Raw genomic sequence first — 113,051 nt, 5'->3', positions numbered from 1 at the left:
CCTCCAGCACCTGCCCCGCCGCCGCGGCGCCGAGCACGTCCTCGACCTCGGCTGCGGCAACGGCGTGGTCGGCACGGCCGCCGCGCTGGCGAACCCCGAGGCCCGGGTGACGTTCATCGACGAGTCGTACCAGGCGGTGGCCTCCGCGGAGGCCACCTTCCGGGCCAACGCCGCACCCGGCGCCGAGGCGCACTTCGTGGCCGGGGACGGCGTGTCGGACGTACCGGACGGATCGGTGGACCTCGTCCTGAACAATCCGCCGTTCCACTCGCACCGGGCCACCACCGACGCGACGGCCGGGCGCATGTTCGCCGGGGCGCGCAGGGTGCTGCGCCCCGGCGGCGAACTCTGGGTCGTGGGCAACCGGCACCTCGGCTACCACGTGAAGCTGCGCCGGATCTTCGGCAACTGCGAAGTCGTGGCGGGCAACCCCAAGTTCGTGGTGCTGCGCGCCGTCGGACGCCCGGGCCGGCGTCAGCCCCGGTAGGCCTCCAGCAGCCGCAGCCACACCTCGCTGATCGTGGGGAACGCGGGGACGGCGTGCCACAGCCGGTCGACCGGCACCTCGCCCGCGACGGCGACCGTGGCGGAGTGCAGCAGCTCTCCGACGCCCGGACCGACGAAGGTGACGCCGCGCAGGACGTGCCGGTCGAGGTCGACGACCATCCGGGCCCGGCCGCGGTACCCGTCCGCGTAGAGTCCGGCGCCCGCCACACCGCCGAGGTCCTGGTCGACGGCCCGTACGCGGTGCCCGGCGCGTTCGGCCTCGGCGAGGGTGAGCCCGACGGACGCCACCTCCGGATCCGTGAAGATCACCTGGGGTACCGCGTCATGGTCGGCGGTCGCCGTGTGCGCTCCCCAGCGTTCGGTGTCGAGGGCGGCAGCGCCGCCGTCGGCCCGGGCGGCGATGGCCGAGCCCGCGATCCGTGCCTGGTACTTGCCCTGATGGGTGAGCAGTGCCCGGTGATTGACGTCCCCGACGGCGTACAGCCAGTCGCTGCCGGTCACCCGGCAGGTGTCGTCCACGGGCAGCCAGCCGCCCGGTTCCAGACCGACGGTGTCCAGCCCGATGTCCTCGGTGCGCGGGGCGCGGCCGGTGGCGAACAGCGCGTCGTCGGCCTCGACGTGGTCGCCGCCTTCGAGAACGAGGGTGACGGGTCCGGTGCGGTCGGCGCGCACCACCGCTTCGACCGACACACCGGTACGGACGTCGGCCCCGGCCTCCGTCAGCGCCTCCGCGACCAGTTCCCCGGCGAACGGCTCCATCCGGGGCAGCAGTCCGCCGCCGCGGACCAGCACGGTGACGCGGGATCCGAGGGCTTGCCAGGCCGTGGCCATCTCGGTGGCGACCACTCCGCCGCCCACCACGGCGAGTCGTCGCGGGACCCGGCCGGCGCCGGTCGCCTCCCGGCTGGTCCACACCCCGGCGCCGGTCAGACCGGGCAGAGCCGGCAGCGAGGCCCGGCTGCCCGTGCACACGGCGACCGCGTGGCGCGCGGTGAGGACGTGCCGGTCGCCTTCGGGGCCGGTTACCACCACCCGACGCGGCCCGTCGAGACGCCCGTGCCCCCGGTAGAAGCGCGCTCCGGTGCCGTCGAGCCACCGCACCTGGCCGTCGTCCTTCCAGTGCGACACCTGCTCGTCGCGGCGGGCGAGGACCGCCTGTGCGTCGAGCGGGCCCTGCACGGCGTGCCGCAGTCCCGGAACCCTGCGTGCGTCCGCCCGCGCGGTGACCGGGCGGAGCAGGGCCTTGCTGGGGATGCAGGCCCAGTACGAGCACTCGCCCCCCACCAGTTCCGACTCCACCACGGCGGTGCTCAGCCCCGCCGCTCGGGTCCGGTCGGCCACGTTCTCACCGGTCGGACCGGCTCCCAGTACAACGACGTCGTACTCCGAGACTTCGGTCATGAGGCCAGTCTGAGGCCCGTGTGGAGGGGCGGCCACAGGGCATGTGGAATACCACGGTCTCCCCCGAGGTTGTGCGGGGCGGCCCGATACGAAGGCCGGGAGGAAGGAAACGACGTGACAACCGTCGAGCTCACCAAGGACAACTTCGATCAGGTGATGTCGGACAACGACTTCGTGCTGATCGACTTCTGGGCTTCGTGGTGCGGCCCGTGCCGCCAGTTCGCACCGGTCTACGAGGCGGCGTCGGGCCGTCACGAGGACCTGGTGTTCGGGAAGGTCGACACCGAGGCGCAGCCGGAGCTGGCCGCGGCCTTCGAGATCCGTTCCATTCCGACCCTGATGATCGTGCGCGACCGTGTGGCGGTCTTCGCCCAGCCGGGCGCGCTGCCCGAGCCGGTGCTGGAGGACGTGATCGGCCAGGCCCGCGCGCTGGACATGGACGAGGTGCGCAGGTCCGTGGAGGCGGCACAGCAGGCCGAGTGACGACGCGGCGGGCCGGCCGGGCGGACACCGGCCGGCCCGCGGGCTCGGTGGACGACGGCGGCGGGGCTTCGGGCGGAGGGGGCGGACGCCGGCCCGTCACCCGACGGGCGAGCCCTGCCGGCAGACCGGGTGCCCTCCCCGGTCCGCCCGGCCGGTGTTCCCGTCCGTCAGGCGTGGAACGGTCCGGGGATCGGTGAGCTCGCACCCGAGGGCCGGTGTGCGGGCGTCGGCGCTGCGGTACTGGGAGGAGCGCGGCCTGCTGCCCGGCGCCCACCGTGACGGGGCCGTCGGGTGTGGCCCGCGACGGCACTGCGCCGGGTCGCGCTCATCAGGATGGCGCAGCGCGCCGGCTTCACCCTGGCCGAGATCGGGCAGCTGCTCGACGGCAGCGCCACTGCCGGGGCCACCCGACAGTGGAGGGAGCCGGCCGCCCGGAAGCTCCCGGAACCGGACCCGCACATCTCCCGGACGCAGGCGCTGCGCCGGGCCGTCGCGGACTGCCTGGAGTGCGGCTGCATGCGCTTCGAGAAATGCGTACTCCGGAACACCCCCGATGACGCCTTGTGATGACAGACCGTCATCTTACGGCGGGTCCGGCACGCCGCCGAGCCCGGCGAGCAGGTCCGGCCGCGCGAATGGGTCCGCACCGCCGGTAGGCCCGCCCGGGCACCGGATCGGCCGGGCGCCGCGCCGGTCGGGCGCCCGACCGGCAGCGCGTCAGCGGTCGAGGACCAGTGCGATGCCCTGCCCGACACCGATGCACAGCGCCGCCAGGCCCGTGCCCGAGCCGGCCGCGGCGAGCTGGTGGGCGACGGCCCCGGCCAACCGCGCACCGGAGGCGCCGAGGGGATGGCCGATGGCGATGGCGCCGCCACGGGGATTGACGATCGCGGGGTCCAGGTCCGGCCATTCGGCGAGGCAGCCGAGGGACTGCGCGGCGAACGCCTCGTTGAGTTCGAAGGTGGTGAGGTCCGCGAAGGTGCGGCCGGCCTTGGCGAGCGCGCGCTGGACGGCGTCCACCGGGCCGAGACCGAACAGCTGCGGCTCGATGCCGGTGACGGCCGACGTGCGGATACGGGCCAGCGGCTCGCGGCCGGTGGCGCGCAGCCCCTCCTCGTCGACGAGGAGCAGCGCGGCGGCGCCGTCGTTGAGCGGGGACGCATTGCCGGCGGTGACCGTGCCCTCCGTACGGAAGGACGGCTTCAACTTGGCGAGTGCCTCCAGGGAGGTGTTGTCGCGGATGCACTCGTCACGGGTGAGGTCCACCCCTGCGTACGGCACCACCTCGGCGTCGTACAGGCCGTCGGCCCAGGCGCGGGCGGCCTTCCGGTGGCTGTCCAGCGCGAACGCGTCCTGCTGTGCGCGGGTGATGCCGTGCTTGTCGGCGATCAGTTCGGCGCCCTCGCCGAGCGAGACGGTCCACTCGTCGGGCATCCGCTGGTTCGTCATACGCCAGCCGAGGGTGGTGGAGTACATCTGCTGGTGGCCGGCCGGGAAGCCGCGTTCGGGCTTCTGGAGCACCCAGGGCGCCCGGGACATGGACTCGACGCCGCCCGCGATCATGACCGAGGCGTCGCCGACGGCGATGGCGCGGGCGGCCTGCACGACGGCCTCGAGGCCCGAGCCGCAGAGGCGGTTGACGGTGACGCCGGGGACGGACGTGGGCAGGCCAGCGAGCAGCACGGCCATCCGGGCGACGTCCCGGTTGTCCTCCCCCGCGCCGTTGGCGTCGCCGAACACCACGTCGTCGATCCGCGCCGGGTCGAGGTCCGGGGCCCGGTCCACCAGGGCGCGGACGACGTGCGCGGCGAGGTCGTCGGGGCGGACGCCCGCGAGCGCGCCGGCGAACTTGCCGATCGGGGTGCGGACGGCGTCGACGATGTAGACGTCGCGGATGCTCATCGGTACCTTCCTGCCTGTCAGATGGTGTTCGCCTGGTGAACCATCGTTCATCTTCTGGCTCGCCGCCCGAGTCTCTGCCCGGATCCGCCCACTGTCAACGGCCGTGGTCGCCGGCCCGCCCGAGGAGGAACCGAATGACGTCGCAGGACCGGCCGGTCGGCCCCCTGGAGCGGGGCCTGGCCGTCCTGCGCGCGCTGTCCGGCCCGGCCGCGGAAGCGGGTCCGGTCCGCCACGGCGACCTGGCCAGGGCGACAGGGCTGGCGCGGGCCACCGTCGACCGGGTGGTGTCCACCCTGGACCGGCTCGGGCTGGTGCACGGGGACGGGCGGGCGGTGTCGTACGCGCCCAAGGCGATGGAACTGCCGGCCGCCTGGTTCCGTGCCCGTGCCGTTCCGTCCACGTTGCGTCCGGGCGTGGAGCGGCTCGCCGACCTGTGCGACGAGACGGTCGCCGTCACGGTGCCGGACGCGGACGGGGCGCGGGTGGTGCTCCAGGCCGTCCGGCGGCGCAGCATGGCGCCGGCGTACCGGATCGGAGACGTGGTGCCGGGGCGGCACAGCGCGGCCGCGGCGCTGTTCGCCGGCGACGGGCATGCGGCGGCCCGGGACGGCTGGGCGGGCGAGGACCAGTTCGTCGAACCGGGACTGGTGGCGGTGGCCGTGCCAGTGCGGGACGCCGCCGGGCGGGTGGTCTGCGCGGTGAGCGTGGTCAGTCACACCAGCCGGCACACCCTGGACTCGCTGGCGGCCTCCGTGCTGCCGGGCCTGCGGGAGGCCGCCGACACGTTCGGCGCGGCACTCCTGGCGCCGCGTGCTCCCGGCGGCGCGGGCGCCGGCAGGGTACGCGCGGGGGCGCCCGCCCGTACCGGTCCGCCGCCCGTGTCCGCCGCCGGCTCCCCCGTCGCCTCGCCCGTGCGGGCCGCCAAGGAGGAGCTGGGCGCCGGCTTCCTGCAGTCGCTGGCACGCGGCCTGGACGTCCTGCGCGCCCTCGGCGACGACCGGGGCGACGGGCTGACCCTCAGCGCCGTCGCGCAGACGACCGGGCAGCCGAGGGCCACGGCACGCCGCTCACTGCTCACGCTGACGGGCCTGGGGTACGCGGCCGTGGAGGCGGGGCGGTTCCGGCTGCTGCCGCGCGTACTGGAACTGGGCTGCGCGCGGCTCTCGGGCCTCACCCTCCCGGACATCGCCCGGCACCACCTGGTGGCCCTGGTCGACCGGGTACACGAGTCGGCGTCCCTCGCGGTCCTCGACGGATCGGACATCCGGTACGCGGCGCGGGTCCCGACGGTGCGCATCATGAGCATCGACATCACGGTGGGGACGCGCTTCCCGGCGTACGCGACCTCCATGGGGCGTGTCCTGCTGGCTGCCCTGCCGGAGGATGAACGCCCGGTACCCACAGGCGAGTTGGAGCCACTGACCCGGCACACCATCACGTCCCGGGACGTGCTCCGCGGCGTCCTGGCCCGCATCGCGGCCGAGGGACACGCCCTGGTGGAAGAAGAACTGGAGGAGGGGCTGCGCTCCCTGGCCGTCCCGGTACGCGACGGCGACGGCCGCGTGATCGCGGCGATCAACGTCGCACAGCACGCGGGCAACGGCACCGCCGACGCCATGCGCGCGACCGTGCTGCCCGCGCTGCAGGAAACGGCCGCCCGGATCGAGACGGATCTGCGCGCGTACGGGGCGGCCGGGCTCACCCCTCGGGCGTAGCCGTCCCCGAGGGCGCGGCCCTGGGAGTACGGGTCCAGCGAACATCGCGCCGTCTTGTCAGAGCTGCCTGACGTGGGCTCGAGCACGTCCGGGGTGCCCGTTACGGTCCAGAGCCGGCTGACCGGACCAAGGGGACCGAGGCGGGCCGAGGCCCATGTATCCCGGTGACGGAGCGTCCCGACCCCCAGATCCCGTCTGCCGGAGGCAGGAACGGGCTCGGCGGGATCCTGGGGGCGGCCGGCTTCGGACCCGTCCGGTGGGAGACGGTCAGGGTCGATCTGAGCGGCGCACCCGACCTGGTGTGGAGCGTCCTGTCCACCGTGTACGACCTGGGCCCGCTCGACCCGGGCACCGTGGGCCGCCTGCGCACGGCCTTCCTCGCCGACGTGCGGGCGATCACCCGGTCCGACGGTTCCGTGCCGTGCGCGGCGGTCGTCCACCTCGCGTCGGCGCGGCTGGGGGACGACGGCGCGTAGGCGGGCAACGGGTTGTCCCGGGCGTCAACTCGACTCGCGCGGGACGACCGTGACGGCCATCGGGCCGGGGGTCCGAATGCCGACGGCCGGGTCGCGTACGGCGTTGTCGACGAGTGCGGCCAGACACCGGCCGGTGACCGGCTCGGTCCGGACCGTGGACAGCCGTGGACGGAGGAGCCGTCCGAGCAGGAGGTCGTCGGCGCCGACGACGGACGTGTCCTCGGGGACCGTGATGCCCTCGTCCTGGAGCGCCCTCAGCAGGAGCACCGCGTACTCGTCGTTGTAGGCGAAGGCCCCGTCGAGACCGAGGGAACGCCAGCGGGCGGCGAGGGCGGCCGCCGCGGCCTCCGTGCACGCCATGGTGAGGGGTTCGATCCGGACCTCCGTGCAGGCGGCGGCCGCCTCCCGGGCGCCTTCGAGGCGCGGCAGTGCGTACAGGTCGAGGCCCGGCTCCTCGGGGAGGAGCACGCCGATGCGCCGTCTGCCACGTTCCACGAGGTGGGTGACGGCGTTCCCGCCGACCCGCCGCTGGTCGAGCACGACACTGTGCGCGCCCGCCACGCCCTGTGGGCCCAGGGTGATCACGGCTTTCGCGCCGGAACGTTTGAGTACGTCGACGCCGTTCGGCGTCAGCTGGATCTCTCCGAGCGAGACGACGGCGACGGGGCGCAGTTCGGCCCAGGCGCGGGCGGCCTCGTCGGCGTCGAGCCCCAGGCTTCCGTACTGGACCACGGTGTAGTCGAGTCGGCGCATGGCCCACTGGAAGTCCTTGAAGAATTGGCTGGAGAGGGGTCCGGCCGGGGCATGGGAGGTGGGCAGGAGCACGATCCTGGTGTGCCCGGCCCGCAGGGCGCGGGCCGCGGCGTGCGGGACGTATCCCAGTTCCTCGGCGGCCCGCAGGACGCGGCGGCGGGTGGGCTCGCTGATCCGTACGGCGGCGGTGTTGTTGAGGACGTAGGAAACCGTGGCGCGCGAGACGCCGGCCAGCCGTGCGACGTCGGCGCTGGTCGGGGCGGGGCGCTCGGCGGAAGTCTCGGATCTCTGTCTCATCGCCTGCGGAATCCTTCCAGACCCGCCGCGCCACATTTCCCGTGGTTGGCCGGAAATGCACGCCCTGCGGCGACGACACCTGCCACGATGATCCATCGGTACCGCACAACTGTGCTCACCTGGGACGTTGTGCGTCCCGCCGGCGCTCGTGCCGGTCCGGTCGCACGACGCCGCAGACGAGGAGACGAAAGGGGTCGACGTGCTCCTGCACACCCGGACCTGGGGCGAGGGGGACCGCGTCGCCTTCCTCGTCCACGGAATGATGGCCGATCATCGCACCTGGCGGCGGGTGGGACCGGCGCTCGCCGAGCGGGGCTACCGCGTGATCGCCGTGGATCTGCGGGGTCACGGCGCCAGCGGCCGCGGCCCGTACGACGTGCAGCACTTCGCGGACGATCTGGTCGAGACCCTGCCGACGGGCGCCGATCTGGCGATCGGGCACTCCCTGGGCGGGCTCGCCCTGTCGCTGGCGGTGGAGCGGCTGCGGCCGCGGCGGGCGGTGTACTCCGATCCGGCCTGGCGGGCGCTCGACGCCGACGGGGGCTTCGATCCCCGGGTGTTCATCCGGTACAAGTCCGCGGACCGGGCCTGGATCTCGGCACTGAATCCACGCTGGGACTCCTCGGACATCGACATCGAGCTGGACACCATCGCGCTGTGGGACTCGGAGACGGCGGTCGGCCTGTCCGTGCCGGACAGCCGGGACCCGATGCCGGCGGCCCCCGTGGTGCCCTCGCTCGTGCAGCTGTCCGATCCGAGCTTCCTGATCCCGCCGGACCGGGCGGCCCTGCTCGCGGAGCGCGGGTTCGACGTCCGCACGGTCCGCGGTGCCGGTCACACGATCCACCGGGACGATTTCTCCGGGTTCATGTCCTCGCTGGAGGACTGGATTTGAGAACCGCGCGGATTCGGCCACATGCAGCCCCTCGTGTGGTTACTCTGGGTACTACCAGCGAGTAACAGGGAGGTCCCGTGTCGGAGTCCCGGTCGGCAGGCCTGCGCGAGACCGCCCGCGGTCTCGCCCGAGGCGAGGTGTCCGCACGGCAGTTGACCGAACGGACCCTGGAACGCATCGCCGCATCGCAGCCCGTCCTGAACGCCTTCCGCGTCGTCCGTACGGAGGCCGCACTCGCCGAGGCCGACGAGGCCGACCGGCGGCTGGCCGAAGGGGTGCGGCTGCCGCTGCTCGGGGTGCCGGTCGCCGTGAAGGACGACATGGACGTGGCCGGCGAACCGACCGCGTTCGGCTGCCCGGGTGACTTCCCCCGCAAGACGGTGGACAGCGAGGCCGTACGCCGGCTCAAGGCGGCCGGAGCGGTGATCGTCGGCAAGACCAACACACCCGAGCTCGGCCAGTGGCCGTTCACCGAGGGGCCCGCCTTCGGCGACACCCGCAACCCCTGGAACACCGGCCACACGCCAGGCGGTTCGTCGGGCGGCTCGGCCGCCGCGGTCGCCGCCGGTGTCGTGCCCGCCGCCCTCGGATCCGACGGGGCCGGCTCCATCCGGATCCCGGCGGCCTGGACGCATCTCGTCGGCATCAAACCGCAGCGCGGACGGATCTCCACCTGGCCGGAGCCCGAGGCCTTCAAAGGGATCACCGTGAACGGCGTCCTGGCCCGCACCGTCGCCGACGCGGCACTGCTGCTCGACGCGGCGAGCGGATCGCACCCCGACGAACTGCACCGGCCGCCCAGCGTCGACGCGTCGGCCGCGGCGCACCGGGACCCGGGACGCCTGCGCATCGCGCTCTCCACCCGGATGCCGTTCACCGCCACACCCAAACGGCTCGAACCGTCCGTGCGGATCACGGTGATCCGGCTCGCCGAACGACTGGCCGCCCTGGGCCACGACGTCGTGGAGGCCGATCCCCGCTACGGGATGATCGGCCCCGCGTTCGTCCCACGGGCCACCGCGGGGCTGCGCGAATGGGCCGCGCGGGTGCCGGAACCGACCCTGCTCGACCCGCGGACCAGGCGCGCCGTCCAGCTCGGCGGCCTGCTGGCCGGCGCCCCGCTGCGCCTGGCGCGCGACGCCGAGCGCCTGCTGCACCGAAGGATCGGCGCGATCTTCCAGCGCTACGACGTGGTGCTCGCACCCACCACGGCGACCCCGCCGCCGCCGATCGGAGCGATGGCCGGGCTGTCCGGCTGGAACACCGACCGGGCGATGATCGCCGCCTGCCCCTACGCCTGGCCGTGGAACGTCCTGGGCTGGCCCGGTGTGAACGTGCCCGCGGGGTTCACCGCGGACGGCCTTCCCCTCGGCGCCCAGCTGCTCGGCCCGGCCAACTCCGAACCACTGCTGATCTCGCTCGCGGCCCAGCTGGAGGACGACCAGCGCTGGTTCGAGAAGTGGCCGTCCCACTCCGGTGCCGACGCGGTCGGTCCCCACACGGGCGCGGACGTCTAGCGGTTTCCTTCCGACGGGCGTCCGCCGCCGTGCACGTCCCCTATGGCGGTGCGCGCCACGGGTCGCGTACGTCCCCGGGCGTTCACCCCTCCGCGAGGACGCCCCACAGTTCCGGGTCCTCGAAGTTCAGCGCCCACAGGACGGTGTTCCGGACCCCGTGGCGGCGCAGCACGGGGAGATGGCCGGCGATGCCCCTTGCGTCCTGGTACCAGACCGTGCGCGGCTCGCCCCCGTCGCGGTAGCCGAAGGTCGGCGTCGCGGAGCCGGGGTCGAGCCGGTACGGCGCACCGTGGGCGAGGCGCAGCGTCTCGGCCTCCTTCCACGTGACGTGGCGGGCGCCGCCGCTGCGGCCGTCGGCCCAGTCCCAGCCGTAGGCGGGCAGGCCGGTCTCGATACGGTCGGCGGGGATCAGTGCCGTGGCGTTGCGCAGGATCTCGTCGTACCAGACGGGACTGGACAGCGGTCCCGCGTCGCCGCCCGCCCAGTGGAGGTTGTAGGCCATGATCCGGACGCGGTCGGCGACCCGGCCGAGGGCGGCGTAGTCGAAGACGCGGCCGGTGGTGGCGGTCCGCGGGACGACCGTGACCACACAGGTCTTCCGCAGCGCGTGGAGCCGGGCGCAGACGTCGGTGACGAGGGCGGTGTAGCCGTCGCGTGCCGTTGCCGTCGCGACTTCACCCGGAAGGGTGATCGACTCGTAGTCCAGGTCGAGGCCGTCGTATCCGCCGTCGCCTACGAGGGCGAGGAGGGCGTCGGCGTGCGCGCGGCGGTCCTCTCGCCGGGTGACGATCGCGGCGAGTTCGCCGGCGCCCATGGTCTCCATGACCGTGGGCACGACCTTGATGCCGACGTCGCGAAGGCCGTCGACGATCCTGCGGTCGCCGGCGCCGGGATGCTCCCGCACGGTCCGCGCGGACACCGCCTGGTACCAGAACGGGCTGACGGTGTGCAGCTGCGAGGCATGGCGGAGTGCGTCCTGGTAGGCGCCTTCCTGGTCCCAGTAGGGCAGCCAGGCCGAGACGGTCCGTCCGGCGGGCGGCGGGCCCGTGGGGTGAGCCGCCGCGGGTGCCGCCGGGAGGGCGAGGGCGGGCAGCGCGGCCGTGAGGAGGGCGGCCAGCAGACGGACGAGGGCACGGCGTGCCGCGGAGCGCATCATGATCCAAGCGTCGGTCCCGATCGGCCGCCCTGCCCTGCGGAATGGGCCGTACAGGTTCTAACGTGGCAAGAGTGACGAATCCGCTCGACGGTCTCGGAGGGCTCGGCGATCTGCCGGGCCCGCCCGGACCTGCGGCGCCGCACGAGGCGGACCCGCCTGAGGGCGGTCCGCTCCGGACGGCGTACGCGCCCGAACCGGGCGGGACGACCGCACCCGGCGGGACGACCGAACCGAGAAGGGCGGCCGATCCACGCCCGACACCACGACCCGGCGGCCGGACAACCGAACCGAGCCGGACACCACGAATCAGCAGCCCGACACCCGGCCCAAGCACGACGCCACGACCGGACGAGGTCTTCCGGCCGTGCGTGCCGTACGGGCGGCGCACCCTGCGGATCAACGGCCGGCCGGTGCTGATCGCGGCCCGGAAGGCCGGCGGCGGGCCGCTCACGGCCCGGCCCTCCGGAGAACCGCACCACGACGGCCGCGAACCGGGTCCGACCGGCAGGGGTTCGCGGGGTACCGGCTCGCCGGCGTCGGCCGGACGGTGGCGACGACTCGTCAGCGACCGGGTGCTGCGGCGGCACCATCAGGGCGCGTTCCCGTCGGCGCGCACCCTGGAGCGGTCGCCCTTCGAGCGGGTGACCCGGCGGCGTCGGGAGCGCTACGGGTGGAGCTGAGAGCCGAGCACGGACTCGAACGCCCGCCGTGTGACGGCCTGTGGCGTACGGTCCAGGATGCCGAAGACGATGTGGTCGAAGTGGCCTGCGAACCGGCCGCCGTCCCCCAGCAGGGCCCGGAACGCCTCGGCGACCTGCGTCGGCTCGTTCCGGAACACCCCGCAGCCCCAGGCGCCGAGCACCAGGCGCCGGTAGCCGCAGACGGCGGCGGTCTCCAGGACCCGTTCGGCGCGGGACGCCAGGGCGGCGGGCACCCGGTCCAGGTCCTGGGGGCTGCGGCGCGCGATGACACCGGCGTTCGGGGCGGGCGAGGTCAGGAAGCCGACCTGGTAAGGCTCGTCGAGGAGCGCGCCGCGGTCGTCGCGGATCACCGGGACGCCCGGGGCGTGGATGACCCGGTCGGTGTAGAGGACGTCGCGGTCGGCCCGGTGGTGCTCGTAGAACTCCGGCACGCGGAGCAGGCACTCGTACAGGGCGGAGGACCGGCACAGGGCCTCCTCCTGGGCCTGGGCGCCGTTCAGGAAGCCGCCGCCCGGATTGCGGGCGGAGGCGAAGTTGAGCACGGCGACGGGTCCGGACGCACCGCGGACCAGCCGGTGCGCCGCCTGCGTACTGCTCTCCCCCGTGACCTCCACGAAGGTTTCACGGTCCTGGTCCGGCGTAACCGGAACGGGTTCCGGGCCGAACATCCGGGTCGCGTCCGCGGCCGCCCGCACGGCCGCCCCGATGGACACCTTCCGGCCGTCCCCCGTGGTGTAGTGCCCGGCCCGCGTGGTCTCGACGGTGAGTTGTGCAATCCGTCGCAGCCGTGCACTCATTTCATTTCCCCCTTGTTCACACCCGCCATCGTCGACGTTCGCCCGCCCCTCCGGCAAAGGCTTTTCCCTTCGGAAGGGCACCCTTGTGCGAACCGGCGGTGCGGGATTGGGTGGGAGGCGATGCCCTGCCCCGGGGCGTCCCCGGCTGCAGGATCCGGCCATGGTCTCCTAGGGAGGTTCCGCCATGCCACCTGAGAACCGCAGGAACAACGGGCCGCCGCTCTCCGAGCAGGAGGCGGAGGCACTGCTGCGATGTATCTGCTTCAAGACGGGTCCGCCCCGCACGGTCGGGGTGGAAGTGGAATGGCTGGTGCACGACCTCCGCCGGCCCCATCTACCCGTCTCCCACGACCGTCTGCGGTCGGCCTACACCGCGCTGCGGGCGGTCCCCCTGCGCTCGGCCCTCACCGTGGAACCGGGCGGACAGCTGGAGCTCAGCTCGCGTCCCGCCCCCTCACTGACGGACGTCATCTCCGCCGTCTCCGCCGATCTGGACACCGTCCGGGCCGTACTGCGCCCCATGGACCTCGCACTCACCGGACTCGGTCACGACCCCGTCCTGCCTCCCCGGCGGCTGCTCCACGAGCCCCGCTACGACGCCATGGAGCAGCATCTGGACCGGCACGGGCCGCTCGGGCGGTCCATGATGTGCAGCTCCGCGTCCGTGCAGGTGTGCCTGGACGCCGGGTACGAGGAGCCGGGCCCGCTGGGGCACGCCCGGCGCTGGCGCCTCGCTCACCTGCTGGGCGCCGTCCTCGTCGCGGCGTTCGCCAACTCCCCCTACCGCGAAGGGTGTGCGACCGGCTGGCGGTCGACGCGCCAGGCCGTCTGGGCGGCACTCGACCCGGTGCGGACGCTGGCACCACCGCTGGACGAGGAGCCGCGGTCCGGCTGGGCCCGCCATGCCCTGGACACCCCCGTATTGTGCATCCGCGGGAACGGCGCCGGCCCGTGGACCGTGCCGGACGGGCTCACCTTCCGGGACTGGCTGCGCACCGGGACGTCCACGGGCACCGCAGGAAGCTGCCCGCGGCCGCCCACCCGGAGCGATCTCGACTACCACCTGACCACGCTGTTCCCGCCCGTACGCCCGCGCGGTCACCTGGAACTCCGCATGATCGACGCCCAGTCGGGCGACGACGGGTGGATGGTGCCGCCGGCCGTCACCGTCGCGCTGTTCGACGACCCGGAGGCGGCCGAGACCGTCTACCGCGCCGTCAAACCGCTCGCCGAGATCGCCGGTGATCTGCCGGCGCCCCGCAATCCCCTGTGGCACAACGCAGCCCGTCTCGGCCTGGCCGACCCGGATCTGCACGCGGCCGCCGTCGTCTGCTTCGAGGCGGCGATCGACGCGCTCCCCCGGATCGGCGCCCCCGGCGCGGTACGGGACGCCGTGGCCGCCTTCGCCGACCGTCACGTCGCCCGGGGCCGCTGTCCCGCCGACGATCTGCACGTTCCCGCCCCGGGAAGGAACTGAGCACATGAACGACCGCACCGAGGCCGTCTCCCCCCGGGACCGCGCGCTCGCCGCACTGACCGCCGCACGTGACCGCACGGCGCTCCTCACCTCGTGTGTCGACGAGGCCGATCTCACCGCGCAGCACTCGCCGTTGATGTCCCCCCTGGTCTGGGACCTCGCCCACATCGGCAACCACGAGGAGCAGTGGCTGCTGCGCCGGGTCGGCGGGCGTGAGGCGATGCGCCCCGAGATCGACTCCCTCTACGACGCGTTCGAACATCCGCGGGCCGAGCGGCCGTCGCTGCCGCTGCTGCCGCCCACGGAGGCCCGCCGCTACACCACCGAAGTGCGCGGGCGGGCACTGGACGTGCTGGAAAACGCACCGCTGGACGGCTCGCCGCTCCTGGACGGAGGCTTCGCCTTCGGGATGATCGCCCAGCACGAGCAGCAGCACGACGAGACCATGCTGATCACCCATCAGCTGCGCAAGGGGCCCGCCGTGCTCACCGCCCCCGCGCCGCCCCCACCCTCCGATGCGGGCGGTCTGCCGGCCGAAGTCCTGGTCCCCGGCGGCCCGTTCACCATGGGCACCTGCGACGAGCCGTGGGCACTGGACAACGAACGGCCCGCGCACCACCGTCTCGTACCGTCCTTCCACATCGACACCGTGCCGGTCTGCAACGGCGCCTATCTGCACTTCATCGAGGACGGCGGCTACGGCGACGAACGCTGGTGGGCGCCGAAGGGCTGGGCGCACGTCCGGGAGCACGGACTGGTCGCCCCGCTGTTCTGGCGCAAGGAGGGCGACCAGTGGCTGCGCAGACGGTTCGGCGTCACCGAACCGGTGCCGCTCGACGAGCCGGTGCTGCACGTGAGCTGGTACGAGGCGGACGCCTACGCCCGCTGGGCGGGACGGCGGCTGCCCACCGAGACGGAGTGGGAGAAGGCGGCCCGGTACGACCCGGCGACCGGCCGTTCCCGCCGCTACCCGTGGGGCGACGGGGAACCGACGGCCGAGCACGCCAATCTCGGCCAGCGGCATCTGCGTCCCGCGCCCGTGGGCAGCTATCCCCGGGGGCAGTCGCCGCTGGGCGTACGGCAGTTGATCGGCGACGTATGGGAGTGGACGGCGAGCGACTTCCTGCCGTACCCGGGCTTCGTGCCTTTCCCCTACCGCGAGTACTCCGAGGTGTTCTTCGGCAGTGACCACAAGGTGCTGCGGGGCGGGTCGTTCGCCGTGGATCCGGTCGCCTGTCGCGGGACGTTCCGCAACTGGGACTACCCGGTCCGCCGGCAGATCTTCTCCGGGTTCCGCACCGCACGCGACGCCCAGGACGCCGGAGCCGCCTGATGTGCCGTCATATCGCCTATTCGGGGCCGCCCGTGGCGCTGGGAGACCTGCTGACCGCACCTCCGCACGGCCTGTACCGGCAGTCCTGGGCGCCGCGCCACCAGCGGTACGGGACGGTGAACGCGGACGGATTCGGCGTGGGCTGGTACGCCGACGGCGACCCGCTGCCGGCCCGCTACCGCCGGGCCGGGCCGGTCTGGGCGGACCTGTCGTTCGCCGACCTGGCCAGGGTGGTGCGCAGCGGCGCGGTACTCGCCGCGGTCCGGGACGCCACCGAGGCCGGCGCGGACGGCGAGGCGGCTGCCGCGCCGTACGCAGCGGGCCCGTGGCTGTTCAGCCACAACGGCGCGGTGCGGGGCTGGCCGGGTTCGATGGCCCCGCTCGCCGCGGCGCTGCCGGCCGCCGAACTGCTGTCGCTGGAGTCGCGCTGCGACTCCGCACTGGTGTGGGCACTGGTCCTGCACCGGCTGCGCGAGGGCGAGGCCCCCGGCCAGGTACTCGCCGACACCGTGCCGGAGGTCGCGGCCGCGGCTCCCGGGTCCCGGCTGAACCTCCTGCTCACCGACGGGGAGACGATCGCCGCGACCGCCTGGGGGGACACCCTGTGGCATCTCTCCGAACCGGGCCACCGCGCCGTGGTGGCCTCCGAACCGTACGACGACGACCCCAGATGGCGTGAGGTGCCCGACCGCACCCTGATCACGGCCACCCGCACCGACGTTCTGCTGTCCCCGCTCAAGGAGCCACCCCAGTGAGCCCGTTCCGGTTGACCCGCACCCTGCCCGAAGACGCCACGGACGCCGCTCTGCGCACGGACGTGCTGACCGGCCTGACCAGTACGCCCAAGTGGCTGCCGCCGAAGTGGTTCTACGACGCGCGCGGCAGCGAACTGTTCGAGGAGATCACCCGACTGCCCGAGTACTACCCGACCCGCGCCGAGCGGGAGATCCTGGTCGCCCGGGCCGGGGAGATCGCCGCCCTGTCCGGGGCGCGGACCCTGGTGGAACTGGGCTCGGGCTCCTCGGAGAAGACCCGTCATCTGCTCGACGCCATGCCCTCGCTGCACAGTTACGTGCCGGTCGACGTCAGCGACAGCGCCCTGACCACGGCCGCGGAATCGCTGCTGGCCGAGCATCCCGGACTGTCCGTGCACGCGCTCATCGCGGACTTCACGCACGGGCTGGAACTGCCCGACACGCCCGGTCCGCGGCTGGTGGTGTTCCTCGGCGGCACCATCGGCAATCTGCTGCCCGACGAGCGCAGGGTCTTCCTGCGCTCGGTACGGGGGCTGCTCGCACCCGGCGACGGTCTGCTGCTCGGCACCGACCTCGTGAAGGACGAGGCCACCCTGGTGGCGGCCTACGACGACGCGGCCGGTGTCACGGCCGAGTTCAACAAGAACGTGCTGGCAGTCGTCAACCGCGAACTGGACGCCGACTTCGACCCGGACCACTTCGAGCACGTGGCGCTCTGGGACCGTGACCGGGAGTGGATCGAGATGCGGCTGCGGTCCCGGCACGCACAGACCGTGAAGATCCCCGAACTGGATCTGGTGGTGCCGTTCGAGGCGGGCGAGGAGCTGCGGACCGAGGTCTCGGCGAAGTTCCGTCAGGACGGGGTGAGGGACGAACTGGCCGCCGCAGGGCTGACGTTGCGGCACTGGTGGACCGACGCGGCCGGGAGGTTCGCGCTGTCGCTCTCGACGGCCGACTGAGCCGCGGCGGCGAGGGACCGGCGGTCCCGGTGGCTGTCCGCCGGGATCCGGGGAAGGATCCGGATCTCGGCGGTCAGCCCGCCGGCCGCCGCGACCCGCCACAGCGAGGCGACGAGGGTGTCCTCCCCGACGAAGGCGGCCGCGCCGGTGATCCCGTCGCCCGGGGTGCGGTAGGTGAGCCGTACCGGCTGGACGGGCGCTCCGGCGTCGAGGGCGGCCTGGAACGCGGCGTTGCGGAAGCGGCCCTGCTCCCGTCCGCACCAGGTGCTCCCCTCGGGGAAGACGAGCACCCGTGAACCGGAGGCGAGCGCGCGCGCCATGGTGGCGACCGCGACGGGCAGGGCGCGCAGCCGGTCCCGGTCGAGGAAGAGCGTGCCGCCCCTGGCCGCGAGCGCGCCCAGCACGGGCCAGCGGCGTATCTCGGTCTTGGCGAGCATCCGCCCCGGGAGCACCGAGGCCAGCAGGGGCACGTCCAGCCAGGAGATGTGGTTGGCGACGACAAGTGCCGCCCGTTCCCCCGGTCCGTCGTCCGCGGACCCCTCGTGCACGACACGGACGCGGATCCCGAAGGCGCGCAGCACGGCCCTGCTCCACAGCCGGGCGAGCCCCTCACGGGTGGCGGCGGGCAGCCGCAGCGCCACCGGCGACAGGGCCACGCCCGCCAGCACGGCGGTGAACCCGGCGAGCAGCCGGGCCATGGCGCGCAGCGGCCCCTCCGGGGAGCCCGGGTGGCGGGCGCACAGCGCCGGCGTGCACGGCGAGGTGGGCAGCCAGAGGCTGACGGGACCGCTCATCGCACCGGCGCCAGGGAGAGGAAGTGCCGCAGGTAGCGGGGGTTGGTGCGGCGCAGCGACAGCAGGACGTAGAGGTCGGCGACACCGAAGTCCACGTCGTGGGCGGGCTCCCCGCACACCCAGGCGCCGAGCCGCAGGTAGCCGCGCAGCAGCGGGGGCAGTTCGGTGCGCGCGGGCCGCTCGACGCCCTCGTGGTTCCAGGGCCGCAGCGGCGTGACCCGGTAGTCCTCGGGGGCGAGGTGCTTGGCCGCCACGGTGTCCCAGGTGCCGGCGGCGAGGGTGCCGCCGTCGGCGAGCGGGATGGAGCAGCAGCCGGCGAGCCAGGTGTGGCCGGTGCGGGTCATGTAACGGGCGAGGCCGGCCCAGATGAGGGCGATGACGGCGCCGTTGCGGTGGTCGGGGTGGACGCAGGAGCGGCCGACCTCGACGAGGTCGTCGCGGATCGGTCCGAGCGAGCCGAGGTCGAACTCGCCGTCGGAGTACAGCCGTCCGGCGACCCTGGCACGGTCCGGCGGCAGCAGCCGGTACGTTCCGACGACCTGGCCGGTGCTCCCTTCGCGGACCAGGAGGTGGTCGCAGTACGCGTCGAAGGCGTCGGTGTCGATGCCCGGCTCGGGGCCGTCGAGGCGGGCGCCCATCTCCCCGGCGAACACGTCGTGGCGCAGCCGCTGCGCGGCGCGCACATCGGCCTGGTCGCGGGCGATCGACACCAGGTAGCGGGATTCGGTGAGCGGGGCCGGGTCGATGGCTGGCATCGCGGTCATGTCGGTCTCCTGTGCCGGACGGAATCGGTGGCGCTGGCGCGCCGCTCCTCACTTCTTCCGTGGCCGGCTGGATTCGACATGACCTCTGTGGGGCCCGTGGATGTGCGGCTGCTGAATGGCGGGCGCCGCGCGGGCGTCCCCGAGGAGGGAGGGACGCCTGCGGCGGGCGCCCCTACGGGAGGCGGCGGAGCAGGGCCACGGTGACGCCGGGCAGGTGCCGCGTCGCGGAGGTCTGGTAGTGCGCGCGCAGGGCCTGCGCCTGGGCCTCGGGCAGCCCCAGCAGCGGGTCGGGGTAGCTCTCCCGCCGGGTGTCCACGACGACCCAGACCCGCTGCTCGTCGCCGAGGCAGGCCGCCGGATCGGGGCACTCGGCCGCCTCGAGTCCGTGCCGGTCGGCGGCCGACTCCGCGAGGAACACGTCGCGCATCTTCAGGTCGCGGGGCAGGTAGTAGCGCATGCCGGCTTCGAACATGCGCCAGTCCGCCCGGTCGTAGACCACCGCGTCCCCGGGGGCGTGGTGCTTGCGGACGAGGCGTGCGGCGCTGACGAAGTCCGGGTCCTGCGGGTTGTGGGCGTAGGACTCCCGCATGGGGAGCTGGTCGGGCAGGGTGAGCAGGGCGAGGGCCAGCAGGCCCGCCGCGATGCCCGCGCGGGACCTCGCGGCGGCGAGCCCCGCGCCCGCCAGCACCGCCCATGCGGGCAGGGTGAACAGCAGGTAGCGGTAGAAGAAGTACGAGATCTCCCCGTGCGACACGGCCCAGATCACCAGCGGGGGCAGCAGGGCCGCGGCGGTGACGGACAGGACGCTGCCCCGGCGCTTGCGCCACACCGGTGCGGCCAGGACGACGACCGCTCCGGCGACCAGGCCGGAGGCGAACAGCTCCGGCCAGAAGGTGACCAGGCTCCACAGGTCGGGGTGGGCGATCCAGGCGATCTGGTCCTCGGCCTGGGCCACGCCGAGCAGGATCACCGGAACGGTGCAGGCCACACCGGCCAGGGCGGCGCGGCTGAAGGCCCACAGGACCCGTAGTCCGGACCGGGCCTGCAGGACCACCGGGACGAGATGGCCGATCAGCGCGGTGAGGGCCACGACGTGCAGCAGGCCGACCGCCGCCACGCAGAGGGCGTAGCCGGTCCATCGCAGCCGGCTCGTCGGGCGGTCCAGGGCCCGGAGCAGCAGCAGGGTGGCCAGCGCCACGGCGCAGACCACCATGGCGTACGGGCGGGCCTCCTGGCCGTACCGGCTGACCACCGGGATCAGGGCGAACAGCAGACCGCCGGCGAGACCTGCGCGGCGGTCGAAGAGCCGCTGCCCGATGAGTGCCACGCATGCGGCGGCACCGGCCATGGCCAGTGCCGAGGGCAGCCGCAGGGCCAGCGGGGAGTCGCCGAAGAGCGCTGTCCACCCGTGCAGGAACAGGTAGTACGCGCCGAGCACCCCGTCCACCCGCTGCACCGTGGCCAGCAGCTGGCCGATGCTCCGGGAGGCCACGTCCCAGCTGTTCAGCTCGTCGCCCCACAGCTGCGGCCGGTGGATCATGATCAGCGACAGGGCGAGGGCGAGCACCGCCGGGAACAGCCAGACGCCCGACCGGGTCGTCCCGGGCTGCCGGGCGGCGGGGACCTTCGGTGCGGCGTCGTCCTGGGCGGTGGCCGTCGTGTCCCGGTCGGTCGGGGGCGGGGGGAGAAGTGCCATGCCGACAGCCTTAGCGGACGTCGCTCGCCCGGTGCCGGGCGCGGCCTGCCGAAGACGGCGGGTTTCCCCCGTTCGGCGGACTCCGATACCCGGTCCGGCACGGGGCTGCTGCACCGTGGAGTGACGGAACGAGAGGAGACCGGCTCCCATGTCGAACCACACCTATCGGGTCACCGAGATCGTGGGCACCTCGCCCGACGGACTGGACCAGGCCATCCGCAACGGCATCACCCGGGCCGCGCAGACCCTCCGGGGCCTCGACTGGTTCGAAGTGACCCAGATCCGCGGGCACATCGTGGAGGGGGCGATCGAGCACTACCAGGTGGGGCTCAAGGTCGGCTTCCGCCTGGAGGACTCGGAGTAGCTTTCATGTACGGCCCTCGCCCTCCTGGGCCTCCGTGAGCTGCTCCGAGGGAGTCGCCCAGCGGGCGCGAACGACGCGGAACCCGGCCTTCTCCGCGGCGTCGCACACGAGTTCGTCGTCGTCGACGAGCATGCGTATCTCCCGGCCGCCACCCAGCCTGTGCAGTACCTCCAGCTTGGTCTGCCGGGCGGGGCGGCGGTCGTCGTTCCGGCGCATGTGCAGGCGTCCCTCGGGCAGGCCGTGCCGGGCCAGCCAGTCAAGGGTGTCCCGTCGGCACCGCTCGGGCCGGCCGGTCAGATAGACGATCTCGCACTCGACCAGGCTGTCCAGGACCAGGTGGACGCCCGCCGTCAGCGGCGGGTCGTCCGGGGCCGCCGCGAAGAAGCCCTTCCAGTCGCGCGGCCTGCGGTCCAGGAAGTGCTGCCGGTGGGCGGTGTCGGCCAGCGTGTTGTCCAGGTCGAAGACGGCCAGCGGCCGGGATGTCGGTGTCATGCGGATCACCCTAGGGGTCCGGTGGATCAGGTCGGACGGCCGCTGGGCGGCCTGGCCGGGAATCCCGGCGCGACGGGAGCGTTGAACCCGTGTGACATCGAGATTCCCGGCGACCCGGGTCTCCGTGCCGGCCGCTCCCGTGTCCGGGAGGGCCACGGCCCCGGCGAGGCCGTGCGCGACACGGTCAGCGTTCGACCTTGCGGGCCGCCCGCAGCCACTCCTTGTTCATGGCGGCGATGGACGGCAGGGGGATGCCCTTGGGGCAGGCGGTGGCGCACTCCCCCGTGAGGGTGCAGCCGCCGAAGCCCTCCTCGTCCATCTGCGCCACCATGTCGAGCACCCGAGTATCGCGTTCCGGCGAGCCCTGCGGCAGCACGTTGAGGTGGTTGACCTTCGCCGAGGTGAACAGCATCGCCGAGCCGTTGGGGCAGGCGGCCACACAGGCCCCGCAGCCGATGCACTCGGCGTGCTCGAAGGCGTGGTCGGCGGCGGCCTTGGGCACCGGGGTGGCGTGCGCCTCGGGCGCGGAGCCCGTCGGTGCCGTGATGTACCCGCCGGCCTGGATGATCCGGTCGAACGCCGAGCGGTCCACCACGAGGTCCTTGACGACCGGGAACGCGGAGGCGCGCCACGGCTCGACGTCGATGGTGTCGCCGTCGTGGAAGGAGCGCATGTGGAGCTGGCAGGTGGTGGTGCGCTCCGGGCCGTGCGCATCGCCGTTGACGACCAGGCTGCAGGCCCCGCAGATGCCCTCGCGGCAGTCGTGGTCGAAGGCGATGGGGTCGTCGCCGCGCAGGATGAGTTCTTCGTTGAGGGTGTCGAGCATCTCCAGGAACGACATGTCGGAGGAGATGCCGTCGACCGAGTAGGTGACCATGGCGCCGGGGGCGTCGGCGTTCCTCTGACGCCAGACGCGGAGGTTGAGCCTCATGCGTAGCTCCGCTGGGTGGGGTGGACGTACTCGAAGACCAGGTCCTCCTTGTGGAGGACGGGGGCGGTGCCGGTCCCGGTGAACTCCCAGGCCGCGACGTAGGAGAACTCCTCGTCCCGGCGGGCGGCCTCGCCGTCCGGTGTCCGGGACTCCTCGCGGAAGTGGCCGCCGCAGGATTCGGTGCGGTGCAGTGCGTCGAGGCACATCAGCTCGGCGAGTTCGAGGTAGTCGACGATGCGGTTGGCCTTCTCGAGCGACTGGTTGAGCTCCTCGCCGGTGCCGGGCACCTTGATCCGGCGCCAGAACTCCTCGCGGATTCCGGGGATCCGGGCGAGTGCCTTGCGCAGGCCCTCGTCCGTACGGGCCATCCCGCAGTACTCCCACATGAGTTCACCGATCTCCCGGTGGAAGGAGTCGGGGGTGCGGTCGCCGTCGACAGCGAGGAGGCGGCGGATCCGGTCCTCGGTCTCGGCGATCGTCCCGGCCACCACCGGGTGGTCCGCGTCGAGCGGCCCGGCCTGCGGGGCCCGGGCCAGGTAGTCGTTGATGGTGGACGGCAGGACGAAGTAGCCGTCGGCGAGCCCCTGCATCAGTGCCGAGGCCCCGAGCCGGTTGGCGCCGTGGTCGGAGAAGTTGGCCTCGCCGATGGCGAAGAGGCCGGGGACGGTGGTCGCGAGGTCGTAGTCCACCCACAGGCCGCCCATCGTGTAGTGGACGGCGGGATAGATGCGCATCGGGACCTCGTACGGGTTCTCCGCGGTGATCCGCTCGTACATCTCGAAGAGGTTGCCGTACCTCTCCTCGACCTTCGCCCTGCCCATGCGCCGGATCGCGTCGGCGAAGTCCAGGTAGACGCCCTGGCCGCCCGGACCCACTCCGCGGCCCTCGTCGCAGACGTTCTTGGCGGCACGGGAGGCGATGTCACGCGGGACGAGGTTGCCGAACGCGGGGTAGATGCGCTCCAGGTAGTAGTCGCGCTCGTCCTCGGGGATCTCGTGCGGGGGGCGGGTGTCGCCCTTGGCCCTGGGGACCCAGATGCGTCCGTCGTTGCGCAGCGACTCGCTCATCAGGGTCAGCTTGGACTGGTGGTCACCGGTGCGCGGTATGCAGGTGGGGTGGATCTGGGTGAAGCACGGGTTGCCGAAGAAGGCGCCGCGCCGGTGCGCCCGCCACACCGCGGTCGCATTGGAGTTCATGGCGTTGGTCGACAGGTAGAAGACGTTGCCGTAGCCGCCGGTCGCAAGGACCACCGCGTCCGCGAGGTGGGCGGAGACCTCACCGGTGACGAGGTCGCGGGCGACGATGCCGCGGGCGCGGCCGTCGACGACGATCAGATCGAGCATCTCGGTGCGCGGGTGCATCTCGACCGCTCCCGCGGCGATCTGCCGCGACAGGGCCTGGTAGGCGCCGAGCAGGAGCTGCTGTCCGGTCTGTCCCCGGGCGTAGAAGGTGCGGGAGACCTGGACGCCGCCGAAGGACCGGGTGTCGAGGAGTCCGCCGTACTCGCGGGCGAACGGCACGCCCTGGGCGACGCACTGGTCGATGATCTCGACGGATATCCCGGCGAGCCGGTGGACGTTGGACTCGCGGGCGCGGAAGTCGCCGCCCTTGACGGTGTCGTAGAAGAGCCGCTGCACGGAGTCGCCGTCGTTGCGGTAGTTCTTCGCGGCGTTGATGCCGCCCTGGGCGGCGATGGAGTGGGCCCTGCGGGGCGAGTCCTGGTAGCAGAACTGGACGACGTGGTAGCCCTGTTCGGCCAGGGTGGCGCCCGCCGCGCCGCCGGCCAGGCCGGTGCCGACGACGATGACGGTGTGCTTGCGCCGGTTGGCGGGGTTGACGAGTTTCGCCTCGAAGCGGCGTCGGTCCCAGCGTTCGGCGATCGGCCCGGCCGGGGCCTTGGTGTCGGCGACCGGGTCTCCGGTCGTGTGGTCGAGGTAGGTCATGTCAGCTCACCACTCCGGTCATGACGCCGACGGGTACGGCGACGAAGCCCGCGGTCAGGACGAGCGCCAGCGCCCCGGCGGCGCCCTTGAGGATCCGCTCGCGGGTGGCGTTGCCCACGCCGAGGGTCTGGGCGGCGCTCCAGAATCCGTGCCTGATGTGCAGGCCGAGGGCCAGCATCGCGACGATGTAGATGACGTTGCCGTACCAGGTGGAGAAGCTGGCGACGACGTTCTCGTACGGATGTCCCTCCCAGGCACGCTCGTTGACGGTGAGCGTGGTCAGGTCGAGGATGTGCCAGACGATGAAGAGGCCCAGGATGACGCCTCCCCAGCGCATGGTGCGCGTGGCGTAGCTCGCGCGGCGCCGCTTGTGCGCGTACCGGACGGGCCGGGCCTTCAGGTCGCGGCGGCTGAGCTGGTACGCCGACACCCCGTGCATGACGACGGCTGTGAGCAGCACGACGCGCGCGGTCCACAGGCCCCAGTGACTGTGCAGGAACGGCTCGCCCATGTGGCGGATCCACTGCCCGTACGCGTTGAACTCGTCGGGGCCGAAGAAGACCTTGAGGTTGCCCATCATGTGGACGACGAGATAGCCGAGCATGATCAGGCCGGTCACGGCCATCACCGTTTTCTTGCCGACGGTGGAGCCCCAGATCATGCGCGTCATGGACGGCCGTCGGTCCGTCCGGGTAGCGAGAGCCATGGCACCGACGCTAGGGCCGGGCATCGCGAGAGGTCCAAGACATGGTCCGGCTCATGTCCATAGGCTGACCCTATCGTTCTCGGTAGGATCGCTTCCGTGCAGTTCCAGCAGCTCCAGTACTTCGTGGCGGTCGCCGAGACCCGGCACTTCACCCGCGCCGCCGAGCGGGTCCATGTGTCGCAGCCGTCCCTGTCCCAGCAGATCCGGGCCCTGGAGAAGGAACTGGGTGCGGAGCTGTTCAGCAGGGCCCGGGGCAATATCGCGCTCACCGAGGCCGGCGAGGCGCTGCTGCCGCTCGCCCGCCGCATCCTCGAGGACGCCGACACCGCACGGCTGGAGGTACAGGAGCTGGCCCAGCTGCGCCGCGGCCGGGTGCGGCTCGGGGCGACGCCCAGTGTGTGCACGGGTCTGCTGCCGGAGGTGCTGCGCAGCTTCCACGATCTGCATCCCGGCATCCGGCTGCTGATCGAGGAGGGCGGTTCACACGACCTGGTCAGGGCCCTGGCACGCGGCGCGCTGGACCTCGCGCTGGTGGTGCTGCCGCTGCCCACGCCGTCACCGGCACTGACCACGGTGGAGCTGCTGCGGGAGGACCTGGTGGTCGTCTCGTCGGCGGTCCGCCGCGCCCCCGGCTCGGGCCGGGCGGTACGGATCGCCGACCTGCGCGAGGAGCCGCTGGTGATGTTCCGGCACGGGTACGACCTGCGGGAACTGACCGTGGCCGCGTGCCGGGCCGAGGGGTTCGAGCCGTCGTTCACCGTCGAGGGCGGCGAGATGGACGCGGTCCTCGGGTTCGTGCGCGCCGGTCTGGGGGTCGCCGTGGTGCCGCACATGGTGGCCGCCCGCGCGGGACGCGACATGCGGGTGACCCCGCTCGCGCCACCGGGGCTGCGCCGCACCATCGCGCTCGCGCACCGCAGCGACGTCGCCCCGCCGCGTGCCGCCCGGGAGCTCCAGCGGGTCCTGCTCGCCTCCCGGCCGGTGGCGGCGGGTCCCTGAGCGTCTCTGATTGGCTTGGTGCGTCTCTGATCGGCTTGGTGATCCCGGGCGTTGCTCAGGGATGTGAGCCGATCGCCTTCGTGCCCTGGTGCTGAACGGCAGGAGCCGACAGCCCTCGTGGCACGTCCCCCCGGACGCCGGCCGGTGAGGTCTCGCGACCCCGCCGAGGAGGGTGCCCGACGTCGCCTGGGCGCCCGGCGCGCATGTGACAGTGTGCCATGGGACCGCCACGGATCGCTGATCCGACTGGTGAGCAGGGGGCCGCCGCGACGCCGCGCCCTTGACGCCGACCGGGCGGTCGTCGCAGCCGGGCCGCCCGGATGACGTCCTGACGGGCCGTAGGACGCCTTGCGGACACGAGGACGTCCTGGCGGAGGTGGATGACGCCTTGCGGGCCGGATGATGACCGCCCTGGCGGGCCCGATGGTCGTACGGGCGCGGTGGATGACCGTCCGGGCGGTGGCAGCCGTGCTCCGGCCGGGCGGCAACGCGCCCGCCGAGCGGTCCCCCGTCGACCGCCCGCCCCGCACCACTCAGCCCGTGACGTCGGCCAGCGTCAGGGAGTGCAGCCGGTCGGGCGGGCCCGGCCGGGCGTAGTACCAGCCCTGCGCCGTGTCGCAGCCCAGATCGCGCAGTTGCTCGGCCTGTACGCCCGTCTCCACGCCCTCCACGGTCACGGCGAGCTCCAGGCTGTGCGCGAGGGACACGATGCCTTCGACGATCTTCACGTCCACGGGGTCTGCCGGGTGCCGCTGCATTCCCCGGGTGAAGGAGCGGTCCAGTTTCAGGACGCTGACCGGGAGCCTGCGCAGGTTGGCCAGGTTGGAGTATCCGGTGCCGAAGTCGTCGAGGGCTATGTCGACGCCCATCTCGGCGAGCCTGCACAGCGGTTTGAGCAGGTCGTCGTCCGCGCCGATGAGCGCCGACTCGGTGACCTCCAGGCACAGGGCCCTGGGCTCGAGCCCTGCGCGCTCCAGGACGTCCACGGTGTCCGCGACCAGACCGGGGTGGTGGAGCTGGGTCGGTGACAGGTTCACATTGATCCGCAGCGGTCCGCCGTCGGCGTGCCGCTCCTTCCAGAACCGGGCCTGCCGTACGGCCTCCTCGAGCACCCAGCGGCCGAGCGGCACGATCAGCCCGGTGTGCTCGGCGAGCGGGATGAACCGGTCGGGTCCGAGGACGCCGTGCTGCGGGTGGCACCAGCGCACCAGCGCTTCCGCGCCGTGCACGCTGCCGTCGCCGAGGTGCACCAGCGGCTGGTACTCGATGAAGAACTCCCCGCGCTCCAGGGCGGCGGGCAGCGCGGTGGTCAGTCCGTGGCGGGTGATGGCCCGGGCGTCGGCCTCCGCGTCGGCCCATTCGAAGCGGTTCCCGCCCGCCGACTTGGCGCGGTACATCGTGATGTCGGCGCTGCGCAGCACCTCGGCCGCGGTGCGCTCCCCCGCCGGGCCCTCGACGATGCCGATGCTGCCCCGGACGGTCAGCTCGCGGCCGTCGAGACGGATCGGGACGCCCAGCGCCGACAGGATGCGGCCGGCGAGTTCGTCGGCGGAGCGGCAGCTGTCGGTGCCGGTGGTCAGCGCGACGAACTCGTCGCCGCCGAGCCGTGCCACCATCTCCCCGGCCCCCGTGACACAGCTCTGCAGCCGGTCAGCGACCTCGACCAGCAGCCGGTCGCCGGCCGAGTGCCCCAGGCTGTCGTTGACGGCCTTGAAGCCGTCGAGGTCGAGGTAGCAGAGGCCGAAGCGGGAGCCGTCGGACGCCGACAGCGCCTTCTCCAGCCGCTCGAAGAACAGGGTGCGGTTGGGCAGCCCGGTCAGTGCGTCGTGGGTGGCCTCGTAACGCAGCCGCAGGTTCAGCAGCCGGCGTTCGGTGGTGTCCTCCATCAGCGCCAGCTGGTATTGCGGGTTGCCGTCGGCGTCCCGGAGCAGGGACACCGTCAGATTGGTCCACAGGACCGTTCCGTCCCCGCGGTAGTACGGCTTCTCGACGCGGTAGCTCTCCCGTTCGCCGCGGACCAGTTCCTCGTAGAGCCGCCATACGTGCGGGGCGTCCTCGGGATGCACCCATTCCGTGGTGTTCCGGCTGCGCAGCTGCTGCTCATGGCCGCCGAACATGCGCATCAGCGTCTCGTTGACCTCCAGCACGTTGCCGTCGAGGTCGGCGATGCCGATCCCGACCGCCGCGCCGTCGAACACGGCGCGGAAGCGGGCCTCGGTGATGTGCAGGGCCTGTTCGGCCGCACTGCGCGCCGAGAGGGCGGAACGGGCGATGGCCTCCTGCTCGGCGAGGGTGCGTTCCCGCAGGGCGCGGGCGAATCCTGCGGCGATCGCGTGCTGGAGCCTGGCGCAGCGGCTGCGGAACTCCTCGGCGACCGGGCCGCGTTCGGCTCCTCCGGTGTCGCCGCAGTACAGGACGAGGTAGGCCTCCACGACGCCGAGGGTGCCGCTGAGCGCGTCGGGATCGGTGCAGTGGGCGGAGACGAGGGAGGCCCCGACCCGCTGGGCCGGTGCGGTGTCGAACGGTCGGGCGTGCAGGGCGTTGCTCAGCACGCGGGCCAGCGGCACGAGGTGCTGCTCGAACTCGGGCCGGGTCATGGACGTGGCCGTCGCCGGGAAGATCGCACGGCTCCAGATGGTGGCGAACCGTCTGAGCCGGTCCTCGTGGCTGTCCGGTTGCCCGGCAGCGTCCGGTTCCGGAGGTGGGGTGCTCACGCCTTGCGTCCCACTCCCGCGAACCCCGAGAACGCATAGGGGTCTTCCTGCGTGGGGGACGTCTCCGGCCGCCAGTGGGGCATCGACACAAGACCGGGCTCGACCATCTCGAACCCGTCGAGGAATCGGGCGACCTCCTCCCGCGGGCGCATCACCAGCGGGTTGCGGATGTCCTTGTAGACGCCGACGACAGCGCCGGCCCGCTCCTGGGTGAGCGGGATGCCCTCGTACGAGGCGTGGGTGAGGATCAGCAGGCTGCCGGGCGCGAGGGCGTCGCGCAGCTCGGCGACGCACGCGAACGGGTCGTCCTCGTCCTCCAGGAAGTGCAGGACGGCCACCAGCAGCAGCGCCACGGGACGGTCGAGGTCCAGCAGCAGGCCGGCCTCGGGCGAGTTCAGGATGTCGTGCGGCTTGCGGAGGTCGGCGGCGACGATCCCGGCCCGGTCGTTGCCCTCCAGCACGGCCTTGCTGTGGGCGACGGCGACGGGGTCGTGGTCGACGTAGAGGACCCGGGCCTCCGAGGACGCCGCCTGGGCGACCTCGTGGACGTTGCCGAAGGTGGGGATGCCGGAGCCGATGTCGAGGAACTGGGTGACGCCCTCGTCCACCGCGAATCGAACGGCGCGGCGCATGAACGCCCGGTTCGCCTGCATGATCTTCGGGAGCCCCGGCATGAACTCCATGGCCCGGCGCGCGGCCTCCCGGTCCACTTCGAAGTTGTGCGAGCCGCCCAGGTAGTAGTCGTAGATGCGGGACACGCTCGGCACCGATATGTCGATGCCCCGTGGGGCCCAGGCGGGTCGCTCCATCGATGTCTCCAACGCATTGCCTCGGCGGACGAGTTGTGGCCATAACCATGGCCCAGTGTTCGAGCCGAGGCTACTGATCGTCAGCCAGCAGGGCGAGTCCAAACGGAAATTAGCGGTCCGTTCTTGGTCACACGCCACCGGCACGTGCGTCCGGCCCGTTGCCGCACGAGGGGTGTGGCAACGGGCCGGGAGGCGCTCGGACTCCGGTGAAGGGACCGGCCCTTCACCGGTCGACCGGTGTTACTTCTTCACGGCCTTGCCGTCCGGGGAGACGGCGAACCAAGTACCGCCGACACCTTGGCCGTTGATGTCACCCGGCTTCTTGTCGCCCGCGAAAGTGTAGAGCGGCCAGCAGTCGATGGTCTGCTGCTTGATGCCGTCGGGACGGTTGAAGACCACGAAGCCCTTCTGCAGGATGCCTTCCGTGTCGCCCTTGTCGACGGGCTCCACCACCGGCCACTTCTCCAGGCAGGCGCCGGTGCAGGCGGTCTTCATCGGCCAGGCCGAGTCCTTCGAGAACCGGTAGACCGTCATGCCGTTGCGGTCGACGACGACGTCGCCGAGCTTCGGGTCCTTGCGGACGGACAGACCGGGCAGGGCCTCCGTCTTCTCGCCCTCGCCGCCCTCGTCGGCGCCCTCCTCGCCCTCGGCCGCGCCCTCGTCGCCGCCGCCCGCCAGGGAGGCCTTCTTGCCGTCGGGAGCCGACGCGAACCAGACGCCGCCGACGCCCTGGCCGGTGACGTCACCGGGCTTGGTGTCCTTGGCGTACCGGTACATCGGCCAGTCGCCCACGGTCAGCTGCTTCGTCCCGTCGGGGCGGGTGATCTCACCGAGGAGGTCGCCGTCGATGCCGGGCGGGGCCTTGACCTCGTCCGGGGTCACGATGGGCCACGCCTTCGCGCAGTCGCCTTCGCAATTCGACTTCGGCGGCTTGGCGGTGTCCTTGTCGAAGCGGTAGAGGGTGTAGCCCTCGCTGTCCGTCAGCACCTTGCCGAACTTCTTGCTGTCCAGCACGGCGAGCTGCCCGGCCGGCTTGGGTCCGAGCCCGGCTCCGGCGCCCGCGCCCGCACCGGCGCCGTATCCGGCTCCCGATCCGTATCCGCTGCCGACGGCCGCCGGGTTGGCGTTGCCGACCGCCTGACCGTTCGGGGTCTGAGTTCCCTGCTCCTGACCACACGCCGTCGTCAGTGTCAGTACAGCCACCGCCGTCACCGCGAGCGAGGCGCTTCGCCAGGTCTTCATTGTCAACTCCCGCTGTCCGTCTGCCGTCCGTCTGCCGGTCCTGGCGCTTTCGCTGTGCGCCGTTCTCGGTCATGGGTACGGGAACGGACCCCGGGCGTGTTCAAAGGTTCTCGAGAAAATTTTCCGGAACCGAATATTCCAGATCCAGTCAAGGCCGATCCCAAACGCAAAGCCCCCATTCTCCCCTGTTCGGAGGAATCCCGAACCGGCGCGGACTGCCGTGCTGCACGGCGGACCATGCTCCCCGACGTGGACCGATCGCACCTCGTCCGGCGGCTGTTGGCGGCCGGTGTCCTCTCCTTCCTGCTCCTGGCCCCCGCGCCGGACGCCGAGGCCGGCAACTGTGCGGCAGCGTCCCTGGGAAACGGCCAGGGGCAGGCTTCCGGCTCCGCGGTCGCGGTGTCCGGGAACGGAACGGCCGTGTGCACGACGGGCTCGACACCGCGGCCCCCGAAGCCGGCGCCCAAGCCGAAACCGAAGCCCAAACCGAAACCCCCTCCCCTTCCCCCTCCACCTCCACCACCGCCCCCGCCGCCACCGCCGCCGCCTCCGCCACCTCCTCCACCTCCTCCTCCCCCTCCACCGCCGCCACCTCCACCGCCTCCGTCCCCCGTGGCCCGTCCCGCTCCGCCCGAGCCGACGCGCCTCGCGATCCCCGCCTACCGAAAGGCCGCACGCAAGGAACCCTCCGGCGGTCCCTCCCTGGTCCACCTCACGCTTCTCGTCACGGCTCCCGCGGTCTTCGCCGCCGCCGTGCTCCGCCCCCGCTCCCGTTAGCAGCCGGAGGATTCCTTGTCGGAATGGCTCGTTCTGACCATCGCGATGGCCGCGGCCTGCGCCGTCGTGCTGACGATCATGATCATCAACCACCGCCGGGTCGGCGAGGACGACGATCCGTCCGAAACCCCGGACGTCATCGAGTACATGACGATGATGATCGGCGTCGTCTATGCGATCGTGCTCGGACTCGCCATCGCGGGAGTGTGGGAGGCGCGCGGTGCGGCACAGGACACGGTGCGGCAGGAGGCGCAGGCCCTGCACGAGATCAGCGCCCGCGCGCAGGTGTATCCGGCGGAGGTCCGTGACCGCATCCGCAAGGACGTGAACACCTACGTCTCGTACGTCGTCGACCATGAGTGGAAGTACATGGCGGCACACGGCGACCTGACGCCCAAGGGCGACCGGCTGCTGGAACGGGTGCGGCGCTCGGTGACGGACTTCGTGCCGCAGACGGACCTCCACGCCCAGGCGTACCAGCCGCTCGTCGACCAGGTGGCCGCCACCGACGCGGCGCGCACCGGGCGGGGGGAGAGCGCGGGGGCCACGATGCCCGGCGTCGTGTGGTTCGGTCTGATCACCGGAGCGCTGGTCACGGTGGGGCTGGTCTTCACCCTGCAGATCCGCAGAACACCGCGGGAACTGCTGCTCGCGGGCCTCTTCAGTGCCCTGATCGCGTTCCTGCTCTTCCTGATCTGGGACTTCGACGCCCCGTTCGGCCGAGGCATCTCGGCCACGGCGGATCCGTTCATCGCCCTGTTCCCCGGAACGGGCTGAACACTTCCCCCGGACGGCCGCTTCTCCGCCGCCCGGGGGACAGGAATGCCCCGAATGCGCGACACCGATCGCGGTCCATCCGGGGCACTCCTAGCGTTTCGGGCAGCGAGGCGCATCACTCGCCAACAGTGGAAACCGGTTCCGCGGTTGCCCTCGTCAGACCCGGAGGATCGTCCATGCGCGCGATACGTGCCGCTGCGGCCGCCGCCTTGCTCGGCGCTGCCACAGTCACCCTCGGGGCGCCGGCCGCGACGGCCGCACCCGACGTCCCCACCATCACCTCGTTCGGTTTCAGCGTCACGCCCTCGACCGTCGCCCCCGGCGGCAAGGTCGTCCTGAACGTCACCGGATGCCGCACCAGCGCGGTCGTCACCTCGGCCGTCTTCGACGCGGTCACCGTCCCCCCGGACAGCTCCGCCACGGCCACGGTCGACGCGGACGCCCGCCCGGGCGCCCTCTACCAGGTGACGTTCGACTGCAACGGCGAGAAGGGCCGCGCCGACCTCACCATCGCGGGCGGCCCCGCCACCCGCACTCCGACGATCAGCGCCACGTCCACCACGCCCGCCGGCGTGCGGGGCGGCCTCGGCGGCTCCAACGGAGTCCGGGCCTGGGAGATCGCCGGTGGTGCGGTCATGGTGGTCCTGGCAGTGGGCGGCACGGTCTACGCCATAAGGCGCCGCGCCACCGGCAGGCACCACTGAGCCTGCAGGCACCACCGGGCGCTCCCCTCTCCCGGGGCCTCCGCGATCCGGAGATCCTTCGAACGCGGAGGGTCCGGGAGAGCCGCAGCCCCCACGGGCCTGTGGCCCCGGTCCCGGCCGGGATCCGGAGCCACGGGCGCTGCGGACCGACGGGAGGTTCGGCCGGCCGGGCCCGGCCATGAGCCGCCGGACACCCCCCTAGGCCCGGCTTCCGCCCGCGCGTCGGCGGCGCAGGACGAAGACCCCGCCGCCGATGGCCGCCAGGGAGACCAGGCCGGCGCCTACGGCCATCTCCGTGCCCGTGGGACCGGCGGAACCGCCCAGACCGCCCTGCGCGCCGCGCGGCTGCACCACGACGAACGTCAGCGAGGCCGACCTCGTGTTGTCGGCGCACCGGACGAACAGGTTGTGGTTGCCGGGACGGGCGTTGTTGTAGATCCGGGCGAGGGCACGACCGGAGGCGCCCGCGGGCAGGCGTACCTCCGGAAAGGCATCGGACGTCACACGCCCTCCGTTGCGGCAGCCGAGCGCTCCGATCGACAGGGTGGCGGACGGGAACACCTGCGACGGACTGACGGTGATGTTCGAGGGCACGTTGATCTGGGAATTCCCACCGCCCGCTCCGTCTCCGACGCGGCCGAGGCCGTCGGCGCCTGCCGTCGGGGCCGAGAGCACGACGGCGGCGCAGGCGGCAGCGGCCACCGCACCCACTCGTGAAGCTCGCATGGTTGACCTCCATGGGCAGGCGCCCCGAAGCGGTGCTCCGGGCGTCGACAATGACGCCTCCCATGACAAACCCTCACCGCACCTGACATGGGCCGCACTTCGGCGGTCCGCCACCCGGTGGGCGACACACCGGGACTCCGGTCGTACTGGCTGACGGATCCGCAGGTCACACACCGTCAGGGAGAGTTCCGGGAACCCGTACCCGGATGGGGCATGCGGGCCCGGACGGCCCATCGTGCCACCCGTTCGCCGCTCAGCGATCGCCGTCCTCCCCGGGCGCACTTACCGTGCGAACAGGCGCGACGAAGGGAGAACCATGGGGCGGGACTACCGCGGCCCCGGGCTGAGGCGAATCCGCCGGAGGCCCTATGGTGCGCTGGCATTGGTCATGCTGACGGGGCTGGCGATGATGCGCAACGGGGTGGACCACCCTTCGGGGCCGCCGCAGCCGGCCGCGCAGGCCGGGGTCGACGCGCGACTCCCCGCCGGATCGGTCGAGGGCCTGCCGCACGCGCCGCCGGCACAGGTGCGCATTCCCTCGATCCAGGTGGACGCCCCGTTGATGGACGTGGGTCTGGACAGCCAGGGCTGGATCGAGGCGCCCCCGGCACAGGACCCCAATCTCGCCGGCTGGTACCAGAACGGCGTGTCCCCCGGGCAGCGCGGCACGGCGGTACTCGTGGGCCATGTCGACAACAACTACGGGCCCGCGGTGTTCTACGGGCTCGGTTCGCTGCAGAAGGGCAGCCGGATCGAGGTGGCCCGTTTCGACGGGAGGACCGCGATCTTCCAGGTCTACGGGGTCGAGGTATACACCAAGAACGACTTCCCGGGCCCGCGGGTCTACGGGGACACCGGGCACCCGGAGCTCCGGGTGATCACCTGTGGCGGCGGATACTCCCGGGGCTCGGGCTACGACGGCAACGTGGTGGTCTTCGCCCGCCTGGTCGGCTCCCGTTGACGGGCCCTTCCGGGGCGGTGGGCCGGTACTCCGGCCGGCCGCCCCTCCGTCATGGGCGACACCGGTGCCGACCGCGACGGCCCCTCACCGGCGTACGGGCGGCACGGCGATCCGGTGGCCGGCGTCGAGCAGTTCCGGCAGGTAGATGCGCAGCGCCGCCACGGTCTGCGAACGGTCGCCGCCGGCATCGTGGTTCAGCACCACCTCGCCCGGCCCGTTGCCGTCGCGCACCCTGCTGACGACGACCCCGGTGCCGGGATCGGTCCGGTCGAGGGTGTCCAGGGTCCAGCCGAGCGGTTCCATGCCCAGTTCGGCACCGATCTCGAAGGAGTCGCGGTCCCAGGCGCCGTAGGGGGCGCGGTACCACTGCGGAGCCGCACCCACGGTGCGTTCCACGAGGTCGCTGGTACGGCCGAGTTCCTGGCGGACCTCGGACCGGGAGATGCCGGGGAACACCGGGTGGGACCAGGAGTGGTTGCCGATGACATGGCCGTCGTCGGCCATCTCACGGATGAGGTCCCGGTGGTCCGCGGCCCGCTCACCGCGGACGAAGAACATCGCGCGCACCCCGTGCCGCCGCAGGATGCGCAGGATCTCGGGGGTGTGGCGGGGATGCGGTCCGTCGTCGAAGGTGAGGACCATGGCGCGTCCGAGGCCGGGCACCGTGAGACGGGGTGTCGTCCGTACAGGCGGCCGGGCGGGACGGTAGCGGTCGGGGGCGTGGGCCGTCATGGGCTGGAGCCGGTACCCGTAGGGGGTGCGCGGCCGGGCGGTGGGCGGGCCGGCCGTGATGGCCGGTGACATGCGGACCGGACCGGCCTGTGCGGGGCCGCGGGCGGCCGGACCGCCGGCGTCCATCGCGGTCAGCCGGACCAGCACGGCGGCCCCGAGGCAGCCCGCGATGCGCAGCACCGCCCGACGCCCCGCAATCATCTGATCCTTTTTCATGATTAATAACTCGCATGGCGGACGCTGCTGCAGGCTCAGCGACACCGGTCGCCACCGCGAAAACACCCGATGGGAGGAGCGCGATACGGACCCGCTACCGGCGGACGAGCGGGAAGGGCAGTGTGTCCCTGATGGTGAGCCCGGTGAGGAACATGACGAGCCGGTCGACTCCGATGCCGAGCCCACCGGTCGGCGGCATCGCGTACTCCAGCGCGTCCAGGAAGTCCTCGTCGAGTTCCATCGCCTCCGGGTCGCCGCCCGCGGCCAGCAGGGACTGCTCGGTGAGCCGCCGCCGCTGTTCGACCGGGTCGGTCAGCTCCGAGTAGGCGGTACCGAGCTCGGTCCCGAAGGCCACCAGGTCCCAGCGCTCGGCGAGGCGGGGGTCCCTGCGGTGCGGGCGGGTGAGCGGGGAGACGTCGGTCGGGAAGTCCTTGTAGAAGGTCGGCAGGGACGTGCGTTCCTCGACCAGCCGCTCGTACATCTCCAGCACCACGTCGCCCGCGGTGTCGTCCGGCGTGTGCGGGACACCGGCGGCGTCGCACAGCCGGCGCAGCACGGGCAGCTCCGTCCCGGGGCCGATCTCCTCCCCCAGCGCCTCCGAGATGGCCTCGTGGACCGTGCGGACCGGCCAGAATCCGGAGATGTCGTGCTCGGTGATCCGCCCCGAGGCGTCCGCCTTGCGGGCGACCGGCGCGCCCAGCGCGGCCGTCGCCGCCCCCTGGATCAGTTCACGGGTCAGATCGAGCATCACGTCGTAGTCGGCGAAGGCCTGGTAGGCCTCCAGCATGGTGAACTCGGGGTTGTGCTTGTAGGAGACGCCTTCGTTGCGGAAGGTGCGTCCCAGTTCGAAGACCTTCTCCAGTCCTCCGACGCACAGCCGCTTCAGATACAGCTCGGGAGCGATCCGCAGGTACAGGTCCAGGTCGTAGGCGTTGATGTGGGTGGTGAACGGCCGGGCGTTGGCACCGCCGTGGATCTGCTGCAGCATCGGCGTCTCGACTTCGAGGAAGCCTCGGTCGAGCAGCCCCTGCCGTACCGCCTGCACGGCGACCGAGCGGGTGCGCACGGTCTCCCGGGCCGCCGGGCGGGCGACCAGGTCGAGGTACCGGCGGCGGACCCGGGCCTCGGGGTCGGTGAGGCCGCGCCGCTTGTCGGGCAGCGGACGCAGGCACTTGCCGGTCATCTGCCAGGCGTCGGCGAAGAGGGTGAGTTCACCCCGGTTGCTCGCACCGATTTCACCGGTGGCGGTGATGTGGTCGCCGAGGTCGACCTCGCTGGTGAACCGGTCGAGGAGGCCGGTGCCCGAACCGTCGCGGGTGAGAGCGATCTGGAGGTCTCCCGACCAGTCGCGGAGCACCGCGAACACGATGCCGCCCAGGTCGCGGACGGTCATCACCCGACCGGCGACGGTGGCGCGTTCCCCGGTACGGGTGCCCGGCGCCAGGCCGGGGTGCGCTGCACGTACCGCCGCCAGGGCATGGGTGCGGATGTCGGACCCCACCGGGTACGGGTCGACGTCCGCGGCGCGGAGCCGTTCCAGTTTGCCGTGCCGCACCCGCTCCTGCTCGGACATCCGGCGCTCGCCGGCGGCCCCCGGCCCGGACTCCGGGCCGGCCAGGCCCAGGGCGTCGATGGACGGCAGGCCTTCGGTGCCGACCGGCTTGGTGACGCCCTTCGGATGGCCCCTCCCCCACAGGCTGCGCAGGCTGGGAACGGACACGAAACCCTCGGCGATGGCCGACGCCAGTCCGATCCTGGCGAGGGACGCTGCGTCGCCGTAGCAGAGGAACCGCGGGTACCACTCCGGTTTGTACTTCACGTTCGAGCGGTACAGCGCCTCCAGCTGCCACCACCGGGAGAAGAACAGCAGCAGTCTGCGCCATGTCCGGATCACCGGCCCCGCCCCGATCCTCGCGCCCTCCTCGAAGGCCGAGCGGAACACGGCGAAGTTCAGGGAGATCCTGCGGACGCCGAGCCTGGCCGCGGTGGCGCACAGTTCGGTGACCATGAACTCCATGATCCCGTTGGGTGCGGTGCGGTCGCGGCGCATGACGTCCAGGGACACTCCGTCCCGGCCCCAGGGGACGAACGACAACAGGGCGAGCAGTCTGCCGTCCGCGGCGAAGGCCTCCACCATCAGGCAGTCGCCGTCGGCCGGGTCGCCCAGCCGGTCGAGCGCCATCGAGAAGCCGCGTTCGGTCTCGGTGTCGCGCCAGGCGTCGGCCCGGTCGACGATCCGCTGCATCTCCGCCTCGGTGAGGGTGGAGTGCCGGCGGACCGAGACGGTCGCCCCGGTCCTGCGGACCCGGTTGACGGCCTGCCGGGTCACCCGCATGTCGCGGCCGTTCAGGTCGAACCGGTCGACGTGCAGGATCGCCTCGTCGCCGAGCTGGATCGCGCCGAGGCCGGCGCGGACGTAGGCGGTGGCGCCCTCCTCCGAGGCGCCCATCACGGCGGGTGCCCAGGCGTAGCGCCGGGCGACGTCCAGCCAGGCCGCGATGGCCGGGTCCCACGCGTCGCGGTCGCCGACCGGGTCACCGCTGGCGAGGCAGACACCGGCCTCGACGCGGTAGGTGACGGCGGCCTTGCCGGTGGGCGAGAAGACGACGGCCTTGTCCCTGCGGGTGGCGAAGTAGCCGAGCGAGTCCTGGGCGCCGTAGGCACCGAGGAGCGCTCGGATACGTGCTTCCTCGTCGCCGTGCAGAGCGGCTTCCATGCGCTGGGAGCGGAACAGGGTGGCGGCGGCCCAGAGCAGGGCGAGCGCGCCGAACAGGCCCAGCAGGAAGAACAGCGGGCGTGGCGGGGCGCCGTCGAACTGCCGGCCGGACGCCAGGCCGCCCAGGACCCGGTCGGCGGCCCACAGCAGGCGCTGGCCGCTCGGCAGCGTCCCGGGGAAGATCTCGACGAGCGCCCAGCCCACCAGGATCCCGAGCGCCAGGCCCGCGACGAGCGTGCCCAGGGCGCGGCGGAACGCGGCACGGCGGGTCTCCGCGTAGAACTCGCGGCGCGCGAGGAGCAGCACGGCGAGCGCCACGGCGCACACCACTGCGCCCGGGATCCACCTCCACTGGCCGAGGGCGATCGCGACGAGGTCGGCGAAGATCGCGAGGCCGAGATAGCACACCACCAGCCACCAGGCGACCTTCTTCCGCGCGCCGATCGCGGCGGCGAGCAGCAACAGGAACACGGCGTACGCGAGGTTGGCGCTGACCGGGACGGTGACCCGGTCCAGGAACTCGGTGACCGGCCGCAGCAGGGCCCGCAGCGGGGCGATCAGCGCGAGGACGGCGCAGTACAGCCCCAGGGCGACGAAGAACGCCGCGAAGGCGCCCGGGACGCGGCCGAGGGCGTGGGTGCGGGATGGGGCGGGAGCGTGCGCCTCGACGCCGACACTCATGGTCCGACTCTAGGAAGCCCACCGCGGGCGCGCCTCTCGGGAACGCCTGCGGGACCGACCCGCCCCGCTCTCCGGTGTGCCCGCCATGACGGCTTCGGTACACGGCTCCGGGACACCGGCCCCGGCACCGGACCGGCGCCGTCCGGCTCGGACGGTGACCGTTCGCCGCACCACTCGTCGCTCCGTTCGACCGTTCGTCGCACACCTCCGCACGCCGCCTGTCCCCGCGCGTGCGATTGCGCTCCGATACGGGCTGCGGGACGCATCCGGAGCGAGCGGAGAGGACGTCGAGGTGAGCACGGTGACCCTTGCGGCAGGAACGGCACGCACCGGGGAACGGGAGCTGGCGGAGCTCCAGCGCGACCACGGGCCGGCGCTGTTCCACTTCCTGCTCGGACTGACGTACGGGGACCGCCAGCGCGCGGAGGACCTGGTCCAGGAGACGCTGGTGCGCGCCTGGCAGCACCCGGAGGCGTTCGAGCGCCCGTACGAGTCGATGCGGCCCTGGCTGTTCACCGTCGGCCGGCGGCTGGCCATCGACGCACGCAGGCACCGGCTGGCCCGGCCGCCGGAGGTGGACGACGGGGTGCTGACCAGCGCCCCGTCCCCGGGGGACCACTCCGAGACCTCGTCGGCGGTCCTCGACGTGCGGGCGGCACTGCGGTCCCTGGGACCGGAGCACCGTGCCGTACTGGTACAGCTCTACTTCCGCGGACTCAGCGTCAACGAGGCCGCGGCGGCCCTCGGCATCCCGCCCGGGACGGTCAAGTCCCGCTCGTACTACGCGCTGCGCACGCTCGCCGGGCGGCTGCCCGGCTATGCCGGAGGGCTCGGCTGATCCCCGGGCGGCGTCCCGGCGTGGTCCCGCAGATCCGCCTCGGTGCACAGGGCGAGCAGCGCCGCCGCCTCGGCGAGCCGCCGGCCGTCGGCACCGCAGCGCTCGCACCGCCCCAGGTGCTCTGCCACGCGCCGGTCCTCGGCCTTCGGCAGCGCTCCGAGGACGTAGGCGCCGAGCAGACGGCGCACGTGTGAACCCGCGGCGGGCGCTGGAGTCATGGGCACCTCGTGTCCGGAGACGGATCCTGTCCTTCTGGCCACGCGGGGCGGGCGCCACCGGTTCAATGCTCCGTGGAGCGCGAGTACGGAAGACGGAAGAGGCGAAGAGTAATGCGTCCGGAGGGTACGAACGGAACCAGTGGCGGCGACCTGCTGGTGCCCATGGCTTGGCTGTACGCCGAGTACATCGCCGACGAGTTGCTGCGCACCGGTGATCTGATGCCACCGACGACACTCGAGTTCCGGGCGGGCAGGAACTCCCTGGCACTGACCATTTTCCTGTCCGACGGACCCGTCGGCGGGGCCCGGGTGATGGCCCGGCTCGACGAATGGCTGTCCCTCACGGCGGACGGCCGCCCCTGGCGCGAGTGGGTGTGCGAGCGTCTCGACCGGCTGGAGGCCGAGGACTTCGAGGCGGGCGGGAAGGACCCCGATCTGCCGTTGGCGCGCGCGGCGTGGCGGTGGCTGGAGGAGACGGAACTGCTGGCCGCCGACCTGGACGCGGTCGGTCCGGCCATCGGGGACCTCCCGTCGTACGACTGGGACGAGGACGAACCGCAGGTGTGGACGCCCGCCTGGCAGCTGGGCCTGCCGCTGGGCCATCTGGCGATCCACCTGTTCTGATGGCCGGCCACCTGTTCCGAGGCATCGGCCGTACCTCCCGGTGACGCCCGGATCCCGTACCCCCTCGCCCACTTGACGTAGAGCGGACGGCGTCGGGGCGTGGGATGCCTGCGGCGCTGCGCGTACGCCGGTGACGCCGTCGGCGGTGGGGGCTCCGGTCGTTCCGGTACCCGGGGACGAGGCACCGGCGACGGACCCGGCGCAGCGCGCATACGTGGCATCGACGACGGTCGGTGTCCCTCATACGTATGAAAGAAGTCCGCGCCGTCCCGCTTCGCGGACGGCGGCGGGTCCGTGGATGCTCCGGATGGCGGCGCCGCCCGTGCGGGGAGCCGTCCGGGCTGGTCGACTGGCACCGGCACACCGGTCGATCCCGAAAGCGAGTACCCGTGGCGATCATCGTGGTCCACGAAGTCCCCGGCGGCACCCGGCAGCAGTACGAACAGGTCTGCGACCGCATCACCGGTGGCCGCGGTCTCCCCCACCATCCTTCGGACTGGCCGGTGCCAGGACTGCTCAGCCACGCGGCGGGGCCGGTGGAGGGCGGCTGGCTGGTGACCGACGTGTGGGACTCGGAGGAGGCCTACCGGCGTTTCGCGGAGATCCTCCTGCCCCATCTGCGCGAGGCGGGGTTCGCGGACACTCCGCCACGGACCCTGACCGCGTTCCACACGGTGTCCGCCTGACCGCGGCAGGAACGGCGCGGGCGGTAGGTGCCGCCGACCGTCACCGGGTCGGCGGCACCGGTGAGGCCCGGACCCCCGCGCGGTATTTGGGAAGGCGGACGGTGACCTTCATGCCCGCGCCGACCGCGGTTTCGATGACCAGGCCGAAGTCGTCGCCGTAGACCTGGCGGAGACGCTCGTCGACGTTGAGCAGGCCGACCCCGGCGGACGGGTCTCCGGCACCGCGCAGGATCCGGCGGAGGCGGTCCGGTTCCATGCCCACGCCGTCGTCCTCGATCACGACCGTGGCTTCGTTGCCGGAGTCGAGGGCGCTGATGGTGATGTGGCTCGTGGTGACGGCGCCCTCCAGACCGTGCTTGACGGCGTTCTCGACGAGCGGCTGGAGGCAGAGGAAGGGCAGCGCCACGGGGAGCACCTCGGGGGCCACCTGGAGGGTGACGGACAGCCGGTCGCCGAAGCGCGCCCTGACGAGCGCCAGATACTGGTCGATGGAGTGCAGTTCGTCGGCGAGGGTGGTGAAGTCGCCGTGCCTGCGGAACGAGTAGCGGGTGAAGTCGGCGAACTCCAGCAGGAGTTCACGAGCCTGTTCGGGATCGGTACGGACGAACGAGGCTATCGCGGCGAGGGAGTTGAAGATGAAGTGCGGGGAGATCTGTGCGCGCAGCGCCTTGATCTCCGCCTCGATGAGCCGGGTGCGGGAACGGTCCAGTTCGGCGAGCTCCAGCTGGACCGAGACCCATCGGGCGACCTCTCCCACGGCTCGCGCCAGGACCGCGGACTCGCGCGGAGCGTAGGCGACGAGCGTTCCGAGCACCCGGTTGTCCACCGTCAGGGGTGCCGCCACCGCCCAGCGCAGCGGACAGTCGAAGTCGTCGCAGGCACTGGCGAAGGCCTTGTCGCGGCCGGTGTCCAGCAGTCCGCGGACCTGGTCGAGGACGTGGGCGGCATGATGACCGCCGGTGCCGTCCCAGACGAGGACGCGCTCCCGGTCGGTGAGACACAGGGCGTCCGTGCCGAGGAGGGAGCGCAGCCGGCGGGCGGCCTTGCGGGCACTGTCCTCGGTGAGTCCGGCGCGCAGCGGCGGTGCGGCGAGGGATGCGGTGTGGAGGGTCTCGAAGGTGGCGCGCTCGACGGGCGTACCGACGTCGCTGGTCCCGCCCGGGCGGCGGGTGAACCGGCCGAGGAGGAATCCCCCGGCGAGGAGCAGGGCGCCCAGGAGCAGCAGACCGGCCAGGACGGCACCGCTCACCGGCGCCTCCCTGCGGCGTCGGCGGGCGTGACGGGGTCGGCGACGGGGACCGGGGCGGCGGCCGTCGTGGATCTCTGCCGGCTCATCGTGGCGGCGCCTGTCCGGCGTGTCGTCGTGGCCCCCCGCCGACCGGTCGCGGCGCGTCCCCGCAGGCCCGCCCTCACAGGTGCCGTCCAGCCCGTCATCGTGGCTCCCTCCCGGCCCGTACGAGGGCCTCCGGCAGATGGAGGCGGGTCATTGCGGCGTCGGTGCCGGGCGGTATCCGGCCCGGTGTCGCGAGGGAGACCAGGATCATCGCGAGGAATCCGACCGGGACGGACCAGAGCGCCGGCCAGGCCAGCAGGGTGCGGAGCGGGCCGGGCCCCACGGCACCTCCGACCGTCACGGCGACGGCGACGAACGCGGATCCCCCGCCGAGCAGCAGTCCGGCGGCCGCGCCGGGCGGAGTGAGCCGGCGCCACCAGATGCCGAGCACCAGCAGCGGGCAGAAGGAGGAGGCGGACACCGCGAACGCCATGCCGACCGCATCGGCGACGGGCACCGACCGCACTGCCAGCGCGACCGTCAGGGGAACGGCGACGGCGAGGACGGTGGCGAGCCTGAAGTGACGTACGCCGCGGTTCGGCAGGACGTCCTGGGTGAGGACACCGGCGACTGCCATGGTGAGCCCGGACGCCGTGGACAGGAAGGCGGCGAAGGCGCCGCCGGCGAGCAGCGCACCGAGCAGATCACCGCCCAGGCCTCCGAGGACCCGTTCCGGCAGCAGCAGCACGGCCGCGTCGGCATCGCCGGTGAGGGCCAGCTCGGGGGCGTAGATCCGGCCGAGCGCCCCGTACAGCGGAGGCAGCAGGTAGAAGGCGCCGACGAGGGCGAGGACGACGACGGTGGTGCGGCGCGCCGCCCGGCCGTCGGGGCTGGTGTAGAAGCGGACCACGACATGGGGCAGCCCCATGGTGCCGAGGAAGGTGGCGACGATCAGGCCGTAGGTGGCGTACAGCGGATGGTCGGAGCGTCCGGTCGCGGCGGGGACGTCGGTGCCCTCGGCGAGGGTCAGGCGTGTGCCGGCTCCGAAGTGGTGCGGGCCGGCGTCGAGGACGAGGGCGGCGCGCTCGTGGTGGCGGCCGTCGACGGTGCCGGTGACCGTCGCGCCCAGGGGGGCGGAGAGCCGCAGGTCGAGGGGTTCGGTGATGTGCACGGTCCGCTGGTCGCGGAGCGCGGCGGGCTCGTCGAAGGCGGGCTGCGGCCGGCCGTCGCCCTGCCAGGCCAGCACCAGGAACAGCGCGGGCACGAGCAGTGCGGTGAGTTTCAGCCAGTACTGGAAGGCCTGGACGAAGGTGATGCTGCGCATGCCTCCGGCCGCGACGGCGAGGACCACGACCGCCGCGACGAGGACGGGGCCGAGCCAGCCGGGCGCGCCGGTGACGATCTCCAGGGTCAGTCCCGCGCCCTGGAGTTGGGGAACGAGATAGATCCAGCCGGCGCCGGCCACGAGGACGCTCACCAGCCGCCGCACCGGCCGGGACCCGAGCCGGCCCTCGGCGAAGTCGGGCAGGGTGTACGCGCCGGAGCGGCGCAGGGGCGCGGCGACGAAGAGCAGCAGCACGAGGTATCCGGCGGTGTAGCCGACCGGGTACCAGAGCATGTCCGGGCCGTGGACGAGGACGAGGCCCGCGATCCCGAGGAAGGACGCGGCGGAGAGGTATTCGCCGCTGATGGCGGCGGCGTTGAGGGCGGGCCGGACCGTGCGGGACGCCACGTAGAAGTCCGATGTGGTCCGGGAGATGCGCAGGCCGAATCCGCCCACCAGGACGGTGGCGAGGACGACGACGGCGACCGCGGCCACCGCCGACGTCTCGTCGGGGCCGGTCACGGGGCCGGGCGTCCTTCCACGAGACGGGCGAAGTCGCGTTCGTTGCGCTCGGCGCGGCGGACGTACCACCACGCGGTGAGGACGAGGGGCGGGTAGGCGGCGAAGCCGAGGACGGCCCAGACGACGGTCGCGCCGCGCACCGCGAGGAACGCCGGCGGCAGCGCCGCGACGACGAGTGCGAGTCCGCCGAACGCGGTGAGTGCGGCGCGCAGTTGGCCCCGCATCAGCGAGCGCACATAGGCGCTGCCGAGCGCGGTCTGCTCGTCGATCTCCGACTGGACGCGGTGCCTCGGGAGCGGCCGCACCCGTCTCGGCTCGCCGGTGACGACTTCGCGGCGGGGCGGGGGATCGGCGGGCACGGCACACCTTCCTGCGACGGCTGAGGGCCGGAGTGTACGCAGCGCGGCCGCGGGGAGGGAAGAGGCCTGGTCAGCGTGCGGGGCGGCGCATCAGCAGGTCGCGGACGGCCTTGGAGTGGCGGCGGCTCACGGGGAGTTCGGCGGTGCCGATGCGGACGGTCATGCTGCCGGCGTCGAGGCGGAGTTCGTCGACGCGGGCGAGGGCGACCAGATGGCTGCGGTGGATACGGACGAAGCCGCGGGAGCGCCAGCGTTCCTCCAGGGTGGACAGCGGCACCCGCACCAGGTGGCTGCCGGTGCCGGTGTGCAGGCGGGCGTAGTCGCCCTGGGCCTCGGCGTAGGTGATGTCGTCGACGTCGAGGAAGCGGGTCACTCCGCCGAGCTCGACGGGGATCTGGCCGGACGGCGGCTCGGCGAGCGGCGGTACGCGGTCGCCGGCGAGTTCCGCGACGCGGCGTACGGCTTCGGCGAGACGTTCCGCACGGACCGGCTTGAGGACGTAGTCGACGGCCTGGAGGTCGAAGGCCCGGACGGCGAAGCCCTCGTGGGCGGTCACGAAGACGATCAGCGGTGGCCTGGCGAACCCGGCGAGGAGACGGGCGACATCGAGTCCGGTGAGGCCGGCCATGTGGATGTCCAGGAACACTACGTCGATGCCGTGCGTGTCCCCGGGACCGGCCTCGACGGCCGCGCCGATGCGCCGCAGCGCCTCGGTGGCGCCGGTGGCTCCCTCGGCGCTGCGTATCCGCGGGTCGTGGCGCAGCAGATAGAGGAGTTCCGCCAGGGCGGGTGCTTCGTCGTCGACGGCGAGTACGCGCAGCATGGGGCCGCAGTGTAGGTCGTGCCGGTGCTCGGGGCCCCGGCCCGGAGACAACGGTGCGAATACAGGCGGTGGGCGTTGAGTGATTCGCGGTTCACCTGCGTACCTCGGTGTGACCGCGGGAAACACCGGGTCAGGTCAGGGAGGAGAGGGAAGTCGTCATGAGCTCACCGGAAGCCCATCGTGATGTGGGCGCCTATGCGCTGGGGGTGCTCGGCAGGGCTGACGCCTTCCGTTTCGAAGACCATCTGATGGTCTGTCCCCCGTGCCGCAGGATGCTCGAGGAGTTCGGCACGCTGGAGGCGGCCCTCGCGGAGTACGGACGGGGGATCCCGGACGGCGAGGCCGCGGCACTCGCCTGGAACGGCAAGCGGTCGTCGGTCGGCGCGGGGGCGGCGGACAACGGGCTGCTGGACCGGGTGCTGGACACGCTGCACGACCGGATGCGCCGCCGCAGCAGACGGCGCGTCGGGCTGCTGGCCGGCGCGGCGGCGCTGGCCGTGAGCGGTGTGCTGACGGCCCTCCTGGCGGGTGGCACGCAGACGCCGGGGACATGGGCGGGCTCCGATCCCGCCACGGGTGCGTCCGCCGATCTGGCGGCCGCGCCCACGGACTGGGGCAGCGACGTGGAACTCCGGATGCGGGAGACTCCGGTCGATTCGGTGTTCACACTGGTCGCGATCGGGCACGGCGGTGAGGAGGTCCCGGTGGCGACGTGGACCGCTCGGGGCAAGGAGTCGCTGAGCATGCACGGTGCGGCGCCGATGCCCCCGAAGGACATCGCCCGGTTCGAGGTCCGTACGGGCGACGGCCGCTGGCGGATGACGGTCACGCCGCCGGAGCAGTGACGAGCCACCGCTCCGGTGCGTGCCGGCTCCGGCCGTGCCGTGCCCGGGCCGGTTCGGGGGCGTGCCGGCCCGGGCACGGTTCGGGGGAGGACCGGAGCGGCTCGGGTCGTGTCGTCTCCGGTGCTCCCCCGGGGGGACCGCCCGCACTGACACTGTGCCAGGGGGCGGTGGAATCGGTGCCGCAGGGCGTCCGGGTACGGTCCTGACGCACCGCGACCCGCGCGAGGGCGGGGGTCAGGACCTGCCGGCCCTGGCCGCGATGGCCCTCATGGCGCCGGGGTTCAGCGGCACCGATTCGGTCTTGGCGGCATCGGCCAAAGAGTTGCCCTTAGCCGCGGCGTTCACCTTCTCCAGGTCGGTCTGCCGGTCGAAGAGCACACCGACGATCCTTCCGGCCAGTTCGGGGTCGAAGCCCTTCTTCACCAGGAGCACATTGGGCACGATCACCGTCGGGACGTCGGCCGGCTGCTTGTACGCGGATGCCGGGATGGTGCCCTTCTCGTAGATGCTGCCGAACTCCTTGCGCAACGCCGGCAGCACCGGGGTGACGTCGAGAAAGCGCACCTTGCCGCCCAGTGTGGTGGTGAGGTCGGTGATGCCCGCGGTGGGCAGTCCCCCGGACCAGAACAGGGCGTCCACGGTGCCGTCCTTCATGGCCTCCACCGTCTCGGGCAGTCCGAGGTGCTGGGCCTTCACGTCCTTGTCCATGTCGAGTCCGCCCGCCCGCAGCAACCTCTTGGCGATCACCTCGGTGCCGGAGGCGGGCGCTCCGGTCGAGACCCGCTTGCCCTTCATGTCCGCCAGGGACGTGATGCCGGAGTCGGCCCGGACGAGTACCTGCGTGTAGTTCGGGTAGAGCCGGGCCAGTGCCTCCACGGGCTGCGGCCCGCTGAACCCGCCCTTGCCGCGCACGGCGTCGTCGGCGCTGTCGAGCAGGGAGAACCCCAGGTCGTAGTCGCCGGCGACGATGCCCTGGACGTTCTGCACGGATCCGCCGGTGGCGGTCGCGGTCGCCCGGTAGCCCTTGACGTCCTCCGAGATCATCTTGGCGAGGCCGCCGCCGAGCTGGTAGTAGACCCCGGTGGTGTTGCCGGTCGCGATCGTGATCCGCCCGCCGTCGGCGGCGCCCTTGTCCGCTCGGTGCTCCTGCTTCCCGCCGCAGCCGGTGGCGGTGAGGGCCATGGCGACCGCCACGGCGGCCAGACCGAGGGCGCGAAGACGTGGGTGCTTCATCGGATGGAACTGCCTTTCATCAGAGGTGCTTCGTCATGGGTCCGTCCGGCGGTGCGGCGTGCGCGGGCGTCCGTACGGTGGCGGCGCACCGTGTGGATCCCGAGCGCGAGTGCCAGCAGCGCCGCACCGGCGACGAGGGAAACGGGAACGAGGTAGAGCAGGAGCACCGCGGAGACGGTGCAGAGGAGACGTTCGAGCAGGGTGCTCGGCCCGAGGAGCCAGCCCCCGGTGGCGGCGGCCAGTGCGGCGACCGCGAGGGCCGAGACCGCGGTGACCCAGACGACGTCCGTGACCGCGCCCTGCCCGAGCAGATGGGTGCCGTTGTCGGTCAGCACGAAGGAGAACGGGATCAGGAACGCGGGCAGGGCGTACTTCCAGGTCTCGTTCATCGTCCGGAGCGGGCTGCCGCCGGTGATGGCCGCGGCCGCCGCGGCGGCCAGCGCCGTGGGCGGGGTCACCTCGGAGAGCACGGCGTAGTAGAAGATGAACATGTACGCCTCCGGGGCGGTGACGCCCAGGGAGGTCATCGCCGGCGCGATGATCACGGCGGAGATGATGAACGACGCGGTCACCGGCACGGCGAGCCCCAGGACGGAGACCGACACCGCGGCGAACAGCGCGGTCAGCGTCAGCTGCACCGTGGGATCACTGCCGAAGGCCCCCGCGGACTCCACGATGATCGTGGCGAGGTTGAGGCCCAGGCCGGTCTGGGTGACGACGGCGACGATGATTCCCGCGGCGGCGCAGGTCGCCACCACCGGCAGCGCCGACCTGCTGCCCTGCGCGAGCGCCGCGTACAGCCGTCCCGGAGTCAGCCGGTGCGCCGGGTCGAGGAACGAGAGCACGAACTGCACGGCCGTCGCGTAGACCACCGCCTTGAAGGGCGGCAGGTCCACCGCCATGAAGGCGATGATCAGGAACAGCGAGAGGAAGTGGTAGCCGAACCTGGCCAGCAGCCTCAGCGCGGAGCGCGGCTCCTCCTCCACCGTCCCGTCGAGGTTCTTCCGGGCGTCGATCTCGATCGCCAGCAGGATGCCGAGGTAGTAGAGGAGCATCGGCACCGTGGCGTACAACAGGACGGTGAGGTAGCTCTCCTTCAGGTACTCGGCGATGACGAAGGCGGCGGCGCCCAGCGTCGGGGGCGAGAGGATCGCTCCGATGCCCGCGGCGGCGAGCACGCCTCCCGCCTTCTCCTTCGAGTAGCCGGCCCGCCGCAGCAGCGGCCAGGCGACCGAACCCAGGCTGACCGCGGTCGCGGACCCGGAGCCGGACACCGTTCCCATCAGGAGTCCCGCGGCCGTGACCGTGCGTCCCGGCGCGCTGCGGGAACCGCGGAAGGCCGCGAGGGACAGGTTGATGAAGAACGCACCGGCCCCGGACAGGTCCAGTACCGTCCCGTAGACGGTGAACAGCACGATGTAGGTGGCGGCCACCTTCAGCGGCATGCCGTAGAAGCCGTCCGCGCCCATGGAGAGGTTGGCGAGGATCGCGTTCGCGTCGAGGCCGCCGTGCGCGAGCGACCAGTCGTACGGGAGCAACCCGCCGTAGTAGGCGTAGAGCAGGAAGCCCACGCAGAACGCCGGCAGCACCCAGCCGGTGGTCCGCCGGCAGGCCTCCAGAACGAGCAGGAGCAGCAGCAGTCCGGCGATGGTGTCGAGGACGGTGGGCAGCTGGCGCCGTTCGAGGAACTCCTGGAAGTCGAGGAGCGGATACGCACCGGCCACGAGGGCGAGCGCGGCAAGAGCCCAGTCGGCGAATCCGGGGTCGTCCCTCCTTCCGGCGGCGTTCTTCGCTCCGGTGTTCTTCGCTCCGGTGTTCTCCGCTCCTGCATTGTGCGCTTCGGCCTTGTTCGCGATGGTGTTCTTCCCGGCTGCGTTCCTCTCAGGGTCCGGATTCCCGGTCGTCGCATTCCCCGAATCCGATTCCGCGGCGCGTTGCCCCGCATCCGATTCTGCGGTGCACCTTTCCCCGGCGCCCGATTCCCCCTCGTCCGTCTTTCCGGCGTCCGCTTTTCCGGCGTCCGGGCCGGTGCCGCCCGAGGGGCGCCAGGGCAGCCGGACGGCCGGAATGCGTACGGTTCCGCGGTGCGTGAGGAAGCACAGCGGCAGTGCCACGGCAAGGAAGACGGTGACGTAGTACTGGGGTCCCTCTTCCAGGGGGAAGAAGACCACATGGAGCGCGAAGACCGACAGCGCGGCGCACACGGCGGACACCGCGACGCGGACGGGCGACGAGAGCCGTCGCATCGGCCGCTCCTGCTCGTACTCGGCCACGAGTTCTTCGACTGTCGGCGGAATCGGCAACGCTGGCTTCCTTGTTCTCTTCATACGGGAACGAGTTCGGGCCCGATGAAGGCCGGCATCGATTCGGAGGCGTGCCGGGGAAAGACGAGAGGCGTTCCTGGAAAACCCCGCCTCATGCGGTGAAACGGTGCTCTGGCATTCCGAGTCGAGAAAGACTTCCGGCCACCCCCGTGGCACGTCGCCATGCCACCAGAACCGCCGACGCACCGTCAACCGCGTTCCGCCGAAGGGATATAGCTTCTCGGTAGGCCGGTACCGAGCTTTCGGTGACGGCCACCGCCTGGTGGCACGGCATCGGTTGTGAGGGCGGGGACGGGCCGCACACCCGCTTCGGTTCGGCCGCCCTACCGCCGTTGCTCCGGACGGACCAACGGCTGCGCCGCTCCTCTCGCCTCGCCCGACGGCGGGCACGGTTTCGGCCGGCCGGGTGCGATCCGCGTGCGTCACGCCTCCGCCCGTCACGATTCGCGGGTCCGGGGCCCGTCCCCCATGCTGGGGCACGAGGACACCGGACGAGCCGGTCACCGGTGGGCCCGTTCGGCGAGGTGAGCCGTCGTCAGCGGGCGGACCTCACGTCCTTCCGCGTTCCGTCCGTGGGCTCGCGCCACGGGCACGGACCTCCTCGGCGACCACCAGGGACAGGCACATGACCCGAACGCTCCTGCGGCAGATCCTCGACTACGACAACCGTGCGAACCCGTATCCGCTGTACGAGGAGCTTCGGAAGACTCCGGTGACCGAGGAGTCGGGCGCCTATGTGGTCAGTACCTACTGGGACGTCCGGAGTCTGCTGCACGACCCGCGGGTCAGCTCCGACCGCCGCAACCGGACGGCGGTGGACGGCTTCGGACTCGCGGACGCGGAGAGCGAGGACTCGGCCCTTCCGCCGCCCTTCATCCGGCTCGACCCGCCGGAGCACGACCGGCTGCGCCGGATGACGAACCGGTCCTTCGGCCCCCCGCACTCCCCGCGCCGCATCCATGACATGCGCGGCGAACTCCGGGACATCGTCGGCCGGCTGATCGACGGCTTCGGGAACACGGACCGGATCGACCTCGTCGAGCAGTTCTCCTACCCCTTCCCCGTCACCATGATCTGCCGGCTGCTCGGTGTGCCGCACGAGGACGAAGCGCGCTTCCACGGATGGGCCGACACCCTCGCCGCGAGCCTGGACCCGATGCCCGGACAGGACCCGGCCGAGCGCAACCGGGTCGCCGACGAGGCCAGGATGCAGCTCGGCATGTACCTCGCCGGGCTGATCGAGGAGCGCCGCAAGAACCCCGCCGACGACATGCTCTCCGACCTGACGACCGAGGACCACGGGGCCGACGGGAGCATGACCACCATGGAGTCGATCAGCACCGCCGCCCTGCTGCTGATCGCCGGCCACGAGACCACAGTCAACCTCATCACCAACGGGATGCTCACCCTGTTGCGCAACCCGCACGTCCTCGAGCGGCTGCGGGACGAGCCCCGGCTGTCCGTGCCCGTCGTGGAGGAACTGCTGCGCTTCGAGCCGCCGGTGCAGCTGATCCCGAACCGGACCCCCCTCACGGACATCGAGGTCCATGGCGTCACCATCCCCAAGGGCTCCCCTCTGATGCTCGCCACGGCGGCGGCCAACCGCGACCCCAAGCGCTTCGCCGACCCCGACACCTTCGACCCGGACCGGGGGGACATCGAGCACCTCGGCTTCGGCAGCGGCATCCACAGCTGTTTCGGCGCTCCCCTGGCCCGGCTGGAAGCGCAGCTGGCGCTGTCCGAACTGGCGCGCAGGCTCGTCAACCCGCGGCTGCTGGAGGACCCGCCTCCCTACCGGCAGAACGCGGTGCTGCGCGGCCCGCGGCACCTCGCGATCGCCTGCGACGACATCCGCGACTGAGCTGTTGCGCCGGTGCCGTGAGGCGGTGGCCTCCACCGGCCCCGCCTGCACCCCGCCCGCATTCACAGGCAATTCTCATCCTGCTCCCACGTCCCGCAAAGCCCCGTGATCCATAGTCATGACGTCAGATCGACTGGATCTCGGAGGTGCTCAGTGAAGACGAAGCGAGCCCGTACGGGCCTTGCCGTCGCAGGAGTCGCGGGTCTCGGGCTGCTGTTCCCGGCCGTCGCCCTCGCCCAGGACAGCGACCCCGCCGCCACGAGCGGGGCGTCCGTGTCCCGGGAGGAGAAGGCGGACCAGGACGGGGACGGCAGGGAGAAGCGGCACGTGCTGCGGGAGGAGAGGCAGAAGGAGTTCGCCGCCGCACTCGCCAAGGAGCTCGGCGTGTCCGAGGACAAGGTGACGGCGGCGCTGGAGAAGATCCGCAGTGCCCAGCAGCAGGAGCACAAGGAGGAACGGCAGGAGCGGCTGTCGGAGCGTCTCGACAAGGCGGTGTCCGACGGGAAGCTGACCCGGGCGCAGGCGGACGCCATCCTCGAGGCGGCGAAGAACGGCGTCATGCCCTTCGGACGCCCGGACGGGCCGGGGCCGAGGCTGCACCACGGCTGAACCGTCCCGTGGCGGACGGGGCCCGGCCCTGAGGTCCCCCGCGCCCGGCCCGTTCCGGGCGGACCGGGCCGGCGGGGTGGGACCACCGGCACTACGCGCCCCACCGGCCCGCCGCGCGGCGAGCCGGGCTGCCGTCAGCGCAGCGCGGGCGCGGCCGGGGACGTGCCGACGGTGCCGGAGGTGTCGCAGACCGCGGCGATGCCCTGCGCCAGGTACGGGATGCGGTGTCCCGGGATGCCCGCGATGTTGATGCGTCCCGAGGCCGTGCCGTAGATGCCGAACTGCCGACGCAGCCGCCGCATGTCGTCGGCGGTCAGCGGCAGCATCGAGAACATGCCCTTCTGCCGCGCGAGCGACTCCGCCTCGGTGACCCGGCCGAGTGCGCCGAGGTGCCCGACCAGATCCGACCGGTTGGCCGCGATCCGTTCACGCATCGTGTCGAGTTCGGCCCGCCACGAGGCCCGCAGTCCGTCGTCCTCGAGGATGGTGGTGACGATGGCGGCACCGTGCTCCGGCGGCATCGAGTACAGCGTCCGTGCGGCGTTCTGCAGTGCCGTCTCGACGTGCACCAGCGCCCGGCGCGACGGTCCGAGGACGACCGCGCAGCCGGTGCGGTCGCTGTAGAGGCCGAAGTTCTTCGAACAGCTCACGGCGATCAGCATCTCGGGGAGCCGGTCGGCGAGCATCCTGGTGGCGCGCAGGTCCGCTTCGAGACCGTCACCCAGGCCGTGGTACGCCAGGTCGACGAAGGGGACCCAGCCGTTCGCCGCGGCCAGCTCCGCGAGCGCCTCCCAGGTCTCGAAGGACGGGTCGACACCGGTGGGGTTGTGGCAGCAGCCCTGGAGCAGGACGACGTCGTTGCGTCCGGCGGCGCGCAGGTCGTCGAGGATGCCCGTCGTGTCGGGCAGGCCCGCGGCGTCCAGCCGGCCGTAGGTGCGGACCTCCAGGCCCGCGGCTTCCAGGATGGGCCGGTGGTTGACGTAGGCGGGGTCGCTGATCCACACCGTGGCGCCGGGGCGGGTCTTGCGCACCAGGTCGGCCAGCAGGCGCAGGGCTCCGGTGCCCGCCACGGTCTGGACGGCGGTGGCGCGTGCCGTACGGGCCTCGGTGCCGAGGACCATGGACAGCATGGCGCGGTTGAAGGCGGTGTTGCCGGAGAGGCCCCGGTACTCCTTGGAGGCGGAACGTTCCGCCAGTCGTATCTCGGCTTCTCTGACCGCCGACATGACGGGCGTGGCCCCGGTGTGGTCGCGGTAGACGCCGAGGACGAGGTTCAGACGCTCGGGGCGTGTGTCCGCCGCGAACTCGGCGGTGAGGTCCCACAGCGGATCGACGGGCGGGGCGGAGAGGAGCTCAAGCATCTGCGGGTACCTCGGGTCGGGGGCGTCGGTTGGCGAGCGCGACGCCGATGGTGATGAGCGGGACGCCGACGACGACCGGCAGGGTCGGCGACTCGTCCAGGAGGGGGATGGCGAGGAGGACGACGGCGACCGGGCTGAGGCTGCCGACGACGGAGCAGCGCTCCGGTCCCAGCCGGCGGATCGCGAACGCGTACAGCAGGCCGGCGCACAGCCCGACGCCCAGGCCCTGGACGACCAGGAACAGCACGATGTCGCTGCCTGCCGCCCGGGTGAGGCCGGTGGGCAGGACCCCGGTCACGGCCAGGAGCGCGATAACGGCGAAGGACGGCAGGCACAGCAGCCCGATGGACCCGACGGGGTCGAGATCGACCTCGCGGAGGCCGACCGTGTACAGGGCCCACAGACCGCTGGCGACGAGCAGCGTGCCGGCGCCGAGCAGGACGTCCGCGTCCAGCGCGACGGTGTAGCGGGACACCAGGGCGACGACCCCGGCCACGATCAGCACCAGCCCCGCGGTCTGCGTTCCCCTGGGCATGCCGCGGCCGCCGGCGATCAGCAGGGCGGAGACGAACAGCGGGACCATCCCGGGGACGATCGCGCCGACGAAGGCCGCCGAGGTCAGTGAGCCGCCGTACATGGCGGCGAGGAAGAACGGCACCCCCGCACCACAGATGATCTTGAGTGCGGGGCCGGGCCGCACCGCGGCCAGCTGTCGCCGGCGCCGCCACAGGGCGGGCGCCAGCACCACCAGCGGCACGCCGAACCGCAGCAACGCCGCGTCGGCGGGCAGCAGGGTGGAGCTGCCGAGGGCGCGGGCGCTCAGCGCGAAGGCGGCCCAGATGGTCACGGTGAACAGCAGTGCCAGCATGCCCGCCGTCTGCGGGGGCAGCCCTCCGCGCCACGTGGCGCGGAGCCCCGTGACCCCGCCCCCCGCTGTCGGAGGCGCCGTCGGCCCCACCGTGTTCGTCGCGACCACCGAAGAATTCCTCCCGCCCTGGACCGCTCGGGCGGAACCCATGACCGACCCCGACCTCATGGGCAACGGTAGGACAAGCGGTGGGGCAGATGATTGCCAGTTGTGCCCTCCAGGCCTAGCTTTGGGGCAGAATCTGCCAAGGAGCACCGATGGACGCTTTGGATCTCCGGATCATCCACGAATTGCAGGCGGACGGCCGCCTGTCCAACCAGGACCTCGCCGACCGTGTCCGGCTGTCCCCTTCGCCCTGTCTGCGCAGGGTCCGCCGTCTGGAGGAGTCGGGTCTGATCCGTGGCTACACGGCCATGGTGGACCAGGTCGCCTTCGGTCTCCCGATCACCGTCTTCGTACGGGTCCGGCTGGAACGCCACACCGCCGAGGCCGTCAACGCGTTCGAAGACCACGTCGGCCTGATCGAGCACATCCAGGACTGCTACCTCATGGCGGGCAGCAGCGACTACCTGCTCCGGGTCGTCATCGAGAGCCTTGAGGCGTACGAGGTGCTGGTGCGTACCCGGATCCACGCCATCCCGGGCATCGCGTCCATCGAGTCCAGCTTCGCCTTCGGGAGCGTCAAGCAGTCGCGGGTCTATCCCCGGCCTGGCGTCCCGACGCGGCCGGCACCCCGCACCGGCGCTTAGCTTCCGTCCGACGGATCATGCGCCCCGGCAGGTGGAACCGTTACGCGTTCGAAGGGCTCGGCCGCATGGAGCAGCCGCTCCGGCAGGCAGGGGGACGCGACCCGGATGTTCCAGCCTCTGCGGTGGGCGTGGCAAGCCAGGGCAGGATCCCGAGGTCGACCGAGGCATGCAGCTCGTCCACGCGGTCGGCGACCCGGTAGTGGTCACGGTGGGCTTCGAGGGCATCGGCCGGGGCCAGGTTGAATCTCTCCTCGTCGCCCTCGACGAGCTGCGAGCTGCCGGGCCGAGTTCACGACGGACGTCCTCTTCCGTGCGGACGATCCTGCCCCGGTCCCGGCACGCGCGGGCCGCCCCGCGCCCAGCGGTTGCCCGCACGGGCCCGGGGTGGCCGGTCTCCCGGACGGCGCACGATCAGCGCGCGGCCGCCCGGTAGGCGGTGGTCAACCTGCCGACCGCGCCCGTCAGGTCGCCGGTCAGCAGCAGATGGTCGGCCTCGGCGAAGGGTTTCGCCACGGCGGGGGTGATCTCCGTGCCGATCCGGTGCTGCGCGATCCCGCGGGCCCGCGCGGCGATGGCGCGTCCCGCTTCGGAGCGGGCGCCGCCCGCCTTCTGGACGACCGCGGCGGCCGCGGCCAGCGCCTTCAGGGTGCGTTCGCCGCCGGACGGGGCGGGGCCGAGCGTCGTGAGGCCCCAGCCGTAGGGGAACTGCGGGTCGTACACCGTGTCCCCGACGTTCACCGGGAGTTGTGCCTCCGACTTCGGCCAGGTGACGGGGAGCCTTCCGGTGAAGGGACGGCTGCCGTACAGGACGTCCGCGACGCCGTCGCCCTCGGTGCCCGGCAGCCAGGAGGCGACGAGCGCGTCGATGCCGCCGAGGCGTTCGCCGATGAGCTGCGGGCGGCCGGCCACCATGAGGACCACGCACCTCAGGGCGGCGCAGACCTTGTCGACGGCTGCCTTGTCGGCGTCCGTCAGTTCCAGGTCATGGCCGTTCCCGACGTCGCCGACGCCCTCGGCGTACGGGGTCTCGCCGACCACGACCACCCCCACGTCATGGCCGTCGAGCGGCGCGGACGCGTCCTTGGAGTAGGTGACGGTGCCGGGTGCGGCCTTCCTCATACCCTCCAGGATCGTCGTGCCGACGGTGTTCCTGCCCGACGAGCCCTGCCAGCTGATCGTCCAGCCGCCGGTCTGGTTGCCCAGGTCGTCGGCGTTGGACCCGGCCACGTACACCTTCTGGGACTTCTCCAGCGGGAGGAGCCCTCCTTCGTTCCGCAGCAGCACCTGGGACTTGGCCGCCGCTTCCCTGGCGACGGCCCGGTGCGCGGCCGAGCCGACCTTCGACAGGCCCGAGGTGTCGGCGAAGGGCTTCTCGAAGAGACCGAGCCGGAACTTCTGTTCCAGGATCCGGGACACGGCGTCGTCCACCCGGGCAGCGGGAATGCGTCCCGCCCCGGCCTCCGCGACGAGGGTACGGAGGAAGTCCTGGTAGGCGGTGGGCACCATGATCATGTCGAGACCGGCATTGACCGAGGTCCGCACGTCGCTCGCGTAGTCCCCCGGGATCTGGTCGATGGCCTGCCAGTCGCTGACGACGAACCCTCGGAAGCCCATGCGGCCCTTGAGCACGCCGTCGATCAGTTCGGCATGGGCGTGCATCTTCACCGGCCCGGCGTCGTCGCCGGCGAAGTCGACGGAGGAGTACGACGGCATGACCGAGCCCACCCCGCGCTTCACCGCCTCGGTGAACGGCGCGAGGTGGACGGCTTCCAGCTCCTCCCGGGTGACCTTGGTGACGCCCTGGTCGATGGTGTACGAGCCGGTCGTCGACGAGCCGTACGCGGTGCCGCCGTCGCCGACGAAGTGCTTCGCCGTGGCCAGCACCTTGTCGCCGCGGTCGAGGTCCGTGCCGTCCGCCGCGCCCTGCATGCCCCGGATGACCGTCTCCATGGCGGTGACCAGCGCCGGGTCCTCACCGAACGCCTCGTACGAGCGGCCCCAGCGTTCGTCGCGCGTCACGCACAGACAGGGCGCGAAGTCCCAGGGCACTCCGGTGGCGCGTACCTCGGCCGCCGTCACGGCACCCGCCCGCTCGGCGAGTCCGGGGTCGCGGCCCGCGCCGATACCGATGTTGTGGGGCATGATCGTGGCCCCGACGACGTTGTTGTGCCCGTGGACGGCGTCGACGCCGTAGATCAGTGGTATCTGGAGGCGTGTGGCCCGGGAGCGCAGCTGGTAGGCATCGGTCATCCGTGCCCATGCGTCGGGGGTGTCGGGCGTCGGGACGGATCCTCCCCCGGAGAGCAGTGAGCCGAGGCCGTATGCGGCGATGTCCCCCGGCGCCCTCAGCGCGTTGCGTTCGGCCTGGGTCATCTGGCCGGCCTTCTCGGCGGGGGTCATACGCGAGAGCAGGTCGGCGACCCGCTTCTTCACGGGGAGCCGTGCGTCGAGGTAGGGCAGGCCGTGGGCGTCGATCACGACCTGCGGGTTCTCGGCGGGCGCCTGCGCCCCGGTCACGGTCAGTTCCAGCGGGACCGTCTCCGCCGTCTCGGCCGAACCGTCCTCCAGCGTGGGGACGGTGACGGTACGGGAGGTACCGGACGGTGAGCCGGCCGGGAAGGTGACCGTGCCGGTCACCGGCCCGTAGTCCTCGCCTGCGGTCGCCGTGCCTCCGCGCGCGGTGTACGCGACGGTCACCGGCTCGGGGAGAGGGGCGGAGGCGGTGGTCACGACGCCGATCCGCACCTCGGCCGCACCGCCTTCCCGTACGGGACGGACGGGCGCGTCGACGACGACCTGGGCGCCGGCCGCCGGATCGGCCCTGCCGTAGAGCTCCACCGCGTCGAGGGCGAACTCACCCTTCCGGCCTGCCGGAAGGTTGACGGCGTACCCCCAGACGCGGTCCAGTCCGAGCACGTGGTCGATGCCGCCGACGGGCTGGTAGTCCGTGCGGTACTCGAAGCGGGAGAAGGGGAGTTCGACGAGGTGCCAGCCCTGGCGGTCGTCGGTGAAGGAGGTGGTCCAGAGTTCGGACGCCTCGCCGTTGGCGCCGCCGTCCTTGAGTTCGACGTGGATGCGCCTGCCGGATCCGGGCGGGAGGGGTGCGGTGTTCTGGCCGTACCACCAGAAGCGGATGCCCTGGTGGGCGGTCCAGTCATGGGCCGGCCGGTCGAAGGCGAAGTCGTGGGTGAATCCGCCCCAGCCGCTGATGTCGTACGCCCCCTTGAGGACTTTGCCCCCTTCGGGTGCGTCGGGGCGCTCCTCCAGGGCCAGCCGGGGATGGTCGTCGGCGTCGCTGCCCCAGGCGAAGATGCCTTCGGCGGGCGGCCCTGCGAAGGGGATCTCCCCCTCGAAGCGGTCGACGGGGACGGGGGGCGGTTCGTCCGCCGCGGCGTCGGCGGACGCGAGGGGGAGCAGTCCGATGAGGACGCTCACCGCCGTGAGCATGGCGGTTCTTCCGAACCGGGGTACTGCCTTGCGCATGAGGCCACCTCCGGGGACGACACCGGCTTCACTTCACGGGGCGTGAGTCAACTGGTGCTCCCCGGCGCCGTCAAGACTTCACACCAAAAGCCATGCGAAGCCAACTGACGTTTCTCACCGAGGAGTTGTGCATTCATCCCTTGAAGGCAGGAGTCGTCATGGCGCGGGGCGGGCCGATGCCGGGCATCACTTCAGCAGACGCGACATCCTGCGGTCGGCGAGGGGCTTCCCGCCCGTCTGGCACGTGGGGCAGTACTGGAGCGAGGAGTCGCCGAAGGAGACCTCACGGATGGTGTCGCCGCACTCGGGGCACGGCCGGCCGGTGCGGCCGTGGACCCGCAGGCCGCTCTTCTTCTCGGCCTTCAGTTCGCCCGCGGCGAGGCCACGGGAACGCTCCACGGCTTCGGCGAGGGTGGCGCGCATGGCGTCGTAGAGCGTGGTGATCTCGTCGTCGGTGAGGCGGCCCACGTCCTTGAACGGGGACATCCTCGCGGCGTGCAGGATCTCGTCGCTGTAGGCGTTGCCGATGCCGGCGATGAGGCTCTGATCGCGGAGTGCGCCCTTGACCTGACGGCGCTCGCCGGCGAGCAGCGCGGCGAATGCGTCCCGGTCGAGACCGGGGGCCAGCGGATCGGGCCCGAGGCGGGCCACACCCGGCACGTCGGCCGGGTCACGGACGACGTACACGGCCAGCCCCTTCCGGGTGCCGGCTTCCGTGAGGTCGAAGCCGGCTCCGTCGGCAAGAGCCAGGCGCAGGGCGAGCGGGCCCTTGCCCGGCCGGGGCGGGGCGGTCGGCAGGGGGTCCTTCCACCGGAGCCAGCCGGCGCGGGCGAGATGGACGACGACATGCAGCCCCTCTGCGTCGACGTCGAGGAACTTGCCGTGCCGGGCCACGCCCGTGACCGTGCGGCCTTCCAGGGCCGTGAGCGGCGGGTCGTAGGTCTTGAGCACGCTCACGGCGACCGGCGTCGAACGCGCGATCTCCCGTCCGACGAGGTGCTCGCCGAGGAACTCTCTGAGGGCTTCGACTTCGGGCAGCTCGGGCATGCCTCCAGCGTGCCTCCGGTGCGGGGGCGGCGCGCCGTGACGGCCACCGCGTGTCGTGCGCGCGGGCCGTGTGTCGCGTCGCGGGCCGCGCCTTGGCCCCGGGCCGCGTATCGCGTCTACGCGCCGAGGCTCGCATCCGCCGGCCGCGTGTCACGCCCGCAGGGCCCCACGTCACGTCCCCGGACCCCACCTGCTGCGGGGTTCGAGCCGGTCATCGCGCTCTCGCTGGTACCGACGCCGATCGGGGTGCCCGACCGCCGTGCGACCGCCGTCCGGTCACCGGGCACAGCCGCACGGCGGCGTCCAGGCCGGTGCCCGGTGCCCGGTGATGGTGCCGCCGGGGGCGTCGACCAGGTGACGGACGATGGGCGGGCCGAGGCCGGTGCCGTCCTGGTGGGAGTCCGAGGCACGCCAGAAGCGGTCGAAGGCACGGGCGCGATCGGCCTCGCTCATGCCGGGTCCCTGGTCGGATCCGGCATCGCGGTGGTCCGCAAGGAGACGCCGGACGGCACCTTCCTCCGTCTCACCGGGCGCGCCCCGCGCACCTCACCCCCGCAGAAGCTGCGAACGCCGCCGGGCAGGCGGGCGCGGTCACGCGGAGGTCACGCCTCCGACACGCCTGACGTGTCACCTTGTCGTGGTGCCGACCCGCTGGGATTCGGACCCGGCTCCGCGGGCCGTGCTCGGCGATCGGGAGGCGAAGCCATGGGACGGACGGCGACGAACAGGGTTGCGACGATCGCGGCTGCGATGGTGGTGGCGGGCGGGCTGATGGCCGGCGGCACCCCTTCGGTCGCGCAGGCACCCGGTGGCGGAGCCGACGCACCGGGTGCGCGCGCGCCCGCGTGCAAGTCCGCCCAGTTGACGGCGCCCCCCGCCGAGTGGATGTCACGCACCTCGAAGGGCACCAACCCCATCCGGGTGCAGCTGGTCAACAAGGGACCCAAGGCGTGTGTGCTGCAGGGCTTCCCCACGGTGTCGGTCCCTGCTCAGGGGCCGTCCAAGGCCACGTCGCTGAAGGTGACCCGTGAAGGCAGAGCCCCGACGGTCCAGCTGGCAGCCAAGGGCACGGCCTGGGTACGGCTGACCTTCCCGCCGATCCGTGGCGAGGGCATGGGCACCTGCGACACCGGTGGCGAGCCCACCGTCGTCCCCTCGCTGGTGCTGGGTGTCGGCGGTGGTTCGGTGCCGCTGACCATGAAGGACGCCGACTTCTGGCTGTGCGGCGACTCGGTGCGCAGTACCGCGTTCCTGCCCTCCAAGCCGTGATCTCGATCGGCTGCTCATGGTGGACCGCGGCCGGGCGGAGGTCTGGTGATCAGCGGGTCAGGAAGGATTTCAAGGCACGATCCCACCGGTCGGCCGCGTGAAGGAGCGCAGCCGCGTCCAACTGCACCTCCACGGCGTACCGGTCGACGTCCGCGCCGTCATCAGCCCGCAGCCGCCGTCCCACGCCATTGGGGGCGCCTCACCAAGGACCGCCACGGCGAGCTGCACCGCAAGGCCGACGTCGTCGGCGGTGACAGGGGACGGGGAGGGGCCGGTCTCGGCTGATCGGGACATGGCAGGACGCTACCCCCTTCGACCGCCGACGCCGCCCCCGAACCCGTGACCCGCTGGGCCGGTCAGCCGGCAACGGCGGACAGGATCACGTCCACCAACCGGTCCGCCGCGTCGGGCCGCCCGTGCGCACGGGCACGCCCGGCCATCGCCAGCCGTCGCGCGGGGTCGGTGAGCAGCGGGGCGACCGCGTCCCTGAGCCGGTCGGCGGTGACATCGCCGAGCAGGGCGACGGCGGCACCGGCCTCCTCCAGGTGGCGGGCGTTGTGCGCCTGTTCGTTGCCTGCCGACGTGGCGAGCGGGATGAACACCGCGGGCTTCCCCAGCGCGGTCAGCTCGGCGAGAGTGCCGGCGCCGCTGCGGGAGACCACGACGTCGGCGAGCGCCAGGACGTCGGGCAGCTCCGGGCCGACGAACCCCGAGAGGTGATAGCGGCTCCGCAGCGCTTCCGGCAGCGTGGCCGCGTGTTCGCGCAGTCCCTCGACATTGCCCGGACCGCACTGGTGGATCACGTTCGCGCGCTCCAGCAGCCAGGCCAGCGCGTCCCGGACGACGTCGTTGATCTGCTGGGACCCCTGGGCGCCACCGGTGACGTACACCGTCGGCAGCCGCCGGTCGAAGCCGTGCAGGCCGAGCGCCTCGACCGCATTGTCCGCGTGCCCGGTCAGCACCTGCGGACGCACCGGGTTGCCGGTGACGACGGCCAGTCCGCGCACCGCCTCCGGCAGCAGCGGCAGCGAGGACTCCGACGAGACCGCGATCCGTGTCGCCGAACCGGCCAGCTTCCGGTTGGCCAGGCCCAGGCGCACCGTCTGCTCGTGCAGCACCAGCGGGCGCCGGCACATACGGGCGGCCAGGCCGGCCGGGACGGCGACGTAGCCGCCGGTGGCGAGCACCACGTCCGGGCGGAAGTCCGCGACCAGCCTCCTCGCCTGGGCCACGCCGAGCGGGACCCGGGCCATGTCCTTCATGTTCGCCGCCGACATCATCTTGAGGGGATTGCTCGAACGGCGGATCTTCCCCGTGGCCACCGTGGCGAACGCGATCCCCTCGGCCGGTGCGACACGTGCCTCCAGGCCGTCGGCGGTGCCGATCCACAGCACGTCGAGGGCCCTGCCCTCGGCCGCCAGCCGGTTCTGCAGCGTGCGTATCGCGGTGAGCGCCGGGTAGGTGTGGCCGCCGGTACCTCCTCCCGTGACGATGAGACGGAAGGCGTTGGCGGGGCGGGATGCACTGTTCACCCGGCGCACCCTACTGGCTTCGGCCGAGCCGGGGTGTGCCGGGTGCTCACGGCCCCTGACGCGCCGAGGATCGCCTCAGGCCTCGCGCTGTACCGTGGCCTCCAGAAGGGCCGTCAGTTCCTCGCGGGCCGCGTGGGCGAGACGGTCGAGGTCCGGCACGGCCTTGCCGTCGGCCACCAGGCCCACGTGGACACGGCCGCCGTAGGTGGACATGGCGACCGCGAGGGCCTGTCCTCGGGCGAGCGGGGCCATGGGGTAGATCTCGCGGAGCGGGCAGCCGGCGAACGAGAGGGTGGACCGGGGCAGCGGGACGCTCGTGACGAGGACGTCGAAGAGCATCCTGGCGGCGCCGCCCGCGATGGGGGCGCCGAAGCGGTGGGCCAGCGCGGGGAGCCGGTCGGCCAGGACGGCGACTGCGCCTGCGCCGCGCGCGGGACCCGCGCTCTTGTTGCGGTCCATTCCGGTGCGTACCGCGTGGAGACGGGTCCAGGGGTCCGGTTCGGCGACGGGCAGACCGAGGAGGTAGGCGGACAGCCGGTTGCCGGAACCCGCCGGGCTGCCGGGGCGTCGGCGGGAGACCGGGACGAGGGCACGGGGTTCGGCCGTGGGGAGCCGGTCGCCCCGCTCCAGCATCCAGCGCCGCAGGGCGCCGGCGGTCACGGCGAGGAGGACGTCGTTCGCGGTGCCGCCGGCGACCCGGCGCACCCGGTGGACGTCCTCCAGGTCCAGTACCGCGGTGGAGAATCGCCGGGTGCCGCTGGAACCGGCGGCGAGCGCGGAGGAGACGCCGAGTTCGAGCCTGGTGGCGCGCATGACGGAGGCTCCGATGCCCACCGCGCGGCCGAGTTCCTCGAGCCGTTCGCGGGCGAACCCGGCGAACCGCCCCGGGCCGAACCCCCCGTCCCCCGGCCCCGGCAGCCAGGAACGCGGCGGCACCGGGTGCCGGAGGCGGCCGGGGCCCCGTGGCGCGGGCGCCAGTTGGTCGAGGATGCCGGCGCCGATGGCGATCGCGCGCATGCCGTCGGCGAGTGCGTGATGGAGTTTCACCAGGACGGCGAAGGGCTCGTCGGGCCCTCCCGTCAGCACGTACATCTCCCAGGGCGGCAGACCGCGTGCCAGCGGACGTTCCATCAGCTCGGCGGCGAGGCGGGTGGTGGCACCGGCGAAGTCCCCGGCGGGCAGCCGGACGAGGCGGACGTGGTTCCTGACGTCGAAGTCCTTGTCGGCCACCCAGGCCGCGCCGCCGACGGGCAGCAGGACGTCCCTGACCCTCGTCCGCAGGCGGGGGATCGCTGCGGCCCGGTCGGCGAGGAGGCCGGCGATCCCGTCACCGTCCGTGTCCGGGGAGGGGGCGAACACGGCGAGCGCTCCGAGGTGCATGGGGTGCGCGTCGGTCTCGAGGTGCCAGAACGCGAGATCCAGGGGTGCCAGTAGTTCCGTGCTCAAAAGATCACCACGCTGTAGGGCTGTCGGAGCTGAGCTGAGATCGAAGTCAAGCGCCAGGGAAGGTCACGGTCAAGCGTTGACGCATTACGTATGGTTACTGTCAGGTTTCGTTCACCCGGCGACCCGTTCCGGAATGCCGAACTCGCACCAGACGGCCTTGCCGCTGCCCCGGGAGTCCACGCCCCAGACGTCGGCCAGCCGGTCCACCAGCATCAGCCCGCGGCCCGACACCCCCGAGTCCCCCGCCTCGCGCCGACGCGGAAGGGCGCTGGAGCGGTCCTCGACCTCCACCCGGAGCCGCCGCTCGGGCCCGGACAGCACCCTGACGGTGACGATCGCTCCGCCGTCGGTGTGCAGCAGCGCATTGGTCATGAGCTCGTCGGCGGCCAGCTCGATCTCGTCGGAGCGCTCCCGGGCGCCCCAGGAACGGACCGCGGACCTGATCATGTGGCGGGCGGAGCTGAGCGCCTCGGGGTCGGCCTGTCCGACGTGCTGCTGGAGCCGCCCGCCGGCCCTGGGCACGTCCTGGGCGCTGCGGCGCAGCAGCAGGAGCGCCACGTCGTCCTCCCCGCCGCGCTCGTCCACCACGTCGCAGAGCCGGTCGGCGAGCATCTCCAGGTCGGAGGCGCTGCCGTTCACCAGGCCGGTGAGCAGTTCCATCCCGTCGTCGAGGTCCGCGCCGGGCTGCTCGACCAGTCCGTCGGTGTAGAGCAACAGGGTCTGTCCGGGGTCGAGTTCGACCGTGGTCACGGGGTATTCGAGACGCCGGAACTCGGCGGAGAGGCCGAGCGGGAGTCCGCCTTCGACGGGCAGCCGGCGGCAGGCGCCGTCGGCGCGCCGCAGCATCGGCTCGACATGGCCCGCCCGGACGAGCTGGACGACCCCGGTGGTGAGGTCCGCCTCGGCGTAGGTGCAGGTGGCGAAGCGGTCGGTGTCCAGTTCGTCGAGGAAGACCGAGGCGCGGGCCATGACTGTGGCCGGGGTGTGGCCCTCGGCGGCGTAGGCGCGCAGCACGATACGCAACTGCCCCATGACGGCCGCGGCATGGGTGTCGTGCCCCTGGACGTCGCCGATGACCGCGCCCACCCGCCCCCCGGGCAGCGGGATCACGTCGTACCAGTCACCGCCGATGTCCTGGCCGAGGCGGGCGGACCGGTAGCGGACGGCGATCTGGGCACCGGGCACCTCCGGGATGCGCCGCGGCAGCATCGCCTGCTGGAGGCCCTCGGCGAGATCGTGCTCCTGCTCGAACAGCATGGCGCGCTGGAGGCTCTGGGCGATGCTGCTGCCGAGGGCCACCAGCACGTTGCGTTCGTCGTCGGTGAAGCCGGTCCGGTCGCTGTAGAGCAGACCGAGCGCGCCGATGGGGCGGGCCTGGGCGATCAGCGGCAGATAGGCGGCCGAGGTGATGTGGAGGTCGGTGATGTGCGGCCACAGGATGGGGTAGGACTCGGCGAAGTCCTGCGCCGACTCGATGAAGCGTGGTGCCAGGGTGCGGACGACCTCGCTCATCGGGTATTGCTCGTCGATGCGGGTCCACCGGGTGCCGGGCACCATGCTGCCCGCCGGGCCCTCGGCGACGAGGTGGATGCGGCCGGCTTCCAGCAGGCCCATGACGAGGCTCGCGGCACCGAAGTGCTGGAGGCCGTGCGAGTCGTTGAGGACGTCGATGACGTCCTGGACGGTGCGGGCGTGGGCGAGTGCCGCGGTCGTCGACTCGACGACGCCGGTGCGTCTGCGGCGCTCGGTGTCCAGGGCCAGCCGCGCGGAGGACTCGGCCAGTTCCTCGCCGGCGTCCCTGACGATGCCGATGACGCGGTGCGGACGTCCGGTGCGGTCGCGCCGGATGCTGCCCTGGGTGTGGGTCCAGCGGGTGCGTCCGTCGCGACAGCGGACCCGGAAGTACGCGCCGTAGTGGTGGCTGCCGTTCTTGAGGGCCTGGGCCACCAGGGCGTCGAGCCGGGTGGCCTCGTCCGAGGTGACGCGGGCGGCGAGAGTCTCGGGCCGGTTGTCGAACTCCTCGGGGGGCAGGTCGAAGACCTCGAGTGCGACCCGGTCCAGGTGGAGCTGCCCGGTGTCCAGGTCCCAGTCGAAACAGCCCATGTGATTGAGGGCAAGGCTCAGATCCGAGGAGGCGGGCCAGTCGACCGGACTGGAGAGGGCACCGGATGCCCGATCAGCCATGGACACACTCTGCCATCATTTGTCCGATTCTTCGAGTAATCGGCTCAGGCCTCCCCGGTGTCCCCCTGGGGCTCCCGGTCGCTCCGACCGGCGTCGTTCCGGGCGTCCGGTACGTCTCGCGAGCGCGGTTCACGCGGCGGTTCCGCGGGGCGGTACGGGCCGTCGGGAAGCAGTCCGGGCGGCGGCAGATCCGGACCGACGGGCGGCCCGACCGGGGGCTCGGGCAGCGCGGGACGGCCCGGCAGGACGGGGTAACCGGGCCTGACCGGGTACCCGGGCCGAGCCGGGTAGCCGGGCAGCGGCTGCCCGTACGGCACGGGTGGCCCGTCGGGCGGGGCCACGGGGGCGGGCGGCCTCATCGGATCCCGCGGCTCGAAGGGCGGCGCGCCCGGTCCGTCCGGGCCGGGCGGCCGGGCGGGTGCCCCGGTGGCCCGCGGTTCCGCAGGAGCCGGCGGCCGGGCGGAGGCGGGCGGCTCCGCCGGGACCCCGCCCGGCTCGGTACCCTGCGGCTGCTGGTCCCGCCCCGGTTCCGACGGCTGCTGCGCCTGCGGGTCGGCGGCCGGCCCGGAGAGGTCGTCGTCCGGGCGGTACGAGGGCGGCACGTCCGGGGTGCGGTCCTGGGAGCCGTCGTCGCCGGTGGGCCGCTCGATCCAGGAGTCGTCCAGGACATCGACGAGGAGCAGGTTCGCCGACGCCTCGGTCGCTGGGGTGATGACGACGACCCGGTCGGGCCGGAAGCCGATCCACGGCGTTCCGGTCTGGACCTCGTCCTTCCGCTCACCGGCCGGCGGGGTCAGTGGATTGCCACCGGAACAACGCACCCTGGGCGCGCCCTGGGCATCGACGAGCACCGCCGTTCCGGCCTGGAGCACGGCCTGCCGGTCGCGCGAGGCGCCGTCGCGGTAACCGTGGGCGGCGAGCCGGGTGTCGGCGCGGAGGAAGACGGGGGTGAGCCCGCGGAGGTACGCGGGGACCCCGGTGCGGCCCACACCCACGGTCCGGGCGAAGGCCTTGGTCTTGGCGGGCTCCGCGGTGAGCAGGCGGATCTGCCGTTCCACGTCGCAGCTCGCCGCCGACCGCACGCCCGAGTACAGGCCGGGCAGTGCCCCGGAGACCGCCCGCGGCCCGGCGGCCACGGCGGACGGCGTACCGCCCTCGCCCTGCCCGGGTGCAGCGGACTGCCCCTGGGACGGAGCCGAACCGTCCGCCGGGGATGGACCCTGCGCCGCGGGCGAGCCCTGCACCTCGGTCGATCCGTGAGCGGGCGACGGTTCGTACGGCGGGGACGGTTCGTACGCCGGGGACGGTTCGTACGCCGGAGAGGATTCATACGCCGGAGGGGATTCATGTGCGGCGGGGCGAGCCGAGGGCGCCCGGAGCGGGGCCTGTCGCACCCTTCCCCCCATGGGAGGACCGGCGCTGCCCTCCGCTGGCGCACCCGCCGCCGAGCTGTCGGAGGGCGGCACGGCCGCCCGGGACGGGTCGACCGGGGACACGTCGGGGGGCGGAACGGCCCCCGCCGGGGGATCGCCCACGGAGGGATCGCCCGCGGACGCGCCGGGCGGCGGGACGGCTTCCGCGGAAGGAGCGGCCGCGGGCCCGTCGGGGGGAGGGACGGCTCCGGAGGCGGAGTCGCCCGCGGCAGGGTCGTCGGCGGACACCCCCGGCGGCGCGATGGCCGCCGCCGAGGGGTCGGTCGGGAAGGTGTCGCGCGAGGGCGGCACGGCCGCGGTGGACTCCGTGAAGGGGTCCGGTCCGGGCACGTCCGCCGGCAGGAGGAGCACCTTCGCCGGGGCGGCGGCGTCGTTGTCGCGCCCGCCGCAGCTCGACAGCCCGGCGGCGAGGATCGCGACCGCGAGTACGGCGGCCGCGGAGGCCGGCCGGCGATGGGGCGAGCGCACAGGATCCTCCCGTGTGTGCGGTCCGTGACGTTCATGGTGTCTTTCTCTGTCTGCCGCACGTCCGTACCTGTCGCAACCGGGAAATCACCCTCCGTGAAGTGGCTTGAACGCGTTCAACGAGCGGGCACGAGCCCTCGCCGCGGCAAGGGAGTGCACGCCAGTGGCCGCGTCCACGCATCCGGAGGCCGGGACGGCCCGCCATGAACCGCTGCCCGCCGGGTACCGCCATCTGCACCACGGCACCCGCGTCGACCGGGATCCCGGACCGCCCCCGGCACCGCGGCCGCTGCGTGGGAACCGACGGGAGCGCGCACCGGCGGTCGGGGCCTCTTTGCCACGAGGCCGCCACGAGGCCGCCACGAGCCCGCTACGCGCCGGGAACAGGATCGACGGCCGGCGCGTGCTCGACCGCACGGCACACGGTCGGCCGCAGCAGGCGCACCCCGCACCGGACCGCGGCCGCCGACCCCGGACCGGCAGTACCGGCCGCCCGGGGCCGCCTGGTCGATACTGGACAGCAGGAGGCTGCACGCGTCCGGCGTCGAAGGAGCGCCCTCCATGGAGTGGTTCACCTCGACCGACTACTGGCTGAGCCGGCTCGTCTTCCAGCGGGGCCTCGCCGCCCTGTACCTCGTGGCGTTCCTGGCCGCCGTGCTCCAGTTCCGTCCGCTGATCGGCGAGCGGGGCATGCTCCCGGTCCCCGACTACCTGCGCTATGCGTCGTGGCGGCGCGCGCCCGGCATCTTCCAGTGGCACTACTCCGACCGCTTCTTCGCCGGGTGCGCCTGGACGGGCTGCCTCGTCTCCGCCGCGCTGCTGGTGGGTGTCGACCAGCTGCTGCCGTTGTGGGGAGCGATGCTGCTGTGGGCGGTGCCCTGGGCGCTGTACCTGTCGATCGTCAACGTCGGCCAGACCTGGTACGCCTTCGGCTGGGAGTCGCTGCTGCTGGAGGTCGGCTTCCTGGCGGTGTTCCTCGGCAACGACCGCACGGCACCGCCGGTCCTGGTGCTGTTCCTGCTGCGCTGGGTGCTGTTCCGGGTGGAGTTCGGCGCCGGGCTGATCAAGCTGCGGGGCGACGAGTGCTGGCGGAAGCTGACCTGCCTGTACTACCACCACGAGACGCAGCCGATGCCGAACCCGTTGAGCTGGTTCTTCCACCACCTGCCGAAGCCGCTGCACCGGGTGGAGGTGGCCGCGAACCACGTGACCCAACTGCTCGTACCCGTACTGCTGTTCACTCCGCAGCCGGTCGCCACCGCGGCGGCCCTGACGATCGTGGCGACCCAGCTCTGGCTGGTGCTCTCCGGGAACTTCGCCTGGCTCAACTGGGTGACGATCGTGGTCGCGCTGTCGGCCGTGGATGGTTCCCTGTTCGTGACGGCGCCGGATCTGCCGCCGCCCCCGGTCTGGTACGGGGCCGTGGTGATCGCCCTGACGGCCGTGGTGCTGTTCCTCAGCTACCGCCCGGCCCGCAATCTCGTCTCCCGGCGCCAGGTCATGAACCGGTCCTTCGATCCGCTCCACCTGGTGAACACTTATGGCGCGTTCGGCACGGTCGGCCGGATCCGCCAGGAAGTCGTCGTCGAGGGCACGGACGAGGAGATACCGCACCGGGCGGGTGTGTGGCGGGAGTACGAGTTCAAGGGGAAGCCGACCGATCCGGGGCGGCTGCCGCGCCAGTTCGCCCCGTACCACCTGCGGCTGGACTGGCTGATGTGGTTCGCCGCGCTCTCCCCGGGGTACGCCCGGCCCTGGTTCGGGGCCTTCGTCGAACGGCTGCTGGAGAACGACCCCGACACGCTGAAGCTGCTGCGCAGGAACCCCTTCCCGGACGCGCCGCCCCGCTACGTCCGCGCGCGGCTCTACGTGTATCGCTTCACCACCCGGCGGGAGCGGCGGGCCACCGGCGACTGGTGGCACCGGACCCCGGTCCGGGACTTCCTCCCGCCGACCCGGCTGTCCGCCGCGCCGTTCCATGAGGACGTTCCCTAGCCCCCAGACCCAGACGGCCCAGGACCTCCCCGGCCCCCTGATGCGCGACCGCTGCCATCGCGTCACTCTTGATGACCTCCAAGAGCGCGAGACGATACGTCTCGTCCAGTCGTGGGGCTGCTCGCGGGCATGTGCACCGGGAACGCACGGTACCCCCGGCCTGGGTCCGGCCGGGGGCACTTGCACTGCGCGTGCTCGGGGTGTCCGTCGCCCCGCTCGCCGTCTTCCGCGTCGGGCGTCAGTCGATACCGGGCAGGATGTGCGGTTCGGCGAGGTCTTCCTCGTAACCGGCGAGTCGGATCGGGGCCGAGCGGGCCCACACTTCGAGGCTGCCGAGCTTTTCGGGCCCGGCGGTCCGATCGCCGTCTTCGGCGGACTCCTTTTCGGGCTTCGTCATCTCTGGTGTCACCGCGCACTCCTCCGTGTCGCGTAACTCCGGGACGTCGCACGGACCGGCCGCTCGACCGGTCGCCGACGCCCGGAAGGTAAGGGCTGGGGCAGCTTCGGACGCGGTGGCGCCTGGCGTTCGAGCGGGACCGCGGCCCGCGGTACGGGCCTGCCCCTGGAAGGCCTCGGGGAGCGGGTGGGCTCCTTACAGGCGATCCTTCCGGCCCAGATTAACCAAATGAGCGCGGGGGCGCTCGATGGGGGACCGTTCCTTTGCGTCAACTTTCCTTTGCTCCGCGTTAAAGGACGTGTCCAACGGACATGGTGTGCTGTCCCTGCGGCGGCCGCATCACGGGGAGGTACACGCATGAAGCTGCGTACGGTCGACGAGCTGATGGACCTGCTGCACGCCTGCCGGGGCGCCTGGGACACACCGGACGGCACGGGCGCTCCCGTGGATCTGCACGACCATGCCCTCCAGACCGCGCACCTGCTCCGCCGTTCCCATCCGAGCGACAAGGAACTGCAGGTCGCCGGGCTCTGCCACGACCTCGGCCTTTTACTCTGTCCGGGTGACGACGCGGGACACGCAGACCGGGGCGCCGACGCGGTACGGCCCCTGCTCGGCGAGCGCGTCGCGCGGCTCGTCCGGCTCCACGTGGCGGCGAAGCGCTATCTGGCGGCCGTCGAGCCCGGCAGGGTCCTGTCGGCGCGGAGCGCGATGACGCTGAGGGCGCAGGGCGGGGTGATGACCCGCGAGGAGGCGGTGGCGTTCAGCCGCGATCCGCTCGCGGAGACGGCGGTGACGCTGCGCCACGCCGACGACGCGGGGAAGGTCGTCGGCCTGGACGTGGGAATCATGGAGGACTGGCGGCCCGTACTGGAGCTGGTGGCCGCCCGGCACCAGCAGGCGGGCGTCCCCCCGCGGCCGTGAGCGGAGCCTCCCGGCCTGTGTCGTGCGAGGCGGGGAACCCCTCGGTCGGCCGTGGGGCCGGGGCACCCGCCGCCCGGGGGCCTGCCCGGTTAGCCCGGGACCTGCCCGGCTGTCCCAGGACCTTCCAGTCGGGCCCGGGACCTGTCAGGCGGCCCGGGACCTGCCGGCTGTCCCGGGACCTGTCAGACGGCCCAGGACCTTCCAGTCGGGCCCGGGGACCTGCTGGCTGTCCCGGGACCTGTCAGACGGCCCGGGACCTACCAGTTGGCGGGGGCGTAGTCCTTGAGGAAGCAGCCGTACACGTCCTCGCCGGCCTCGCCTCGCACGATCGGGTCGTAGACCCGGGCCGCGCCGTCGACCAGGTCGAGCGGGGCGTGGAAGCCGGCCTCGGCGAGCCGCACCTTGTCCGGGTGGGGACGCTCGTCGGTGATCCAGCCGGTGTCCACGGCGGTCATCAGGATGCCGTCCTGCTCGAACATCTCCATGGCGCTGGTGCGGGTGAGCATGTTCAGCGCGGCCTTCGCCATGTTGGTGTGCGGGTGTCCCGCACCCTTGTAGCCGCGGCTGAAGACGCCCTCCATCGCGGAGACGTTCACCACGTACTTGCGGTCGGCCGCCGCCGCGGCCATCGCGGGACGGAGCCGGCTGATGAGGATGAACGGGGCCGTCGAGTTGCACAGTTGCACTTCGAGGAGCTCCACCGGATGCACGTCCTCGACCGTCTGTACCCAGCTGTTCGTGGGGTCGAGGTCCGGGACGAGCCCGCCCGCGTCGATGGCCGTGCCCGCCTCGATCCGGGCGAGCGACGCCGAGCCGCCGACGAGGGCCAGGTCGGTCACGTCCTGCGCGCTCATGCCCTGCCCGTCGCGCGCGGCGGGCAGGGCGGCGACGGTGTCCACCGCGCCGCTGCCGAACGCGCCGATCACCTCGGATGCGGGCAGCTCGCCGGCCGGCAGCGGCGCGGACTCCGCGGCGATCAGCTCGCTGTAGGCGCGGGGGGTGCGCCGGACCGTCTGGGCGGCGTTGTTGATGAGGATGTCCAGCGGGCCCTCGGCTGCGACGGAGTCGGCGAGGGCGACCACCTGGGCCGGATCGCGCAGGTCGATGCCGACGACCTTGAGGCGGTGGATCCAGTCGGCGCTGTCCGGCATGGCCTTGAAGCGCCGGATGGCGTCATTGGGGAAGCGCGTGGTGATGGTGGTGTGCGCACCGTCGCGCAGCAGCCGCAGCGCGATGTACATGCCGATCTTGGCGCGCCCGCCGGTGAGGAGGGCACGGCGGCCGGTCAGGTCGGTGCGGGCGTCGCGCCGGGCCCGGTTGAAGGCCGCGCAGTTCTGGCACAGCTGGTGGTAGAAGGCGTCGACCTCTACGTACCGGGTCTTGCAGGTGTAGCAGGAGCGGGGACGCTGGAGTATGCCCGCGATCTCGCCCCTGGCCGAGGACGACGGAAGGATCCCCTGGGTCTCGTCGTCGATGCGGTCCGCCGAGCCGGTGGCGGTGGCCTCGGTGACCGCCCGGTCGTGGGCGGTCTTGGCGGCGCGGCGCTCCTGGCGGCGGCGCTGCTTCACCATGCGGTAGATGCCGGCCGTGGCACGCCGCACGGTGATCGCGTCCGGGTGGTCGACGTCCAGCTCGTCGAGCTCCTTGAGCACGTCCAGACAGACGGCCAGCCGCTCGGGGTCGATGCCGGGACCGTACTCCTGGCTGTCCTGTGTCACCGTCATCGCCGCTGCTGATCCTCGTGTCCTCGCACGCCGCATCCGGCGTTCCCGACGTTTCCCGAAGACGGAACTCTACGTAGCCGTGGCACAAGGCGACAAACCCGCGTACGCACGATCACCGTTCGGCTGCGACGGGTGGTGGGCCGGGAGCCCGCGTCGGATGCTCGGAGGCAAGGATTCCGGGGCGGGTCGCCCCGTGGGAGCGAGGAGTGATCCGGCGATGTGGAGGTCCATGGCCGATACGGCTCCGCTGCGCGGGTGGGTCCTGGGCGGCTGCGGGTTCGTCGCCATGGCGGTGGCGTACTTCGTGCTGCCGCTGGACTTCATCGGCCCGCACCGGCCGGTGCTCAGCTGGACGGTCTTCGGCCTGGTCCTCGGCTTCATCGCCGCGCTCCTGCTGCGGCAGATCAGGAACATGCTGCTGGGGCAAGAGGAAGCCCATCCCGGCCTCGTCATCGCCCTCCTGATGTGCCTGTCGGTGCTCTTGTTCTCGTCGACGTACTACTCGCTCGCCAAGGAGCCGGGCGCCTTCTCCGGCCTGTACACCCGGGTCGACGCCCTGTACTTCACGGTGGTCACGCTGGCCACGGTGGGGTACGGCGACGTGGTGCCGACGAGCCAGACGACCCGGATCCTGGTCATCGTGCAGATCCTCTACACCTTCGTCTTCCTGACGGCGGCGGCCACCTCCCTGACCCGCAGGATGCAGTCCCGCTTCACCGACCGCATCAAACGGGAGCGGCACCGGCCGTGACCCGCGGTGTCCGGTGCGCGGGCCGCCCACGTCGGCCGGCCCCTCCCCTGTGACGCACCTTGTCGAGCTGCCTCACCGTTCCGGAGCTGCCTCACCCCTCCGGAGCGGGCGCAGCGCCCGTACCGCCCTTCGGGGCCGCGGGCTGCGGTCCCTGGCCCGGCCCCGCCCCCGGGGCCAGCCGGTTGCGGAGGAGTTCTCCCACGATGGACGCGGTCACGGAGGAGACCAGGAGGAGCGGCACCAGGTCCTCGGAGTGCCCGCGGAGGAGCAGCGCCCCCAGGACGGTGGCGGTCACCGGGAGACGGATGACCGCCGCGGTCGACGCGGTGATGCCCACAGCCAGCCCGGACGCGGCGCCCAGACCCGGGAGGGGCGCGAAGATGATGCCGACGGCCGACCCGATGAGGATGGCGGGGAAGATGGGGCCACCGCGCATGCTGCCGAGACAGATCCCCCAGGCGACGCCCTTGATGAGCACGAGCGCGACCAGGGCGCCGATGGGCCAGGCCGCGGGGTTGGCGGCGAGGGTGCTGAGGGTGGTCTGGCCCGAGGTCGCCACTTCGACCGTCGAGCGTCCGGTGGTCCAGCCGTACACGGCGAGTACCACACCGACGACGGCCGCGCAGTACACCGTGCGACGAGCGGTGCGGACCGCCGTCAACGCCTTGACCTTGGCGCCCAGTGCCAAGGCGCAGACGGACAGGGCGGCGATCAGTGCGGCGAGCGGGATGCCCCATATGAAGTCCCCGGGGTCCGGCACATGGGTCGGCGGCACGACCGGCAGGGAGAGGGCGCCGATCGACAGTCCGGTCCACTGGCCGAACCCGGTGAACACCAGAGCGCCGACTCCGCTGGCGAGGAGGGCCGGCAGCAGGACCGCCACGAGCATCGGCCCGCCGATACCTGCGGCCTCCAGCATCATGACGGCGGCGACCAGCGGACTGCCGAAGATGGTCGAGATGGTCGCGGTCGAACCGGCCATGCCGAGCACGGGTACGAGATGCGGCGAGGCGGCCCGCCACGCGGCGGGCATGGCGAGCAGTGCGAGTCCGGCACCCATCGCCATCAGCGGGGCCTCGGGGCCGAGGACGACACCGAGCGGCAGGCAGATGAGGGCGGCGAGGATCACGCCCGGTACGTCCTTCGGCAGGAAGGGCTTTCCGCCGCTCAGCCCGTCGACGGGGATGTGACCGCCGCGGCCCGGGGCCCGGGTGACGATCGGGGCGACCAGCAGGCCGGCCAGGATCAGCGCCGGGATCGGCCACCAGGACGGTGGCCCGTCCATACCGAGGGCACTGGGCAGGTTCTCCCAGACACCGCGCTGGAGCTGGTGCTCGACGACGAGGAAGGCCCAGGCAGTGAGGGCCAGCGGAACGCCGGCGAGCCCGGAGAGCAGCAGGACGCGCCAGTACCCGGTACTGACGAGCATGTCGTGCAGCGCGTTCCCGGCGAGGGTGGGCGGCTTTCCGCCCGGAGTCGTGGCCATCGGCTTCCTGTCGGAACGGCGACCCGTGTCCCGGCGCTCCGGTCGGGCGCCGGGACACGGTGGTGGACGGGTCCGTCAGGCGCGCGTCGCGCCGGGCTGCTCGGAGTGGTACACGCACAGCGCCCAGATCACGAAGACGTAGACCGCGATGAGCAGCAGCGACCACAGGGGGAGGTAGGGCAGGAACATGAAGTTCGCGATCAGCGCGAGTATCGCGAAGAAGATGCCGGCCATGCGGGCCCAGGTGGCGCCCTTGAGCAGGAACGCCCCGGTGACCACGACCAGGAGGCCGATGATCAGGTGGATCCAGCCCCAGCCGGTGAGGTCCCACTTGTACACGTACCGGCCGATCCGGGCGTAGACGTCGTCCTCGGCGATGGCCGCGATGCCCTGGAAGACGCTGAACACGCCGGTCACCATCAGCAGGATGGCGGCGAAGAGCATGCCGCCGGCGCCCTTTCCGGTGAGTCCGGCGGATGGGGACGGTCTGGCGGTCTGCTGGCTCATGGCGGTCTCCCTCGTTACTGGGGCCGTACGGCGGGTGGCCGTTCCGTACGGCACGAGCTTCCGCCGGGAGGGGGACGGTGGCCGGTATTTACTGCTCTGTTCGGGTGAGATCGGGGGTCGTCCGACGGCACGGGTGGCCCGAGACGGCCGGGTCGCCCGATGTTCGGGATCGCCGGACGGCACGGGTCGCCCGACGGCACCGGCAGCCCGAGGGGCCGGGGCGCCCGATGGTCCGGGCCTCCTGACCGTCGCTCCGTCCGGCCGCCCGGCAGAACGAGGCGCCGGGGCCTGCGACGGCCTGCCGACGTCAGATGCGGGGCGGCCGGGCAGCCGGACCGGCGAACACACAGTCCCCGCAGAGTCCGCCCCCGGACACCGGTGGTACGGGCAGCAGCTGGTGCGCCGGAACGCAGTGCCCTGGGGTCCCGCGGATGTCCTGCACCCCGCGGATGTCCTGCGCCACGCGGATGTCCTGCGTCCCGCGGAATTCCTCCGGCGGCGAGCTCAGATGGTGACGCCGCGCGCCCTGAGGTAGGCCAGGGGGTCGACGTCGGAGCCGTAGCCAGGGCCGGTGCGGATCTCGAAGTGCAGGTGCGGTCCGCTGCTGTTGCCGGTCGAGCCGGAACGGGCGATCCGCTGGCCGCCGCTCACCTTCTGCCCCTCGCGGACGCTGTAGGCGGACAGATGCGCGTACTGGCTGTACCTGCCGTCCTGGTGCCGGATCACGACCTGGTAGCCGTACGACCCCGCCCAGCCCGCCGAGACGACCGTGCCGGGAGCGACGGCCCGTACGGAGGTCCCGGTGGACACGGGGAAGTCGACCCCGGTGTGGTAGCCGGACGCCCATGAGGAACCGGCCTTGCGGTAGGGCGTTCCCGGTGAGGCGTCGACCGGCGCGGCGAACCGCGCCGTCGACGCGGCGGGACCGGCCGGACGGGTCTTGGCCGGACCGCTCGCCGGGCGGGTCCTGGCCGGACCGGCCTCCGGGCGGGCCGGGGCGGCGGGTGGCACGGGCCTGGCCGTGGGCGGCTTCTGATCGGCGGCCGGCGGCTTGGGCGCGGGCCGCGACCTCGGCGGCGGGGGCGCCGGCCGGGTCGGGGCGGGCCGGACGGTGTCCAGGCTGAGTCGCTGGCCCGGCAGGATGAAGTCCGGGTTGTCGCCGACGACTTTGCGGTTGGTCTCGTACAACGACCGCCAGCCGCCGCGCACATGCTCGTCGTCCGCGATCCGGGAGAGCGTGTCGCCGTGGACGACGGTGTAGCTCTCGCGCTTCCCGGGGACGGACGTCGCGGTCGCGGCGGAGGCCGCGGTCCGTTCGGTCTTCTGCGGGTGTGCCTTGCGCACGGCGCTGACGTCCGGCGCGTCCCCGCCCCGGGTGAGACCGGCGCGCGTCGAGCAGACCGGCCAGGCGCCGGGCCCCTGCCCCTCGAGGACCTTCTCGGCGACCGCGATCTGCTGCTCCCTGGTCGCGAGGTCGGCGCGTGGCGCGTAGGCGGTGCCGCCGTACTCCTCCCAGGTGGACTGGCTGAACTGGAGCCCGCCGTAATAGCCGTTGCCGGTGTTGATGCGCCAGTTGTTCGTGGACTCGCAGGCGGCGACCTTCTCCCAGGTCTCCGTCGAAGCGGCGTCCGCCGTGCCCGCGCCGACCAGCGGCAGCGCCATGCCCGCACCGCTCGCGGTGACCGTGAGCGACGCCCGGTTGATCCGGCTCGGCTGGTACCGGCGATGCCTACCGCGTTCCGCCATGGTTCCCCCTTGAACGCTTCAGGAGCCCGCAAACGTAGTTGCTCCTGACGGGCCAGGACAAGGGTGCCAGGAATGACCGTTTGACGGACGGGATTCGGCGAACATGCCAGGCCCACGGGCGCAACTCCAAGGACTCCAGGAGCAACGAATGAGCGGAACAGCACAGATCGGCGTCACCGGACTCGCGGTCATGGGTCGGAATCTCGCCCGGAATTTCGCACGTAACGGCTTCACCGTCGCGGTGCACAACCGCAGTGCGGCGCGCACCCGCGCGCTGGTCGACGAGTTCGGCGACGAGGGGACCTTCGTCGCCGCGGAGACGGCCGAGGAGTTCGTCGCCGCGCTGGAACGGCCGCGCCGGCTGGTCGTCATGGTCCAGGCGGGCGCCGCGACCGACGCCGTGATCGAGGAGTTCGCGCCGCTCCTCGAACCGGGCGACGTCATCATCGACGGCGGCAACGCGCATTTCGAGGACACCCGGCGCCGGGAGCGCGAACTGCGCGCGCGGGGGCTCCATTTCGTGGGTGTGGGCATCTCCGGTGGTGAGGAGGGCGCACTCCACGGCCCCAGCATCATGCCGGGCGGCTCGGCCGAGTCGTACGCCTCTCTCGGGCCGTTGCTGGAACGCATCGCGGCGAAGGCGCCGGACGGCACGCCCTGCACGGCGCACGTCGGCCCCGACGGCGCGGGCCACTTCGTGAAGATGGTGCACAACGGCATCGAGTACGCCGACATGCAGCTGATCGGCGAGGCGTACCACCTGTTGCGGAACGTCGCCGGGTACTCCCCCGCGCAGATCGCCGAGACGTTCCGTTCCTGGAACAACGGTCGGCTGGACTCGTACCTGATCGAGATCACCGCCGAGGTGCTCGCCCACACGGACACCGCCACGGGTCTGCCGTTCGTCGACATCGTGGCGGACCGGGCGGAGCAGAAGGGTACGGGCCGCTGGACGGTGCAGACAGCGCTCGACCTGGGCGTGCCGGTGTCGGGGATCGCCGAGGCGGTGTTCGCTCGGTCCCTGTCGGGGCACGCGGACCTGCGGGAGGCGTCGCGTTCGCTGGCCGGGCCGCGCCCCGTCCCGATGGCCGCGGACGAGGCCGGCGCATTCGCCGCTCAGGTGGAGCAGGCGTTGTACGCGTCCAAGATCGTGTCGTACACCCAGGGCTTCCACCAGATCCGGGCGGGCGGCCAGACGTACGGCTGGGACATCGACCTGGGTGCCGTGGCCTCGTTGTGGAGGTCCGGGTGCATCATCAGGGCCGCGTTCCTGGACCGGATCCGCCGCGCGTACGACGAGCGGCCCGACCTGCCGAGCCTGCTGTCCGACAAGGGCTTCGCCGACGAGATCGGGGAGGCGCAGGAGGACTGGCGGGCCGTGGTGGTGGCCGCGACCCAGCGAGGGGTGCCGGTGCCGGGCTTCTCCGCGTCACTGGCGTACTACGACGCACTGCGCGCCACCCGGCTTCCGGCGGCCCTGACCCAGGGCCAGCGGGACTACTTCGGGGCGCACACGTACCGCCGAACGGACCGCGGCGGCTCGTTCCACACCGTCTGGGGCGGCGACCGCTCGGAGGTGCGGACGATCTGACGCGGGGGCGTGCGTCCACGGGAGTCCTCCGGGCCGGCGCGTGCCGTACGCGCACGGTCCGGAGGACGCCCGCGCTAGACGCGGCGCAGCGGCCCGGGGTCAGGAGGAGGCCCCGGAACGGGCTCGGGGCCGGGACCGGGTGGCTCCGGCACCGGTTCCGGCGACGGCCCGGGCGGTGGAGCGGGCGGCGGTACGGGCCCCGGCCCCGGAGGAACCGGCGGGGGCGCGGGCGGCACGGGCCCGGGTCCGGGCGGCGGTTCGGTCATGGGACACCTCCGGGGTGAGGGACGGTACGCGCCGGGGAGCACGCCCTACCGGAACGGCGGAGGTCCGTGCCTCCCGGAGCCGGCGGGCACGACCGCGCATGCGCCGGGGCACTCCGTCGGCCGGTACGTGACCGAGACCGTGTCGGCGGCGCCGGGGCGGTCACGGGGAGTGACGCGGACGGAAGCGTCACGGCGGGAGGACGCCGGTCGCGGGGTGTGGGGACATGCGGTACTCCAGGAGTTCGCCCGCGCGGGGACCCAGGGTGTGTCCGGCGGCGAGGCGCGGCGCAGCTGACCCGCCGCGTCGCGCGGTCCGTCTGCGCCCCGCACATCAGAGCCTGGCCCCTCCTCCGGCCGACCGCACATCGTGGTCATCCGTCCGAGGGCGCTCACGGGACGCACCGGTGACTCCACGGCCGCCCCCGGCCCACGCGCCCGCACACAAACGGGAACGGAGCGGATAGCAGCGCACGGCCCCGCGCCGGGGCGGGCGCGGGGCCGTGCAGGGTCGAGCGCAGGGGCGGGGCTTCGGCCGGGTGACCGCTGACGCGGCCACCGGGCCCGGCGGTCACCGCCCCCGGGGGTCGTTCTCCGCCTGTCCCTGCCGTTCCTGGGCCTGCCGGACGAGCTCCGCCGGGGGCTGCGGGGCCCCCTCGGGGTGCTTGGCGGCCCACCGGGCCGCGTAGGGGCACAGCGGGACGACGGGCACGCCCTCCCGGGCGGCCGTCGCGTAGAACTCGCGCACGAGGGAACCTGCGACACCCTTGCCCTCGTGGGCCGGTTCGACGACGGTGTGCACCGCCACCAGCGCGTGGGGCTCTGCGTCGAGAACGAAATAGGCGATGTGCCCGGCGAGTTCACCCTCGTCGTACGCCTCGAGGCGTCCCCGCGTACGGTCGTCCCGGATGTCGACGGTCATGACGGTTCCTCCCTCTCCCCGCAGAGCCGTGCCACCGGCCCCGGCTCAATGGGCTCAGTGGACGGGCTGCGCTTCGAGGACGCGGGCGTGCGGGCTGCGCAGGGTGCCGGTACCGGGCACGGGCTGCGAGGGGTCCGCGCCGAGCTCGACGATCCGGTTGTCGGCGTCCACGTGCACCACCCTGGGCTCGAGGCTGCGCGCCTCGGCGTCGTCGACCTGGGCGTAGCTGATGAGGATCACCAGATCACCGGGGTGCACGAGGTGGGCGGCGGCACCGTTGATCCCGATGACGCCGGATCCGCGTTCGCCCTCGATGACGTAGGTCTCCAGCCGCGACCCGTTGTCGATGTCCACGATGTGGACGAGTTCCCCCGGCAGCAGATCGGCGGCCTCCATCAGGTCGGCATCGATGGTGACGGAGCCGACGTAGTGGAGGTCGGCCTCCGTGACGGTTGCACGGTGGATCTTGGACTTGAACATGGTACGAAGCATGGAGAAACTCCCGGTTTGTCTGCTCCCTGCCTGCTTTCTGCAGGTCAAGGGCGGTCTCCGGAGCCTACAACGATTCGCATGTCCGGTCAGCTTTCCCCAGGTCTTTCAAGACCCATGCTGACCTACTGCTGACCTTTCCGGCGCACAGTCAGGGCAGTGCAGCAGCTTCCCCGCGCGGGGCGGGGGACCGCCAGCAGTCAGTCGTCATGACCGGACGCCCGTCCGGCGAAATGCTCCCGCCGGACGGGCTGCGCGCCCCTTACATGGCCCGTCGGGGGACGTCGAAGCTGGTGAACGCACTCCGTTTCGGCAGGCGGTAGGTCTCCCGGCCGGTGATCGAGTTGAGGATCGCGGCGTTGCGGACGGCGCCGATGTCCAGGTTGGGCGATGAGACACCGTGGGAGTGGACCTCCGCATTGGCCAAGAAGACCCGGCCCGTCACCCCGGCGGCGAGTTCGACGGAGTGGTCGACGCGCACCCGTGGACGGCCGCGGCCGTCACGCAGGATGAGGTCCTCGACGGGCTTCAGGAAGGAAGGGGTCCTGTTGCGGTAGCCGGTGGCCGCCACGACCAGGTCGGTGGTGTGCTCGAAGGTCTCGCCCGTGTCGCGGTGCCGGCAGGTGAGGACCGCCTGCCCCGTCTCGTCCACGGTCGCCGATTCGACGGTGATACCGAAACGGAGTTCCACCTCGGCCAGTCCGTGCTCCAGTTGGCGCCGGTAGAGCAGTTCGTGGATCTCCTGGAGGGTGTCGGTGGAGATGCCCTTGTAGAACTGCCACTGCTCGCCGACCAGTCGGTCGCGTACGTCCTCCGGCAGGGAGTGGAAGTACTGCATGTACGCCGGAGTGGTCATCTCCAGCACCATCTTGGTGTAGTCCAGCGGCGCGAAGGACGACGTGCGGGTCAGCCAGCTCACCGCAGGGCCGCCGTCGAGGTTCCGGCCGAGGAGGTCCACGGTGACCTCGGCCCCCGACTGGCCGGAGCCGACGACCGTGACCTTGCCCGCGGCGGCAGCGGCGGCCGCCCGGTACAGGTAGTCGCCGGTGTGCAGCAGCTTCTCCGCGGGCAGGCCCGCCAGGGCGTCCGGGACGTACGGGGCGGTGCCGATGCCGAGGACGAGGTTGCGGGCGTGCAGCCGCAGCCAGGAGCCGTCGCCGCGTACGGCGTGCACGGTGAAGCGTTCTGCGGTGGCGTCCCAGTGGATCTCCTCGGCGCGGTGGGAGAAGTGGACCGAGGGGAGCTTCGCCGCCGCCCAGCGCAGGTAGTCCTCGTACTCGCGGCGGGAGGGAAAGAAGTTCTCCCGTACCGTGAACGTGTAGAGCCGGTCCATGTCGTGGAGGTACTCCAAGAACGACAGGGGGTGACGGGGTGAGACGAGCGTGACGAGGTCGGCGAGGAAGTTCACCTGCATCGAGGCGTCGCCGAACATCATGCCCCGGTGCCAGGTCAGCTCGGGCTGTTCCTCCAGGACGACCAGGTCGAGGTCGTCCACGGTCGATGCCAGGGCGGCCAGGCCGAGGTTGAAGGGGCCGCAGCCGATGGCCACCACGTCGTGTTCGACGTCGCTGTTCCCGTTCATCGGGGTAAGTCCTCCTCGGAGCGGGGGTGGATCATCAGGACGGCGGTCTTGTCGGGGAAGGCGACCTCACCGACGTGGCGGAATCCGGCGGCGGCGAACGCCTTGAGCGAGGGGGCGTTGGTCACGTCGGGCTCGGCGGCCACCCGCGGGCATGCGGGGTCGGCGGCCAGCAGACCCTCTGCGAGGGCGCGCAGCAGGGTGCGGCCCAGGCCCCTGCCCGTACGCCCCGCTTCGCCGATGGCGATGTGCAGGCCGAGATCGTGGGGGTGGTACGGGTAGTGCTCGGCAAGGCGGTCGCGCATCACCCGGTAGACCTCGATGTACGCGAGCGGCCGGCCGTCCAGGTCGATCAGGACGGGCAGGATGGCGTCGCCTGCGAGGTGCCCGGCAATCTCCTCGTACCAGCGCTCGCGCGGCCATGCCTGGTGCCAGAAGGCGTCGATGTGCGGTGACTGCATCCAGCCGTGCACGAGGTCCAGGTCCGCGCCCTCGGCCTGCGCGACCCGTGCCGACCAGCGGCCGGTCAGGAGCGGGAGTGGCGGGCCGGGGATCGTGGCGGTCGACTGCTGGTGCGCCGACGTCATGCGGTCGCCTCCTGGAGCGGGTTGGGGGCGTCGAGGTAGACGGACTGGGCGTCGAGCGGGGCGAGGACCTCGTCGATGCCGTGCAGCCGGGTGAGGAGATTGCCCTTGCACGGCAGGGTGTCGGCCTCCAGCCAGCGGCGGGCCAGCCGGTCCCCGTCGGGCGCGGCCTCGGCGAGAGCGGGCAGGGCGGCCCGCAGCCGGGCGGCGAGTACGGCGAGCAGGTCGCGTTCGTCCGCGAGGCCGTCGACGGCGAGGCAGCCGACGACCGACAGCGCCTGGTTGCGCAGCAGGTAGTACGAGAGCCGGTCGTCGACGAGGGCGTCGTCGACGACGGCGAGCGTGGAGGAGTCCGCACCGAGCCACTGGAGCAGGCCGGACAGGTACGAGGTGGCCAGGTAGTAGCCCTGGTTGTCGCGGAACGTGCTGCCCGTCACCCGGCCCTGCGCGTCCAGCCGTACGAGGGTGTTCTGCTGGTGGGCCTCCAGGCCGATGCCGGTGGCGGCGTACAGGTGGAGCATGGGGACCAGCACCTTGTCGGTGTAGTCAGCCGTCCACTCCTCGGCGGCGCCGGGGCCGAGGCCGGCGACGAGGTCGCCGAGCGCGCTGCGGCCCAGGCCGGGGCGGGGGGCCACCAGGCCCACCAGGCAGCGCAGGTCCGCTATGCCCTCGGGAACTTCGCGCACGGCGACGTCGAGGCCGGTCACCGCCGGTCCATCCGGGCGCCCCGGTTCATCGACCGCGATCCAGGCGGGGTCGCGGGTGATGGCGAAGCCGGGGTGTGCCGTGAAGGTGTCCGCCGCGTAGCCGGCGTCGAGCAGACGGTTGATCTCCAGTCCGCGGCGCAGCTCGGTACGGGTGGACTCGCGGCGGGAGTTGGTCAGCCGCAACCCGAGGGAGAGTTTCAGCATCACGTCGGCGTCCGGCCGGTAGACCGTGCGGACGCTGGAGGTCGGCCACCACTCGGGCCCCAGCTCGCCGAGCGGTTCCAGGGCGCCGGAGGCGACCAGTGCCCTGATGCGGGGGCGGTGCAGCAGGTCCCGGGCCTGCCAGGGATGGGCGGGGACCAGTACCCGGCCGTCGTCCGGGCGGCGTCCGGCCAGGTCGGCGAGGAGCCGGACCGCGTCCCGGCCCGCCAGGGAGGGTGCTCCGTCGACCGCGTCGTGCGAGATCACCGACTCGTCGGCGGCGAACCAGTGCAGCCGGAAGGAGCCCCGGAGCTCGGGTGAGAAGGCGGCGGCATCGTGGTCCGAGATGCCGTCCCTGCTCTTGGGCGCGGGGTGGTGCAGGTGGCCGAGGATCAGCGCCTGTTCGGCCTCAAGGAAGCCGTCGGCCTCGGCGGGCGGCTTGGGGTGCGCACGCCGGTCGAAGATGAAGGTGGTGACGCGGCGTACGGACTCGGCGGTGCGTTCCACCAGGTCGGCGACCTCACCGGCGGGGACGCCTCCGGGGCGGCTGCCGTCTCGTACGGCCGCTTCGGTGGACAGCAGCGCGACGGCCGTCACCGGGTCGGCGGTCTCCCCCAGCGGCCCGCCGGGTCCCTCCAGGCGGGCGGGGGCGAACCGGTGCCAGCCGGTGGGCGAGCAGTGCGTCACCTCGGTGACCAGGGCCAGTCCGGCGGTCTGCAGCTCAACCCGGAGCGGGCCGGGAGTGACCGGGGTGCCGGTCTCGCGGAGCCAGCACCGCAGCAGCGCCTCGATGTGGGCGTGTTCGGCGGCGCCCCGGGCGTCCGGCTCGTGCAGGGGGTCGGTAGTGGTGACGGGGGCCGTGGCCGCGGCGGTGATGCTCATGCGGCACCCTCCTCGATCAGTCGTTCGTAGGTGCGGCCGGCGTCGAGGACGGTGTCCACGAGGCCGTCGATGTCGTCGGTGGTGGCGGTGGGGTTGAGCAGGGTGAACTTCAGGCACACCTGCTTGGGCGAGCCGGGTCCGGCGGTCTCGGCCTCCGTGCGCCCGATCAGTGCGCTGCCGGATTCCAGCAGCCGGCGGCGCAGGGCGCCGTTGATGGCGTCGGCGGCGGACGGGTCCGAGCCGCGGTAGCGGAACACCACCGTGGTCAGCTCGGCCGGTGCGACCAGTTCCAGTTCGGGCTCGTCGAGGATGCGGCGCTCGGCGTGCCGGGCCAGGTCGTGGCAGGCGTCCACCATGCGGCCCATGCCCGTGCGTCCGTACGTGAGCAGGGTGGCGGCGGCCTTGACGGCGTCGGGGCGGCGGGTGGTCTGCAGGCTGCGGCCGAGCAGGCCGTCGTATCCGGCCTCGGAGTCGTCGGCCGGGTTGAGGTAGGCCACCTCGCGGTCGAGGGCGGTGAAGGCGGTGGTGTCGGAGACGAGCAGCACGCTGGTGGCGGCGGGCTGCCAGCCGATCTTGTGCAGGTCGAGGGTGATGGAGTCGGCGAGTTCCAGGCCCGCCAGCCGGCCCGCCAGCCGCTGGGAGAACAGCGTGCCGAAGCCGTACGCGGCGTCGACGTGCATCCACATGCCGTGCCCGGTGGCGATCTCGGCGATCTCAGGGAGCGGGTCGATGGAGCCGAAGTCCGTGGTGCCGGCGGTGGCGACCACGGCGATCGGCGTCCGGTCGGGGCCGAGGGAGTCCAGAGCGGCGGCCAGCACCTCGGGCCGCATGCGCCGGCGTTCGTCGACCGGAACGGGGTGGACGGCCGCCTCCCCCAGGCCGAGGGCGGCGCAGGCCCGGTGAGTGGAGAAGTGGGCGAGTTCCGAGCAGAACACCACCGGTGCCGGCAGCGCCGCCACGCCGTGCTCGCGGGCGTTGACGCCCCGCCGGAGGGCGGCGGCGTCCCGGGCGAGCAGCAGGCCCATCAGGTTGGACAGGGAGCCGCCGGGGGTGAGAACGCCGTCGGCGCGTTCCCCGAGGCCGGCCAGGGAGGTCAGGACGCCGATGAGCCAGCGCTCGACGGCGAGGGCCGAGGCGCCGGAGTCGTAGGTGTCGACCGAGGCGTTGCCGGCGGCGGCCAGGGCGTCCGCGGCGACCGCGACCGCGAGCGACGGCGGTTGCAGGTGGGCGGCGGCCCAGGGGTGGGAGAGGTCGATGCCGTGCTCGACCAGCACGGTGGCCAGCAGGTGGAGGGCGGCCTTGGCCCCGAGCCCGTCGGCGGGGAGCTCGGCCGGCCCGAGGGCCTGTGAGGCGGCGGCGAGCACCTCGGCGGGGGTGCCCGCGGGGACGGGTCCCTTCGGGCGGGGGGCGGCCGCCGCGGCGTCGACCGCCTCGGCGAGGGTGGCGAGCACCTCGGCGAGGCCGTCGTGGAAGCCGGCGAGCAGGGAGCGCGGTAAGGGGGACGGGCGGAGGCGTGTTCGGGTCATCGGTGCCACGGCCGGTACCTCCTCAGCGCTCGGCAAGCGGGTTGGGATGCGTGCCGTTCGGGTACAGCGCGTGGCGCAGGGCGCGGTCGCCGTAGCGGGTGACCACGATGCGGTCGCGGTTCAGGCCGTACCGGGGGATCTCGGGGGTGAGCAGGTCGTACTCGGAGAACCGTTCGGCCGGCGCCTGGCACTTGCGCTGGAAGTCGAGGATCGTCTGCCGCACCAGCCGCCAGAACGTCTCCTCCGGCACCCCCAGCTGGTCGGCGCACAGCGGCGCCAGGTAGCGGAAGTGGCCGACGAAGACCTGGTCCATCACGTGCTGCTTGATGATCGAGGGGTGTTTGCGGGGCAGGACGTGGTCGTGTCCGTCCGGTTCCGGTCCGCGCTCGGGCACGTCGGTGAAGGAGACGCAGACGTCGTCGACGAAGTCCTTCAGGTACAGCCGGACGGGGACGTCGTTCTCGTCGAAGCCGATCAGCGTGTTCTGACCGTGCGGGTTGAACGTGACCCCGTACCGGTACAGCACGTGCAGGATCGGCACCAGGAGGGTGTCGAACAGCCGACGCAGCCAGTCCTGCGGGTCCAGGCCTGAGGCACGGACGAGCTCGGCGACGAGGGCGTCGCCCGCGTGGTCGACGTGCAGGAGCGAGGCGAAGGTACGGACCCGCTCGTCGGGGTCCTTGCGCGCGGACACCGATTCGCGCCAGATGCAGCCGAGAGTCTCAAGGTGCTGGTACGGGGCGTCCTCAAGCTTGGAGAGGTAGGGGTGGCGCACGGTGACGGAGGCGACCTCGCCGAGGAAGACGGTCCGGCATTCCTCGGTCAGGAACACGTCGCGCTCCACCAGGCCGCGCAGCCACTGCGTGACGACCGGCGCCCCCATCGTGCAGTGCGGCGGTATGCCGCGCCAGACCAGGGTGTTGAGGATCTTCAGCGGGAGCTTGACGTCGTACCGCGCGGGGCTGGTGACGTTGGCCATCGTACGGATGGACTGGCCGGGCAGATACGCGTCCGGGCTCTCGCCGAGCGGGATGATGCGCCGCTGTGCCACGTCGGCCGCGTGCAGGACCTGGACGGCGTGGTCCCACTGCCAGGGGTGGACCGGCATCCAGACGTAGCCGGCCGGGTCGACACCGGCCTCCGCCAGGACCGCGGTGAACCGGGCCCGGGTCACCTCGTCCAGTTCGGCGCCCAGGACGTTCCGTTCGGACAGTTCCGAGGTCCCGCGGAACTCGGCGAGTCCGCGGTGGACGGCCACCCACTGGAGCTTCAGAGCCTGCGCCGACTCGGGGGCGTACTGGCGCACGTCGGTGGCGGAGAAGCCGATCCGGCCCTTGTTGGCGACGAGCAGGTTGTGCCCGGTCATGCGGCACTCCAGCTCCGTGTGGCCCAGGGAGCGCAGCTCGGCCACCGTTTCGCCGCCGTGGGTGATGCGCGCCGCGTCGACGGCGAGGGTGGCGGACAGTTCGGTGAAGTACGTGGCGATCGTGGACGGGTCGCTGCCGATCGTCGATGCCGCTTCCATGAGGAACTGCTGGGCGTCCCAGGCAGGTTGGGCGATGGAGTTGCCGAGCATGCTGGTGGCGGTCCGGGTGATCGATTCGGGGTCCACGCGCAGCCAGCCGAAGGCACCGGGGACGGCGTCGAACGCGTAGGTCGTGCCGCTGTCGAGGTCGAGACGGTAACCGCCGTCGCCGGCTTCGACCGCCTTGAGCATGTCTTCAAAACACCACTCGCCTATCGCCTTGGCGAGAAGGCGGCGGTTGGCTTCGCGCCAGGCCGCGGGCGCGACGTGGGGCAGCGCGGGCACGGGATGGTCAGCGGGGTTGAGCATCAGGCAGCTCCGATGTCTGTCCGGATCAGTGCGGCTCGGACGCCTGGACGGCCAAGCGGGCTTAGATTAGGTTAGGCTTACCTAATGAGCAAGGCCAACTTCCAGCCATACGACGCGAGTTGAATCCTGATGGAACGTCAGGTGTGCGGATAGTCGGCCACCCCCTGGACCTCGAATGGAGGTTGGTCAGCGGTGCCTTCCCGTCCTCGCACTCCCCGATGGACCTTCGCCCTGGTCAGCGCCGGCGGCATGATGATGACCCTGGACGTGACCGTCGTGAACGTCGCCCTGTCCGACATCGCGCGGGACCTGGAGACCGGCCTGGGCAGGGTCCAGTGGACCGTTTCGGCCTACTCGCTCGCGTTCGGGGCGCTGCTGCTCACGGCGGGCGCGCTCTCCGACCGCATAGGCCGCCGGACCGTGTTCACGGCCGGAATGGCCCTGTTCACCGCGGCATCGGGCGCCTGTGGCCTGGCACCGGACGCCGGCACCCTCATCGCCGCCCGCGCCGCCCAAGGCCTGGGCGGGGCCATGGTGTTCGCACCGACGCTCGCCCTGATCGCCGCCGCCTACGAAGGCGCCCGCCGCCAGGCGGCGATCGCCGCGTTCGCCGCCATCGCCTCCGCGGCCGGCGCGCTCGGACCCATCGTCGGAGGGCTGTTCGTCCAGGCCCTCGGATGGCGGTGGATCTTCCTCGTCAACGTGCCGATCGGGATCCTGGTCGTGGTCGGCGCCCTGGCCCGTATGCCCGAATCGGCGCCGCCCCCGGTCCGGCGGCGCCTCGATCCGCTGGGCGCGGTGCTCGGCGTCGGCGCGCTCCTGGCGCTGCACTATCCGCTCGTCACCGGTCCGGAAGCCGGGTGGGCGGCGCCGCAGGTGCTGATTTCGGCCATCCTGGGCGTCGTACTCTGCGTGGCCCTGGTTGCCAGTCAGCGCCGCGGCGACGGCCTGATCGACATGGCGCTGCTGCGGATCCGGGCGTTCTCCGGCGCCGCGGTGCTGGGGTTCCTCGCCCGGCTGACCAGCCTGGGCGTGCTCGCCTTCACCACACTGTGGCTCCAGAGCACCCACGCTTATTCCCCCCTGGAAGTCGGAGGCCGCCTGCTGCCCCTGACGGGCAGCCTGCTGCTCGTCGGCCTGTTCGTCGCCCGGCTGCAACGGGTGTTCCGGCCCGACGTGCTGGTGGCCGGCGGCTTCGCGGCCCAGGGGCTGGGGCTGACCGGCCTGGCCGCCGCCGGTGCGGGCCACGGCGGCCAGGCCGCCACCGTCACCGGGCTGGTCCTGCTCGGCGCGGGAGGGGCCGTCATCTTCCCGCCGCTGATGGGCGTGGCGGTGAGCGCCGTGCCCGCCGACCGGGCCGGGATGGCCTCCGGCCTGACCAACGCCTGCTACCCGCTCGGTACCGCCACCGGGGTCGCCGCCTTCGGGGCCCTGTTCTCCGCCCGCCTGGACGGCGGTCTGGGCGACGGCCCCGCTGCCGCCGCGCCGCTGCGGGAGGCGATCGAGACCGGGCGGTTGGAGCTCCTCGACGCCGCCCTCCAGCCACTCGCCCGCTCGGCCTTCTCCGGCGCCTTCAGCGCCGTCTGCCTGGCCTCCGCCCTCGTCTGCCTGCTCGGCGTACTGACCGCACGCACGCTCAGGACCGAGGCCCAAGGCCTCGACGGCACCGCGAAGCGCCCCCGGTCCCGCATCGCCCAGACCTCCTGACGCGGACCCGACGGACGCCAACCCGACGGGGGCGAACCCGTCGGGCGCGCCCGACGGGTCACACCTCCCGGGTCCGGCGCAGCAGCCACACCAGGTACGGCGCCCCGACCAGGGCGGTGACGATCCCCACCGGGATCTCGGTCGGGGCGAGCAGCCAGCGGCCCAGCGCGTCCGAGGAGACCACCAGCACGGCTCCGAGCACCGCGGCCATCGGCATCATGCGCGCGGTGCCGTTTCCGACGATGCGCCGGGCCAGGTGCGGGGCGACCAGACCGACGAAGCCGACCGCGCCCACGGCCGCCGCCGTGCCGGCCGCCAGCACGGCGCCGGCGCCGAGCACGAGCAGCCGGGCGCGGCCCAGTTCGAGCCCCAGTGCGCGCGGCAGCTCCTCCCCGAGGGCGAGCAGGTTCACCGGCCGCGCGGCGACCACGAGCAGCACCGCGACCAAGGCGGGCAGGGCGAGCCAGCCCAGAGCCTCGAAGTCCCGACCGTACGTGCTGCCGGTGAGCCAGCCGAGCGCGGCCGAGATGTTCATCTGCGCGCCCACCACCATGATGTTGACCAGCGCCATCGAGGTGGCGGCCGCACCGATGCCGACCAGGACCACCCGGGTCGGATCGAGGCCGGTCCGGCCCCCGGTCCGGGAGCCCCTGGCCACGAGCACCACGAGCACCAGCATCAGCACGCCGCCGATGCCAGCCGCGGCCGGCAGGGCCGCCAGCGGCGCCGAGGGGACGAGCACGATGACGGTGATCGCGCCGAGCGAGGCGCCGCCGGTCACGCCGACGAGTCCCGGTTCGGCCAGCGGGTTGCGTACGACCGCCTGCACCGCGGCACCCGCGACCGCCAGGCAGGCCCCGGCCAGGGCCGCCACCAGGATGCGGGGCAGCCGGAAGGACACCACCGCCTCGGTGATCTGCTCCGCGGAGCCGAACACCGCCGCGCCGAGCTGGCTCCAGCTGATCTGGACGTCGCCCACGCGCAGCGAGACGGCCATCGCGACGGCCAGGGCGAGCAGCCCGGCGCCGATCGCCACGGCGTACGTGGGCGCCCGGCGCTGGTCGCAGACCACGACCGCGGCACCGGTGTCCGCGTCACCCGTACTCACCCGGCGGGCCAGCGCCATGAAGACCGGGCCGCCGATCAACGCCGTGACCACGCCCACCGGGATCTCGGCCGGCTGCGTGGCGGACGGTGTGACGATCAACTGGGCGGCCGCGTCGGCACCGAGCACGAGCGCGCAGGACAGCAGCGCCGCCATGGGAATGAGCAGCGCGTGCTTGCGCAGGCCCAACTGCCGGACGATGACCGGGCCGATGAGTCCGACGAAGCCGATCGGTCCGGCGAGGGAGACGGCCGCGGCGGACAGCAGGACGGCGACGAGGAAGGCTGTGGGTCGGACGCGCTCGACCCGTACGCCCATCGCCTGGGCCGTCTCGTCGCCGAGTGCCAGCAGGTCCAGCGGACGGGCCAGGAAGGGGGCGATCAGCGCACCGGCGACGACGACCGCGCCCAGCGTGAGGGGCCGCTCCAGACCGGACTGCATCAGGGTGCCGTTCCCCCAGAAGAACAGCCCGCGGGTGGCCTGCACGTCGAGCATCTGCAGGAACTCGGCCGCCGAGGTGGCGGCCAGGGCGACGGTCGCCCCGGCGAGCAGCACCCGTCCGGGCGTCAGGACGCCGCCGCTCGTGAGCAGGTAGACCAGGCCGACCGCGAGGAGCCCGCCGAGGAACGCGGCGCCGCCGGCGGGGACCGGACCCAGGCTCACACCGGTGAAGGCGACGAGCACCACGGCGAAGTACGCGCCCGCGTTCACCCCCAGCGTGTCGGGGGCCGCCAGGGGATTGCGCGTGGCGCCCTGGACGAGCACCCCGGAGACGCCGAGGGCGATGCCGACGACGAGCCCGGTCAGGGTACGCGGCAGCCGACTGCCGAGCAGGACGTCCTCGGTGCGCGCGTCGCCGTGGCCGAGAGCCAGGTCCGCGATGTCGCCGATCCCCACCCCGGACGCGCCGAGACCGAGGTGGACCACGCCGACCAGACACAGGACGAGGGACAGGGCGCCGCCCACGAGCACAGCCCGTGGGCGGCGGCCGAGCAGACGGCCCGGAGCGGCCGCCACTGCTTCCGAGGCCATCAGACCTTCAGGGCCTTGCCGGTCTCGTCCAGGATGTGCATCGCCGACAGCGGACCGCCGAACAGCCAGGTACCCGGGTCGAGGGGCAGCGCCCTGTCGTTCTTGACGAACTCCAGGCCCTTCCATACCGCGTTGCCCGCGAGGTCGCCCGTGAACGGGTTGTCCTTCTCCGCGGCGACATACAGGAACGTCGCGTCCTTGTCGACCTGGGTGAGGCCTTCCACGCCGACCGTGGTCATCCCCCAGGTGTCGGCCTGGCCCTTCCAGCCGTTCTTCAGCCCGGCGAGGTTCAGCAGCTGGGGGGCGATGGCGTCGTCGGTGAGCATCCGGATCGAGGCCGCGCCGTTGGCGGTGAAGCCCTGGCCGAGCGCGTACGTCAGGCCTCCCTTGCCCGCCTTGTCCAGCCGGCCCTTGAGGTCGTCGGCCTTGTCGTCGATCTGCTTGTTCACCTCGACGGCCTTGTCCTCCTTGCCGACCGCCTTCGCCAGCGCGGTGAAGTTCTTCTTCATCGTGTCCAGCTGGGGCTTGGTGGTGTACGTGAAGGACACGACGGGGGCGATGTCCTGGAGCTGCTTGAGGTTGGCCTTGGACCGGTCGTTGTCGATGACGATGAGGTCAGGCTGCAGCGCCTTGATCTTCTCCAGGCTCGGCTCGTTCCGGTTGCCGACGTCGGTGACCTTGTCCGACAGGGCCGCACCCTTGGCTGTGATCCAGGTGCCGTAGCCCTTGTTGTCGGCGTTCCCCACCGGAGTGACGCCGAGGGCGACGAGCTCCTCGGCGTACGTCCACTCCAGCGTGACCACCTTCACCGCGGGCTTGTCCAGGGTGACCTTGCCCAGCGCGGTGTCGACGGTGACCTGGCCGCCGGCCGCCTTGTCCCCTCCGGACTTCTTCTCCCCGGTCTCACCGACGGTTCCGGAGCCACAGCCGACGGCGGTCAGCATCAGTGCCACAGCGGTGCCGCCGGTCGCCAGGGCGCGCAGCATTCTCTGCATGGTGAGTCTCTCCTCGTGTACGGATGGTGCGGTGCGGACGAGCGCTCTCGACACGGTGGTCCGTCCGGTCAGGGCACGGGGGTGGCCCCGGATCTCTGGGGGAAACAGGCGAGGTATCCGGTCGCCGGATCACGGACGACGTTGACCCGCAGGCCGAACGCGCGGTCGATGACCTCGGGGTTGAGGACGTCGTCCGGGGTGCCGGAAGCGGTGATCCCGCCGTCGGCGACGACGACCACCTCGTCGGCGTAGGCCGCGGCCTGCATCAGGTCGTGCAGCACCACACCGCAGGCGATGTCGTGCTCGCGGGCCAGTCGGCGCACGACGTCGAGCACGTCGAACTGGTGGCGCATGTCGAGGTAGGTGGTGGGCTCGTCCAGCAGGAGGACGCCCGCCCGCTGCGCCAGCACCATGGCCAGCCAGGCGCGCTGGCGCTCGCCGCCCGACAGTTCGTCGAGCCGGCGCTCGACCAGGGGGGCCGCGTCCGTGACGTCGAGGGCCCAGTCGATCGCTTCCGTGTCCTCGGCCGTGTGCCGGGCGAGGGCGCCGCGATGGGCGTACCGGCCGTGTCGTACAAGCTCACGGACCGTCACCCCGGCGGGCGCCTGGGAAGTCTGGGGGAGGAAGGCCAGCCGCTGGGACAGGGTTCGGCGGCCGAGTGAGGCGAGCGGCGTGCCGTCGATGCGCACGTCACCGCCGATGGGTGGCAGGAGACCGGCCACCGTCCGTAACAGGGTTGACTTCCCACAGCCGTTGGGGCCCACCAGGACGGTGATCTCCCCTGCCCGGAGTAACAGGTCCACCTGCTTCAACACCGGGCGGCCCGCGTGCCCGACGTCCAGATTCTCCGCCACCAGGCGGACGTCGCCCATGGAACCACTTTCCTTCCCCGCCTTCGGAACTGACGGCGCCACCATACAAGTTAGGCAAGGCACACCTTAGGCATGCGGCACCGAACGTCCAGCGCGTGACCATGTCGAGACCTCACGCACCACCGCGCGCCCCTGCCACACACACGCAACCCCCTTGTGAACAGCGGCTGTTACGTCTAGGCCGCCACGCTTCCGGGAGGGAGGGAGCCCGACGGTGCCGCGTCGACTTCACGCCAAAGCCTGCCGCCGGGCTGGCACGGGAGCTCGTAGCCCAGATAACTTAGGCAAGCCTAACCTAATGGAGATGTGATGAGTGCGATCGATGTCCTTGCCGCCGAGCCGACGAACGCGGAACGGATCCTGTCCGTGCTGACCCGAGCGGACTCGCTGACCCTCACCACGGACACGAACCGCTACGGCCTCGTCGGACTGCACACCGTCGACGGGAGCGGCCGGGTGACGCTCCGGCTTCCGGCGGACAGCCCGCTCGCGGCGCAGGCCGCCTGTGCGCCCCGCGGCATCCTGGCCGGCCTGCTGGAGTTCACCGACATCGCCCCCACCGCCGTCCGTGACCGGGTCAGAGCCCGGGTGACCCTCTCCGGATGGCTGACCCCCGAGAGATCCGAACAGCAGGCGGGCGAGCTGGAACTCCGGCTCGACATCGCCCGCGCCGGCTTCGGGACGACGGAGGGCACTTTCACCGTCGGCCTCGACGAACTCGTCCTCGCCAAGGCCGATCCCCTGGCCGCCGCCGAGGCCGCCATGCTCACCCACCTGGCCGGCTGCCACGATGACGTGGTGACGCTGCTGACCCGGCTGGCCGACCCGGACCTGCTGCACGGGGTCGTACGGATACAGCCCCTCGCCCTGGACCGGTACGGCATCACGCTGCGCTGCGAGTACGCCCGCGACCGGCGCGACATCCGGCTCGCCTTCCCGGCGCCCGTACGCGAGCCCGCCCAGGCAGGTGAACAGATCCGGCAACTCGTCGCGGCCGCCCGCGCATGCCCGAACCGGCGACGGGGAGCCTTCCGGTGATGACGGCACCGCACCCCACGAAGTCACTGTCCGCCGAACAGCAGGCGCATGACCGCATGGCAGCGATCACCCCCGCGGCACCGCTCGCAGCCGCCCTCCGCACACCACCGGAGCCGGGACGCCCCTCCCGGCCGGCCGCGGCGCCGACGTCGTCCGACGGCCGTCCGCCGACACAAGGCGAGGGGCCGACGTTGACGCACGCAAGGGCCGCCTGACATGACCGCACCACACTCCGGCGCCCACGCCCGGCAACAAGCGGAGATCCAGCAGCGCGCCGACATCCTGCGAGGTGTGGCCCTAGGCATGACACTCGCCAATGCCGCGCGGGCGGCGGGCTCGTCCATCAGCGCCGTGAATGCCTGGAAGGCGCAGGACCAGCTCTTCGGCGCCGCACTCGACGCGGTGAGTACCATGGCCGACGCCCAGGCCGCCCCGCCGCGGTCCCCCATGACCGATGAGCAGACCGAAGCCTTCCTCGCGGCACTGCGAAACGGCGAGACCGTCGAACAGGCCACCGCGCGAGTCGGCTTATCGCCATCGATCGTCTACCGGCACAGACGGCGCAATCACCGATTCGCCGAATTGATGCAGCAGGCACAAACGTCAGGCATGGAAGCGCGAGCCGAACGACGGCAGCGCAAGCGAGCACCCTTCCGAGCGATGCGCTACAGGCTGGTCCGAATGGCCCCGGACGGGCAACCCGCCCGCCGCACCGGTGAACCCGCTGCAGGGGAAGCCGCAACGAGGGCAGAGGGACGTCCCTCGGCACGCGACACGCCCACCCGCAACCCCGTCACCGAGCAGCGATTAAGGCAAACCTGACTTCAATCTTCGGCACTGGCCCTGTGCCGCGCCGCACGTGAAGGACCACCAAGGTCCCCGGACCCAGGCTTCGACGCCGAGCCGGAACCGATCGAGCACGTGACCAACGAGCGGCCGGACCGCACGGTCGGGATCGTTCGGTTGTCGCCTTCGTCTGCGAGCGCCATCAGCGGGCCGGTCGCCCGGCCGATGTGGTCGCGGTCCGCCGGTGCCTGCTGCGTGCCCGTCCCTCGCTCGCCGCGTACCAGCACCTGCGTACGGCGGCGAGCGCGGCCGGATCGTGGGAGAGCAGCGAACGCACAGACGCCCTGCAGGTGTTGAAGGCCATCGCCCAGCCCGTGCAGGACCGCTGGTACGGCGGATCCGTGGTGGTCGACGTGCTCCTCGACGACAACGACCTCCAGGCAGCCTGGCAGGCGGCCACCGACGGCTGCGCCGGCAGACCGGTGACGGTACGTACGAACGCCTCGCGGAGCTGCTGCTCGGCGCCCGCACCTGCCATTGACCGTCCTCGACAGGCACGGGCTCTGAACGCCTGCCTGCCTGGGCGCCGAGGGCCCGCCGGGGTCACGGGCGCGGCCCGCCAAGGCCTGGAGGAGGACCGAAGCCCACCAGCCTTCTTCATCGAGAACGGCGTCCGGCCGGAGGCCCGCACGAACGGGACACGCTCTCTGACCTGTGCTGACCATTTGCTGACCTGTCCAGGGCCAACACGGCTCTGACCTGCTGAAACGTCCAGATGTCAGATATAGGACTTGAATAGAGTCGCAGCAATTTGGACTCCTGGAAGATGGCTCCCTGCCTGGGCTTTCGCGCGAGCCAGGTTGGTCGTGAAATCGCCGGCCATGCACCTACTCGGACACTCTTCGCGGAATACACAGGACTGATGCTGACGAAAGGCTGACTTAACTGACGGAACGCCAGAGACTGGAAAGACGTAGGCAGGTCACTCCCAGGAGCACCTGAAGAGGCAATGCGTGAAAGCAACTCTCAGCTTGCATGAACAGCGCACCCACGGACAGCGCCCTGATGGCGGCTGATGCCGAGGAAGGTGTCTGCAGTGGAGTCCTGCCATCCCGCAGAGAACCCTTCGTCCCAAGGGGCCGCGCTCATGAATGCCGGTCCGGCCGGCCCGAGGGCGACCGGATACAGTGCGCGAGTCGGCAGCCTGGTCAGGGAGGGGAAGCGTGACCGCCACCAGCAACACCCGGCCCGCCGGGGGTGAGGCGCAAGCGCCGCGGCAGAGCCGGCTGCGCCGTCTGATGCGCTACGTCCCCCTGATCGCCCCCGTTCTGCTGTGGACCGCGCCCTGTTGGGTGCTCCTGCACAGCGGCCAGCACTGGCCACTGCCCGTCACGCTGGTCGGCACCGCCCTGTTCGCCCTCGGCCTCGTCGGTATGCCGCTCGCGATGGTGCGCGGCCACGGCCGGCGCCGGCAGGACCGGGCGGCGATCGTCGGTGACACCCTGCTGGGCACCAGTTGGGTTCTGTTCACCTGGTCCGTTCTGTTCGGCGTCCTCTTGCGGCTCGCCCTGACCGCGGCCGGCGTCGGCGAGAGTCAGGACCGGGCCCGAATCGTCACTTGGGCCGTACTCGGTGTAACCGCCGTACTGCTCGGCTGGGGGTACGCCGAGGCCCGTCGCGTGCCACGCGTGCGCCGACTCGACGTGCGACTGCCGCGGCTGGGTGCAGGGTTGGACGGCTTCCGCGTCGTCCTCATCACCGACACCCACTACGGCCCGCTTGATCGCGCTCGCTGGTCGGCACGGGTATGCGAGACGGTGAACGCTCTGGAAGCCGACCTGGTCTGCCACACCGGCGACATCGCGGACGGCACGGCCGAACACCGCCGCGCCCAGGCCGCCCCGCTCGGTACCGTGCGGGCCACCCGGGCCCGTGTCTACGTCACCGGCAACCACGAGTACTACAGCGAGGCCCAGGGCTGGGTCGACCTGATGGACGAGCTGGGCTGGGAGCCGCTCCGCAACCGCCACCTGCTGCTCGAACGCAGAGGCGACACCCTCGTGGTCGCCGGCGTGGATGACGTCACCGCCGAGTCCTCCGGCCTGGCAGGCCACCGCGCCCACCTCGCCGGAGCCTTGAACGGCGTCGACCCCGGCCTACCCGTCCTGCTCCTGGCACACCAGCCCAAGTTTGTCGACCGGGCGGCAGCCGCCGGCATCGACCTCCAACTCTCCGGCCACACCCACGGCGGCCAGATCTGGCCCTTCCACCACCTGGTCCGCATCGACCAGCCCGCCCTCGCCGGCCTCAGCCACCACGGCACCCGCACCCTCCTCTACACCAGCCGCGGCACCGGCTTCTGGGGCCCGCCTTTCCGCGTCTTCGCCCCCAGCGAGATCACCCTGCTCGTGCTCCGCTCCCCGCACCTGCCCACCTCGATGTAGCACCCGACGGGCCAACACTTCCGCTTGCAGCAGTCCACGAGCCGAGAGACGCGGCATCGTATGACCAAGCCCGTCTCGCTGAGGACAAGATCCGGACCATTCCCAGGACGGCAGCTCCGACGAGCCACACTTGATCACGTTCTATACAGGTCAACGACGTGTGGCACCTATTCCACAAGCAGACGGTGATCACCGCTTGCGTCCCGCAGGGGACGGCCCCCAGGAGAACCTCCGGGACGGGCACCCACTGCATAGATGTCAAGGCCTACAACGGCTCCGGAACGTCGCCGTACTCCTGCACGGTGACCGGTGGCCGATCACCGCTCGACCCATACGGCGGGAGCAGCCCTGGCTGCCTGGGGCGCGCCTCCGCACCGTTGTCGGCACGGGCCGGCTCATGCTCCAAGGCCCTTCGCAGTTCGTCGGCGATGGCATGGCCGATCGAGTCGGTCACCGGGTCGGGTTGCCACGCCCACTGTCCGTTGGGGTTGCACTCGAGGAAGTACCAGTCGCCGGCTGGCGTGACGGCGAAGTCGAAGGCGCCGAAGACCAGCCGGAAGGCGTTGAGGTACGCGGACACCGAGCGCGCGATCCGGGCGGGGACGGCGATCGGCGTGCACTCCATGAGGGACTGCCGTTGCCGCCAGTCCAGGTCCGGACTGTCGATGCGGACCGCGAACACCCGGCTGCCGACAGCTGTGAGTCGTACGTCGAACGCCTTCTCCACCTTGGCCTGGAACAGATGCGGGCAGACGGCCACGGCGGGCGTGATCTCGTGCGGGCGTACTTCGCGAACCCATACCTGTTGTGCCCTGCCGTCGATCACACAGGGCGTGTTCCACAACGGCTTGTAGACCACGGCAGCGGAGTGCCGGGCGGCGAACTCTCGGGCATGTTCATGGTCGTTGGTGATCAGCGTGGACGGGACGGACAGGCCGCTGCGCTGTGCGGTGGCCAGCTGGGCCGGCTTGTACTCGGCCGCCCGGTTGCTCCACGGGTGGTTGACGTAGTGGGCTCCGGGAAGCGACGCCAGGATGCCGCCGACGCCCCACAGGGACTGCGAGGCAGCGAACCGGCGCTCTTGGCCGCCCAGTTCGGGCGGCCCCTCGTAGGGGGAGGGACGGCGTGTCCAGACGGAGCGCACCTCGGTGAGGTCGAGCTCGCGGGTCGGCGTGCGCAAGGTGCCGCGTTGATCACCGGTACGGTACGTGGCGGTGAGCGCGGCACCTGTGTGCAGGTCTGTGCCGGGGTCGAGACGGACCACCGGGACCTGGTGTTCCGCGAGGATGCGCAGGACCACGTCAGCGGTCACGTCGTGGAGGCTGGTCAGTACCAGCACCGGCCCGATCGGGCGTGTCGTCATCAGTCGTGGTCGGAGTCCGACGAATCGTCCGAGTCATAGCTGTCGGCGCTGCTGGTACTCGTGGAGCTCGACGTGCCGCTGCCCGTTTGGTGGTGGAGCTCGACCGCCTGGCCGTGCTCGTCGATCACGACGGCGATCTGGGTCTCCGGGTCGATCACCGCGGTGAGCAGGGGAACCGGCCGCGTCTCGGCATACGGTGCCATGCGGGTGATGCCCCAGGGTGTGCCGGCGTCTCGCGTTGTCATCGTTCGTCTCCTTCGCTTCCGACTGTTCGGGGGCTCGCTTACTCCGTAGGGGAGGTCTCCGGGTTCGTGCTCACTCTCCGCGCATGAAGTCGATCTCAACCGACGCAAGGAACGGCTGTACGCTGACGCACTCCCAGCCGATCGGTTCCACAGCCGCGATGATCTTGTCGATCTCCTTGCGGATCGCCTTCATGGACACCCTGGCGCGGCTGTCGATGTCGAACCCGGCGACGAAATGCGCGTCGCCTCTGCCATAGGCGGTTCTGGCGTCCGAAACGAGCTTCTGCATACGCCAGGCATGTAACAGCCCCATGTGGGTCCTCTTCGTTGTGGATGCAGGCGCGGCTCACACAGTGAGCGATGGGTCCATGCTGGCAAGGGGCGTTGAAATGCGGATGAAATCCCGGTTCATCGGCCGGATGCGGCGGCAGCGGTGCGGCAGGGAGATGAGGAACAGCCGTCTGTGACGGACGCGGGCTTACGCGAGTCCACCGGATGCGGTGCGGGAGCGGGCGACGGCCCGTTCGAACCGGTCGCGCGCCTGGACGAGGTCCTCCGTCGCGGCCTGGTGCCAGCCCAACCGGTTACGGATCTCGGCCTTCAGCCCGGTGCCGGGCCGTCCGCCGACCGCCGCGCGTGCCTCGGCGTGGAAGCGGGCCGCTCCGGCCGGGTTGCCCAGGCACTCCTCTGCGGCGGCGAGTCTGCCGAGGACCGCAGCGAAGAGGGGGATGTCCCCCACGCGCTCGGCGAGTTCGGCTGCCCTGGTCAGCGCGTCGGCGGCCTGCACGTGGTGCCCGCGGTCCAGCTGGAGCGTACCCATACGGAAGAGTGTCTTGCTCAGGATCCGGGGCCTGCCGATCCTCTCGGCGAGGCCGACCGCCGCCGCGTAGCACTCCTGCGCCTTGTCCTTCTCTCCCACCTGATGGTGGACGGCGCCCACATTGGCCAGGTACATCACGGCGAGCCAGTCGTCCTCCACCGCCCGGGACAGGTCAGCGGACTCGGCCAGGAGCGCAGCGGACTCGGCCGGCTGCCCTGCCGCGTTCGCGAAAATGCCGAGGGAACCCAGAGCCCGTGCCTGTTCGAGGACATCTCCGGTGCGGCGGCTGATCCGAAGCGCTTCGCCCAGCCAGCGGCGCGCCTGCCCGTAGTGCCCCTGCAGCCCGTACGCGATGCCCATGCAGGTGCGCAGTTGGGAGACCATGCGCTGGTCGGTGAGCTGCTCCGTGAGCGGCAGCACGATCTCGACGGCGGCCCGGCACTCGTGGTACCGGCCCTGCCGGGTGAAGTAGTCGCACAATCCCTCGACGAGCCGGCCGGCGTCGTCCACGTGGCCCACGGCCGCCGCCTGGGCGACCACGTCGACCAGTTCGCCGCCCGCCGCATCCAGCCATGCCGTCGCCTCCTCCCCGTGGGCGAAGGGCGCCGTGTCGGCCCTCGGGCCGGTGGGGAACGCGACGGTGCCCCAGTCGCTCGCACGGCGGGCGGCGGCCACGTAGAGCCGGAAGACCCCGGCCCGCGCCGCGGCGACTTCTGCGGGGTGCGCGGCGGCGACGCGCCGGGCGTAGACCGCGACCAGGTCGTGCAGGCGGTAGCGTCCCGTGACGGCCTCCTGGACGAGACTCGCCTCGACCAGGCTCTCCAGGACGCGCTCGGCGGCGGACGGGGTGAGGCCGAGCAGGGCGGCCAGGGTCAGCCGATCGAAACTCACGGTGGGCGAGAGGCCCAGTACGCGAAACGCCCGACCCTGTGCGTCGGGAAGCTGATCGTAGGAGACCTGGAAGGCCGCCTCCACACTGCGGTCCTCGACCGCGAGTTCGGCGAGACGGTGCTCGTCGTCGGCCAGCCGGACCACCATGCGCTGCAGCGCCCACAGCGGGCGGCTCTGCATCCGAGCCCCGACGACCCGCAGAGCCAGCGGCAGCCGGTCGCACAGGCGGGCCAGTTCGCGCACCGCGGCACGCTCCGGATCGGACCCCGTGCCGCCGACGACACCGGTCAGCAAGGCCTCCGCCTCGTCCGTCTCCAGCGGCGCCAGCGAAATCCTGCGATCGACGTCGAGCCCGGTCAGCCGCCGGCGGCTGGTCACCAGCACGAGGCTGCCCGGACCGGCGGGCAGCAGTGGCCGCACCTGTTGTGCGGCGCGTGCGTCATCGACCACCACGATGAGCCGGAGGAAGGCGGTGGCCGCTCTCCACGACGCCGCCAGGCCCTCGACGTCCCCCGAAGGATCGTCGTCGCCTTCCGTGAGGTCGCCGACCGCCCGCAGCAATCGGCGCAGCACACGCTCCGGCACAGCTGGTTCCCGTCCCTGCCGGTGACCGTTGAGGTCGACGAACAAGCAGCCGTCCGGGAAACGGTCGCGTACCGCCCGCGCGGCGCGCACCACGAGCGCGGTCTTGCCGACTCCGGCCATGCCGTCCACCGCACGGACTGTCACCGCCTGCTCGTCCGTCGGCGCGAGCAGCGCGTCCAGCTCGTGGTTGCGTCCGGTAAAACCGCTGACGTCGACCGGTAGTTCGTCCCGCAGGCGCCGAAGGGGGCGCGCGGCCGGCGGCCGCCGGTCTGTCGATCGGCCCGCTGGCGGGGGTGCGCCGACGAGGAGAACTTCATCAGCGCGCAGCACTGCCTCGTGCACCCGCCGCAGTTCACCGCCCGGCTCCGCTCCCTGTTCCTCCACCAGACGGCGGCGCACCTTGGCGAAGACGGACAGCGCATCGGCTTGCCGGTTGGCGGCATAGAGGGCGCGCATCAACAGGGCGGCCACAGACTCGTTGTGGGGGTGCGTCGCGGACAGAGCGAAGAGCTCCGCGACGACCTCGGCGTGCCGGCCCAGCCGCAGCTGGCACTCCACCTTGTCCCGCACCAGCACGAGCCTGTACTCCGACAGCCGTAGACGCTCCGCCTCGGCGAACGGCCCGGGGAGCGCCGACAGGGGTTCACCGTGGAACAGATTCAAAGCGGCGGACCACGCACTCACCGCGGCGGCCAGATCACCGGAATCCCGCGCGCTGTGGGCCTCTTCGACGATCTCCCTCAGTCGGGCCACGTCCGTCCGGACGCTTCGCGCATCCAAGCGGTAGCCACCCCGGTCGGTCACGATCACGGACCCGGAGGTACTTCCTGCTTCCGGGGCCAGACGCCGGCGCAGCTGGTGCACATAGACCGGGATGACCTTGGCACCGGTGCCCGGCGGCTCCGGGCCCCATACACCGTCGAGCAGTTGCTGCCGACTGACGGTGGTGCCCGGCCGCAGCAGCAGCGCCGTCAGCAAGGCCTGTTGGCGTACCGGACCGAGGTCCAGCCGTACGTCGCCGCGCCAGGCCCGGAGCGGACCGAGTACGGCGAACCGGAGCGGGCTGCCGTGCGTCGACAAGTCCCCGTTGGGTGGCACGCTGGGGAGTATAGGGCCGCGTTCCCCCGCTCACAGGGGCCGGACTTCATGCGGCAGCCGGGCGACAGGGGCACGGGACTCCCGTGAGGGTGCACCGATGCCGTCGATCAAGCCGTGCCACGCACCAAGCCTTCCGAGCAGGGCGCCGGGCCCCGCGGCAGGTCACTGCCGCGGCGCAGATCGGCAAGCCGGACACCGTCCGGCCCGGTGCTGACCACTTGCCGACCGTTCTGACCCACCTTCAGGCATGGGAGACTTCCGCGACCGCGGGCGCACTGCCGGCCCTGGCGGGGCGACATCGCCGCGTTCCCCATCTGGCATGAACCGTCCCTTCCCACCGTGCCCGGTGTTCCGGCATCTGACGCGGTCGAGCTGTGTCGCGCGCAGTCACCGTCGGAAGTACAGGCGCCCGTCCGACCACAGCAGGTCTGCGCCGCCCCAGCGCGCCGCCGCGCGCACATCGGGGAAGAAGCCGCACCCCTTGTCGTTCGCGCTGGTGTTGCACAGTACCGGTACGCCGCTGAGCTGCTCGTACTCCGTGAGCACCGCCGCCAGCAGCGGGTTGTCGCGCTCGGTCACGGTCTGCAGCCGGGCCGTGCCGTCGAGGTGGACGACGGCCGGGATCTTCTCGTGCCACCCGGGGCGCACCTCATGGTCGAAGAGCATGTACGGGTCCGGACGGCCGGGGGAGAAGATCTCCGGTGCCCGGTGTTCCAGGCAGATCGGGGCAACCGGACGGTAGTCGGCGCGACCCTTGATGTCGTTGAGCCGGTCCTTCGTCTTCGGGTCGGTGGCCGGGGCGAGGATGCTGCGGCCGCCAAGCGCGCGGGGCCCCAACTCGGCCCGGCCGTCGAGGACCACGACCGGCTCCGCAGCCTCGTGGAGCACCTTGGCGAGCCCGGCAGCGTCGCACGGCTCCCATGCCCACCCCGGCATTTCGGTCACCGGCAGCAGCTGAGGGCCGCGGAACACGTCCCAGTCCAGGGCGGTTCTGCCCTCCTGACACACCATCTCCGCGACCGCCGTGCCGATCGCGGCGCCGGAGTCGTTGGGAAACGGTGGAATCCATACCTCACGGAAGAGGCCGCTGGACCGGATCAGACTGTTCCACTTGATGTTGAGGGCGCATCCGCCCGACATGCACAGATTCGGGCTGTGCAGGTCCGGAGCGAGCCCCGCCACGCGCTCGCGCAGCGCGGTCAGCAGCCTGGTGCCGAGATAGCCCTGGAAGCTCGCGATGAAGTCGGCGTCCGAGCCGCCCGGCAGCACCTCGGCACGGTGCTCGCGGCACCACTCGGCCAGCTCGATCCCAGTGTCGAACGTGAGCGGAATACGATCCAGTCGGGACTCGAAGAACCGGTACAGCGCCGGCTCGTCCCGTCCCAGGGCCGCGTACGCCATCGCCTTGCCCGCCACGTCGAGGTTCCGGGGGACGGCGGCGGTGCAGACCTCCTGCGCGCTTTGTTGCGACGCCGCCCGGGAGCGGAACGGGTCCCACTGGGCGCAGTAGTCGGCGAAGGCATTGCCGTAGAGGGGGAAGAGGGGCCCCAGGCTCTGCACCCGGAACGGGGCGGTGTCCACCCTGTACAGCCGGGGAACGGTGCCGCCGTCCCAGACCAGCCCCAGTGCCGACTCGCCGCGGGCGGCGAACGAACTGGTGCAGTATGCGCCGAGCAGATGCTGCGTCACGTGGTGGTAACTGGCGTAGCGGATGACGCGGTCTCCCAGCGGCAGGCCGTCGAACTCGTAGCGGCGCAGCGCCGCCCCAGTGGTGCCCTCCGGCTCGCAGTACGGCGCGACCTCGAGTGCGACTGGCCGCCCGCGGTCCGTCACCTCCCGCAGCATCGGCGCCGGCTCGCCCGGCGCCGCCATCCACCCGTCGATCACGACGGCATCGAGGTCGGACAGCCCCACCCCCTGCCCGGCCAGGAGGTGCTCGACGACTTCCAGCCGATCCAGCGGCTGGAAGCGCGGGTTGCCGTCCAGTTTCTCCATCTCGATGCTGCACAGCAGCGTGCCGTCCTCGATGACGGCGAGCCCACCGTCATGCGTCAGCTTCAGCCCGCAGATCAGCATTGTTTACAGCCTTTCTTCTCCGAGGGATTTCGTTTTGTCCGACGTATTGTTCGAGTCGAATCACAATCGGGTGGGTACCCACATCGCGGGATCGACCCAACCGACCGAAGGCGGCGAATGCGACCATCAGGCTCTTCTGATTTTTTGTGGTGGCCCAAAATGTCGGCCTGGACTGCCCAGTAGTACCCGGAAACACCGGTACTTTCAGCTCTCGACACCCTCGACACTCTCGAAATCGAAAGCAGGGAAATGACAGCCGATATGACGAGCGACGTCGCACAACTCTACGAGGCCTTTCCCTTCCCGTCCCCGGCGGAGGACGCTCCGCTCATGGACCTCGTCGCCGACCAACTCCCTTTCGTCCTGCGGGAGACCGAGCTGGAGGGCTGGGAGGTACTCGACGCCGGGTGCGGAACCGGCTCCATCCTGGTGGCGCTCGCCCGGCGTTACCCCCGAGCCCGGTTCACGGGGCTGGATGCCTGCAGCCGCTCCCTCGAGATCGCGCGGCGGTGCGCCGAGTGGTACGAGGTGACGAACGTGGAGTTCGTTCACGGCCGCATGCCCGAACTGGATCTGCGGCGCCGGTTCGACCTGGTGGTCTGCTGCGGGGTCTTGCACCATCTCCCCTCGCCACGGGCCGGGTTGCGGTGGCTCTCCGAGCACCTCGCGGACGACGGACTGATGCATCTGTGGCTGTACGACGCGGTCGGCGAACACGGCCGGATGCTGGACCGGGAGCTCGTGCAACTGCTCACGCCGCCCGGCGGCCCCGAGGGCGGGCTCGCCACCATTCGCGGCCTCGGACTCCAACTGTCACTCGCGGACTACGGCTTCCCCGTCGGCTGGACCGGTACCCCGCTCACCCCGGCCGAACAGGACGTCGCTGACGCCGACGCCTACCTCAACCCCGTGGTCCTGCCGATGCGCTTCGCCGACATGCCCGACTTGTTCGCAGGCCTGCCCGTGTCCTGGCTGGCCGCGGACCGGGTCTTCCACCCGGGAGGCATCCACCTCGTCGATCTCGCGGGCAAGGCAGCCGAGACACACGGTGGCGCAGCGTTCGTACGCCCCGAAGACCTCTTCGACCGACCGGACCTGCGGGACCGGGTCCGCGAGTTGGGGAACCTCGACCGGCTGCGGGCGATCGAGTTGCGGCTGCGGCCTACCGGCTTCGAGGTCCTCGCCGGCCGCGGCAGTGGGCTCGAGCGCTGCGTACCCCGTATCGCGGGCAATCTGTTGCCGTTCAAACCGGACTCTGTGATCCAGTGACCGGGTAGGGAACCTGCGGGCTGATGAACCGATCCGGACGTCAGCCCGCCGTCCCCGAAATCAGCAGTGGTTGATCGGTGTTCTCAGGAGGGCGCCGGCCTGGGCGGCGGCACGGATGCCGGTTTCGACGGCTCCGTCCATCCACAGGGCGTTGAAATTGGTGGAGGTGTCGCCTCCGGCGAAGGCGATGCGTCCTTCGGGAGCGCTGATGGCGTGCCCGTGTGTAGTGAGCCAGCCGGGGCGGTAGGCGATCCAGGTGCCGCGCGCGTAAGGGTCTTGGTTCCAGTCGTGGCTGTGCACCGCCTTGACACGGGCCGCTGGTGCGTAGGCGGCCAGGGCTTTCTGCGCTCCGGACAGGGTGTACAGCTCGGGGGAGGCCACGGGGTCGCCGAAGCCGGTGAGCAGGCTGCCCTGGGCGGTGACCCTTTCGGTGCGGATCCACTGGAATCCGCCCGGGGTACCGGCGGCGAAGAAACACGGCTCGGGCAAGCCCTCGGCCAGCAGCCAGACCTTGGCGAAGTGTCCGGCGTGCCCACGGGAGGTGACAGCCTGCTTCGCGGGGTGCAGGGCCGGGTGGAATTCGATGCCGCGCCAGCAGTTCAGCGGAGTGGCGACGATCGCGGTGTGGGCGAGAAACCGCTCTTCAGTGTCGGTGATGACCTCCACATGCTCGCCGGTCTGGGCGACACGGCGGACGGGTGAGGACAGGTGAACCTCGGCGCCGGCATCGGCGATGAGGGCGTCCAGGAGGGCCGTTGTCCCGTCGCGGAAGCTGTCGAGGACATCGAGAGCCAGCGTCTGCTGCGCGAACGGGGTGTAACGGGTGGCGATCTCACCGAGAAGGTACAGGGCGGAGATCTCGTCGGCGGGGGCACCGTAGTGCACCGACGCCTGCTGGCTGAGGGTGGCGAGCGCCGTGGCGGACAGGCCGAGTGCGGTCAGGTAATGGCGCACCGACACGTCGAGGGGACGGGTGCGGTCGGGGTCGTGGAGGTGGGGGCGAATGGCCTGGGCGGTATCGGTGATGCGCCGGACGGCATCATCGATTTCGGCACCGTAGCCGGGGGGCAGGGCCTGCGGGTCGGTGGGGGGAATGCCGTCGATGATCAGGCTGCTGACGGTCGTACTGGGGCTTTGGACGATGGGCAGTTGATAGCGCGCGGCCTCGGCGTAGATGTGGCGGAAGGTGTCACGGCGGCCCAGCCACATGCCGCCGAGGTCGACAGGTGTGCCGGTGCCGGGGAAGGTGCTGGTCCAGGTCCGTCCCCCGAGGCGGTCGCGGGCTTCCAGCAGCACTACGGAATGCCCTGCTGTCCCCAGTTCGCGGGCGGCGGTGGCGCCGGAGATACCGCCGCCGATGATGATCACGTCGTGCATGTGTACTCCTGAAGGGTCGGCTGAGGATCGACGTGCGGTGCGAAGCGGCCTGGGTGCCTCGCCGGGCTTCAAAGTGCGGTCTGGGCGCGCACCGCTGCGGTGATCCGGTCCCAGGCCAGTCGCACGTGCCGCTGCTCGGTGCCCGGTGCGCCGATGGCCATGCGCAGCAGTACCCGGCCGCCGGCCTTGGTGTGGGTGAGGTACAGCTCGCCGGAGTCGTTCAGCCGTTGCATCATCCGCAACGTGGCCGCGTCCGCCTTGGTGTCGGGCAGCTGAGGCCACAGCGGGCGGAAGCAGACCAGGCCCAGCGGGTGGTGCGGGTGCAGGTGGAACGCCGCATCGGCCTCGATCCATCCGGCCAGCTGCCGCGCCAGGCCGATACCGTTACGGATGTGCGCCCGCAGCCCCTGCGCCCCGTACCAGCGGATCACCGACCATAGCTTGAGCGCTCGAAAGCGGCGGCCGAGCGGGATCTGCCAGTCGCGGTAGTCGATGACCTCGCCCGAGGCGGTGGCCTGGTTGCGCAGGTACTCGGGGAGGACCGAGAGCGCTCCCACCAGCGGTGCGCGGTCGGCCACCCACAACACGGTGCAGTCGAAGTTGGTGAGCATCCACTTGTGCGGGTTGGTGACGTAGGAGTCGGCGTACTGAGCCAATCCGTCGTTGAGCCACCGCAGTTCCGGGCACACCGCGGCCACGCCCGCATAGGCTGCGTCCACGTGCAGCCAGACGCTGTCGCGGCGGCACACGCCGCCGATCTCGGCCACCGGGTCGATCGCGGTGGTGGAGGTGGTCCCGACGGTTGCGCACACCAGCAGCGGAACGGCACCGGCCGCGCGGTCCTGGGCGATCATCGCCTCCAGGCAGGTCGGGTCCATCGCCAGGGTCTGCTGATCGACGTCCACCACCCGCACGGCAGCCGCGCCGATTCCACAGACCCGTGCGGCTTTTTCCAGCGAGGAGTGGGTCTGTGAGCTGGTGTAGATCGTGTACCGCGCATCGATGCCGTGGCGCCCCGGCTTCCCCCCGCCCGCTCGGTGCAGCGCGGCAACGACCGCCACCAGCGAGGCGCTGGACGCCGAGTCCTGGATGACACCGTTGCCCCGGAACGTATCGGGCAGTCCCAACAGCTGCACCAGCCAGTCGAGCACGCGGGTCTCCAGCTCGGTACAGGCCGGACCGGTCTCCCACAGCATGCCCTGGACGCCCAGCCCGGACGAGAGGAGATCACCCAGAATCGCCGGGCCGCTGGCGTTGGCCGGGAAGTACGCGAAGAACGAAGGATGCTGCCAGTGCGTGACGCCCGGCATCAGCACCCGGTCCAGGTCCGCCATGACCCCCTCGAACCCCTCGCCCGTCTCCGGTGGGCTCTGCGGCAGCGTGTCCAGCACCTCGCCCGGTGCGACCTGGGACCGCACCGGGTATGACTCGATCTTCTCCTGGTAGGCGGCGATCCAGTCGATCACCTGCCGGCCGTGACGACGGAACTCGTCCGGCGTCATATGCCCACACACGACACTGGCTCCCAACACCCTGCTCCAAATGACTTGGCGCGCATTTCCGTCCCGCCTCCCGCCAGAGGCCGGACCGTCTTTCATGGCATAGCGCCCGACGGTCTCCGTGGCTGCGGTGCTCCAGTCAAGCAGGGCCACACAAGAAAGGTAGAACCTACGGGTGCGGAGTTCACTCCATTAGGTCACTCGGGTGAGGCAGCAGGTCGCCCCGATATGAAATCCTTCAAACGAGCACCCAGGGTGGGAAATATCTTCGTACGCAAGGCCCTGAAATCAGTGGAACAGGGGTTGGTCACCAGCCATGAGTCGCGTGAATGAGCACCACGTGGGGGCGGAGGGGCGGCTTGACGAGCTCTGCGCCCTGCGCAGGAAGGAAGTCTCGGAGGCGATCCGCAGGGCGGGCGGGCTCAACTCGAACCCGGTGGCCTACAGCGCGGAGGAAGACCTGCTGTGGGGAACCATGGTGTCGAAGCTCGACGCCATGCACCCCTGCGTCGCCAGTTCGCACTACCTCCAGGCCAAGGAGCGGCTGCCGCTGCCCCTCACCCACACGCCCAGGATCGACGACCTCGGGCAGCGCCTCAACAACCTCACGGGGTTCCGACTGCTCCCGGTCGACGGGCTGTCCCCGGTCGGGGACTTCTACGGGCGCTTCGCCGACGACATCTTCTCGACAACCGTGTTCCTGCGTTGCCCCAGCCGGCCCCACTACAGCCCGGAGCCCGACATGCTGCACGAGCTCGTCGGGCATGTCGTCATGCTCTCCGACCCGCTGTTCGCCGATCTTTACCGGGATTTCGGCGAAGCCGCGAACAACGCCACCTCCGAGCAGGACCTCCAGGCGATCAGCCAGGTCTTCTGGTTCACGATGGAGACGGGACTCGTGCAGGAGGACGACCGGGCCAAGGCGTATGGGGCGGCTCTCCTTTCATCGAGCGGGGAACTCGCCAAGCTCGACACGTGCCCGGTCGAGAAATTCTCCATCCAGGCTATGATCGAATCGGATTACGACATCTCCACTTACCAGGGCAAACTGTTCATCGCACAATCCGTCGATGAAATGGCCAGCGAAGTCCGCTCCTTCTTGAGGCGTGCTTGAAATCGAGATCCATTCGGGCAAAGCTAAGGAACCAGCGGAGGCAAGCATCATGGCGGCCATGACACAGGTCCGCCGAGATCCACCGGCCAGAACCTCCCCGTCAAGGCGTATTCATATCTCCGCTTTTTAAACCTATTGCATGCCGGAAGGCGGTGGCGAACCGATGACCACGACGAATGTCGGAAGTCGGTCACACGACAGTGGAAGACAGGTTCACGACCCAGCTGCGGTGCGGCTGGTCGAGATCACCCTGGGGTTCTGGATCGGGCAGGCCGTGGGTGCGTTCGCACGACTGGGCATCGCGGACGCGTTCGCCGGTCAGCACCGGACCGCGGACGATCTTGCGGCCCGAACCGAGTGCGATCCTCCGGGAATGCGCCGGTTGCTGAGATCGCTGACCGGTGTCGGGGTCGTTCGCGAGGTCTCGCCCGGCCTGTTCGACCTCGGCGAGCTGGGGCAGCACCTCCGCACCGACCACCCCCGGTCCATGCGAGATCTTGCGGTGCTGCAGAGCGAGCCGTGGATGTGGCGGGTCTTCGAGCAACTCCAGCATGCGGTCTCCACCGGTGCCACTCCCGTCAAGAACGTCCTCGGGACTGACTGCTACTGGACCTGGCTGCACCATCAGCCCGAGGCGCGACGTGTGTTCGATGCCGGGATGGTGTCGGTGGCCAAGGCTCTCCAGATCCCCACCGCACTCTCCTACGACTACCGAGACGTACACCGAATCGTCGACGTCGGTGGCGGCCTGGGACAGGTGCTGACAGCGATCCTCACCGCCAACCCCCACATCAGCGGCACACTGTTCGACCAGCCTGCCACCGTCGCCGACGCCCAACAGGTACTGGCGGACGCGGGTCTGGCGGGCCGAAGTTCCGTGGCCGGGGGCGACATGTTCCAGGCCGTGCCCGGGGGCAGCGACACCTACCTGCTGTCGTTCGTGCTGATGGATTGGGACGACGAGCACGCGGTACGGCTGTTGCGCAACGTGGCGGCCGTACTCCCCGCGCACGGGCGGATCCTGGTCCTCGACTGCCTGGTGGACCACGGCACCGACACCGGCCCGTCAGGGCACCCCTTCCACATGGGCCGCACGGTCGACCTGTTCCAGATGTGCATGGGCAGCGCCCGGGTCCGGAGCCGCGCGGAGTTCGAAGACCTCTACGCCCGCGCAGGGCTGCGGCTCCACTCGCTCGACCTGCCACAGGCCCCGGTCAGCCTGATGCAGGTGACCCCCGGCTGACAGAACCATGCGCGGGTCGGTATCGGCTTCATGGCGTGCTGGAGCGCCGCCGGCGGCGAACCCTCCCTCGCACCGTGCGCGTCTCCCGGCACACCGCCTTGGGTCGGCTGCCGGTCGTCTCGCCGGGGATGACGTCTTCGGCGGGACGGCGCGTCCCTTCTGAAGGCTGTCGGCAGGGCGCGATCGTGATCGAAGAGGTCTTCGGTCAGCAGTGCGTCCGCCCGCCATCCTGTGATGACGGCACCCTGCGTCACCACGAAAGTCGGACAGAGACGTTCGGCTGTCCGAGCGCTCTCGCTTCCGCCGACCACTGGCTCGATTCTCCCGTCGGTGTTCCGCCAGGCAGGCGAGAGACACGCGCTGGCGACCTGGTGGCACGGATGCGTCTCGGGCTGCTCCGTGGTTACATGAACCTCGTCGAGCACACACAGTGTTCATGCACGCACGGACCGTAATGCACGGCACTCCCCCCACGTAGCCCATGGAAAGGTAACCCTCATGGTCGCCACCGTGATCCGGAACAAGTCGCACCGCGTCTTCGACGAGATCGACGAGAACGGCAACGGCGTCATCAGCGCGGACGACTTCGAGCGCATCGCCGAGCGCCTCATCCAGTCGTTCGACGCCCAGGCGTCGCCGGCCGCCGACAAGGTCCGCACCACCTACACCAAGTGCTGGCAGAAGCTCGCGGCGCTGGCCGACAGCGACGGCGACGGACAGGTCACGAAGCAGGAATTCGAGGTGGCCTTCGCCTCCGCTCAGCAGAACAAGTTCATGCAGGTCATCGACGAGGCCATCGGTGCCGAGTTCGCCCTCGCGGACACCGACGGCGACGGCGTCATCGACCGTCAGGAGCTCAGCAGCATGCTGAGGGCCTACGGCGTGCCGGAGGCCGAGTTGAAGCAGGCCATCGCGGGGGTGGACCAGGACGGCGACGGACAGGTGTCCCGCGACGAGTACCGCACTGCGATGCGCGAGTTCTACCTCGGCGACGACGCCGCCGCGCCGACCAGCCAGATCTTCGGTCGCATCCGAGGGTGACCTGGCGGTGGGGGGGGGGGGGGGGGGGGGGGGGGGAGGAGAGGGGGGGGGGGGGGGGGGGGGGGGGAAGGAAGAGGAGAGAAAGCAAAAAAAAAAACG

General features: G+C 71.9%; 94 protein-coding genes and 1 pseudogene (1 of these 95 only partly in view). 38 read left to right on the top strand and 57 right to left on the bottom strand.

What is annotated here, in order from left to right; genetic code table 11:
- Positions 1-487, top strand: the final stretch of a protein-coding gene (locus tag ACZ4Z5_RS06400; RefSeq protein WP_468257444.1) for a methyltransferase. Its footprint begins 692 nt before the window's first position; the window shows 487 of its 1,179 coding nt (coding positions 693-1,179); its start codon lies off the left edge, out of view; the stop codon is at positions 485-487.
- Here ACZ4Z5_RS06400 and ACZ4Z5_RS06395 read toward each other — a convergent pair.
- Entirely contained in the window at positions 475-1,908 is a 1,434-nt protein-coding gene (locus tag ACZ4Z5_RS06395; protein WP_468257441.1) for a dihydrolipoyl dehydrogenase family protein, read from the bottom strand. The two genes, ACZ4Z5_RS06400 and ACZ4Z5_RS06395, sit on opposite strands and share 13 nt — an antisense overlap.
- A 114-nt stretch (positions 1,909-2,022) precedes the next feature.
- Between ACZ4Z5_RS06395 and ACZ4Z5_RS06390 the strand changes: the two genes are divergently transcribed.
- The gene (locus ACZ4Z5_RS06390) at positions 2,023-2,391 is read left to right on the top strand and encodes a thioredoxin family protein (RefSeq protein WP_468257438.1); all 369 of its coding nucleotides are present in this window, start codon (positions 2,023-2,025) and stop codon (positions 2,389-2,391) included.
- Positions 2,392-2,682: 291 nt separating this feature from the next.
- The gene (locus tag ACZ4Z5_RS06385; protein WP_468257435.1) at positions 2,683-2,958 is read left to right on the top strand and encodes a MerR family DNA-binding protein; all 276 of its coding nucleotides are present in this window, start codon (positions 2,683-2,685) and stop codon (positions 2,956-2,958) included.
- Between the two features lie 150 nt (positions 2,959-3,108).
- Here ACZ4Z5_RS06385 and ACZ4Z5_RS06380 read toward each other — a convergent pair whose 3' ends face one another.
- The gene (locus ACZ4Z5_RS06380; RefSeq protein WP_468257432.1) at positions 3,109-4,293 is read right to left on the bottom strand and encodes a thiolase family protein; all 1,185 of its coding nucleotides are present in this window, start codon (positions 4,291-4,293) and stop codon (positions 3,109-3,111) included.
- Between the two features lie 134 nt (positions 4,294-4,427).
- Between ACZ4Z5_RS06380 and ACZ4Z5_RS06375 the strand changes: the two genes are divergently transcribed.
- Positions 4,428-6,008 (top strand): IclR family transcriptional regulator domain-containing protein, encoded by a 1,581-nt coding sequence (locus tag ACZ4Z5_RS06375; RefSeq protein WP_468257428.1) that lies wholly within the window; start codon positions 4,428-4,430, stop codon positions 6,006-6,008.
- Between the two features lie 164 nt (positions 6,009-6,172).
- Positions 6,173-6,484, top strand: a complete 312-nt coding sequence (locus ACZ4Z5_RS06370; RefSeq protein ID WP_468257425.1) for a hypothetical protein — start codon at positions 6,173-6,175, stop codon at positions 6,482-6,484.
- 24 nt (positions 6,485-6,508) lie between these two features.
- Here the strand turns inward: ACZ4Z5_RS06370 and ACZ4Z5_RS06365 are convergent, their stop codons facing one another.
- The gene (locus tag ACZ4Z5_RS06365) at positions 6,509-7,534 is read right to left on the bottom strand and encodes a LacI family DNA-binding transcriptional regulator (RefSeq protein WP_468257423.1); all 1,026 of its coding nucleotides are present in this window, start codon (positions 7,532-7,534) and stop codon (positions 6,509-6,511) included.
- A 199-nt stretch (positions 7,535-7,733) separates the two neighbouring features.
- Here ACZ4Z5_RS06365 and ACZ4Z5_RS06360 point away from each other — a divergent pair, with 199 nt between their 5' ends.
- Positions 7,734-8,429 carry an alpha/beta fold hydrolase gene (locus tag ACZ4Z5_RS06360; RefSeq protein ID WP_468257420.1) on the top strand — a complete coding sequence of 232 codons (696 nt, stop codon included), beginning with the start codon at positions 7,734-7,736 and terminating at the stop codon, positions 8,427-8,429.
- A 77-nt stretch (positions 8,430-8,506) separates the two neighbouring features.
- Positions 8,507-9,946 carry an amidase gene (locus tag ACZ4Z5_RS06355; protein WP_468257417.1) on the top strand — a complete coding sequence of 480 codons (1,440 nt, stop codon included), beginning with the start codon at positions 8,507-8,509 and terminating at the stop codon, positions 9,944-9,946.
- Positions 9,947-10,028: 82 nt separating this feature from the next.
- On the opposite strand, the gene ACZ4Z5_RS06350 is transcribed toward ACZ4Z5_RS06355, so the two are convergent.
- Positions 10,029-11,102, bottom strand: a complete 1,074-nt coding sequence (locus ACZ4Z5_RS06350) for a glycosyl hydrolase family 18 protein (protein ID WP_468257415.1) — start codon at positions 11,100-11,102, stop codon at positions 10,029-10,031.
- 368 nt (positions 11,103-11,470) lie between these two features.
- Between ACZ4Z5_RS06350 and ACZ4Z5_RS06345 the strand changes: the two genes are divergently transcribed.
- A complete protein-coding gene (locus ACZ4Z5_RS06345) occupies positions 11,471-11,782 on the top strand; it encodes a type II toxin-antitoxin system PemK/MazF family toxin (protein ID WP_468257412.1) in 312 nt (103 codons plus the stop codon).
- On the opposite strand, the gene ACZ4Z5_RS06340 is transcribed toward ACZ4Z5_RS06345, so the two are convergent.
- Positions 11,767-12,600 carry a TIGR02452 family protein gene (locus ACZ4Z5_RS06340; RefSeq protein WP_468257409.1) on the bottom strand — a complete coding sequence of 278 codons (834 nt, stop codon included), beginning with the start codon at positions 12,598-12,600 and terminating at the stop codon, positions 11,767-11,769. The genes ACZ4Z5_RS06345 and ACZ4Z5_RS06340 overlap by 16 nt on opposite strands.
- 184 nt (positions 12,601-12,784) lie before the next feature.
- On the opposite strand from ACZ4Z5_RS06340, the gene egtA reads away from it, so the two are divergent.
- Genes egtA through egtD form a run of 4 tightly spaced genes read left to right on the top strand, consistent with a single transcriptional unit; the run spans position 12,785 to position 17,124 of the window.
- On the top strand, positions 12,785-14,077 hold the full coding sequence (gene egtA, locus ACZ4Z5_RS06335) for an ergothioneine biosynthesis glutamate--cysteine ligase EgtA (RefSeq protein WP_468257406.1): 1,293 nt from the start codon (positions 12,785-12,787) through the stop codon (positions 14,075-14,077).
- A gap of 4 nt (positions 14,078-14,081) precedes the next feature.
- Complete coding sequence (gene egtB / locus ACZ4Z5_RS06330) at positions 14,082-15,410, top strand: ergothioneine biosynthesis protein EgtB (protein WP_468257404.1); 1,329 nt, start codon at positions 14,082-14,084, stop codon at positions 15,408-15,410.
- Positions 15,410-16,165: an ergothioneine biosynthesis protein EgtC gene (gene egtC, locus ACZ4Z5_RS06325; protein ID WP_468257401.1), complete on the top strand. Its 756-nt coding sequence runs from the start codon at positions 15,410-15,412 to the stop codon at positions 16,163-16,165. Before egtB ends, egtC begins: the two co-directional genes overlap by 1 nt.
- Positions 16,162-17,124, top strand: a complete 963-nt coding sequence (gene egtD / locus ACZ4Z5_RS06320) for an L-histidine N(alpha)-methyltransferase (protein WP_468257398.1) — start codon at positions 16,162-16,164, stop codon at positions 17,122-17,124. The genes egtC and egtD overlap by 4 nt, the downstream gene beginning before the upstream one ends.
- On the opposite strand, the gene ACZ4Z5_RS06315 is transcribed toward egtD, so the two are convergent.
- The 3 genes from ACZ4Z5_RS06315 to ACZ4Z5_RS06305 form a co-directional block, all read right to left on the bottom strand.
- On the bottom strand, positions 17,019-17,918 hold the full coding sequence (locus ACZ4Z5_RS06315; RefSeq protein ID WP_468257395.1) for a lysophospholipid acyltransferase family protein: 900 nt from the start codon (positions 17,916-17,918) through the stop codon (positions 17,019-17,021). The two genes, egtD and ACZ4Z5_RS06315, sit on opposite strands and share 106 nt — an antisense overlap.
- The gene (locus ACZ4Z5_RS06310) at positions 17,915-18,682 is read right to left on the bottom strand and encodes a GNAT family N-acetyltransferase (RefSeq protein WP_468257393.1); all 768 of its coding nucleotides are present in this window, start codon (positions 18,680-18,682) and stop codon (positions 17,915-17,917) included. Before ACZ4Z5_RS06310 ends, ACZ4Z5_RS06315 begins: the two co-directional genes overlap by 4 nt.
- Positions 18,683-18,854: 172 nt before the next feature.
- Positions 18,855-20,378, bottom strand: coding sequence for a glycosyltransferase family 39 protein (locus tag ACZ4Z5_RS06305; protein WP_468257390.1), 1,524 nt, complete (start codon positions 20,376-20,378; stop codon positions 18,855-18,857).
- 148 nt (positions 20,379-20,526) lie between these two features.
- Between ACZ4Z5_RS06305 and ACZ4Z5_RS06300 the strand changes: the two genes are divergently transcribed.
- Positions 20,527-20,742, top strand: a complete 216-nt coding sequence (locus ACZ4Z5_RS06300; RefSeq protein WP_468257388.1) for a dodecin — start codon at positions 20,527-20,529, stop codon at positions 20,740-20,742.
- Between the two features lie 3 nt (positions 20,743-20,745).
- Here the strand turns inward: ACZ4Z5_RS06300 and ACZ4Z5_RS06295 are convergent, their stop codons facing one another.
- From ACZ4Z5_RS06295 to ACZ4Z5_RS06280, 4 genes are all read right to left on the bottom strand, one after another.
- On the bottom strand, positions 20,746-21,234 hold the full coding sequence (locus ACZ4Z5_RS06295; RefSeq protein ID WP_468257385.1) for a phosphatase domain-containing protein: 489 nt from the start codon (positions 21,232-21,234) through the stop codon (positions 20,746-20,748).
- Between the two features lie 184 nt (positions 21,235-21,418).
- The gene (locus tag ACZ4Z5_RS06290) at positions 21,419-22,165 is read right to left on the bottom strand and encodes a succinate dehydrogenase/fumarate reductase iron-sulfur subunit (protein WP_468257382.1); all 747 of its coding nucleotides are present in this window, start codon (positions 22,163-22,165) and stop codon (positions 21,419-21,421) included.
- Complete coding sequence (locus ACZ4Z5_RS06285) at positions 22,162-24,108, bottom strand: fumarate reductase/succinate dehydrogenase flavoprotein subunit (RefSeq protein WP_468257380.1); 1,947 nt, start codon at positions 24,106-24,108, stop codon at positions 22,162-22,164. The genes ACZ4Z5_RS06290 and ACZ4Z5_RS06285 overlap by 4 nt, the downstream gene beginning before the upstream one ends.
- A gap of 1 nt (position 24,109) precedes the next feature.
- Entirely contained in the window at positions 24,110-24,814 is a 705-nt protein-coding gene (locus tag ACZ4Z5_RS06280; protein WP_468257377.1) for a succinate dehydrogenase cytochrome b subunit, read from the bottom strand.
- 96 nt (positions 24,815-24,910) lie between these two features.
- On the opposite strand from ACZ4Z5_RS06280, the gene ACZ4Z5_RS06275 reads away from it, so the two are divergent.
- Positions 24,911-25,813 carry a LysR family transcriptional regulator gene (locus ACZ4Z5_RS06275; protein WP_468257374.1) on the top strand — a complete coding sequence of 301 codons (903 nt, stop codon included), beginning with the start codon at positions 24,911-24,913 and terminating at the stop codon, positions 25,811-25,813.
- A 533-nt stretch (positions 25,814-26,346) separates the two neighbouring features.
- On the opposite strand, the gene ACZ4Z5_RS06270 is transcribed toward ACZ4Z5_RS06275, so the two are convergent.
- The 3 genes from ACZ4Z5_RS06270 to ACZ4Z5_RS06260 all read right to left on the bottom strand — a co-directional run bounded on the left by ACZ4Z5_RS06270 (position 26,347) and on the right by ACZ4Z5_RS06260 (position 30,578).
- On the bottom strand, positions 26,347-28,527 hold the full coding sequence (locus ACZ4Z5_RS06270; RefSeq protein WP_468257371.1) for a putative bifunctional diguanylate cyclase/phosphodiesterase: 2,181 nt from the start codon (positions 28,525-28,527) through the stop codon (positions 26,347-26,349).
- A complete protein-coding gene (locus ACZ4Z5_RS06265; RefSeq protein ID WP_468257369.1) occupies positions 28,524-29,336 on the bottom strand; it encodes an SAM-dependent methyltransferase in 813 nt (270 codons plus the stop codon). Before ACZ4Z5_RS06265 ends, ACZ4Z5_RS06270 begins: the two co-directional genes overlap by 4 nt.
- A gap of 240 nt (positions 29,337-29,576) precedes the next feature.
- Complete coding sequence (locus ACZ4Z5_RS06260; protein WP_468257366.1) at positions 29,577-30,578, bottom strand: SCO0930 family lipoprotein; 1,002 nt, start codon at positions 30,576-30,578, stop codon at positions 29,577-29,579.
- A 792-nt stretch (positions 30,579-31,370) separates the two neighbouring features.
- Here ACZ4Z5_RS06260 and ACZ4Z5_RS06255 point away from each other — a divergent pair.
- Both ACZ4Z5_RS06255 and ACZ4Z5_RS06250 read left to right on the top strand, forming a co-directional pair.
- Positions 31,371-32,132: a bestrophin-like domain gene (locus ACZ4Z5_RS06255; protein ID WP_468257363.1), complete on the top strand. Its 762-nt coding sequence runs from the start codon at positions 31,371-31,373 to the stop codon at positions 32,130-32,132.
- 176 nt (positions 32,133-32,308) lie between these two features.
- A complete protein-coding gene (locus ACZ4Z5_RS06250; protein WP_468257360.1) occupies positions 32,309-32,836 on the top strand; it encodes a hypothetical protein in 528 nt (175 codons plus the stop codon).
- Between the two features lie 198 nt (positions 32,837-33,034).
- On the opposite strand, the gene ACZ4Z5_RS06245 is transcribed toward ACZ4Z5_RS06250, so the two are convergent.
- Positions 33,035-33,562, bottom strand: coding sequence for a hypothetical protein (locus tag ACZ4Z5_RS06245; protein WP_468257357.1), 528 nt, complete (start codon positions 33,560-33,562; stop codon positions 33,035-33,037).
- Positions 33,563-33,878: 316 nt separating this feature from the next.
- On the opposite strand from ACZ4Z5_RS06245, the gene ACZ4Z5_RS06240 reads away from it, so the two are divergent.
- A complete protein-coding gene (locus ACZ4Z5_RS06240) occupies positions 33,879-34,523 on the top strand; it encodes a class F sortase (protein WP_468257354.1) in 645 nt (214 codons plus the stop codon).
- Positions 34,524-34,607: 84 nt separating this feature from the next.
- Here the strand turns inward: ACZ4Z5_RS06240 and ACZ4Z5_RS06235 are convergent, their stop codons facing one another.
- Together ACZ4Z5_RS06235 and lysX are read right to left on the bottom strand one after the other, a co-directional pair.
- Positions 34,608-35,456, bottom strand: coding sequence for a polysaccharide deacetylase family protein (locus tag ACZ4Z5_RS06235; RefSeq protein ID WP_468257351.1), 849 nt, complete (start codon positions 35,454-35,456; stop codon positions 34,608-34,610).
- Between the two features lie 109 nt (positions 35,457-35,565).
- Complete coding sequence (lysX, locus tag ACZ4Z5_RS06230) at positions 35,566-38,868, bottom strand: bifunctional lysylphosphatidylglycerol synthetase/lysine--tRNA ligase LysX (RefSeq protein WP_468257349.1); 3,303 nt, start codon at positions 38,866-38,868, stop codon at positions 35,566-35,568.
- Positions 38,869-39,160: 292 nt separating this feature from the next.
- On the opposite strand from lysX, the gene ACZ4Z5_RS06225 reads away from it, so the two are divergent.
- Positions 39,161-39,706 (top strand): sigma-70 family RNA polymerase sigma factor, encoded by a 546-nt coding sequence (locus ACZ4Z5_RS06225; RefSeq protein ID WP_468257346.1) that lies wholly within the window; start codon positions 39,161-39,163, stop codon positions 39,704-39,706.
- On the opposite strand, the gene ACZ4Z5_RS06220 is transcribed toward ACZ4Z5_RS06225, so the two are convergent.
- Positions 39,685-39,924 carry a zf-HC2 domain-containing protein gene (locus tag ACZ4Z5_RS06220; protein WP_468257343.1) on the bottom strand — a complete coding sequence of 80 codons (240 nt, stop codon included), beginning with the start codon at positions 39,922-39,924 and terminating at the stop codon, positions 39,685-39,687. The two genes, ACZ4Z5_RS06225 and ACZ4Z5_RS06220, sit on opposite strands and share 22 nt — an antisense overlap.
- Positions 39,925-40,035: 111 nt before the next feature.
- On the opposite strand from ACZ4Z5_RS06220, the gene ACZ4Z5_RS06215 reads away from it, so the two are divergent.
- Positions 40,036-40,548, top strand: a complete 513-nt coding sequence (locus tag ACZ4Z5_RS06215; RefSeq protein WP_468257340.1) for a hypothetical protein — start codon at positions 40,036-40,038, stop codon at positions 40,546-40,548.
- A gap of 389 nt (positions 40,549-40,937) precedes the next feature.
- On the top strand, positions 40,938-41,234 hold the full coding sequence (locus ACZ4Z5_RS06210) for a hypothetical protein (protein ID WP_468257337.1): 297 nt from the start codon (positions 40,938-40,940) through the stop codon (positions 41,232-41,234).
- 40 nt (positions 41,235-41,274) lie between these two features.
- Here the strand turns inward: ACZ4Z5_RS06210 and ACZ4Z5_RS06205 are convergent, their stop codons facing one another.
- The 4 genes from ACZ4Z5_RS06205 to ACZ4Z5_RS06190 form a co-directional block, all read right to left on the bottom strand.
- Positions 41,275-42,483, bottom strand: coding sequence for a sensor histidine kinase (locus ACZ4Z5_RS06205; protein ID WP_468257334.1), 1,209 nt, complete (start codon positions 42,481-42,483; stop codon positions 41,275-41,277).
- Between the two features lie 181 nt (positions 42,484-42,664).
- Complete coding sequence (locus ACZ4Z5_RS06200; protein ID WP_468257331.1) at positions 42,665-44,353, bottom strand: sodium/solute symporter; 1,689 nt, start codon at positions 44,351-44,353, stop codon at positions 42,665-42,667.
- Positions 44,350-44,658 carry a hypothetical protein gene (locus tag ACZ4Z5_RS06195; RefSeq protein ID WP_468257699.1) on the bottom strand — a complete coding sequence of 103 codons (309 nt, stop codon included), beginning with the start codon at positions 44,656-44,658 and terminating at the stop codon, positions 44,350-44,352. The genes ACZ4Z5_RS06200 and ACZ4Z5_RS06195 overlap by 4 nt, the downstream gene beginning before the upstream one ends.
- A 124-nt stretch (positions 44,659-44,782) precedes the next feature.
- The gene (locus tag ACZ4Z5_RS06190) at positions 44,783-45,535 is read right to left on the bottom strand and encodes a LytR/AlgR family response regulator transcription factor (protein WP_468257328.1); all 753 of its coding nucleotides are present in this window, start codon (positions 45,533-45,535) and stop codon (positions 44,783-44,785) included.
- 158 nt (positions 45,536-45,693) lie between these two features.
- On the opposite strand from ACZ4Z5_RS06190, the gene ACZ4Z5_RS06185 reads away from it, so the two are divergent.
- On the top strand, positions 45,694-46,380 hold the full coding sequence (locus ACZ4Z5_RS06185; protein WP_468257325.1) for a zf-HC2 domain-containing protein: 687 nt from the start codon (positions 45,694-45,696) through the stop codon (positions 46,378-46,380).
- Between the two features lie 234 nt (positions 46,381-46,614).
- Here the strand turns inward: ACZ4Z5_RS06185 and ACZ4Z5_RS06180 are convergent, their stop codons facing one another.
- Complete coding sequence (locus tag ACZ4Z5_RS06180; RefSeq protein ID WP_468257322.1) at positions 46,615-47,613, bottom strand: TAXI family TRAP transporter solute-binding subunit; 999 nt, start codon at positions 47,611-47,613, stop codon at positions 46,615-46,617.
- On the bottom strand, positions 47,610-49,916 hold the full coding sequence (locus ACZ4Z5_RS06175; RefSeq protein WP_468257320.1) for a TRAP transporter permease: 2,307 nt from the start codon (positions 49,914-49,916) through the stop codon (positions 47,610-47,612). The genes ACZ4Z5_RS06180 and ACZ4Z5_RS06175 overlap by 4 nt, the downstream gene beginning before the upstream one ends.
- Positions 49,917-50,562: 646 nt before the next feature.
- On the opposite strand from ACZ4Z5_RS06175, the gene ACZ4Z5_RS06170 reads away from it, so the two are divergent.
- Both ACZ4Z5_RS06170 and ACZ4Z5_RS06165 read left to right on the top strand, forming a co-directional pair.
- Positions 50,563-51,798, top strand: a complete 1,236-nt coding sequence (locus tag ACZ4Z5_RS06170) for a cytochrome P450 (protein ID WP_468257317.1) — start codon at positions 50,563-50,565, stop codon at positions 51,796-51,798.
- Between the two features lie 153 nt (positions 51,799-51,951).
- Positions 51,952-52,407: a hypothetical protein gene (locus ACZ4Z5_RS06165; RefSeq protein ID WP_468257314.1), complete on the top strand. Its 456-nt coding sequence runs from the start codon at positions 51,952-51,954 to the stop codon at positions 52,405-52,407.
- A 134-nt stretch (positions 52,408-52,541) separates the two neighbouring features.
- Here ACZ4Z5_RS06165 and ACZ4Z5_RS06160 read toward each other — a convergent pair whose 3' ends face one another.
- Together ACZ4Z5_RS06160 and ACZ4Z5_RS06155 are read right to left on the bottom strand one after the other, a co-directional pair.
- Positions 52,542-53,768 carry an amino acid aminotransferase gene (locus ACZ4Z5_RS06160; protein WP_468257311.1) on the bottom strand — a complete coding sequence of 409 codons (1,227 nt, stop codon included), beginning with the start codon at positions 53,766-53,768 and terminating at the stop codon, positions 52,542-52,544.
- Positions 53,761-54,636, bottom strand: a complete 876-nt coding sequence (locus tag ACZ4Z5_RS06155; protein WP_468257308.1) for a DMT family transporter — start codon at positions 54,634-54,636, stop codon at positions 53,761-53,763. The genes ACZ4Z5_RS06160 and ACZ4Z5_RS06155 overlap by 8 nt, the downstream gene beginning before the upstream one ends.
- A gap of 257 nt (positions 54,637-54,893) precedes the next feature.
- On the opposite strand from ACZ4Z5_RS06155, the gene ACZ4Z5_RS06150 reads away from it, so the two are divergent.
- Entirely contained in the window at positions 54,894-55,385 is a 492-nt protein-coding gene (locus tag ACZ4Z5_RS06150; RefSeq protein WP_468257305.1) for an Lrp/AsnC family transcriptional regulator, read from the top strand.
- A 411-nt stretch (positions 55,386-55,796) separates the two neighbouring features.
- On the opposite strand, the gene ACZ4Z5_RS06145 is transcribed toward ACZ4Z5_RS06150, so the two are convergent.
- The 3 genes from ACZ4Z5_RS06145 to ACZ4Z5_RS06135 form a co-directional block, all read right to left on the bottom strand.
- Positions 55,797-58,868, bottom strand: a complete 3,072-nt coding sequence (locus ACZ4Z5_RS06145; protein ID WP_468257303.1) for a glycoside hydrolase family 3 protein — start codon at positions 58,866-58,868, stop codon at positions 55,797-55,799.
- 186 nt (positions 58,869-59,054) lie between these two features.
- The gene (locus ACZ4Z5_RS06140) at positions 59,055-59,915 is read right to left on the bottom strand and encodes an Fpg/Nei family DNA glycosylase (protein WP_468257300.1); all 861 of its coding nucleotides are present in this window, start codon (positions 59,913-59,915) and stop codon (positions 59,055-59,057) included.
- Between the two features lie 276 nt (positions 59,916-60,191).
- Positions 60,192-60,368 (bottom strand): hypothetical protein, encoded by a 177-nt coding sequence (locus ACZ4Z5_RS06135; protein WP_468257297.1) that lies wholly within the window; start codon positions 60,366-60,368, stop codon positions 60,192-60,194.
- Between the two features lie 252 nt (positions 60,369-60,620).
- On the opposite strand from ACZ4Z5_RS06135, the gene ACZ4Z5_RS06130 reads away from it, so the two are divergent.
- Positions 60,621-61,184, top strand: a complete 564-nt coding sequence (locus ACZ4Z5_RS06130; RefSeq protein ID WP_468257294.1) for a DUF4232 domain-containing protein — start codon at positions 60,621-60,623, stop codon at positions 61,182-61,184.
- Between the two features lie 356 nt (positions 61,185-61,540).
- On the opposite strand, the gene ACZ4Z5_RS06125 is transcribed toward ACZ4Z5_RS06130, so the two are convergent.
- From ACZ4Z5_RS06125 to ACZ4Z5_RS06110, 4 genes are all read right to left on the bottom strand, one after another.
- The gene (locus tag ACZ4Z5_RS06125; protein ID WP_468257291.1) at positions 61,541-62,716 is read right to left on the bottom strand and encodes a UDP-N-acetylglucosamine--N-acetylmuramyl-(pentapeptide) pyrophosphoryl-undecaprenol N-acetylglucosamine transferase; all 1,176 of its coding nucleotides are present in this window, start codon (positions 62,714-62,716) and stop codon (positions 61,541-61,543) included.
- A 75-nt stretch (positions 62,717-62,791) separates the two neighbouring features.
- The gene (locus ACZ4Z5_RS06120) at positions 62,792-64,162 is read right to left on the bottom strand and encodes a wax ester/triacylglycerol synthase family O-acyltransferase (RefSeq protein WP_468257289.1); all 1,371 of its coding nucleotides are present in this window, start codon (positions 64,160-64,162) and stop codon (positions 62,792-62,794) included.
- 111 nt (positions 64,163-64,273) lie between these two features.
- Positions 64,274-66,346: a SpoIIE family protein phosphatase gene (locus ACZ4Z5_RS06115; protein WP_468257286.1), complete on the bottom strand. Its 2,073-nt coding sequence runs from the start codon at positions 66,344-66,346 to the stop codon at positions 64,274-64,276.
- Between the two features lie 44 nt (positions 66,347-66,390).
- Positions 66,391-68,247: a DUF6777 domain-containing protein gene (locus ACZ4Z5_RS06110; RefSeq protein ID WP_468257284.1), complete on the bottom strand. Its 1,857-nt coding sequence runs from the start codon at positions 68,245-68,247 to the stop codon at positions 66,391-66,393.
- 558 nt (positions 68,248-68,805) lie between these two features.
- Between ACZ4Z5_RS06110 and ACZ4Z5_RS06105 the strand changes: the two genes are divergently transcribed.
- Entirely contained in the window at positions 68,806-70,239 is a 1,434-nt protein-coding gene (locus ACZ4Z5_RS06105) for a lipase maturation factor family protein (protein WP_468257281.1), read from the top strand.
- Between the two features lie 238 nt (positions 70,240-70,477).
- Here the strand turns inward: ACZ4Z5_RS06105 and ACZ4Z5_RS06100 are convergent, their stop codons facing one another.
- Positions 70,478-70,636: a hypothetical protein gene (locus tag ACZ4Z5_RS06100; RefSeq protein WP_468257713.1), complete on the bottom strand. Its 159-nt coding sequence runs from the start codon at positions 70,634-70,636 to the stop codon at positions 70,478-70,480.
- 357 nt (positions 70,637-70,993) lie between these two features.
- Between ACZ4Z5_RS06100 and ACZ4Z5_RS06095 the strand changes: the two genes are divergently transcribed.
- Complete coding sequence (locus ACZ4Z5_RS06095; protein ID WP_468257278.1) at positions 70,994-71,560, top strand: HD domain-containing protein; 567 nt, start codon at positions 70,994-70,996, stop codon at positions 71,558-71,560.
- Between the two features lie 257 nt (positions 71,561-71,817).
- On the opposite strand, the gene ACZ4Z5_RS06090 is transcribed toward ACZ4Z5_RS06095, so the two are convergent.
- Positions 71,818-73,284, bottom strand: a complete 1,467-nt coding sequence (locus ACZ4Z5_RS06090) for an SDR family NAD(P)-dependent oxidoreductase (RefSeq protein WP_468257275.1) — start codon at positions 73,282-73,284, stop codon at positions 71,818-71,820.
- 229 nt (positions 73,285-73,513) lie between these two features.
- On the opposite strand from ACZ4Z5_RS06090, the gene ACZ4Z5_RS06085 reads away from it, so the two are divergent.
- On the top strand, positions 73,514-74,035 hold the full coding sequence (locus tag ACZ4Z5_RS06085) for a potassium channel family protein (RefSeq protein ID WP_468257272.1): 522 nt from the start codon (positions 73,514-73,516) through the stop codon (positions 74,033-74,035).
- Positions 74,036-74,126: 91 nt separating this feature from the next.
- Here ACZ4Z5_RS06085 and ACZ4Z5_RS06080 read toward each other — a convergent pair whose 3' ends face one another.
- The 3 genes from ACZ4Z5_RS06080 to ACZ4Z5_RS06070 form a co-directional block, all read right to left on the bottom strand.
- Positions 74,127-75,521: a chloride channel protein gene (locus ACZ4Z5_RS06080; protein WP_468257270.1), complete on the bottom strand. Its 1,395-nt coding sequence runs from the start codon at positions 75,519-75,521 to the stop codon at positions 74,127-74,129.
- Between the two features lie 75 nt (positions 75,522-75,596).
- Positions 75,597-76,028: a DUF7144 family membrane protein gene (locus tag ACZ4Z5_RS06075; RefSeq protein ID WP_468257267.1), complete on the bottom strand. Its 432-nt coding sequence runs from the start codon at positions 76,026-76,028 to the stop codon at positions 75,597-75,599.
- Positions 76,029-76,532: 504 nt separating this feature from the next.
- The gene (locus ACZ4Z5_RS06070) at positions 76,533-77,774 is read right to left on the bottom strand and encodes a transglycosylase family protein (RefSeq protein WP_468257265.1); all 1,242 of its coding nucleotides are present in this window, start codon (positions 77,772-77,774) and stop codon (positions 76,533-76,535) included.
- 148 nt (positions 77,775-77,922) lie between these two features.
- Between ACZ4Z5_RS06070 and gndA the strand changes: the two genes are divergently transcribed.
- Entirely contained in the window at positions 77,923-79,365 is a 1,443-nt protein-coding gene (gene gndA, locus ACZ4Z5_RS06065; protein ID WP_468257262.1) for an NADP-dependent phosphogluconate dehydrogenase, read from the top strand.
- Between the two features lie 834 nt (positions 79,366-80,199).
- Here the strand turns inward: gndA and ACZ4Z5_RS06060 are convergent.
- The 7 genes from ACZ4Z5_RS06060 to ACZ4Z5_RS06030 all read right to left on the bottom strand — a co-directional run bounded on the left by ACZ4Z5_RS06060 (position 80,200) and on the right by ACZ4Z5_RS06030 (position 88,352).
- Positions 80,200-80,550 (bottom strand): GNAT family N-acetyltransferase, encoded by a 351-nt coding sequence (locus ACZ4Z5_RS06060; protein ID WP_468257259.1) that lies wholly within the window; start codon positions 80,548-80,550, stop codon positions 80,200-80,202.
- A gap of 54 nt (positions 80,551-80,604) precedes the next feature.
- Positions 80,605-81,042, bottom strand: coding sequence for an aspartate 1-decarboxylase (gene panD, locus ACZ4Z5_RS06055; RefSeq protein WP_468257256.1), 438 nt, complete (start codon positions 81,040-81,042; stop codon positions 80,605-80,607).
- A gap of 259 nt (positions 81,043-81,301) precedes the next feature.
- Positions 81,302-82,621, bottom strand: a complete 1,320-nt coding sequence (locus ACZ4Z5_RS06050; RefSeq protein ID WP_468257253.1) for a lysine N(6)-hydroxylase/L-ornithine N(5)-oxygenase family protein — start codon at positions 82,619-82,621, stop codon at positions 81,302-81,304.
- Positions 82,618-83,205, bottom strand: coding sequence for a GNAT family N-acetyltransferase (locus ACZ4Z5_RS06045; protein WP_468257250.1), 588 nt, complete (start codon positions 83,203-83,205; stop codon positions 82,618-82,620). Before ACZ4Z5_RS06045 ends, ACZ4Z5_RS06050 begins: the two co-directional genes overlap by 4 nt.
- Entirely contained in the window at positions 83,202-84,992 is a 1,791-nt protein-coding gene (locus ACZ4Z5_RS06040; protein WP_468257247.1) for an IucA/IucC family protein, read from the bottom strand. The genes ACZ4Z5_RS06045 and ACZ4Z5_RS06040 overlap by 4 nt, the downstream gene beginning before the upstream one ends.
- Positions 84,989-86,518, bottom strand: a complete 1,530-nt coding sequence (locus ACZ4Z5_RS06035; protein WP_468257244.1) for a pyridoxal phosphate-dependent decarboxylase family protein — start codon at positions 86,516-86,518, stop codon at positions 84,989-84,991. The genes ACZ4Z5_RS06040 and ACZ4Z5_RS06035 overlap by 4 nt, the downstream gene beginning before the upstream one ends.
- A 22-nt stretch (positions 86,519-86,540) precedes the next feature.
- Positions 86,541-88,352 carry an IucA/IucC family protein gene (locus ACZ4Z5_RS06030; RefSeq protein ID WP_468257241.1) on the bottom strand — a complete coding sequence of 604 codons (1,812 nt, stop codon included), beginning with the start codon at positions 88,350-88,352 and terminating at the stop codon, positions 86,541-86,543.
- A gap of 192 nt (positions 88,353-88,544) precedes the next feature.
- Here ACZ4Z5_RS06030 and ACZ4Z5_RS06025 point away from each other — a divergent pair, with 192 nt between their 5' ends.
- Positions 88,545-90,059, top strand: coding sequence for an MFS transporter (locus ACZ4Z5_RS06025; protein WP_468257238.1), 1,515 nt, complete (start codon positions 88,545-88,547; stop codon positions 90,057-90,059).
- Positions 90,060-90,117: 58 nt separating this feature from the next.
- On the opposite strand, the gene ACZ4Z5_RS06020 is transcribed toward ACZ4Z5_RS06025, so the two are convergent.
- The 3 genes from ACZ4Z5_RS06020 to ACZ4Z5_RS06010 form a co-directional block, all read right to left on the bottom strand.
- The gene (locus ACZ4Z5_RS06020) at positions 90,118-92,196 is read right to left on the bottom strand and encodes an iron ABC transporter permease (protein ID WP_468257235.1); all 2,079 of its coding nucleotides are present in this window, start codon (positions 92,194-92,196) and stop codon (positions 90,118-90,120) included.
- On the bottom strand, positions 92,196-93,191 hold the full coding sequence (locus tag ACZ4Z5_RS06015) for an ABC transporter substrate-binding protein (protein ID WP_468257232.1): 996 nt from the start codon (positions 93,189-93,191) through the stop codon (positions 92,196-92,198). Before ACZ4Z5_RS06015 ends, ACZ4Z5_RS06020 begins: the two co-directional genes overlap by 1 nt.
- A 68-nt stretch (positions 93,192-93,259) precedes the next feature.
- Positions 93,260-94,063 carry an ABC transporter ATP-binding protein gene (locus ACZ4Z5_RS06010; RefSeq protein WP_468257229.1) on the bottom strand — a complete coding sequence of 268 codons (804 nt, stop codon included), beginning with the start codon at positions 94,061-94,063 and terminating at the stop codon, positions 93,260-93,262.
- A 309-nt stretch (positions 94,064-94,372) separates the two neighbouring features.
- Between ACZ4Z5_RS06010 and ACZ4Z5_RS06005 the strand changes: the two genes are divergently transcribed.
- Complete coding sequence (locus tag ACZ4Z5_RS06005) at positions 94,373-95,101, top strand: DUF2470 domain-containing protein (RefSeq protein WP_468257226.1); 729 nt, start codon at positions 94,373-94,375, stop codon at positions 95,099-95,101.
- 216 nt (positions 95,102-95,317) lie between these two features.
- Positions 95,318-95,923 carry a hypothetical protein gene (locus ACZ4Z5_RS06000; protein ID WP_468257223.1) on the top strand — a complete coding sequence of 202 codons (606 nt, stop codon included), beginning with the start codon at positions 95,318-95,320 and terminating at the stop codon, positions 95,921-95,923.
- Positions 95,924-96,089: 166 nt separating this feature from the next.
- On the opposite strand, the gene ACZ4Z5_RS05995 is transcribed toward ACZ4Z5_RS06000, so the two are convergent.
- Positions 96,090-96,425: a hypothetical protein gene (locus ACZ4Z5_RS05995; protein ID WP_468257221.1), complete on the bottom strand. Its 336-nt coding sequence runs from the start codon at positions 96,423-96,425 to the stop codon at positions 96,090-96,092.
- Between the two features lie 685 nt (positions 96,426-97,110).
- Here ACZ4Z5_RS05995 and ACZ4Z5_RS05990 point away from each other — a divergent pair.
- Positions 97,111-98,331 carry a metallophosphoesterase gene (locus ACZ4Z5_RS05990; protein WP_468257218.1) on the top strand — a complete coding sequence of 407 codons (1,221 nt, stop codon included), beginning with the start codon at positions 97,111-97,113 and terminating at the stop codon, positions 98,329-98,331.
- 265 nt (positions 98,332-98,596) lie between these two features.
- On the opposite strand, the gene tgmB is transcribed toward ACZ4Z5_RS05990, so the two are convergent.
- The 5 genes from tgmB to ACZ4Z5_RS05965 all read right to left on the bottom strand — a co-directional run bounded on the left by tgmB (position 98,597) and on the right by ACZ4Z5_RS05965 (position 105,409).
- Positions 98,597-99,694, bottom strand: a complete 1,098-nt coding sequence (gene tgmB / locus ACZ4Z5_RS05985; protein ID WP_468257215.1) for an ATP-grasp ribosomal peptide maturase — start codon at positions 99,692-99,694, stop codon at positions 98,597-98,599.
- Positions 99,694-99,939 carry a putative ATP-grasp-modified RiPP gene (tgmA, locus tag ACZ4Z5_RS05980; RefSeq protein ID WP_468257212.1) on the bottom strand — a complete coding sequence of 82 codons (246 nt, stop codon included), beginning with the start codon at positions 99,937-99,939 and terminating at the stop codon, positions 99,694-99,696. The genes tgmB and tgmA overlap by 1 nt, the downstream gene beginning before the upstream one ends.
- 70 nt (positions 99,940-100,009) lie before the next feature.
- On the bottom strand, positions 100,010-100,228 hold the full coding sequence (locus tag ACZ4Z5_RS05975) for a hypothetical protein (protein ID WP_468257209.1): 219 nt from the start codon (positions 100,226-100,228) through the stop codon (positions 100,010-100,012).
- A 189-nt stretch (positions 100,229-100,417) separates the two neighbouring features.
- The gene (locus ACZ4Z5_RS05970; RefSeq protein WP_468257207.1) at positions 100,418-103,333 is read right to left on the bottom strand and encodes an AfsR/SARP family transcriptional regulator; all 2,916 of its coding nucleotides are present in this window, start codon (positions 103,331-103,333) and stop codon (positions 100,418-100,420) included.
- Positions 103,334-103,720: 387 nt separating this feature from the next.
- The gene (locus tag ACZ4Z5_RS05965) at positions 103,721-105,409 is read right to left on the bottom strand and encodes a carbamoyltransferase N-terminal domain-containing protein (protein ID WP_468257204.1); all 1,689 of its coding nucleotides are present in this window, start codon (positions 105,407-105,409) and stop codon (positions 103,721-103,723) included.
- Between the two features lie 261 nt (positions 105,410-105,670).
- Here ACZ4Z5_RS05965 and ACZ4Z5_RS05960 point away from each other — a divergent pair, with 261 nt between their 5' ends.
- Positions 105,671-106,678, top strand: a complete 1,008-nt coding sequence (locus tag ACZ4Z5_RS05960) for a class I SAM-dependent methyltransferase (RefSeq protein ID WP_468257201.1) — start codon at positions 105,671-105,673, stop codon at positions 106,676-106,678.
- Between the two features lie 60 nt (positions 106,679-106,738).
- Here the strand turns inward: ACZ4Z5_RS05960 and ACZ4Z5_RS05955 are convergent, their stop codons facing one another.
- Positions 106,739-108,055 (bottom strand): flavin monoamine oxidase family protein, encoded by a 1,317-nt coding sequence (locus tag ACZ4Z5_RS05955; protein ID WP_468257199.1) that lies wholly within the window; start codon positions 108,053-108,055, stop codon positions 106,739-106,741.
- Positions 108,056-108,123: 68 nt separating this feature from the next.
- A complete protein-coding gene (locus tag ACZ4Z5_RS05950) occupies positions 108,124-109,557 on the bottom strand; it encodes a pyridoxal-dependent decarboxylase (RefSeq protein ID WP_468257196.1) in 1,434 nt (477 codons plus the stop codon).
- 313 nt (positions 109,558-109,870) lie between these two features.
- Here ACZ4Z5_RS05950 and ACZ4Z5_RS05945 point away from each other — a divergent pair, with 313 nt between their 5' ends.
- From ACZ4Z5_RS05945 to ACZ4Z5_RS05930, 4 genes and pseudogenes are all read left to right on the top strand, one after another.
- Entirely contained in the window at positions 109,871-110,668 is a 798-nt protein-coding gene (locus tag ACZ4Z5_RS05945) for a phenylalanine 4-monooxygenase (protein ID WP_468257193.1), read from the top strand.
- A 139-nt stretch (positions 110,669-110,807) separates the two neighbouring features.
- Positions 110,808-111,068 (top strand): annotated as a pseudogene (locus ACZ4Z5_RS05940) (methyltransferase family protein); the annotation flags it as partial.
- An 87-nt stretch (positions 111,069-111,155) separates the two neighbouring features.
- Positions 111,156-111,911 carry a methyltransferase gene (locus ACZ4Z5_RS05935; protein ID WP_468257697.1) on the top strand — a complete coding sequence of 252 codons (756 nt, stop codon included), beginning with the start codon at positions 111,156-111,158 and terminating at the stop codon, positions 111,909-111,911.
- 498 nt (positions 111,912-112,409) lie between these two features.
- Positions 112,410-112,952 carry an EF-hand domain-containing protein gene (locus tag ACZ4Z5_RS05930; RefSeq protein ID WP_468257190.1) on the top strand — a complete coding sequence of 181 codons (543 nt, stop codon included), beginning with the start codon at positions 112,410-112,412 and terminating at the stop codon, positions 112,950-112,952.
- Positions 112,953-113,051: the final 99 nt, after the last annotated feature.

This window comes from Streptomyces sp. NPDC030222, assembly GCF_055573115.1.
This window is presented reverse-complemented; position numbering and strand designations above follow the sequence as displayed.

Bases quoted from the DNA above. Each gene is read 5' to 3' on its own strand.
- ACZ4Z5_RS06395 (WP_468257441.1), bottom strand. From the start codon at position 1,908: ATGACCGAAGTCTCGGAGTACGACGTCGTTGTACTGGGAGCCGGTCCG.
- ACZ4Z5_RS06380 (WP_468257432.1), bottom strand. From the start codon at position 4,293: ATGAGCATCCGCGACGTCTACATCGTCGACGCCGTCCGCACCCCGATC.
- ACZ4Z5_RS06375 (WP_468257428.1), top strand. From the start codon at position 4,428: ATGACGTCGCAGGACCGGCCGGTCGGCCCCCTGGAGCGGGGCCTGGCC.
- ACZ4Z5_RS06365 (WP_468257423.1), bottom strand. From the start codon at position 7,534: ATGAGACAGAGATCCGAGACTTCCGCCGAGCGCCCCGCCCCGACCAGC.
- ACZ4Z5_RS06350 (WP_468257415.1), bottom strand. From the start codon at position 11,102: ATGATGCGCTCCGCGGCACGCCGTGCCCTCGTCCGTCTGCTGGCCGCC.
- ACZ4Z5_RS06340 (WP_468257409.1), bottom strand. From the start codon at position 12,600: ATGAGTGCACGGCTGCGACGGATTGCACAACTCACCGTCGAGACCACG.
- egtA (WP_468257406.1), top strand. From the start codon at position 12,785: ATGCCACCTGAGAACCGCAGGAACAACGGGCCGCCGCTCTCCGAGCAG.
- egtB (WP_468257404.1), top strand. From the start codon at position 14,082: ATGAACGACCGCACCGAGGCCGTCTCCCCCCGGGACCGCGCGCTCGCC.
- egtC (WP_468257401.1), top strand. From the start codon at position 15,410: ATGTGCCGTCATATCGCCTATTCGGGGCCGCCCGTGGCGCTGGGAGAC.
- ACZ4Z5_RS06315 (WP_468257395.1), bottom strand. From the start codon at position 17,918: ATGAGCGGTCCCGTCAGCCTCTGGCTGCCCACCTCGCCGTGCACGCCG.
- ACZ4Z5_RS06310 (WP_468257393.1), bottom strand. From the start codon at position 18,682: ATGACCGCGATGCCAGCCATCGACCCGGCCCCGCTCACCGAATCCCGC.
- ACZ4Z5_RS06305 (WP_468257390.1), bottom strand. From the start codon at position 20,378: ATGGCACTTCTCCCCCCGCCCCCGACCGACCGGGACACGACGGCCACC.
- ACZ4Z5_RS06300 (WP_468257388.1), top strand. From the start codon at position 20,527: ATGTCGAACCACACCTATCGGGTCACCGAGATCGTGGGCACCTCGCCC.
- ACZ4Z5_RS06295 (WP_468257385.1), bottom strand. From the start codon at position 21,234: ATGACACCGACATCCCGGCCGCTGGCCGTCTTCGACCTGGACAACACG.
- ACZ4Z5_RS06290 (WP_468257382.1), bottom strand. From the start codon at position 22,165: ATGAGGCTCAACCTCCGCGTCTGGCGTCAGAGGAACGCCGACGCCCCC.
- ACZ4Z5_RS06285 (WP_468257380.1), bottom strand. From the start codon at position 24,108: ATGACCTACCTCGACCACACGACCGGAGACCCGGTCGCCGACACCAAG.
- ACZ4Z5_RS06280 (WP_468257377.1), bottom strand. From the start codon at position 24,814: ATGGCTCTCGCTACCCGGACGGACCGACGGCCGTCCATGACGCGCATG.
- ACZ4Z5_RS06265 (WP_468257369.1), bottom strand. From the start codon at position 29,336: ATGGAGCGACCCGCCTGGGCCCCACGGGGCATCGACATATCGGTGCCG.
- ACZ4Z5_RS06260 (WP_468257366.1), bottom strand. From the start codon at position 30,578: ATGAAGACCTGGCGAAGCGCCTCGCTCGCGGTGACGGCGGTGGCTGTA.
- ACZ4Z5_RS06250 (WP_468257360.1), top strand. From the start codon at position 32,309: ATGCGCGCGATACGTGCCGCTGCGGCCGCCGCCTTGCTCGGCGCTGCC.
- ACZ4Z5_RS06245 (WP_468257357.1), bottom strand. From the start codon at position 33,562: ATGCGAGCTTCACGAGTGGGTGCGGTGGCCGCTGCCGCCTGCGCCGCC.
- ACZ4Z5_RS06240 (WP_468257354.1), top strand. From the start codon at position 33,879: ATGGGGCGGGACTACCGCGGCCCCGGGCTGAGGCGAATCCGCCGGAGG.
- ACZ4Z5_RS06235 (WP_468257351.1), bottom strand. From the start codon at position 35,456: ATGATTGCGGGGCGTCGGGCGGTGCTGCGCATCGCGGGCTGCCTCGGG.
- lysX (WP_468257349.1), bottom strand. From the start codon at position 38,868: ATGAGTGTCGGCGTCGAGGCGCACGCTCCCGCCCCATCCCGCACCCAC.
- ACZ4Z5_RS06220 (WP_468257343.1), bottom strand. From the start codon at position 39,924: ATGACTCCAGCGCCCGCCGCGGGTTCACACGTGCGCCGTCTGCTCGGC.
- ACZ4Z5_RS06215 (WP_468257340.1), top strand. From the start codon at position 40,036: ATGCGTCCGGAGGGTACGAACGGAACCAGTGGCGGCGACCTGCTGGTG.
- ACZ4Z5_RS06190 (WP_468257328.1), bottom strand. From the start codon at position 45,535: ATGCTGCGCGTACTCGCCGTCGACGACGAAGCACCCGCCCTGGCGGAA.
- ACZ4Z5_RS06185 (WP_468257325.1), top strand. From the start codon at position 45,694: ATGAGCTCACCGGAAGCCCATCGTGATGTGGGCGCCTATGCGCTGGGG.
- ACZ4Z5_RS06180 (WP_468257322.1), bottom strand. From the start codon at position 47,613: ATGAAGCACCCACGTCTTCGCGCCCTCGGTCTGGCCGCCGTGGCGGTC.
- ACZ4Z5_RS06170 (WP_468257317.1), top strand. From the start codon at position 50,563: ATGACCCGAACGCTCCTGCGGCAGATCCTCGACTACGACAACCGTGCG.
- ACZ4Z5_RS06160 (WP_468257311.1), bottom strand. From the start codon at position 53,768: ATGCTTGAGCTCCTCTCCGCCCCGCCCGTCGATCCGCTGTGGGACCTC.
- ACZ4Z5_RS06155 (WP_468257308.1), bottom strand. From the start codon at position 54,636: ATGCTGGCACTGCTGTTCACCGTGACCATCTGGGCCGCCTTCGCGCTG.
- ACZ4Z5_RS06150 (WP_468257305.1), top strand. From the start codon at position 54,894: ATGGACGCTTTGGATCTCCGGATCATCCACGAATTGCAGGCGGACGGC.
- ACZ4Z5_RS06145 (WP_468257303.1), bottom strand. From the start codon at position 58,868: ATGCGCAAGGCAGTACCCCGGTTCGGAAGAACCGCCATGCTCACGGCG.
- ACZ4Z5_RS06140 (WP_468257300.1), bottom strand. From the start codon at position 59,915: ATGCCCGAGCTGCCCGAAGTCGAAGCCCTCAGAGAGTTCCTCGGCGAG.
- ACZ4Z5_RS06135 (WP_468257297.1), bottom strand. From the start codon at position 60,368: ATGAGCGAGGCCGATCGCGCCCGTGCCTTCGACCGCTTCTGGCGTGCC.
- ACZ4Z5_RS06130 (WP_468257294.1), top strand. From the start codon at position 60,621: ATGGGACGGACGGCGACGAACAGGGTTGCGACGATCGCGGCTGCGATG.
- ACZ4Z5_RS06115 (WP_468257286.1), bottom strand. From the start codon at position 66,346: ATGGCTGATCGGGCATCCGGTGCCCTCTCCAGTCCGGTCGACTGGCCC.
- ACZ4Z5_RS06105 (WP_468257281.1), top strand. From the start codon at position 68,806: ATGGAGTGGTTCACCTCGACCGACTACTGGCTGAGCCGGCTCGTCTTC.
- ACZ4Z5_RS06100 (WP_468257713.1), bottom strand. From the start codon at position 70,636: ATGACGAAGCCCGAAAAGGAGTCCGCCGAAGACGGCGATCGGACCGCC.
- ACZ4Z5_RS06095 (WP_468257278.1), top strand. From the start codon at position 70,994: ATGAAGCTGCGTACGGTCGACGAGCTGATGGACCTGCTGCACGCCTGC.
- ACZ4Z5_RS06090 (WP_468257275.1), bottom strand. From the start codon at position 73,284: ATGACGGTGACACAGGACAGCCAGGAGTACGGTCCCGGCATCGACCCC.
- ACZ4Z5_RS06085 (WP_468257272.1), top strand. From the start codon at position 73,514: ATGGCCGATACGGCTCCGCTGCGCGGGTGGGTCCTGGGCGGCTGCGGG.
- ACZ4Z5_RS06080 (WP_468257270.1), bottom strand. From the start codon at position 75,521: ATGGCCACGACTCCGGGCGGAAAGCCGCCCACCCTCGCCGGGAACGCG.
- ACZ4Z5_RS06075 (WP_468257267.1), bottom strand. From the start codon at position 76,028: ATGAGCCAGCAGACCGCCAGACCGTCCCCATCCGCCGGACTCACCGGA.
- ACZ4Z5_RS06070 (WP_468257265.1), bottom strand. From the start codon at position 77,774: ATGGCGGAACGCGGTAGGCATCGCCGGTACCAGCCGAGCCGGATCAAC.
- gndA (WP_468257262.1), top strand. From the start codon at position 77,923: ATGAGCGGAACAGCACAGATCGGCGTCACCGGACTCGCGGTCATGGGT.
- ACZ4Z5_RS06060 (WP_468257259.1), bottom strand. From the start codon at position 80,550: ATGACCGTCGACATCCGGGACGACCGTACGCGGGGACGCCTCGAGGCG.
- panD (WP_468257256.1), bottom strand. From the start codon at position 81,042: ATGCTTCGTACCATGTTCAAGTCCAAGATCCACCGTGCAACCGTCACG.
- ACZ4Z5_RS06050 (WP_468257253.1), bottom strand. From the start codon at position 82,621: ATGAACGGGAACAGCGACGTCGAACACGACGTGGTGGCCATCGGCTGC.
- ACZ4Z5_RS06045 (WP_468257250.1), bottom strand. From the start codon at position 83,205: ATGACGTCGGCGCACCAGCAGTCGACCGCCACGATCCCCGGCCCGCCA.
- ACZ4Z5_RS06040 (WP_468257247.1), bottom strand. From the start codon at position 84,992: ATGAGCATCACCGCCGCGGCCACGGCCCCCGTCACCACTACCGACCCC.
- ACZ4Z5_RS06035 (WP_468257244.1), bottom strand. From the start codon at position 86,518: ATGACCCGAACACGCCTCCGCCCGTCCCCCTTACCGCGCTCCCTGCTC.
- ACZ4Z5_RS06030 (WP_468257241.1), bottom strand. From the start codon at position 88,352: ATGCTCAACCCCGCTGACCATCCCGTGCCCGCGCTGCCCCACGTCGCG.
- ACZ4Z5_RS06020 (WP_468257235.1), bottom strand. From the start codon at position 92,196: ATGGCCTCGGAAGCAGTGGCGGCCGCTCCGGGCCGTCTGCTCGGCCGC.
- ACZ4Z5_RS06015 (WP_468257232.1), bottom strand. From the start codon at position 93,191: ATGCAGAGAATGCTGCGCGCCCTGGCGACCGGCGGCACCGCTGTGGCA.
- ACZ4Z5_RS06010 (WP_468257229.1), bottom strand. From the start codon at position 94,063: ATGGGCGACGTCCGCCTGGTGGCGGAGAATCTGGACGTCGGGCACGCG.
- ACZ4Z5_RS06005 (WP_468257226.1), top strand. From the start codon at position 94,373: ATGAGTGCGATCGATGTCCTTGCCGCCGAGCCGACGAACGCGGAACGG.
- ACZ4Z5_RS06000 (WP_468257223.1), top strand. From the start codon at position 95,318: ATGACCGCACCACACTCCGGCGCCCACGCCCGGCAACAAGCGGAGATC.
- ACZ4Z5_RS05995 (WP_468257221.1), bottom strand. From the start codon at position 96,425: ATGGCAGGTGCGGGCGCCGAGCAGCAGCTCCGCGAGGCGTTCGTACGT.
- tgmB (WP_468257215.1), bottom strand. From the start codon at position 99,694: ATGACGACACGCCCGATCGGGCCGGTGCTGGTACTGACCAGCCTCCAC.
- tgmA (WP_468257212.1), bottom strand. From the start codon at position 99,939: ATGACAACGCGAGACGCCGGCACACCCTGGGGCATCACCCGCATGGCA.
- ACZ4Z5_RS05975 (WP_468257209.1), bottom strand. From the start codon at position 100,228: ATGCAGAAGCTCGTTTCGGACGCCAGAACCGCCTATGGCAGAGGCGAC.
- ACZ4Z5_RS05965 (WP_468257204.1), bottom strand. From the start codon at position 105,409: ATGCTGATCTGCGGGCTGAAGCTGACGCATGACGGTGGGCTCGCCGTC.
- ACZ4Z5_RS05960 (WP_468257201.1), top strand. From the start codon at position 105,671: ATGACGAGCGACGTCGCACAACTCTACGAGGCCTTTCCCTTCCCGTCC.
- ACZ4Z5_RS05955 (WP_468257199.1), bottom strand. From the start codon at position 108,055: ATGCACGACGTGATCATCATCGGCGGCGGTATCTCCGGCGCCACCGCC.
- ACZ4Z5_RS05950 (WP_468257196.1), bottom strand. From the start codon at position 109,557: ATGACGCCGGACGAGTTCCGTCGTCACGGCCGGCAGGTGATCGACTGG.
- ACZ4Z5_RS05945 (WP_468257193.1), top strand. From the start codon at position 109,871: ATGAGTCGCGTGAATGAGCACCACGTGGGGGCGGAGGGGCGGCTTGAC.
- ACZ4Z5_RS05935 (WP_468257697.1), top strand. From the start codon at position 111,156: ATGCGAGATCTTGCGGTGCTGCAGAGCGAGCCGTGGATGTGGCGGGTC.
- ACZ4Z5_RS05930 (WP_468257190.1), top strand. From the start codon at position 112,410: ATGGTCGCCACCGTGATCCGGAACAAGTCGCACCGCGTCTTCGACGAG.